This window comes from Thiomonas sp. UBA7699 (assembly GCF_002482605.1).
Taxonomy (GTDB): domain Bacteria; phylum Pseudomonadota; class Gammaproteobacteria; order Burkholderiales; family Burkholderiaceae_C; genus Thiomonas; species Thiomonas arsenitoxydans.
The window spans coordinates 360-102,488 of the sequence record NZ_DLGH01000028.1; the positions used below are offsets into that span (position 1 = coordinate 360).

The following is a 102,129-nucleotide window of genomic DNA, read 5'->3' on the forward strand; positions in this document are numbered from 1 at the left end:
GGCGGCGCCAACCTGCCCAACCAGGACGAGGTGTTTCCCGACCGCGACCACTTCGGCCGCATTTTCTACAACCAGGCGACGCTGAGCGCCGAGGGCATCGCGCAGATCGCGGTGGTCATGGGCTCGTGCACCGCGGGAGGCGCCTATGTGCCGGCCATGAGCGACGAGTCGGTCATCGTCGCCAATCAAGGCACCATCTTTCTCGGCGGCCCGCCGCTGGTGAAGGCCGCCACTGGCGAGGAGGTGAGCGCCGAAGACTTGGGCGGCGGCGACGTTCACACCCGGCTGTCGGGCGTGGCCGACCATCTGGCGCGCAACGATGCGCATGCGCTCGACATCGCTCGCCGCATCGTCTCGCGCCTGCGCCCGGCCGAGCGCGCGGCGGTGGATTTGCGCCCGCCGCGCGAGCCGCTGTATGCGGCCAGCGAGCTGTACGGCTGCATTCCCACCGATGCGCGCAAGCCCTTCGACATCCGCGAGATCATCGCCCGCATCGTCGATGGTTCCGAGCTCGACGAGTTCAAGGCCCGCTTCGGCGCCACGCTGGTGTGCGGCTTTGCGCATCTGCACGGCATGCCAGTAGGCATTTTGGCGAACAACGGCATCCTGTTTTCGGACAGTGCGGTCAAGGGCGCGCACTTCATCGAGCTGTGCTGCCAGCGTCGCATTCCGCTGCTGTTCCTGCAGAACATCACCGGCTTCATGGTCGGCCGCAAGGCCGAGAACGAAGGCATCGCCCGCCACGGCGCCAAGCTGGTCACGGCGGTGGCTTGCGCTCAGGTGCCCAAGTTCACCGTCATCGTCGGCGGCTCCTTCGGCGCGGGCAACTACGGCATGTGTGGCCGGGCGTACAGCCCGCGTTTGCTTTGGATGTGGCCCAACGCGCGCATCAGCGTGATGGGTGGCGAGCAGGCGGCGAGCGTGCTCGCCACCGTGCGGCGCGAGAGCATCGAAGCCCAGGGTGGGCAGTGGAGCGCACAAGACGAAGAGGCGTTCAAAGCGCCGATCCGCGCGCAGTACGAGCGGCAAGGCCATCCCTACTACGCCACCGCGCGGTTGTGGGACGACGGCATCATCGACCCCATCGACACCCGGCGCGTGCTCGCGCTGGGCCTGAGCGCTGCGCTGCATGCGCCGATTCCACAAACCCGCTTCGGCGTGTTCCGCATGTGATTGTCGTCCCCTACAATGTGCATTATTCATTGACTTGGTACACATCATGCGCACAAACATCGAGATCGACGACGAGCTCATGGACGCCGCCATGCGCGCCGGCCCGTTCAAGACCAAAAAGGAGGCAGTCGAGGAGGGGCTCAAGCTCTTGCGCCGCCGCGCCGCCTACCGCGATTTGCTCGCTCTGCGCGGCAAGCTGCATTGGGAAGACCCCTTGGCCGAGGGCGCCGCGCCGCCTATGGTGCAGGAGCGGCGCGCGCCTTACAGTGCGGCCAACGCCCCTGCCAAGGCGGCTGGGCGCAAGGCAGCCGCCCGCAAGGCGTCCGCCAACAAGGAGTAGCCGCATGATTCTGGTCGACAGCTCGGTGTGGATCGATTTTTTCAATGGCCGTGCCACCCCGCGCGTCGCGAATCTGGCGCTCCTGCTGGACGATATGGCGCCGGTGGCCGTGGCAGATCTGGTGCTGTTCGAGGTGTTGCGCGGCTTCCGCCATGAACGCGACTATCTGGCCGCGCGCAAGACCCTGACTGCGCTCACCGTGGTTGAAATTGGCGGAGAAGACAACGCTCTGCAGGCCGCGCAACACGACCGCCTGCTGCGCGCCATGGGCTACACCATCCGCAGCGCGGTGGACGTGCTCCAGGCCGCTTACTGCATCGAACACGACTACGCCCTGCTGCACAACGACGCCGACTTCGACGTCATGGAAGATCTGCGCGGCCTGAAGGTCTGGCGGCATTGACTGCAAGCTCTCCCCGGCGAATTTCCCGATGACACTCCAAGACCATTTCCGCACCCTGGCGCGCTATCACGTCTGGGCCACGCATCGCTTGCTCGACGAGCACGTCGCGCTGCTCCCCGAAACCGATTACCGCCGCGATTGCGGGCTGTTTTTCAACAGCGTTCACGGCACCCTCAATCATCTGCTGGTGGGCGAAGGCTTGCTATGGCAGCGACGCTTCCTTGAGGGCGTGTCGCCTGCGGGCTTGAAGCTCGACGACGAGGCCGAGCCCGACCGCGCCAGACTGGCGCAACGGCTGAAGCAGACCGCGCGGGCCTGGCAGCCCTATGTCGAGCGCTTGAGCGAGGCCGATTTCGATCGGCCCTTCCACTACGCCACCAGCAAGGGCGAGCCGATGAGCGCACCGTTCGCGGCCACGCTGGCGCATGTGTTCAACCACGCCACGCATCACCGCGGGCAGATCACCGCAGCGCTCACTGCCATGGGGCATCCCTCGCCCGTGCTCGATCTGATCTACATGCTGCGTGACGAAGCGACAGCCTCATCCAAGCCATGAGCGAATCCCCCGTCCTCATCGACCGCAAAGGGGCCGTTGCCACGGTCACCCTTCATCGCCCCGAAGTGCGCAATGCCTTCGACGCCGCCACCATCGCCGCGCTGCATACGGCCTTTGTGGAGCTCGGCCAGGAGGCTGAAGTGCGTTGCGTGGTGCTTGCGTCGCAAGGCCCTGCGTTCTGCGCCGGAGCCGACCTGCGCTACATGCAACAGTTGGCGGCTTACACCGATGCGCAAAACCGCGACGATGCTCTGCAACTCGCTCGCATGCTGCGCGCCGTAGCCGAATGCTCCAAGCCCGTGATCGCGCGAGTGCAGGGCGATGCGTTCGCCGGTGGCTTCGGTCTGGTGGCCGCCTGCGATCTGGCCGTGGCGGTTCAGACCGCGCGCTTCTGTCTGAGCGAGGTCAAGCTCGGTCTGGTGCCGGCCACCATCATGCCGCATGTGCTGCGCGCCATCGGAGCGCGCGCGGCGCAGCGCTACACCTTGACCGCCGAAGTGCTCGACGCGGCCACCGCGCAGGCCATCGGTCTGGTGCATGAAGTGGCCGAAGACGCTGCCGCGCTCGACGCGCAGGTGCAGCGCTGGTGCGCCGAGTTGCAAAATGCGTCACCGCAAGCGCTGGCTGCGGCCAAGCGGCTGCTGGCCGAAGTGGCGCATCGCCCGCTGGGCGATGCCTTGCTGGCCGACACCGCAGAGCGCATCGCCGTGGCCCGGGCGAGCACCGACGGGCGCGAGGGCATCGCCGCCTTTCTCGCCAAGCGCAAGCCGAACTGGATCGACCCCGAGGCGCGTTGACTGCGTCCTTCATCTCCCCTCTCCATCTCCACTTATGCCATGACCCTGAAACCTTCCGACGTCTGGACGCCAGAGCGCATCGAAGCCCTGCTCGATCAGCCCTTGCCCGATCTGCTCTGGCAAGCCCAGCAGATCCACCGCGCGCACTTCGACCCCACCGACATTCAGCTCTCGTCGCTGCTGTCGATCAAGACCGGCGGCTGTGCCGAAGACTGCGGTTACTGCCCGCAATCGGCGCATCATGATGTCGGGCTGAAGGCGGGCAAGCTGATGGACCTTGACCTCGTGCTGGCCAACGCCCGCGCGGCCAAAGAGGCCGGCGCGGCACGCTTTTGCATGGGCGCGGCCTGGCGCGAGCCGAAAGATCGCGACCTCGACGCCGTGGCCGCCATGGTCGAAGGCGTCAAGGCCCTCGGGCTGGAAACCTGCATGACTTTGGGCATGTTGCAGCCCGCGCAGGCGCAGCGCCTAGCCGATGTCGGGCTCGACTACTACAACCACAACCTCGACACCTCGCCCGAGTTCTACGGCCAGATCATCACCACCCGCACCTATCAGGAACGCCTGGACACGCTGCAGGCCGTGCGCGAAGCCGGCATGGCGGTGTGCTGCGGCGGCATCGTCGGCATGGGCGAGACCCGGCGCGACCGCGCGGGCCTGCTGGCGGAGCTGGCCGGGCTCGATCCCCACCCCGAATCGGTGCCCATCAACGCCTTGGTGCGGGTGGCCGGAACGCCGCTCGAACACGCACCAGATCTCGATCCCTTCGAGTTCGTGCGCACCGTGGCTGCGGCCCGCATCACCATGCCCACGGCGCGGGTGCGGCTGTCCGCCGGGCGGCGCGAACTGGGCGATGGCATCCAGGCGCTGTGCTTTTTGGCCGGCGCCAATTCCATTTTTTACGGCGATACCCTGCTGGTCACCGGCAACTCGGAGGTCGATGCCGACCGCGCCTTGTTCGCCCGCCTCGGCCTGCATGCCGGTGCGCAAGCTTCGCCCATGCCATCGGCCACGCCCAAGCAAAAAGTGATCGCCTTGCAAACCGAGTCACCCGTATCCCAGCCATGACCCCGCCAGCGCTCGACACCCTGCAACTCCTGGCGCTGGCCGCCGCGCTGGGCTGGGCCAGCGGCCTGCGGGCCTTTCTGGTCATGTTCGCCGTCGGCGCCGCGGGCCTGGCCGGATGGGTACAACTGCCTGCGGGCCTGCAGGGCCTGGCCAGCCCGGTGGCGGTAGGCATCACCGGCTTTCTGGCTTTTCTCGAATTCGTCGGCGACAAGATTCCCGGCGTGGACAGCCTGCTCGACTTCATCTCCACCCTACTGCGCATTCCGGCGGGAGCGGTGCTCGCCGCCAGTGTGTTCGGGCTGGATCACACCTTTGTCGCGGCGCTCGCCGCGGCGGCGGGCGGCAGTCTGGCCGCGGTGAGTCACGGCACCAAGCTCTCCACCCGCGCGGCCATCAACACTTCGCCAGAGCCGTTTTCCAATGTGGGCGCCTCGCTGGGCGAAGACGCGCTGGTGCTGGGCGGGCTGTGGCTGGCCTGGCTGCACCCGGTGCTGTTTTTCATCGCCCTGGTGCTGGTGCTGATCGTCATGGTTTGGCTGGCGCGCAAAAGCTTTCATTTCGTGCGCGGCCTGCTCGCACGCATGGTGCGTATGTTCAGCGGCCGACCCGAACCTGTCGCAACGCAGCCCCCGCACGGCGCGACCGACGTGTCGTATCGAGACAAACCAGATTGATGCAAGCTACGAACCGGAGTGCTGAAATGTTCTCGAAAATCCTGATCGCCAATCGCGGCGACCAGTCCCGGCGTAGCCGGGACGCAGCGGCGCAGCCAAATTGCCTGCAGGCGCGCAGCGCCGTCGCAGGCGATCTCGCTGCCGCTTCAGCTTTGGAGTGCTGAAATGTTCTCGAAAATCCTGATCGCCAATCGCGGCGAGATCGCCTGCCGTGTGGCTGCCACGTGCCGCAGGCTGGGCATCAGTACCGTGGCGGTGTATTCCGAGGCCGATGCGCAGGCGGCGCATGTGGCGGCGTGCGACGAGGCGGTGTGTATCGGCCCGGCCGAGGCGGCGCAGAGCTATCTGCGGGGTGAGCGCATCCTGCAGGCGGCGCGTGAGTGCGGCGCGCAGGCCATCCATCCCGGCTATGGTTTTCTCAGCGAGAACGCAGGCTTCGCGCGGCAGTGCGCCGAGGCCGGGGTGGTGTTCATCGGCCCGCCGCCCGAGGCCATGCAGGCGATGGGGCTCAAGGCTGAGTCCAAACGGCTGATGCAAACGGCGTCCGTTCCGTTGGTGCCCGGTTATCACGGTGCAGAGCAGGACGCGGCGTTGCTCAGGGCCGAAGCCGCGCGCATCGGTTTTCCGGTGTTGATCAAGGCGAGTGCGGGCGGTGGCGGCAAGGGCATGCGCGAGGTGCAGCGCGTCGAAGACTTCGACGCCGCGCTGGCCTCGTGCCGCCGTGAAGCGCAGAGCAGTTTCGGCAACGACGCGGTGCTCATCGAGCGATTGGTGCGCAACCCGCGCCACATCGAAATCCAGATCTTCGCGGACCAGCACGACCATGTGTTGTGGCTGTTCGAGCGTGACTGTTCGATGCAGCGGCGCCATCAGAAAGTCATCGAAGAAGCCCCTGCCCCCGGCCTGCCGGATGCCCTGCGGCGCGAGATGGGCGAGGCCGCCGTGGCCGCCGCCCGAGCCGTGGGTTATGTGGGCGCGGGCACGGTGGAGTTCATCGTCGAATGCAGCGAGGCCGGGGCGCCGCAGCGCTTCTACTTCATGGAGATGAACACGCGGCTGCAGGTCGAGCATCCCGTCACCGAGTTGATCACCGGCCTCGATCTGGTCGAGTGGCAATTGCGTGTGGCCGCAGGCGAACCGCTGCCCATCACGCAGGCCGAGGTGCGCTGCTCCGGGCATGCCATCGAGGCGCGGCTTTACGCCGAACATCCCGAGGCGGGTTTTCTGCCTTCCACCGGCCAGTTGCGGCGGCTGGCGTTGCCGCCGCATGTCGCCTTCGGTGCGGTGGGGGCTGAGGGCATTCGAGTCGATAGCGGGGTGTTCGAGGGCGACACCATCACCCCGTTCTACGACCCCATGATCGCCAAGCTGATCGCCTGGGGCGAGACCCGCGAGCAGGCGCGCAGACGGCTGCGCCAAGCGCTGGCCGCCACCCGCATCGCCGGTTTGCAGACCAATGCGCAGTTTCTCCACCGACTGCTGGGTGTTGCGGCGTTTGCGGGGGGCGTGCTCGATACCGGACTGATCGCCCGCGAGCACGAGGCGCTGCTCGCGCCGCCGTCCATTCCGCAGTCTTTGGCCTGTGCCGCTGCGATCGGCGCCATGCTCGAAGACGGGCGCGCGCAACAGAGCGCCGATTCCTGGTCGCCTTGGTCGATCTGTGACGGGTTTACCAACGGCGTGCTGCCGCCGCGCGTGTTTCGCTTCGACAGCCCGTGGGGTGTTTTGGCGTGCACGCTGCTTACGGCGACAGGCCAGCCCTTGCGCATCCAGACGCCGGGTTCGCCTCAGCCGCAGCCCTTCGCCTGCTCCGCGCAAAGCACGCGGGTGAACGATGTCACGACGGAATTCGCCCTGGTTCTCACGCTGGGTGAAGAGCGTGCGCAGATGAGCGTGGTTCGGCTGGGCGAGACGTCTTTTCAGGTGTTTTCAGGGGGCGAGCAGGTCACGCTGCAAGCGCTGGGCGCCGATCTGGGCAGCTCCGACGGGGGCTCGGCCGGCGGCCGACTGACCGCGCCCATGCCCGGCAGAATCATCGCCCTGCATGTGCAAGCGGGCGACACGGTGCAGACCGGCGCTCCGCTGCTGGTGCTCGAAGCGATGAAAATGGAGCACACGCTCAGCGCCCCGTCGGCCGGGCAGGTGAGCGAGGTGCTTTACGCGGTGGGCGATCAGGTCAGCGAAGGCGTGGAACTGCTGCGCATCGAGGCTTTGAAAACCGAGGGATCGCCAGCATGAGGCTCGCGGTCTGGGACCCGGATGAGCCGTTTCGCCGCTGGCGCGACGCGTTGATGCAGCACGCCAAGGAAATCGGCCTGGCCATCGACGTGATCGACGCCCCGAGCGACCCGGACGCGCAGGCCGAGTTCGCCCTGGTCTGGCGGCCCGATGCCGATTGGCTCGCCGGGCAGATGGGGCTGCGCGCCGTGTTCAATCTGGGCGCGGGCGTGGATGCTATCGCCCCGGCGCTGCACCGCTTGCATCCCGGCGTGCCGCTCATCCGCCTGGAAGACGCGGGCATGGGACGCCAAATGGCCGATTACGTGGCCGAAGGCGTATTGCATGCCTACCGCCGCATGACCGATTACGCGGCGCAGCAGGCCAAGGCCCGCTGGGAGCCGCTGCCCTTGCCGCCGCGCGCCAGTTTCACCGTGGGTTTTCTCGGTCTGGGGCAGATGGGCGCGGCCGCCGCCCGGCGCGTGGCGGCGATGGACTTTCCCATTCTGGCCTGCAGCCGCAGCGGGCAGTCGCGCTTTGCTGCCGAGCTGGGCTGCGCGATCTACGCCCTGGACCGCCTCGATGAATTTCTGGCGCAGACCCGGGTGCTGGTGGTGTTGTTGCCGCTGACCGCAGACACCCGCGGCCTGCTCAATTACGCTGTTCTCAGCCGCTTGCCGCAGGGTGCGCATCTCATCAACGCCAGCCGGGGCGCGGTGATCGATCAGGCCGATCTGCTCGATCTGTTGCACGGCGGGCATCTGGCCAGCGCCCTGCTCGATGTGTTCGCCACCGAGCCCTTGCCCGCGGCCGATGCGCTGTGGAGCCATCCGCGGGTGCGCGTCACCCCACATGTGGCCGCGCAGACCCTGGTCGGGCCGTCCGCTGCGCAGGTGATGCGCAAGATTGCCGCCATCGAACGCGGCGAAAAACCGGGCGGCGTGGTGGATATGCGGCTGGGTTATTGAACGGGAGATTGCCATGTCCACTTTGAACCATTTGCCCAAATTCGTCGAAGTCGTCGAAGTCGGCCCGCGCGACGGCTTGCAAAACGAAGCCAACCCCGTTCCCGTTGCGGTGAAGGTCGATCTCATCGACCGCCTGTCCGCAGCCGGGCTGCCCAATGTCGAGGCCGCCGCCTTCGTCTCGCCCAAGTGGGTGCCGCAGATGGCGGGCAGCAGCGAGGTGATGGCCGCCATCCGCCGTTGTCCCGGCACCGTGTATTCCGCGCTGGTGCCGAACATGAAGGGCATGGAGGCGGCGTTGGCCGCGGGGGTCGGCGAGGTGGTGGTGTTCAGCGCCGCGAGCGAGGCGTTCGCGCAGAAGAACATCAACTGCTCCATCGCCGAATCGATTGAGCGCTTCCGTCCCGTAGCCGAGGCCGCCAAGAGCGCGGGGGTGAAGCTGCGCGGCAGCATCTCGGTGGCACTGGGCTGCCCCTACCAAGGCGCGGTCGAGCCGTCAGCCGTGGCCGAAGTCGTGCGCCGCATGGCCGATCTCGGCTGCGACTGCATCGACATTGCCGACACCATCGGCGTGGGCACGCCCGGCGCGGTGCAGGCCGTGTTCGAGGCCAGCGCGGCGGCCTTCCCCATGGATAAGTTGGCTGGCCATTTCCACGACACCTATGGCCAGGCGCTGGCGAACATTCTTGCGGCGCTGCAGCTGGGCGTCGCCAGCTTTCATTCCTCCGTCGCGGGTCTGGGCGGCTGCCCCTATGCCAAGGGCGCCACCGGCAATGTCGCCACCGAAGACGTGCTCTACCTGCTGCACGGCCTGGGCATCGACACGGGGGTGAACCTGCGCGCGGTGGTCGAGGCCGGCGACTTCATCACCCGCGCCATCAACCGCCCGAACAACAGCCGCGCGGGCAAGGCGCTGCTCGCCAAATGGGCCGCCGAGCAAGGCGAACCCGCCTGCGCCGCCTGAGCCGCTTCATCATGCAAACAACGGCTATTTCTTCTCCTTCTCCTTCCGACTCCGTGCAGCGCGTGATCGACGCGCTCGCCGCCCTGGGTCATGCCGAACCGCCGGTGATGCTCGACGACGCCGCCCGCACCGCGCAGCAGGCGGCCGACGCCCTCGGTGTGGCGCTGGGGCAGATCGCCAAGTCCATCGTGTTCCGCCATGTCGACAGTGGCCGCGCGGTGCTGGTGGTCTGCGCCGGTGATCGCCGGGTCGATGAAAAGGCCGTGGCCGCGCAGGTGGGCCAGCTGGCGCGGGCCGATGCCGATTTCGTGCGCGCCGCCACCGGCTTCGCCATTGGCGGGGTCAGCCCGGTGGGCCACACCCAGCCGCCCATCGCCTTGGTGGACGACAGCCTCTGGCGCTTCGACCGCGTCTGGGCGGCGGCGGGTCATCCGCATGCGGTCTTTCCTCTGCGGCCCGATGACCTGCCGCGTTGGCTAGGCGTTGCGCCGAGCGCTGTCACGCGGGCGCCGCAATGACGGTTCCCTCCCCCTGCATCAACATCTGCACGCTGGACGCCGCCAGCGGGCTTTGCCTGGGCTGCGCCCGCACCCTGCAGGAAATCAGCGACTGGTCCAATCTGGATGACGCGGGCAAACGCGCCGTCTGGGCGCGCATCGCCGAACGGCGCGCGCAGGGGCTAGTCCCCGAGCAGCCCATCGCGCTCAAGCCGGGGCCTGTCAGCGCACGTTGAGAGCCCCCAGGGCCGGGCAATCCCCACCCCAACCCTCCCCACAAGTAGGGAGGGAGTGATCTCACCTCACCCATGGCGTGGGCGGGGGGCGGGAGGGGCATTCGAAGCGCCGCACAGCGCTGTTCTCACCTCCTCCACGCAGTGGGGGAGGCCGGGAGGGGGTTGCCCAGCCCGCCCCCGTGGGGATCAAGGAAACTTGGGGCGGCCCTACGTTTTCTTGAGAGCGCCCCCAGACCTGCCGCGTTCGCGTCAGGCCCCCCGAGGGGGATGAGAAAACTTGGGGCGGCCCTACGTTTTCTCATGAGCCGGTTCCGGGCTGGCGGCCAGCCGGATCGCCTAAAATCATCTGCTCAAAAAAACGGCAGCGCAGACGTTGCCCGCCTTCTGCTCGCACACTGCCCGCCGCGCCCATGTCCAACCCCGCCGATCTCACCCCCTCCGCGCCCCCGACCGGGCTCACGGGCGGCCTGCGTCTGGGGCGGCACCTGCTGCCCAACCGGGTGTTCGCCGCGCCCATGGCCGGGGTGACCGACCGGCCCTACCGCCGTCTGGCGCGGCAACTCGGCGCGGGCTACTGTGTGAGCGAAATGGTGACCTCGCGCGCCGATCTGCGCTACACCCTCAAGACCTCACGCCGCGCCAATCACGACGGCGAAGCCGCGCCCATCGCGGTGCAAATCGTCGGCACCGACCCCGAGCAGATCGCCGAGGCCACTCACTACAACCTGGAGCGCGGCGCCGACATCATCGATATCAATATGGGTTGCCCGGCGAAGAAGGTGTGCAACCGCTGGGCTGGCTCCGCGCTGATGCAGGACGAAGACCTCGCCGCGCGGTTGGTGGAGGCTGCGGTAGCGGCCGCCCGCCCGTTCGACGCCCCGGTCACGCTCAAAATGCGCGCCGGCTGGTGCGAAGCCGCGCGCAACGCGCCGCGCATCGCCCGCAGGGCCGAAGCCGCAGGCGCCGCGATGCTGGTGGTGCACGGCCGCACCCGCGAGCAGGGCTATGGCGGCGAAGCCGAGTACGCCACGCTCGCCGAAGTGAAGCGCAGCGTGGGCATTCCGGTGGTGGCCAATGGCGACATCGACTCGCCGCAAAAGGCCGCCGCCGTGCTGCGGCAAAGCGGCGCCGACGCGGTGATGATCGGCCGCGCCGCCATGGGTCGGCCCTGGCTGTTCGCCCACCTCGACGACCACTATGCGCTGTATGGCGAAGCCATCGGCGTGCGCACCGCGCGCAAGCATGTGGGCTGGTACGTTGCGGCCCTGCCCGAAGGCGAGACCTTCCGCCGTCACTTCAACACGCTGGGCAGCGCAGCGGAGCAACTCGCGGCGCTGCGCGGCTTCCTCGATTCGGGTTCCAAGGCCGCGCCGCTGGCGGCCTGAAACCGTCCCGTTCACTCGCATCCCGCCATGCCCGCCGTTCCCCGCAAAACCACGCTCGAACAATGTGTCGTCGATAGCCTCGAGGCCTATTTCAACGACCTCGGCGGCTCCGAGCCGCACGGCATTCATGCCATGGTGCTGGCCGCGGTGGAAAAACCGCTGCTGGCCACGGTGATGAAGCATGCCGAGGGCAATCAGTCGCTCGCCGCGCGCTGGCTCGACATCAACCGCAACACCCTGCGTAAGAAGCTTGCCGAACACAAGCTGCTCTGACCCAACCCGCCGCACCCGCCCATTTCCATTCACCGAGACTTCCATGCAAGCCCTGATTTCCGTTTCCGACAAAACCGGCGTGCTCGACTTCGCCCGCGATCTGCACGCCCTGGGCGTGCGCCTGCTGTCCACCGGCGGCACCGCCAAGATGCTGCAGGGCGCCGGTCTGCCGGTAACCGAGGTGGCCGACTACACCGGCTTTCCGGAAATGCTCGACGGCCGGGTGAAGACGCTGCATCCCAAGGTGCATGCCGGCCTGCTGGCGCGACGCGACTTGCCCGAGCATGTGGCGCAAACCGACGCGCACGACCTGCCGGCCATCGACATCCTTTGCGTGAATCTCTACCCTTTCGAGGCTACTGTGGCCAAGCCGCACACGCTCGATGAAGCCATCGAAAACATCGATATCGGCGGCCCGGCCATGGTGCGTTCGGGCGCCAAGAACTATCACCATGTTGCCGTGCTCACCGACCCGGCCGACTATGCCGTGGTGGTGGCTGAGCTGCGCGCGGCGGGCCGGGTGAGCGACGCCACGCGCTTTCGCCTCTCGGTGGCGGCGTTCAACCGCATTGCGCAATACGACGCGGCCATCTCCAACTACCTGTCGGCGCTGAAGGACGACGGCACGCGTGCTTCCTTCCCCGGTCAGTTCAACCTGTCTTTCGTCAAGCAGCAAGACCTGCGCTACGGCGAAAACCCGCATCAGAGCGCGGCGTTTTACGTCGAGCCGGGCGCGCGCGAGGCCAGCATCGCCACCGCCCGCCAGCTGCAGGGCAAGGAGCTCTCGTACAACAACATCGGCGACGCCGACGCCGCGCTGGAATGCGTGAAGCAGTTCGACACCGCGCCCGCCTGCGTCATCGTCAAGCACGCCAACCCCTGCGGCGTGGCCTACGGCACCTCCCTGCTGGACGCCTATGAGCGTGCCTACAAAACCGACCCCGAATCCTCCTTCGGCGGCATCATCGCTTTTAACGGCGAGCTCGACGGCGCCACCGCGCAGGCGATCGTCGAGCGGCAGTTCGTCGAAGTCATCATCGCCCCGAAGGTGACGCAGGCGGCCATCGACATCTGCGCGGCGAAGAAGAATGTCCGCCTGCTTGAATGCGGCCAGTGGCCTGCCCAGCCCGGTGCGCGGCTGGACTACAAGCGCGTCAACGGCGGGCTGCTGGTGCAGGATGCCGATCTGCTGCTCTCGGGTGACATTCAGGTGGTGAGCCAGCGCCAGCCTTCGGCCGACGAAATGCGCGACCTGCTGTTCGCCTGGCGCGTGACCAAGTTCGTCAAGTCCAACGCCATCGTTTACGCCAAGGACAACGCCACCATCGGCGTCGGTGCGGGACAGATGAGCCGGGTCAACTCCGCGCGCATCGCCGCCATCAAGGCCGAGCACGCGGGTCTGCCGGTTCCCGGCTCGGTCATGGCCTCCGACGCCTTTTTCCCCTTCCGCGACGGCATCGACAACGCGGCGCAGGTCGGCATCAAAGCCGTCATCCAGCCCGGCGGCTCGATGCGCGACGCCGAAGTCATCCAAGCGGCCGACGAACACGGCATGGCCATGGTGCTCACCGGCATGCGCCACTTCCGGCACTGAGCAAAACGGCTGTGGTTGGACGCCACACTTGTTTGAGGGATGGGTGTAGTCAGGCCACTGCTTAATATATGAATGAGTTGATCTGACGCGCCGCAATCGATGGCGTGCCCTTGCACACCCTCCTAGCACGTGCCGTTCCCGCCTTGGGCATGGCTTAGTGGGAGCTCGGGATGGATTCGAGAGCGCAACAGCAGGTGAGCGAGGTCGCGCAAGCTCTTGGCAGCAACACGGCCGAATGGAAGGATTTGCTCGCGGTCTGGTGCAAGGTAATCGGCGCCGACTTTGCCACTTTTCAAGTCTGGGATAAGGTCGAAGGCCAACTGCTCGGACACGTCACAGCGGGTCTGTGCCAACCTGCGCTGCAGCAAGCCTATATCGATCACTTCCAGGCGATCGACCCGCTGCTTCCCATCGGCTTGCAGCGTAAGGCAGGGGCTTGGGTGGATAGCGCGGTCGATCTGTCGGAACGTGCTTGGCGCAGCGGCGCTTACTACGCCGAATTGCTGCGTCCCCTGCGCGTCGAGCAGACCATTGCGCTGTGCCTATGTAACGACGCGCGCTACATTGCCTCGATGAGTCTGCATCGGAGCAAGGAGGCGGATGCCGCTGTTTGCAAGCAGACATTGGCGCCTCTCTGCCCTGTCGTGGTCGATGCGTTTGAGCAGCGCATGCAGCAGACCAACGCCGAGTACGGCAAGCTCGACGCCGTGTTGTCCTCAGAGCATGAGGGTTGGTTACTGATCGCCCCAGAGCTGCAAGTACGCCATGCCAGCGCCACGGCCGCGCAATTTCTCGTCGAGGCCCAGGTTTTGCAGTTGCATGGCGGCTGCTTGCAAGCTCGGCACGCCGCTGTGGCGCAGCGTCTGCAGAGGGCTGCGCAAGCGGTGCGGCGCGGTCAGCCGCCACAGACCTTGCATTTCTCCGCGGGCTGGGGTCGTGTCTTGCAACTGCGATTGCGTTTGGCGCCTCGGCATCTCGCCGCTTTTGGCGAAGCGCTGCTGCTGGTGCGGGTGAAGCTGCGCGATGCGAAAACTCTGCCTGATGTGACGACGCTGCGCGAGGTTTACGCACTCACTCAGGCACAAGCGCGACTGGTGCGAGAGCTCGCAGCAGGTCATACATTAAACGACTGTGCCCTGCTGTTCAGCGTGTCGCGCAACACCCTGCGCAATCAGATGGCCGATATCTTCGTCAAGATGGGTTGCAGCCGCCAGGCAGATGTCGTGCGGCTGGCCGGACTTTTGACCTGAGTGGTGCAGTCCGGGGTCAGTCTGCTTTTGTCCGCACTACGGCACTGGGCTGACCATCGAGAGAATAGACGTGGTAGGCCTCCGCGTCCTGCTTTACGATGAAGCAGGCCTCTTGACCACGGCGGATGTGTGTCCAGGCTGCGCAGTATCCGGTGTCCGAGAGACGCCACCTGCCGGTGTCCTGTTTGTCGCCCACCTCGAGCTGCGCTGTGCCGTCAGGGTGCAGTCGCAAGGCCACTGCAACGCCTGCCGCCGTCGTGCCGATCAGGGTTCTGCCCATCCACTGTGTGGCGATCTGTTGCGGGGCAAGAGGTTCTCCTGCAAACGTCGGGGCGCAGGTCGTCAGCAGTGCCAGCAGCGCGGCACCTCTTCCAACTTTGGATGATCTCAACCGGTACATAGTCTTGTTGATCAATTTGTGCTCCCTGGAACGATGACACCGAGTTGCGTGGCAATCGGGGCAAACGCGACATCGTTCAGTCGGGTGGTCACCGTGGTCGTCAGCTTGTTCTGGTACCCGAACCAAACCTGGCCCTCGGTTTCCACAAACACACGGACCCAGCCCCTGCTGTCGGCTTGCGCGGGCAAGCCGCTGAAAGTCAGCACCGGGGTCTGACCGTCGGCGCCAATGCTGCGGGCATAGCTGCCGCTGCCGATGATCTGGCAGTTGCCAGCATTGGTGTTCGCAGGCCAGTTCAGATCGCACAACACCCAGCGGGCGACGTTGCCCGTGTCGAGCATGGCGCGCAAGCGTTGCTGCGCGATCACACAACTACTTTGGCCTTGCGGACAGGTATAGGTGGATTGACGGGTGCCCATGGACAAGGTGTCTCCGCCTCCGTTGGGGGTCTGTACGGCGGGAAAGGCCGCCACTACTGCATCGAGGGTGGTGAGCGCAGGGTTGGCATAACCCGTGGCCAAGCTGCCGTCATTCGGGTTGTAGGCCACCGGCTCAATCAGCGAGCGGGATTGCACGGTGACTGCAGTGGCCCCCGCTGGCAACACGCCACTCAGCCCGGATGGAACGCCCGGCAAGGTCTGGGCGTTGTTCAGCGTGGTGTCGTTGGCCAGCGATACGGCTTCTGCCACGGTCTTGCCGTTGAGTGAGGTGACTTGCTTCATGTCGATATAGGTAGCGCCTGCGGACTGGCTGGTGGAGGGATTGCCGGGCGAGGTGGGGCGGGCAGTGGTGCCATCCAGACTCACCCAGCCGGTTTCAGTCAGGTAGCGTGTGGTGCCGTAAAGGCTGGCCTGGGTCAATGCGTTGCCATTGCTCAGACCGCTGCGCACGTCGTAATTCACGCTGCGACCATTGGCTGTGCCCGGGTAATACACCCGAATAAAGTAGTTGTTCGCGTCTGTATATGCGAAACGCCGCACGCTGTAGCCGGGCTGTGGCTGGCCAGGATTGAGGTTAATGGTGGGCTGGCTTGCGCCTTGCAGCATGCCGACCACTCCTGGGGCATGGGCCGCCAGGATGGCGTTTTCGGTACTCGGGGTGCCAGCACTGTAGTTGACATAAAGGCTGCTTTCGCTCACACCAAGTTGCGCGGCCACAGCGGTCTGTGCCGCATCCTGACTGATGGCGCCCTGATCCATCGCCACCTGCACCATATGGGTGATGGGGCTGATGACAGATGGCTTGCTGCCGGGGGCGCGCAGCACGAAGGGCTGGGTGAACGGCGTGCCGCCGTCGGTCGCGCCTGTGGGCACCACAGCGATCCATTCCTTGCCGGCATTGCGCTGCTCGTCGGTGATGCCGGTGATGGCGTAGTTGCCTTGCGCGTCGGTGGGGGTAGACGCCGGCTCGTCGCTGTCGCATTGCAGGTTGGCATTTAGGTCGAGGCAGACTGTGGCACCCTGGATGGGGCCGTCGAGGACCACGCCGCTGACAGTATTGGTATTGGCCGAGGCAGTCGGCGACGACGAGCCGCCACCGCCACAAGCGGTGAGCGATAGGGCCAGACCGCCGCACACGCTGCCCAGCAAGGCAAGGCTCAACGGCGACAGCTTGGTATGTTGAGTGTTGCAGGAATTCATGGCATTGCTCCGTGGGTTGTCGTGGGTGTGAGGGTAGGAAAGCGAGCCGCGGCTGCCCATGGTGCATTCGTACCAAGCCGCTCCCGCGATTGCAGGGGAGACTTGTTCCGGGCAGGGAATCTGGTTCTGGGGGCGGTGTGTTCTAAGCTTGAGCCCTCTGTCTTCCAACTGACCATGCGCATTCTCGGTATCGACCCCGGACTCAACACCACGGGCTACGGCGTGATCGATGCCCATGGCCAACGTCTGGGCTATCAGGCCAGCGGCGCCATTCGTATCCCGAAGGGCACGCTGCCCGAGCGTCTGAAGACGCTGTTCGACGGCGTGAGCGAGGTGGCGCGACAGGCCGGCGCCGAGGTCGCGGTGGTGGAGATCGTGTTCGTCAACGTCAATCCGCAGTCCACCTTGCTGCTAGGGCAGGCGCGCGGCGCGGCCATTGCCGCGCTGGTGGCGCAAGGGCTGCCGGTGGTCGAGTACACCGCGCTGCAGCTGAAAAAATCCATCGTCGGCTACGGCCGCGCCAGCAAGTCGCAGATTCAGGAGATGGTGACGCGGCTGCTGGCCTTGCCGGGCCAGCCCGGCCCGGACGCCGCCGACGCGCTCGGGCTGGCGATCTGCCACGCGCATGCGCAGCGCGGCCTGGCGGCGCTGCATCGGGCGTCTTCTCCAGCGAATGTGGGCACGGCGGACGTGGCCAGTGGCAAGCTCAGCGCGGCGCAACTGCGGGGCATGCGGGTGCGCGGGGGGCGGCTGATCGGCTGACGGCCGACTGCTGGTGCAGATGTAGATGCATCTGCTTACAGGCCGCCCGCGGTTTTTGCTTGATGATCCGGGTTTGTTTTCAAGCCGGATCTCTCAAGGAGAACCTCATGACTTCATCGTTGCGATTGACTGGTATGTCTTTGGCGCTGTTTGCCGGTCTGGGGCTGTCGGCCCAGGCGGCCGAGCCGCGCGTGGTGCTTGGCGTTGCCGTGCCGCTGTCTGGCCCCTTGGCCGCGAGTGGGCAGGATGCAGTCAACGGAGTGCAAATGGCGCTGAACCAGCTCAATGCCGAGCATGCCCGGATTGGCGGCAAGACGGTGCGCTGGGCGATGGATGCTGAAGATGACCAGGGCCTGCCCACTCAAGCCACACTGGTGGCGCAGAAGCTGGTGGATGAGGGCGTGAGCGGCGTCGTCGGCCATCAGACCTCGGGCTGCACCTTTCCGGCCGCGCGCATTTACGCCCGGGCGGGGATTCCGCAGATCACGCCATCTTCCACTTCGCCGAAGATCGCCGAGCAGGGCTACAAGACCTTCTTTCGCCTGATCGCTAACGACAACGCCCTGGGGGCCGGGCTGGCCGAGTATGCCCACGACGCCCTTCACGTGCAGCGCGTGGCGGTGGTGGACGACCGTACCGCCTACGGCCAGGGACTGGCCGATGTGTTCTCGGCCAAGGCGAAGAAGCTCGGCATGGACGTGGTGGACCGCGAATACACCGATGACAAAGCCACCGATTTCTCCGCCATCCTCACCCGCATCAAGGCCGACCATCCGCAGGTGATCTTCTACGGCGGCATGTATAGCCAGGCCGGACCGCTGGTGCGGCAGATGCGCCAGATCGGCATCACCGCGCGGCTGATGGGCGGCGACGGCATCTGCGCGCCCATCATGGCCAAGGTCGCGGGCGATGCGGTCAACGGCACGATCTGCGCCCAGGGCGGCGCGCCGCTCTCTGAGCTGCCCAAGAGCAAGGCATGGAAGGCACGCTACGACGCCGAGTTCGGCGCGGCCGCCTTCCAGCTCTATTCACCCAACGCCTTTGATGCAGCCATGGTGCTGGCCCATGCGATGATGAAAGCCGGGTCGAGCGACCCGAAGGTCTATCTGCCCTACATCCGCCACATCGACTACGACGGCGTGACCGACAGCGACATTCACTTCACCGCCACGGGCGAACTCGCCGATCCCAGCATCACGCTATCTGAGTTTGAGCACGGTGTGAAAGTGCCGCTGGCGGTGGAGCAGGTGAAGTAGAGAGGAGTAGGGGAGTGGGACGGCCCGCGAAGAAAAAGCGCTCAGACTTTTTGTTCCGCCTCCAGATAGGCGAGGCTGATGTACTTGCCGATGTTGTTGTCCCACCCGGCCGTCTCCTTGGCCTTTGAGGCCACGCGCGGATCGGCCTTGGCCGCGGCGATGGCGGCTTCGGGGCCGGCCATGTCGCGTGCAGCCTGTTGTGCGTGTTCCCAGATGGCGGCGAACAGTTCACGCTGCCAGACCATCACGGCCTGTCCCGCATGGCCGTGACCGGGCAGCCAGTTGCTGCCGGGGATGTTCTGCGCCAGCTTGTCCATGTAGTTGAGCGAGCCGGGGTAGGAGCCGTCGTCCATATTGGCGATGCGCCGGTTCATCATCACGTCGCCCACGTAGGTGAGCTTGTCCTGCACGACTTCGAGGCAGACGTCCGACGGCGTGTGCGCGGTGCCGTAATGGTGCGCGCGCAGGGTGACGTCGCCGAAGTCGAACACGTCGCCGTGCTTCACGTCGCGGTTGGGGGCGACGATGCGGGTGCCCGCGCTGGACTGGTTGGTCCACTTGAGCATGGCCTGCTGCCACTCGGTGCCGGTTGCGCCCAGAATCTGCTCGCGGGTCTGCGGCATGGCGTAGATCGGCAGGTCTTGCCCGTAGGCGCTCACAAAAGCATCGTTGCCCAGCCAGTGATCGCCGTGATAGTGCGAATTGAACACCGCGACCACCGGCTTGTCGCTCACCTTGGGCAACTGCCGGATGACCATCTCGCCGATCTGCACCGAGGCGCCAGAGTCGAGGATGACCACGCCCTTGGCCGTCTTGACCGCGGTGATATTGCTCATCATGCCCTGATTGCTCTCGGTGGGAAAGCCATCGGCGGCGTAGATCACATAGACATGGTCGGAAATTTGGGTGAACGGCACATCGGGCACCTTGGGGCCGCGGATGAAATCCACCGCGTCGGCGGCGAAGGCGGCAAGGTGCGGCGCGGCGGCGCCAGCGGCGGCCAGCCCGGCCGCACTCAAGCCCCAGCCCATCAGGCGGCGGCGCTGAAGATCGGGGAGGGTTGAAGGGCGCATGATGCAGTCTCTATAACAATTGGATACATCTGGACTGTATCGTTGTTTGCGCGGGCCTGCCTCTAGGGACACTACCCATCCGGGGTTGCACTCACCGGGTGCAGCCCCGGGTTCAGAACCCTTCGGTGGAGGTGAACAGCCCGACGCGCAGGTCCTTGGCGGTATAGATTTCGCGACCATCGACCAGCATGGCGCCGTCGCCGATGCCCATGACCAGGCGGCTGTTGATCACCCGCTTGAGGTCGATGCGGTACTGCACCAGTTTCGCGGTGGGCAGCACCTGACCGGTGAATTTCACTTCGCCCACACCCAGCGCGCGACCGCGGCCCAGACCGCCCATCCAGCCGAGGTAAAAACCGACGAGCTGCCACATCGCGTCCAGCCCCAGACAGCCGGGCATCACCGGATCGCCCTGAAAGTGCACGCCGAAAAACCACAGGTCGGGATGAATGTCGAGTTCGGCCTCGATCACGCCCTTGCCGTAGGTGCCGCCTTCGCTGGCGATGCGGGTGATGCGGTCCATCATCAGCATTTCGCGCAAAGGGAGCTGCGCATTGCCGGGGCCGAACAGGCGGCCCTCGCCGCAGGTGATGAGGTCTTCTTTGCTGTAGGAGGAAGGTCGGGTCATGGAGTGTCGTCGCAGAACAATCCGCGAATGTTAGCGGTTGCGGCTGCTACAGTTTCGCCCATGATCGGACGACTGCACGGCACCCTGCTCGACAAATCCCCCCCGCAGATTCTGCTCGACGTGGGCGGCGTAGGCTATGAGGTGGACGTGCCGATGAGCACGCTGTACGACCTTCCCACGGTGGGGCACGCCGTCACCCTGCTCATTCACACCGTGATCCGCGAAGACGCGCATCTGCTCTACGGCTTCGCTACTGCGGGGGAGCGCTCCACGTTTCGTGAGCTGCTCAAAATCAGCGGCATCGGCCCGCGCATTGCGCTGGCCGTGCTCTCCGGTCTCAGCGTGAGCGAGATCGCCCAAGCCGTCACGCAGCAGGACGCCGTTCGCTTTACCCGCGTGCCGGGCATCGGCAAAAAGACCGCTGAACGCCTGCTGCTCGAACTCAAGGGCAAGCTCGGTGCCGATCTGGGCGGGGCCGCAACGGCCGCCGCGGGCAGCGCCTCCGATGTGCTGCAGGCCCTCATCGCGCTGGGCTATTCCGAGCGCGAGGCAGCGGCCGCCGCCAAAGCGCTGCCGGAAGGCTGCAGTGTGGACGACGGCATCCGCCAGGCGCTGAAAAGCCTCGCGCGCTGAACTTACCTCACGCCCAGATTTAGGCGCGGCTAAGGCGGAAACCGAACGCCTGCAGTTTGTCTGGTTGCGACAAACCGTTATCCATCCGTATGGATTGAAACCAGTTGTTGCCCTGAGGAGCTTGGTCACGGAAGCGACATTTGCGCTCTCAAGAATCACGGTCGTTGCGTGAAGCACGGGCTGCGATCAGCCCCCACGCGATCCATCGTTCACACTCTTCAGGGAGTTTCACCATGTTGCGCAAAACCCTCTTGGCCTCGGCGGTTGCCGTGGCTGCCATCACGCTGGCCGCCTGCGGCGGCGGTTCCAATTCTGTCGCGGCCTCGCCCACCGTGCCCGGCACCAGCTACACCGCGGCCCGCGCGCTCGCGACGGCCACGCCGATCAAGCATGTGGTCGTGCTGTATCAAGAAAACGTGTCGTTCGACCACTACTACGCCACCTATCCCACGGCCACCAACCCGGCGGGCGAACCGGCGTTCACCGCCAAGGCGGGCACGCCTGCGGTCAACAATCTGGTCAGCGCCAATCTGCTGAGCAACAACCCCAACTTCACCAACACCGCCAACGGCACCGATGCCGCCGAGCCCTACCGTCTCGACCGTACCCAGGCCGCCACCGCCGACCAAAACCACGCCTACACCGCCGAGCAACAGGCTTATGACGGCGGCAAGGCCGACCTATTCCCGAAATACACCGGCGCGGCGACGACGGGCGGCGTGGGCGCCTTCGGTACCAAGGGCCAGGTCATGGGCTACTACGACGGCAACACCGTCACCGCGCTGTGGAACTACGCGCAGAACTTCGCCCTGAGCGATGACGCTTATACCGACACCTACGGACCGTCCACCCCGGGCGCGCTCGAAGCGGTGAGCGGCCAGACCAATGGCGTGCAGCTGGTGGCGACCACGGACCAGCCTTTCACCCTGAGCAAGTATTCGTACTACATCAGTGACGGGCAGGGCGGCTACGGCTTGATCAACGATGTCGATCCGGCCTATGACATCTGTTCCAGCCCAACGAATCAAGTCTCGATGTCGGGCAAGAACATCGGCGATCTGCTCAACGGTAAGAACATTTCCTGGGGCGGTTTCATGGGCGGGTTCAACCTTGGCGCGACCAACCCCAACGGCACGACGGGCTGCAAGCGCAGCACCTTCTCACCAGTCGTCAACTCCACCGTGGGCGACTACATCCAGCACCACAACTGGTTCCAGTACTACAAGAGCACGGCCAACCCCACGCACGCCCGCCCGAGCTCGACCCTGGCCATCGGTCACACCCTGGAGACCGACAACAAGACTGCCGATCCGGCCAACCACGAATACGGCCTGCAGGACTTCTTTGCCGCAGTGAAGGCCGGCAATATGCCCGCTGTGGCCTATCTCAAGGCCCCGGCCTTCGAGGATGGTCACGCCGGCTATTCCGACCCGCTGGACGAGCAGGCCTTCGTGACGCAGGTCGTCAACTTCCTGGAGCAGCAGCCGCAGTGGAGCAGCACCGCAGTGATCGTCACCTGGGACGATTCCGATGGGTGGTATGACCACGCTTTTGCCAACACCACCAATCCCTCGTTCGACAGCCAGGCCGACCAGCTCAATGGGGCGGGCGTGTGCGGCAAGGGTACGCCGCTCAGTGGCGTGAACGGCAAGCCGGTCAATGGGCGCTGCGGTCCGGGCACGCGCATTCCTTTCCTGGTGATCTCGCCCTGGGCCAAGACCAACTATGTGAGCAACACGCCCATCAGTCAGGCGTCCATCGTGCGGTTCATCGAGGACAACTGGCTCGGCGGCCAGCGCCTGGGCGGTGGGTCGTTCGACGCCACGGCGGGCTCGATCATGGATCTGTTTGACTTCAGCAAACCGACGGGCAGCGCGCCCAAGGTGTTCATCGATCCGGCGCAGGGCACGGTGCTGAGCGCCCCGCCTGCGGGCAGCTTGACGCCGCAGTTCAACGTCTCGCTGTTCACCAAGCAAAGCTGATCGGCCAAGTCCCGCTGGTACCCCGCAGGCCGCCCCGCTCGGGGCGGTCTTTTCCGCGGGTTTCGTCCGCCACGAGACTCGCGGAAAAGACTGAAATTCGCCGAGAAGCCGCACCATGTCCGTTACCTCATCCACCCCTGCCGTCGCTTCTTCGGCTGCTGCGCAGGCGCCTGCGAGCAAGCCACGCCGCTCGCACTGGGCACGCCGCCTGGCCATTGCGCTGGTCGTTGCCCTTGCGGGGGGCGGCGGCGCGCTGGCCTGGGGTATGCACGAGGAGCCGAGCATTCCCCCCGTCGTTTGGCTGCAGCACCCGGTGCGCAGTTTCACCTACGCGCTGGGCGGCAATCCGCATCCGGTGCAACTCGTGCTGCCGCCCCAGCAACCCCTCTCGGCCGTGGCGCAACTGGGGCGGCAGCTGTTTTTTGATACGGCGCTATCGGCCTCGGGCAAGCAGTCCTGCGCGTCCTGCCACGATCCGGCTAATGGCTACAACCCTCCAACGGGCAGCGGGCCGGTGATGCTGGGCGGGCCGAATATGACTTCACCCGGCTTCCGCCCGCCGCCGTCGCTGGCCTACCTCTACCGGCAGCAGCCGTTCTCCATCGGCCCGGACAACGAGGAGAACGAAACCATCACCCTGCAGCAACTCGCGGCGCTAGGGCAGACCAGCCAGCGGGCGAAGAAGACCGCGCAGAGCACGGCGCAGTCGGTACAAAATCTGGTGCCCACCGGCGGGCTGTTCTGGGACGGGCGGGTCAATACCCTGCAGCAGCAGGCGGGTGGTCCGCTGTTCAACCCGGTGGAAATGGACGCGGGCACGCCGCAGCGCGTGGCTGCCATCATCGAGCGCCAGCCGTATGCCAAGATGTTTTTGCAACTCTTCGGCCCCAATGTGTTTGCAGACCCGAAGCAGACGGTTTCCGAGGCGCTGTTTGCGATCGCCCGTTACCAGATCGAAGACCCGCAGTTCCACGCCTTCAACAGCAAGTACGACGCCTGGCTGCAGGGCAGGGCGACTCTGACGTCGCAGGAAATGCGCGGCTATCTGGCGTTCAACGATGTGAACAAGGGCGATTGCGCTGCCTGCCATTTGGATCAGCCGACCAAGGATCATCTGCCGCCGCTGTTCACCGACACGCAGTACGAGGCGCTGGGCGTGCCGCGTAATCCGCAGATTCCGGCGAACCAGAACCCGCACTACTTCGATATCGGGCTGTGCGGCCCCTTCCGCACCGACCTGAAAAACCAGACTGCCTACTGCGGCATGTTCCTCACCCCCACGCTGCGCAATGTGGCGCAGCGGCCGGTGTATTTCCACAACGGGGTCTATCACTCGCTCAAGCAGGTGCTCGATTTCTACAACTTCCGCGACGTGCAGCCGGGCAAAATCTTCCCCACCGTGGACGGCCAGGTGCGCAAGTACGACGACCTGCCGCCGCAGTACCGCGCCAATGTGGACGTGACCGATCCGCCGCTCAACCGCAAGCTGGGCGAACAACCCGCGATGACCGCGCAGGACATGCGCGACATCATCGCCTTCCTGCACACCCTGAACGACGGTTATACGCCGCTCAAGCCGACTTCATAAGCCGGTCTCATCAAGCGCGGCTTCATCACCGCAGGGTGCGCCGCTTCAAGCGGCAAGGGCCGGGGGGTTGAGCCGCTCGCACAGGCTGGCGAACAGATGCCGCAGGTCGAGCCGGGCGCCGCCGTGCAGATGCGAGCGCAGGGCGCCCTCGGGCGACACCCAGTGCAGGGTGCCCATGCGGCGGATGGCGTAGCCGCGCTGATGCACGCCTTGCACGATGGCCCATTCGCTGCCCGCCTGCTCATGCAGCAAGACACGGCCGAGCGCGGCCGAAACGGCGTGCAGCTGCTCGGGTGTGGGCGCGGCCAGGTGCTGCGCAATAAGGTTCTGGAGAATGGGCAGATCCTGCAAAGTGCCGCTGAGCACATCGCCGCCGCCCTGGGCGAGCACCAGCGCGTCGGCCTGCTGCAACCATTGCGCGAGCTGCTGGGTATCGGACGGTTCAAGATGGAACAGACGCATCACGGTCTCCTGTCAAGTCGATTCGGGGGTGCCACAGCTTGTACGCCCAATGCGGTGACAAATCATGTGCTTCCGAGTGTGGGGCAGGGTTTTTGTGCGGCGCAACTTTGTGTCGAAGCGCTCGGCGTCTGCAGCACAATCTGCGCATGTCCTCACCCGCCATCGCCCCGCAGACCGAATCGGCCCGCATGCACATCGCCCCGGATTTCGCAGGCATGGAACTGCTGACGGCGCGTTATGTGCATCACCGGTTTGCACCGCATGTGCACGACACCTTTGTCGTGGCCTTGATCGAACAAGGCAGCGAGCGCTTTCGTTGCAGACGGGCGGAAGGCGTGGCGAACGCGGGGAGCATCATCGTGATCCCGCCGGCAGAGGTGCACACGGGCCAGAGTGGCGGCGAGTCCGGCTGGTCTTACCGCGCACTTTACCCAGCGCCCCAGAAATTAGGCGAACTCATGGCCGAGCTGCGCGACGGCGATGCGCGGCTGCCGGTGTTCGATCGGGTGGTGTTCGACGACCCGGCGTTGTTCCGTGCTTTGCAGGGCTTGCACGCCGTGCTGATCGCCTGCCGCGATCCCTTGCATCGCAGCTGCGCCTGGCGCGAGGCCATGACGCCGCTGTTGCGCTACGCCGGGGTGGTCGAGCCCGCCACGGGACGCGAGGATGCCGCCGTGCGCCGAGCGCAGGAGCTGTTGCGGGCCGACTTTGAGGCGGCGTTGACTCTCGACAATCTGGCGCGCGCGGTGGGCCTGAGCCCCTGGCACCTCAACCGCGTGTTCTCGCGCAGCGTCGGACTGCCGCCGCATGCCTGGCGCAACCAGTGGCGGCTGGCGCAGGCCAAGCGCCTGCTGCGCGGCGGGCTGAGCCCCGCGGAGGCGGCGGCGAGTCTGGGCTTTGCCGACCAGTCGCATCTGCACCGGCTGTTCAAGCGCGCCTTCGGCGTCACGCCTGGCGGTTATCTCCAGAGCAAGAACGTTCAAGACCGAATCGAGCCGTGCCGCTAGTCTGTCGGCATGACTTCGATTTCTTCTGCCTCGCCTCACCCGGCGGGACGTTCCACCGAATTTCTCCTCGGCGCGCGCGATACCCTGCCGCTGCTCCTGGGCGCTGCGCCCTTCGGGCTGATTTTCGGCGCGCTGGCATCGGCCAGTCCGCTGGGCATCGTCGGGGCGCTGGGCATGTCGGCGCTGGTGTTCGCCGGATCGGCGCAGTTCATCGCGCTGAGTCTGCTGGGCACCGGCGCCAGCGCGCTGGTCTTGGTGTTCACCACTCTGGTCGTCAACCTGCGCCACTTGCTGTACGCCGCCAGCCTGCAGCCGCAGATGGCGCGGCTGCCGCAGCGCTGGCGGGTGCTGCTGGCGTTCTGGCTGACCGATGAGACCTACGCCGCGGTGCATCACCGCTACGCGCACGACGACGGCGCGCCGTTCAAACACTGGTACACGGCGGGGTCGGGCGCGGCGATGTACGCCAACTGGCTAGGCTGGACGGCGGTCGGCGCGTTTCTGGGGCAGGCCAGCCCGGCCTTGACGCATCTCGGACTCGAATTCGCGCTCGTGGCCACCTTCGTGGGCATCGTCGCGCCGCTGCTGCGCGAACGTCCCAGCATCGCCGTGGCCCTCACTGCGGCGGTGGTGGCGCTGGCGGCGCGCGACCTGCCGTACAAGCTCGGCCTGATGCTCGCCGCCTTCGCCGGGGTGGCGGTCGGGGTGTGGATGGATGGTCGCCGCCGTCTGCAAGCCGCAGGAGACCCGCGATGAACTGGAGTCTGTGGGCGGTGATCGTCGGCATGGCGGCGGTGACCTTCGCCATCCGCTACACCCTGTTCGGCTTGGGCGGGCGGCTGAGGTTTTCGCCGCGGGTGCAGCAGGCGCTGCGCCATGTGCCGGTGGCGGTGCTCACCGCCATCGTCGTGCCCATGGTGTTGCTGCCCGACGGTCAGCACTGGGATTTGAGTTGGCGCAACCCCTGGCTGGCCGGTGCGCTTGCCAGCGCCACGCTGGCGCTGGGTACGCGCAAACTACTGGCCGCCATCGCGGGCGGCATGGCGGTGTATCTGCTGTGGCGCTTCGGCTTGGCTTGATTTACTTGACTGCGGCCAGCTTCTTTTCGACTTCTTCTTGCGGCAGGGCGCCTTCCATGCGGTCGCCGTCGGTGAAGATCAGCGTGGGGGTGGACGAAATGCCCAGCTTCTCCGCGAGCTCCACATTGGCCTTGAGCGGATCGACGCAAGTCGCCGCGGCCGCGGGCGGCTGCACTTGCTTGTTCATCCAGTCCAGCCAGGCCTTGCTGCGGTTGGGGGCGCACCAGATATCGCGCGCCTGTTGCATCGATTCGCGGCGGATGATGGGCACGACGAACACATGCAGCGTGACGTTGCTCATCTTTTCCAGCGTGGCTTCCATCTTGTGGCAGTACGGGCAATACGGGTCTTCAAAAATCGCGATCTGGCGCTTGCCGTTGCCGAACACCAGCTTGAACGAATCTTTGAACGGCAGATCCTTCCAGTTCACCCGGCGCAGATCGTCGATGCGGGCCTTGGTGACGTTGGTCTGGGTCTTGGTGTCGAAAATCTCGCCAGCGAACAAAAAGGTGGCCTTGGCGTCGGTGTAGAAAATCTTGCTGCCCACGTCCACTTCATACAGCCCCGCATAGGGGGTTTTGATGATCTTGGCACTGGCGGGCAGACCCGGCATGGCCTTTTCGAGTGCGGCGCGGGTTTCGGCCAGGGTTTGCGCCATGACCGGCAGAGACAGGAAGGCCGCGGACAGCGCGACACCGCGCAGAACGCGCGCGACGGAGCGGGAGAGCAAAGAGTTCATTTAGACGGGAGGGCGCACAAACGCGCGTCAGGCAAGATAGGGAAGACCCGAAGCATAGCGGGTGAGCAACTGCCGGACGGGCGGCAGGGCATTGGCGGTCTGCAGGCCCAGCGCGCGCAGCGGCCCGGGCACCCGGCTGCCCGCGCCGTACAGCCGGGCGAGGGCGTCGGTGGTGGTGGCGAGCGCCAGCACCTGTTCGGCCCGCGCGCGGGAATAACGCCGCAGCAGTCGCGGGTCGTGCACGGCCTGGCCGACGCCGCGCTGCTGCAGGGTGCGGGCCAGCACCTGCACGTCTTGCAGACCCAGATTGAGGCCCTGACCGGCGAGCGGATGCACGCGATGCGCGGCGTCGCCAATCAGCACCAGACCGTCGGCCACGGTGCGGCGGGCCAGTTGGCGCTGCAGGCGCCAGGCCGCCGCGGGGCCGGTGGCCTGCAGCTGCCCGAGGTGTTGCGCGCGCAAGGCGGGCAGGTACGCTTCGACGCGCTGCGCCAGAGCTTCGGGCGACAAGTCGAGCAGTTCCAGCGCCAGCGCCTCGGGGGCCGACCAGACCAGCGACACCATTGGCCGACCCTGCATCGGCGCCAGCGGCAGCAGGGCGATCACGCCGTTATCTGCAAAGGTTTGGAAGGCGACGCCCTCGTGCGGTGCGGCGCAGAGGAAATTGGCCACCACGCCGCGCTGCAGGTAGTCGTGCGTATCCATCGCGATGCCCGAGACCTTGCGCACCAGACTGTGCTCGCCGTCGGCGCCGATGAGCAGCGCGGCTTGCAGGGTGCGGCCGTCATCGGTCTGCACCTGCCAGCCTGCCCCCGCGGGCTGGCGTTGCAGCCGCGCGGCCTGGGCCGGGTCGATCACAACCCGACGCTCGAAGCGCAGCGCCAGATCGAGCGCGGTTTCGATGGCGTCGGATTCGACGATCCAGGCCAGCGCCTCGCTGCGGGCGTCGCGGGCATCGAAGGCGAGCTGGGCGCAATCGGCGCGGATGTGCATGGCCTGTACGGGCTGAATGCGCTCAGGCGGCATCTGCGGCCACACCCGCAGTTCTTCGAGCAATTGCCTTGAGGCGGCGTTGAGCGCGTAAAGGCGCTGGGCATAGCCCTGGGTCGGCAGGGCGGCGGCCGGGCGCGCGCCCAGCAGGGTGACCTGCAGCCCGATCTGCGCCAGCGCCAGCGCGCAGGCCTTGCCTGCAATGCCGCCGCCGCAGATTAGAAGGTCGGAAGAAGGGGAGGACATGATGGAATGGCTGCGCTTGAAGCGCTGTGTTTCTGGGAACTTCGAGCTGTCAGACAAGCTGCCTAAAATCAGCCGCCATGTTGACCGACAAAAGCCGCATTGTGCCCCCGGTGCATCAGCGCCTGGGCGTAATTCCCGCCCATGACTGAGGTCACTGCGCCGCAGCCCGACGCGCCCGCGCCGCGCAGGCGCTGGCCGATGCGGCTGTTCAAGGGGCTGCTGGCGGCGCTGCTGGCTGCGGTCATTCTGGTGGTGGGCGGCATGAGCATTTTGCTGCTCACCTTCGATCCGAACCAGTACAAGGCCACGTTGATCCAGGTGGTGCAGGAGCGCGAGCACCGCACGTTGACGTTGCCGGGCACGATCGAGCTCACGCTGTTTCCGCCACTGACGCTGCGCACCGGGCCGTTTTCCTTGAGCGAGCGCGACTCTCCCGCCGTTTTCGCGCGGGCTGACGACCTGCGACTGCACCTCGATCTATTCGCGCTGCTGCGGCGCAAGCTGGTGGTCGATCGGGTGGTGATGATCAAGCCGCAGATTCATGTGGCCCGCGACGCACAGGGGCGTTTGAACTTCGCCGACCTGCTGCCCGACAGCAAGCCCGAATCCGCGCCCCCGCGCAGCCCGCTGGGCCTGTCGGTGCACCGTCTGCAGGTGGAGCAGGGCGTGCTCTTTTACGACGACGACAAGGCCAAGCTCCACGGCCAGCTCGACGGCCTGGACGTCGGCCTTTCCGGCCTGGACGGCGGCAACGCCGGGGCCTTCCATCTGGAGACCACGGCGCGCTTTGTCCAGCCCGCGCTGGCAACCCGCATCGCCCTGCGCGGCAAGCTGCAGGCCGACCCGGCGCAGCACAGCGTGGCGCTGACCGATCTGGCGCTGTCGGCGCAGGGCGACGTGCCGGGACTGAAGGCGATGCAGACCCAGCTCAACGCCGACCAACTCGGGCTGCGCACTGGTTCATTGTGGGCGCTGACGGCGCGGCAATGGCGCATCAAGACCACCGGCCGCACCGAGAGCGGGGAAAACTTGAGTGCGCAGATCAGCCTGCCAACGCTCGAAGCCAAGGGCGACACCGTGCAGATCGGGCCGCTCGATGCCAGCGCCGAGATCGGCGCGGCGCAGGCGCTGCAGCTGCAGTGCAAGACCCAGCAGGCCGCGGGCGCCTGGAGCGCGCTGCGCGTTCCCGTGGCGCAGTGCGATGTGCAGCGCGGCGCCGCCGGAAAGCCGGGGGCGATGCGCCTGACCCTGGCCTCGCCGCTGCAGCTCGACCTCACTCATGCGCACTATGTTCTGCCCGCGATCAAGCTCTCGGGCCAGCTCACCCCCGGCGCCAAACCGCAGACCCTGGCGCTGCAGGGCAATGCGCAATACGACGGCGGCGCGAACGGCCCCATGAACGGACCTACTGCGCAGTTTCAGCTCCAAGGTCTGGTGGCCGGCAGCGGGATGAAGCTGTCGGGCGGCTGGGCGCAGCCCGACACCCTGCGCCTCGACTTGAATGCCGACCGCCTCAACCTCGACGATTGGCTGCCGCCGCCCGCCGCCCAACCAAAAGCCGCCGCGCCCGCGCCTGCCCCCATCGACCTGTCGGCCTTTCAAAAACTCGGGCTGGGCGCGCAGTTCAAGATTGGCAGCCTGGTGTTCAAGGGCATGCAATGGAGCGCGGTGCAGGGCCAGTTGACCAGCGACCGCAAAACGCTGGCCTTGCAGCCTTTCAGTGCGCAGGGCTTTGGCGGCAGTGTGGACGCGAATCTGCGGGTGAATCTGGCGCAGCAGCAATACACCCTGCAGCAAAGCGGGCGTGATGTCAGCGTGCAGCCGATATTGCAGGCCTTGGTCGGCAAGGATTTTCTGCTCGGCAAGGCCAACTGGACGATGAACCTGACGGCACAGGGCAAGACCCTGCCCGCGCTCATCGCCAGCCTTTCGGGCAAGGCGCGGCTCGATGTGCGCAACGGCGCTGTGAAGGGTTTCAATCTGGCACAGATGCTGCGTAACGCCCGCGCCCTACTGGCGGCACGCAAGGATGGGCAGTTCGCCGCCACCGCGGGTGAGCAGACTGATTTCACCGCGCTCGGCGCCACCTTTGTGCTGCAGAACGGGGTGGCGAACAACAGCGACCTAATGGTGCAGAGCCCGCTGCTGCGCGTGGGCGGCGAGGGCTGGTTCGATCTGCCCCGGCAGCGTCTGGACTATCTGCTGCTGCCCGCCGTCGTCGGTTCGCTGCGCGGGCAGGGCGGGGCCGATCTCGCGGTCTTGCGCGGCGTCACCGTGCCGGTGCGTATCGCGGGCAGTTTTGCCCAGCCGACTTACACCGTGCTGTGGTCGCAGGCGGGCGGGAATCTGTTGAAGCAGACCTTGAAAAACACCTTGCAGAACGAACTGCAGAAACAGCTCGCACCCGCCCAGGCCCAGCCGCTGCAGAAGGCGGTTCCTGGCCTGTTCAAGGGTTTGTTTCCTTGAACCCAGAATTTCCATTAGGCGGGGCTACGCCCCTACATGGGCGCTGGCGGGCGGTTTGGGGCGTCTTCGCCCCCGCGCTTCGCGCCCATAGCTCGGGCTATGGGCTTGTCGCGCAAGGCCAAATCCATCCCCAATCCGCCGCGCCATCATCCCATGTCCCAATGGAAAATCTGGGTTGAAGTAGGGCCAGCAGGCCCTAAAGCCGCAGCACCACCGGCCAGTCGGGCAGTTCGTTGCGTTTTTCGCCGCTGCGCGGGGGCGCATACTGGGCGAGCAGGCCGCTGACTTCGGCCACGCCCTGCAGCGCGGCGGCCTCGAAGCGGCCCTGGCGCAGCAACGCTTCCATGCCGCGGCAAACCTGCTCCCAAGCGTCGCTCGGCGCCCGTTGGTGGATGCCGCGGTCGGCCACGATTTCCACGTCCCGCTCGGCCAGCAGCAGGTAGATCAGCACCCCGTCGTTGTGCTCCGTATCCCAGACGTGCAGGTGCGAGAACACCTCGATGGCGCGCTCGCGGGCGCTCAGGCCGCGCCAGAGTTCGGGCAGATCGAGCGCGCCTTCAACCGCAAAGCGGATTTCGCCGCCGTGTGCCTGCTCAGCCGCGTGAATGGCCTTGGCAATGGCGGCCAGCGTGGCTTGCGGAAACGCCCGGCGGGTTTGCCAGGGCGCAAAGCGCAGGTGTTGCAGCAGACGGGACCAACGCATCTCACCACCGGCCCGAAGCGCCGCCTCCGCCAAAACCACCGCCGCCGCCGCTGAATCCGCCCGAGCCGCGGTCATTGCCGCCGCCGAATCCGCCGCCGCCGAAGCCACCACCACCCAGTCCGCCCGGCCCACCTCCCATGCGTATGCCGCTGAACACGGCAAGGAAGGCGAGCGCGCCGAATGTCAGTCCCAACAGCACGGAGCCGACGAGCCACCACCCCGCGCCGCCTGCGATCAGTCCGCTCAGCCCGGCGCCGACGGTGCGGCCGAGCACGCTGCGCAGCACCGAGCCCAGCACGACCGCGCCGATCAACACCATGAAGCCGATTTCCTGCGCGCTGGATCGGTCTGCGCCCGGCGCGACAGCCTGCGGCGGTGACAGTTGCTCGCCGTCGATCAGCTTCATGAGCTGTTGTACGCCAGCCTGCAGTCCGCCGAAATAGTCGCCCTGCTTGAACTGCGGGGTGATGACCTCGGCGATGATGCGCTTGGCGATGGCGTCGGGAATGGCGCCTTCCAGCCCGTAGCCGACTTCGATGCGCATGGCGCGGTCGTCCTTGGCGACGAGCAGCAGCACGCCGTCGTCTTGCGCCTTGCGGCCCAGCTTCCACGCCTCGGCCACGCGAATGCTGTATTGCTCGATGGCTTCCGGCGCGGTGCTGGGCACCATGAGGATGGCGATCTGGCTGCCTTTGCGCGTGGCGAAGGCTCGCAGTTCCTGATCGAGCGTGGCGGTTTGCTCCGCGGTGAGGGTGCCGGTGAGGTCGGTGACCGGCGCGGTAAGCGCGGGCACCGGCGCCAGCGCGGCCCAGGCCAGCGTGCCAAGTCCGCACAGCAGCAGCGCGGCAAGCAGGCAGCGCTTCCAGAGTCCGCGCAACAGCGTCATGCGGCCTTACTTCGATGCGGCAGGCGCGGGGGCGCCGCCGAAGTCCACCTTGGGCGCCACCGAGATGGCTTTCTCGTTCTCCACGGTGAAGCTGGGCTTGACCTTCATGCCCACCACCATGGCAGTGAGGTTGCTGGGGAACTGGCGCACCAGGTTGTTGTAGTTCTGCACGGCTTCGATGTAGCGCATGCGGGCCACGGCGATGCGGTTCTCCGTGCCTTCGAGCTGGGCCTGCAGATCGCGGAACACGCCATCGGCCTTGAGCTGCGGATAGTTTTCGGACACCGCGATCAGGCGCGACAGCGCGCTGGTCATCTGCGCCTGCGCCTCCTGGAACTTGGCAAAGGCGGCCGGATCGTTGATGAGTTCGGGCGTGGCCTGGATCTGGCCGACCTTGGCGCGCGCCTCCGTCACTTGCACGAACACGTCTTTCTCATGCGCGGCGTAACCCTTGACCACGTTCACCAGATTGGGCACCAGATCGGCCCGGCGCTGGTACTGGTTGAGCACTTCGGCCCAACTCGCTTTGATCTGCTCGTCGGACGACTGCAGGGCGTTGTAGCCGCAGCCGCTCAGGCTCAGCAGGGCGGCGGAAAGCAAGATGAGGGATACCCAGCGGCGCATAAAAGAGTCTCCGGAAAAAAGGAACAAACACGGGAAGAAACACGTTGAAACAAGAGTGCAAAGCATATCGCCTGAATGTTCCGTTCCGGGGCGAGTCGGGGGTATGCTGCATCCCTGCAGAAAATCGCCGCACCCATGAGTACCCCACGTTCCGCCGAGCTCGATCTCGGCATTCACACCCAACCGCCCCAGCACCTCGACTTCAGCGAGACGCAGCATCCGCTCGAAGTCCTTGCGCATGAGGGAGATGCGGCCGCGCAAGAGTGGCTGGGCGCCCACTATCACGACCGCAAGGACTTTGTTCATGCGGCGCACTGGTATCGCAAGGCGGCCGATCAGGGTTCCGCCGGGGCCAGGTACAACCTGGGCTGGCTCTACGTTCACGGACGCGGCGTGGAACAAAGCGATGCGCAGGCGCTGGATCTGTGGCGTCAGGCCTGCGAAGTGGGCCTGGCCCGGGCGATGAATGGCCTGGGATTTTTGTACGAGCATGGGCGCGGCGTGCCCCGCAGCGACGCGCAGGCCCAGGTCTGGTATCAGCGTGCCGCAGAGGCGGGCGACGCGGCGGGCCAGTGCAATCTGGGCATTTTTTTGCTCAACGGACGTTGCGGCCCGGCCGATCCGTCGGGCGCTGCGGCGATGTTCTCTCTTGCTGCGCATCAGGGCCATCGTGAAGCCTGCTACCGTTACGGACATCTGTTCGTCACCGGCCAGGGCGTCGAGCAGGACGACGCGCAGGCCGTGGCCTGGCTGCGCAAGGCCGCCGAGATGGATATGCCCGAGGCGCAGCGCGAGCTTGCCGCCTTGTTGGCGATGGGTCGGGGCGGCAGTCTCGACTACACCCAGGCGGCCGGCTGGTACCAGCGGGCGGCGGAGCTGGGCGATGCGCAGGCGCAGTTCGGTCTTGGCGTGCTGTACTACCGCGGGCTGGGCAAGCTGCCTGACGTCGAGAAAGCGCGACATTGGTGGACGCTGGCCGCCGCGCAGGGTGAGGAACGCGCCCGCAAAAATCTGGCGCTGCTGGCCAAGGGTGTGAGGCGCTGAAGCTGACATGCCCTCTGACATGCCTCTACTGACCGATCTGCGCCGTCTGCGGGTAGACCCCGAAGACAACCTCGACCTCTCGGACCGCCCCACGCAGATCGACCTGCCGGGCGACCCTTCCAAAGACGAGATCGAGGCCGAGCTTGACGGCCTGCGTAGCCAGATCGGCGAGCTGCAAGACGCGATGTTCACCCGTCGCGAGCAGGCTCTGCTGGTGGTGTTGCAGGGCATGGATTCGGCGGGCAAGGACAGCACGACCAAGGCAGTGTTCACCGGGGTGAATCCGCTGGGCATCCACGCTGCGTCGTTCAGCGTGCCCAGCGTGCAGGAACGTCGGCACGACTTTCTCTGGCGGGTGCATACGCAGGTGCCGCCGCTGGGCTGCATCGGCGTGTTCAACCGCAGTCATTACGAGGAACCGGTCATCCGCCGGGTGCACGGTGAGTTGAAGAACGGCGAGATGAAGCGCTATCTGCGGCAGATCACCGATTTCGAGCAGATGCTGGCGGAATCGGGTACGGCCATCGTCAAGTGTTTTCTGCACCTGAGCTTTGACGAGCAGCGCGAGCGCTTGCAGGAGCGCATCGACAACCCGCTCAAACACTGGAAGTTCGACCCGTCCGATCTGCAAGAGCGGCAGTTTTGGAAGTCGTATCAGGCCGCCTACAGCCAGGCGCTGGCGGCGACTTCTACTGCGCAGGCGCCCTGGTATGTGGTGCCGGCCGACCGCAAGCCGGTGCGCAATCTGATTGTGGCGCGTCTGGTGGTGCAGGCGCTCGAGGCGCTCAAAACCCCGCCGCCCGAGCCCAAGCCCGAACTGATCGGGCTGAAGGTGGTTTGAGCTTGTTTACAGCATGCGGCGCAGGCTGCCGTCGCGCAGGATGAAGGCGTGGTACAGCGCTGCAGCAACGTGCAGACCGATCAAGCCGAGCAGCCCCAGAGCGACCACTTGATGCGCGTCGCCCAGCAGCTCAGCCCATGTGGCGTTGGCCGGAAACAGGGCGGGCAGCGGCCATAGTCCCAGCCAATGCACCGGCCACTCGCGGGCCGACGCGGCCAGCCAGCCCAGCAGCGGCAGCAGCACGAATCCGGCATAGAGCAGCGCATGCGTGGCCTGGGCCGCAAGCGCCTGCCAGGCGGGCATCGGCGGGTGCGGCGGCGGTGTCTTGATCAGCCGCCACAGCAGGCGCAGCACGAAAAGGGTGAGGATGGTCGTGCCCACGCCGATATGCCAGGTCGCCAGCGCATCTTCAGGCGCGCCGCGGTGATCGGTCATCAGCCAGGCCAGGGGATATTCCAGCAGGATCAGCGCCACGATGGCCCAATGCAGCAGGCGGGAGACGGGGTGATAGCGCGCTTCGGGCAGGGCGATTGTGGACATGGTGAGCAAGGCCGCACGGGGCTGCGGCTGAAAATCAGAATGCCCACAACTTAACCGGCCTCACTTAGCGCGGGCTGAGTCCGGAGTGTCTGCGATCAGTTGCAGGTCTTGCCATGCGCCGGATGATCGCCCGCCGCCTTGGCGGCCGACTCGCTCATGTATTCGCCGTGCTTGGTCTTGCCGTAGTACTTGTCGCCCGGGCAGTGATAAACCTTGGTCGAGGCGTTCACCCACACTTTGCCCGCGCCGCCGCCCGCCGCCGCGGCCATGCCTGCGCCCGAGGTTTGCAGGGAGTGATGCTCTTCTTCCTTCTTGGTTTCGTGGTGGGCTTGCTCCGTTGCGGGTGCGGCGGATTCCTGGGCCTTGCTCACGCAGGATTTGATGAACTCGGTGCGATCCTTGCCTTTGAGGCTTTGCTCCTTGGCCTGTTTTTCGCACTGTACTTTTTGTTCGTGATTTTTCAGCAAACCGGCCGAGGCGATCGTGGGGAAGGCCAGGGCAGCGCTGGTCAGCGCGACGGCGAGCAGGGTGGTGTGTTTCATCGAGCAAACCTTTCTTCAGCAGTTTGGGAGGGAAGGCCGGATCAGCGTCCGGCTTGGATGCACTGTAGCCAGTGTTCGGCCGTTCATCATCCACCGTAAAGCAGGTTTCACCGATGTCACCGCAAGTAAAAAATGAAACAGCCGGAACGCATCGCTGCGGTCCGGCTGCTGGGCCTGGATGAAGGTCGGGTTGAGCTCAGCCCGTGCCGCCCACGGTCACGCCGTCGATGCGCAGGGTCGGCTGGCCCACGCCGACGGGCACGCTCTGGCCTTCCTTGCCGCAGGTGCCCACGCCGCTATCCAGCCGCAGATCGTTGCCGATCATGCTCACGCGGGTGAGCGCGTCGGGGCCGTTGCCAATCAGTGTGGCGCCCTTTACCGGGTAGAGCGGCTTGCCCTTCTCCACCCACCAGGCTTCGCTCGCAGAGAACACGAACTTGCCGCTGGTGATATCCACCTGCCCGCCGCCGAAGTTCACCGCGTACAGGCCGCGGTCGATGCTGGCGAGGATTTCCGCCGGATCGCGGTCTCCCGCCAGCATGTAGGTGTTGGTCATGCGCGGCATGGGCACATGCGCGTAGCTCTCGCGGCGGCCATTGCCCGTGGGCGCGCGGCCCATCAGCCGGGCGTTGAGCATGTCCTGCATATAACCGACCAGAATGCCGTCTTCGATCAGCACATTGCGCTGCGTCGGGTTGCCCTCGTCGTCCACGTTGAGCGAACCGCGCCGGTCGGGCAGGGTGCCGTCGTCGAGCACGGTCACGCCACGGGCGGCGACGCGCTGGCCCATGCGGCCCGCGAACGCGCTCGATCCCTTGCGGTTGAAGTCGCCCTCCAGGCCGTGGCCCACCGCCTCGTGCAGCAGCACGCCGGGCCAGCCGGGGCCGAGCACCACGCTCATCTCGCCCGCAGGCGCGGGGCGCGATTCGAGGTTGACCAGCGCGGTGTTCACCGCCTCATCGACATATTTCGTGATGAGGGCGTCGTCGAAGTAGCCCAGGCTGTAGCGCCCGCCGCCGCCCGACGAGCCGGACTCGCGCCGTCCGTTTTGCTCGACGATCACGTTCACGCTCAGGCGCACCAGCGGGCGCACATCGGCGGCCAGCAGGCCGTCGGAGCGCAGCACCAGCATCACGTCGTGTTCGCCGCCCAGGCTGGCCATGACCTGCACCACGCGCGGGTCTTTGGCGCGCGCCAGCCGGTCCACCTTTTGCAGCATCGCCACCTTGGCGTTGGAGTCGAGCGCGCCCAGCGGGTCGGTCGCGCCGTAGAGCACGCGCGCCGCGCTGCGGCGGGTGTCGCTGGGCACTTTGGCGCTGCCCTTGCCCGCGCGGGCAATGCTGCGCACCGTGTCGGCGGCTTCGAGCAAGGCTAGCTCGGAAATATCGTCGGAATAGGCGAAGGCGGTCTTCTCGCCCTGTACCGCGCGAATGCCAAAGCCCTGTTCGATGTCGAAGCTGCCCGACTTCACCAGGCCTTCTTCCAGACTCCAGCCCTCGGAGCGGGTGTATTGCAAATAGACGTCTGCGTAGTCGAGCTTGTGCTCGAACACCTTGCCCAGCGCACGCTGCAAGGCGATTTCGTCGATCTGATAGGGGTCGAGCAAGACGCGGCGCGCCTCGTCGAGGCGCAACAGCGCGGGTTCGGTCATCATGTTCATGCGCCCGATTGTAGGAACAGCGGCATGTCCCTGCGCGCGGGGCGGTTCAGGCGCGTCTCGGCTTTGGCTGGGCGCTCAGGCCGAGGCGACCCAGTCGCCCGACTTGCCGCCGTGCTTTTCGAGCAGGCGCACGCCGTCGATGATCATCCCGCGGTCCACCGCCTTGCACATGTCGTAGATGGTGAGCAGGCCGATCTGCACGGCGGTGAGCGCTTCCATTTCAACGCCGGTGCGGCCGCGGGTTTCGGCGGTGACGGTGCAGTGGATGCTGCTGTCCTGCGGCTGCAGGTCGAAGTCCACCGCCACGCGGTTGAGGGCGATGGGGTGGCACAGGGGAATGAGGTCTGCGGTGCGCTTGCTCGCCATGATGGCGGCGGTGCGGGCGATGCCGATGACGTCGCCCTTTTTGGCGCTGCCGCTTTGCACCAGGGCGAAGGTGGCGGGCTGCATGCGGATGCAGCCGGTGGCCACGGCCACGCGATGCGTTTCATCCTTGGCGCCGACATCGACCATATGCGCCTGACCGGCGGCGTCGAAGTGGGTGAGGCCGGTGGTGGATGCGCTGCTGTTGCTCATGGGGCGTTCGGGGCGGTGGAGGCGGCGTGCACCTCCTGGTTGATGGCGTCGCGCAGACGGCGGGCTTCGCGTCTTGCGGCATCGACAAAATCGCGCCCGTTGCTGGCGTAAAGCACGCTGCGCGAGGCGTTGATGAGAAAGTTGCCGCGCGCCGCGCGCACGGTGGCTGCGAGATCGCCGCCCTGCGCGCCGATGCCGGGGATGAGCAGCGGTGCTTCGGGGGCGACGGCGCGGATGCGTTCGATGTCGCCCGGGTTGGTGGCGCCAGCCACCAGGCCGTTCTGTCCGTGGTGGTTCCAGTCCAGCGCAGCCAGCCGCGCCACGCGCTCGAACAGCAGTTCATCGCCGAGGTGGGCCGAGGCGCCTGTGGCCGAGCTGGCGTTCGATGCGACAAGCGGCAGGGTCTGCAGATCGGCGCCGCCGGGGTTGGAGGTGCGGCACAGCACGAACAGCCCGCGTTCGGGGAAACGCAGATAGGGCTCGACCGAATCGAAGCCCATATAGGGCGACAGCGTCAGGGCGTCGGCGTTGAAGCGCACGAAGGCCTCGCGGGCGTACTGCTCCGCGGTGGCGCCGATGTCGCCGCGTTTGGCATCGAGGATGACGGGCACGCCCGGGGCGACCTTGCGGATGTGGGCGATGAGCTGTTCAAGCTGGCTCTCCGCGCCCAACGCCGCGAAGTAGGCGATCTGCGGCTTGTAGGCGCAGACCAGATCGGCCGTGGCATCGACGATGGCGGCGCAGAAGTCGAACAGCCGCAGCGGGTCGTTGGTCCACGGCACCGGAAAGCGCGAGGGCTCCGGGTCGAGGCCGACGCACAGCGCCGAATTGTTGCGCTCGGCGGCCTCTTGCCACTGGTGGATGAAGGGGGGGCGGGTCGTCATGATGCGGCGCATTGTAGGCAGGGGTTTTGAAGCTAGCCTTTCCGCAAGCCTCTACCATTCCACTGATCTTCTTCGCCGCCCATGCCATGCTACCCAGCCGCCGCCGTTTTCTGATCTCCTCACTGGCCGTGACCGGCATGCCGCTTCTAGCTCGGGCGCAGCAGGTCGGGCTGGGCGGGTCGGGGGCGTTGCCTGCCGGTGTGGCGCAGGCGCTGGAGACGGCGCGCATTCCGCAGCAGTCTTGCGCCTTCGTGCTGCAAGCGCTCGATAGCCCGTCGCCCCAGATCGCGTTCAACGGCGCCGCGTTGATGAACCCGGCCTCCGTGCTCAAGCTCGTCACCACCTACGCGGCCCTGCGCATCCTCGGCCCGGCCTATGTGTGGAAGACGCCGGTGTACGCCACGGGGCCGATCCGCGCCGGGGTGCTGCAGGGCGATCTGGCCTTTGTCGGCAGCGGCGACCCACATCTGATGGCCGACAACCTGTGGAGCATCGCGGTACGGCTGCGCGATCTGGGCATCCGCCGCATTCGCGGCGACGTGCTCATCGACCGTCAGGCTTTCGATCTTCCGCCGCACAATCCCGGCGCCTTCGACGGCGACGCCACCGCCCCCTACAACGTCGGCCCCGATCCCTTTTTGGTGAACTTCGGCGTGCTGCGCCTGGGCTTCGTGCCCGACGCTCAGGGGCAACAGGTGCGTGTCACAGTGGAGCCGCCAGTGGCGGGCTTCGATCTGCGCGAAGCGCCCAAACTCACCGCCAGCGCCTGCGGCAACTGGAAGGACAAACTGCGCGCCGACTGGAAACAGCCCTTCGCGCCGCGCTTCGCCGGGGGCTTTGCGGCCGCCTGCGGGCCGCAGACCTGGAACATCGCCCCCGAGGTGAGCGACAACGCCTATGTGCAGCGTTTGCTCGCCGCGCTGTTTGCGCAGGTCGGCATCGATTGGAAAGGGCGGGTTCGCACCGCCAACCTGCCTGCGGGCGCCACCGAACTGACCGTGTGGGACTCGCCCGCGCTCGCCGTGCTGGTGCGCGACATCAACAAATACAGCAACAACGTCATGGCGCAGCAGGTGTTCCTGACCCTGGCGCTACAGGCGGGTGCGCAACGGGCCACTTGGGGCCTGGCGCAGCAGGCGGTGGAGCAATGGTTGTCCACCCACAATTTGTCCATGCCCGGCCTGGTGCTGGACAACGGCTGCGGCCTGTCGCGCATCGCGCGCATTTCGGCGGCCGATCTCAACGCGCTGCTGCGCTCGGCGTGGAACAGCCCGGTGATGCCCGAATTCATCTCGTCGCTGCCCTTGGCCGGAGAAGACGGCACGCTGCGCCGCCATTTCCGCGACCCCGACACCGCAGGGCGCATTCACGCCAAGACCGGCAGCCTCGACGGCGTGCTGTCGCTCGCCGGGTATGCGCAGACCCGTGCCGGGCAGCGCTACACCTTCGCCGCGCTGGTCAACGACCCGCGCGCCGGCGGCGCCTGGCCTGCGCTGGAAGCCTTCATCAACGGCTTCATGCAGACGGCTTGAGCGCGCACTTCGCCGACCTCCCCCCATCTTTCGAGAGTCCCTCATGGCCTTTCACCTCACCGATCTCATCGGCTACGGCGCGGCGTTTCTTACCACCGTGTCTTTCGTGCCGCAGGCCTGGCTGACGGTTCGCACGCGCGATGTTTCGGGGATTTCGCTCGGCATGTACACGCTGTTCACCGCGGGCGTGGCGCTCTGGCTGGCCTATGGCGTCATCCAGCGGAGCTGGCCTCTGGTGGGAGCCAACGCGGTGACTTTCCTGCTGGCGCTGGCCGTGCTGATCATGCGCTTGCGCTACGGCGCGCGACAGGCGGGGTGAGTCTGGCCTGCGCTTGGCGTCGTTTTGCTGCGCCGCAGCGAGTTTGGAACCTGGTTTAGACAGATCATCGGGCGTCACTTCGATGTTCCTTGGATCGTCCCAAAACTTGTAAGTAATTTGGTGACTTTGAAGTTTTAATTCCTTCAAAATTGCTTTACAATCTATCCATTGATATTTTGATTCAATGAGTCTCCAGAAATATCACCACAAGTAGCGAGTTCTACTTGTGTTTTCTGGTGCGCCTCCTGGCCTGCGCGGGCCAGAAATTTCTCGTTCGTCCCCTGGACGGCATAAGGGGTTCAAGCCAACCCCGCGCTTCATGGCATTCGCTCTGAATGCCCCCCGGCCGCGTCTGCACGCGCGGCCGCCCAGTCGCCACGCCCCGCTTTGCTGGGCGTCCTGCCATCGGACAACCTGGAGGGTTGTCCACGACCTTGGGAGAGTCCATGCAGAACTCTGCTTCATCATTCATCGTCGGCAATCCGACCCTTGCCCCCGTTGTTGCCGTGATCGGCGCTGGTGCGTGGGGCACGGCACTGGCCTGCGCCTTGCGGCGCGGCGGGCTGGAGGTGCGCCTGTGGGCGCGCCGCCCCGATCTCACCCACGCCATCGCCACCCAGGCGCGCAATCCGCGCCATTTGCCGGAGCTGGAATTGCCTGCGGGCCTGAAGGCGAGCAGCCAGATGGCCGAGGTGCTTGACGGCGCCAACGCGGTGTTCATGGTCGTGCCGTCGGCTGCATTGCGCGAGGTGGCGCGCGCTGCCGCGCCTTGGCTGCAGCGGCGCGCTGTGGTGCTGGCCGCCTGCAAAGGGATCGAGCGCGACAGCGGCGCGCTGATGACTCAGGTGTTGCAGCAGGAGTTGCGGCCGGGCGCGCTCATCGGCGCTATTGGCGGGCCGAGTTTTGCGCATGAGGTGGTGCGCGGGCAGTCTGCGGCGCTCACGGTCGGTCTGCCTGCGCTGCGTCAGCGCGGTGCGGTCGATGTGCAAAGCCACGCGCAGCGGCTGATGGGGGGCTTGCGCACGGCGTTCGCCGCAGGTCAGGTGCAGCTCGACGTGACGGACGATGCCATCGGCGTGCAGGTCGGCGGCGCGCTCAAAAACATGATCGCCATCGCCTGCGGCATGGCCATGAGCTGCGAGCAGGGCGAGAACGCGCGGGCGGCCATTCTGACGCGCGGCTTGCAGGACATGCGGCGCCTCACCCTGGCGCTGGGCGGCCGCCCTGAAACCCTGTTGTCGAGCGCGGGTGCGGGCGATCTGCTTCTCACCGCGTCATCGGCCCAATCGCGCAACACCCGGCTGGGCATGCAGCTGGGGCGCGGCGAATTCCCCGGCGGCGAGGGCGAGTTGGCCGAAGGCGCGATCAGTAGCCAGTCGGTGCAAATTCTGGAACGGCGGCTGGGCCTGCATTTGCAGGTGGCGGCTGCGGTGCGCGACGTGCTGGGGCGCCGTCAAACGGCAGAGGAGGCCTTGCGGCACCTGTTGACTCAGCCGGTGCAGCAGGACGACGCGCTCGGCTTACCCGTCGCTTCGGGCGTGCATGCGCACCGGCTGCTGCGCGACGTGCAGGGCTTGCGGCCCACCCTGTCCCGCGCGCAGTCGCGGCAGTCGCAATGAAGGAGGCGTCGATGCCACAAACCATTCTGGCCACCGATCTGGACGGCACTTTTCTGGGCGGCAACGAGGCGCAGCGCGCGGCGTTGTATGAATGGATCGCGCAGCGCCGCAGCGAGATCGTGCTGATTTTTGTCAGCGGTCGCGGGTTCGACTTCATGCGCCAACTCGCGCGAGATCTGCCGGTGCAACCCGATCATGTGATTGGCGATGTGGGCACCAGCGTGGCGACCGGCGCCGACTTCGCGCCCATTGCGGCGATCGATCAGTGGCTCGACGCGAGCTGGCCTGCGGACATGGCGCAGCAGATCGATGTCATCGTTCGTCGGCACCCAGAGCTGCAGCCCCAACCGCAGCACGGCGGCCGCAGACGATCGTATTTTTACCGTCGCCCGGAGCCGGTGCAGGTGGCTGCGACTGAGTTGCGGCGACTGGGCTTCGACACCCTGATGTCGGATAACCAGTATTTCGACGTGCTGCCGCGCGGGGTGCAGAAAGGCTCGACCCTGTTGCGCACCCTGGCCGCGCTCGGCCTGCCTGAACACCGCACCCTGGTGGCTGGCGACACCCTCAACGATCTGTCGATGTTCCAGACCGGCCTGACCGGCGTGGCCGTAAGCAACCGCGAGGCAGCGCTCGATCATGCCATCACGCCGCATACCAATGTGTACCGCAGCGCCCAGCCGGGCGCAGCCGGGGTGCTCGACGCCTTGCAGCGATTTCATCAACAGGGAGACTTCAATGGCTTCATCTCTGGTCATCGTCTATCACAGACAACCGTATGAGGAATACAGCGAGGGCGGCCAGACTGTTCTGAGGGAAAACAAAAGCCCCAACGGCATCGTGCCGGCCCTCAAGGGCTTCATCGGCCAGGTCGACCGCGCCAGCTGGGTGGCGTGGAAAAAAGCGCCGACGGGAAAAGCTGCGAAGTTCGAGCGCCGCATCACGGTGAACGACAGCTATGGCAGCTATGAAGTCGTGCGGCTGCCGCTGACCGCCGAGCAGATCAGCCAGTTTTATCACGTCGTCTCGAAAGAGGCGCTGTGGCCCATTCTCAACAGCTTTCCCTCGCTCTATTCCACCGAGAACTGCCAGTGGAGTGTGTTCCGCGAGGTCAACCGCCTGTTTGCGCAAGCCGCCTGCGCCGAAGCCGCGCCGGGGGCGGTGATCTGGGTGCACGACTACAACCTGTGGCTGGTGCCGGGCTTCGTGCGGCAGATGCGTCCGGATGTGAAGATCGCCTTTTTCCACCACACGCCGTTTCCTGCGCCCGATGTGTTCAACATCCTGCCCTGGCGCGATGAGATTCTGGCCTCGCTGCTCGATTGCGATCTGGTGGGCTTTCACGTGCCGCGCTATGCCCGTAACTTCGCCGCGCTGGTGCAGTCGCTGCGCAGAATCGAGGGCCTGGTCGAGGGCAAGGTGTACCCGGAACTGCAGGCCACGGGCACCGCGCTGTCCGAGCCGGTCACGCCAGTCTCCATCGCAGTGGGCGGGCGCACGATCCGCATCGATGCCTTTCCCATCGGCACCCATGCCGACCTCATCCGCAGCACGGTGCAGAGGCCCGACAACCTGGCGCGGGTGGCGCACATCCGCCGCGAAATGTCCGGGCAGACCACCATCGTGTCGATCGGTCGGGTGGACTATGCCAAGGGCATGCGCGAAATGCTGCTGGCCTTCGAGCGCCTGCTGGCGCGCCGCCCCGAGCTGCACGGCAGAATCAGGCTGCTGGTCACCGCGGTGGCCGCGGCCGACGGCATGCGGGTCTACAAGCGGGCGCAGCAGAACATCGAACAACTCGTCGGGCGCATCAACGGCCATCACGGCTCGCTCACCTGGACACCCATCCTGCTGTCCACCACGCCCATGCCTTTCGAGGAGACGCTGAGCTACTACCGCGCCGCCGACATCTGCTGGATCACACCGCTGCGCGACGGTCTGAACCTCGTGGCCAAGGAGTTCATCGCCGCGCATGTGAACGAGAGCGGCGTGCTGGTGCTGTCGGAGTTCGCCGGTGCCGCGGTGGAGTTGCAGGACGCCGTGCTGGTCAATCCCTACAGCATCAGCCAGATGGACGAAGCCATCGACCGGGCGCTGGACATGCCGCGCGACGAACAGCGCGAGCGTATGCAGCGCATGGATGCACTCATCCAACGTTACGACATCACCCACTGGACGCACCACGTGCTCGAACTGTTCGCGCAGTTGCGGTCGCGGTAAGCCGAGCAATCCGGCGATGCACAACAACCTGAATGCGACCTGGACGATGCTGTGGGCGTGGGCATCGTCCCACCCGCCTGACGCGCTGGCCATCGCCCTCACCCTGCTGGCGGCGCCAGTGTTCATGCTGGGGGCGAGACTGCTGCGCAAAGCCAGCGGGCCGGAAGGCAACGGGCAGTTTTTGTATCTGCGCCTGCGCAATCCGCTGCGGCTGGCCTGGCTGTTGCTGATATTGCGTCTCGATGCGGGATTTTTGCAGCAGCGGCTGGAGAACTGGTCGTGGGTAATTGCGCCGTTGCACCTGAGCCTGATCGCTGCGTTGACCTGGCTGGCCATGCGCCTGGTGCGGTCGGGAGGCGAGTTGGTGGTGCTGCGGCGCGGCGGCCTGCAACTGCCCGACGATCCCAATCTGCTCGACTCCAATCTGGAGGTGCGCGGTCTGCTCACCCGGGCCCGAGTGCTCACCCGGGTGCTGAGTTTTCTCATTCTGCTCGTCGGCCTGGCCGTGGCGCTGATGAGCATTCCCGATGTGCGGCAGATCGGCGCCAGCCTGCTGGCATCGGCGGGCATCGCCGGTCTGGTGGTGGGTTTTGCCGCGCGGCCGGTGCTCAGCAATCTGCTGGCAGGTCTGCAGATTGCGATGACCGAACCGATTCGCATCAACGACGTGCTCATCGTCGAGGGCGAATGGGGACGGGTGGAGGAGATCACCGGTACCTATGTGGTGTTTCGCGTCTGGGACGAACGGCGGCTGATCCTGCCGCTGCAGTGGTTCATCGAACACCCGTTCCAGAACTGGACGCGCTCAAGCGCCAGCCTGCTAGGCACGGTGTTTCTGTGGGTGGACTACGCCACGCCGATCGAACAACTGCGCGAGGAGATCAAGCGTCTATGCGCGGCCGACCCCGACTGGGACGGCCGCCTGGCCCTGGTGCATGTGACCGACGCCAACGAGACCGCGGTGCAGGTGCGCTTTTTGGTGAGCGCGGCCAATTCGGCGCGCGCCTGGGAACTGCGCTGCCGCATTCGCGAAGGCATGATCGCCTATATGCAGCGCGTCCAGCCCGGGCATTTGCCGCGTCGACGCGTGCAGTGGCATGAGCTTGCTCAAACCGGTTCGTCACCGCCCCCATTCTGATTTTTTTCCCGAGAAAGGCTACGAGATGAGCGCATGGCTATCCCTTCCCTTTTTGAATAACCCTTTGCAGAGCTGGCTGCTGGCGCTGGGCTGGCTGCTGTTGGCCGTGGTGCTGGTCTCCGTGCTCAAGCCGATTCTGCTGGCGTGGATCAGCGCCCTGGCCTCGCACACCCGCAATCATTGGGACGACGCGCTGGTCAACGCGGTGCAGGGCACGCGCCTGCCGCTGGCCGCGCTAATCGGCCTCTACCCGGCGGTGCAAAGCCTCAGCCTGCCGGAGGCGGTGAGCAAATGGGCGTTGGGGCTGGCGGCCGTGGCGCTGTTTCTGCAGATCGGGCTGTGGATATCGCGCTTTCTCGATTTCTGGATTCGCGTCTCGCGCGAGCGCGCCATTTCTCACGACCCCGAAACCGCCACCGGCCTGGCTGCGATGAGTTTCATCGCCCGGCTGCTGCTGTGGTCGCTGGTCTTTTTGCTACTGCTCAACAACCTCGGCTTCAACGTCACCACCTTGCTGGCCGGTCTGGGCGTGGGCGGCATTGCGGTGGGCCTGGCCTTGCAGAACATTCTGGGCGACCTGTTCTCCAGTCTGTCCATCGTGCTCGACAAGCCCTTCCAGATCGGGCACTTCGTCGTCGTGGACAACTTCTCCGGCACGGTCGAGAATATCGGCCTGAAGACTACCCGCATCCGTTCCATCAGCGGCGAGATCGTGGTGTTCTCCAACACCGATCTCACCAAGGCCCGGCTGCGCAACTACAAGTTCATGCAGGAGCGGCGCATCGTCTTCGCCTTCGGCGTGACCTACGACACATCGGCAGAAACCCTGGAGCAGATTCCAGCAGTGGTTAAAACCATCGTCGATCAGCAGCCCAACGCCCGCTTCGACCGCGCGCATTTCAAGGATTTCGGCGATTCCAGACTGAACTTTGAAGTGGTGTACTGGATGAAAACCTCCGACTACACCGCCTATATGGATACCCAGCAGGCGATCAACCTCGGTCTGGTGCGTGAATGCGAGCGCATCGGCGCGGAGTTTGCCTTTCCCACGCGCACGGTGCAGTTGCAATGGAGCGGGGCATTGCCTGTCGCATTGCAGGAACGGGTCGCCGCCGCGCCCTAAAATCCCCCCGAAACGTCCGGGCGCAACGGCAGCGCATTGGGCACATCGTGGAGACAAGCATGCGCATTCTGATTGCCGAAGATGACCGGGTCTTGGCCGACGGCCTGTTGCGCTCTCTGCGCGCTCTGGGTTATGCGGTTGATCAGGTGGCCGACGGCAACAGCGCCGACGCCGCGCTGCAGTCCAGCGAATTCGATCTGCTGATTCTCGACCTGGGGCTGCCGCGGCTGTCGGGCTTCGAGGTGTTGCGCAAGCTGCGCGCACGCGGCGCCACCGTGCCGGTGCTCATTCTCACCGCTGCAGACAGCGTGGAAGACAAGGTGCGCGGCCTCGATCTCGGCGCCGACGATTACATGGCCAAACCCTTCGCGCTGCAGGAGCTCGAAGCCCGGGTGCGAGCCCTGTCGCGCCGGGGCATGGGCGGCGCCAGCGCCGTGATCCAGCACGGCCCGCTGCACTACGACATCACCGGCCGTGTGGTCACGCTCGACGGCCATGTGGTGGAACTCTCGGCGCGTGAACTCACCCTGCTCGAAGTGCTGCTGCAGCGCGCCGGGCGGCTGGTGAGCAAGGACCAGCTCGTCGAGCATCTGTGCGTTTGGGGTGAGGAGGTGAGCACCAACGCCATCGAGGTGTATGTGCACCGACTGCGCAAGAAGATCGAAGTCGGCCCGGTGCGCATCGCCACGGTGCGCGGTCTGGGCTACTGTCTGGAGAAAATCGCCCGGTTGCCGCGCCTTCGGCCGAGTCGGCCGCGCCTCCTCGTGCCGATGCCTGAAATCTCGCCCTCCGGCGAGCCGACCGAAGGGGCGGCGGGGCGCAAACGTCGGCATCATCCACGCTCGCTGTTTGGCGAAATTCTCGACTGGATGCTCGCGCCCATGCTGTTGCTGTGGCCGCTGTCCATCGGCATCACTTATCTGGTGGCGCAGGCCATTTCCGCCAAACCTTACGACGCGGCGCTGGAGCACACCCTGCTGCAACTTGCCGCGCAGGTGCAGACCGAAGGCGCGCAGGGCGCGGCGCAGTCGGCCCTGTGGCAGCAGACGCTGCGACAGCCGCCAGTGGGCGGCATTCTCGGCTACCAGGTGCGCAGCAAGACCGGTGCGCTGCTGGCGGGTGAGGCGAGCCTGCCCGCCCCGGCGAGCTTGCCGCCCACGCAGGCGAGTGCTCCTCTGACAGTGATCTGGCGGGACAGCGAGATCGGCGCGCACAGCGCACGACTGGCCGGGGTGTGGGTCTGGCCGAGGGTGCAGCACGGGGCCAGCGCGACCGGCCCCGTGCTGGTGCAGGTGGCGCAGAGCACGGAGGCGCGCACCCGGCTGGCGCGCGACATCGTGCAGGGCGTCATACTCCCGCAATTCGTCGTGGTGCCGATTTTCATCTTGCTGGTGTGGTTCGGGCTGGGGCAGGGCATAGCGCCGCTCAACGAATTGCAGGCGCGCATCCGTCGCCGCCGTGCCGACGACATCAGCCCGATCGACGAACAGGAGGCGCCGGAAGAAATCGCGCCGCTGGTCGATTCGATCAACAGTCTGTTCGCCCGCTTGCAACAGTCGCTGCAGACGCAAAAGCGCTTCATCGCCGATGCCGCGCATCAGATCAAGACCCCGCTGGCCGGTCTGCGCATGCAGGCCGAGCTGGCGCAGCGCGAAACCGACCCGGCCGATCTGCGCGCCAGTCTGCGGCAGATCGGCCGCAGCGTGGAGCGCACCACCCGGCTGGTCAATCAGTTGCTGGCGCTCACCCGCGCGGAAAATCAAGGCGGTGCGGCGCGCGCCGTGTTCGAGACCATCGACCTGCGCCAGCCCGCCGCAGAAGCCATGCAGGAACTGGCCATGCTGGCGCTCGACAAGCAACTGGAACTGGAGTTCGACAGCCCCCCGCTGCCGCTGCCGGTGCGCGGCAACGCCTTGTTGTTGCAGGAGCTCATCAAGAATCTGCTGCACAACGCGATCACTTACACCCCGCCCGGAGGCAGCGTGACCCTGAGGCTGCGCAGCGCGACGGCTGATGAGGCGCGCAGCGCGCCCGTGGTGCAGCTTCAGGTGGATGACAGCGGGCCCGGCATTCCCGAAGCGGAACGTGCGCTGGTGTTCGAGCCGTTCTATCGCATTCTGGACAACGGCAGCGAGGGCAGCGGGCTGGGGCTGGCCATCGTGCGCGAAATCGCCCGCCAGCATGATGCCGAGATCACGCTGAGCGATTTGCTGCAGGGCGCGTCCGCTCAGGGCTTAAGGGTGCAGGTGCAGTTCGGGCGGGTGAAGTAAGGCGGTGTTTCACGCGCGTCGCACCCGACCCCATCATTCGCCATCTTCGCCGCACTGTTTTTTCAGATCGCCCAACTGGCCGTAGGTGATGGGTTTGCCGCTGGCGGCCAGCGCCTTGAGGCCATCGGCCATGCATGGGCTGTCATTGGCCATTTGAAGCTGGGGCGCATCCACCGGCTCGTTCACCAAGCGGCCACGCAGCAGGCTGAAAATGCCCACCAGCACCACGATGCCCAGCAGGATGCCCAGCAGCCCGCTGAGCTGCACATTCATGCCCTTTTTTTTCCGCGGGGGCGCAGGGGGCGGAGCGTCTGGGGTGTCGGACATGGATCAGCGCAGGGCGGGGTTGAGGGTGTAGGTGCCGGTGAGGCTGGCCTGGGCCAGCACATGCCCGGCGAGGGCCGCACGCAGTTGCGCGCCGTTGAACGCGCCGTCCACCGGGCAGCGCGCCAAATCGAGCGCGTAAAGCGTGAAGATGTAGTGGTGCAGCAGGCTGTCGTTCCAGGGCGGGCAGGGGCCGTCGTAACCGAAATACTGACCGGCCATGTCCTGATCTCCGGCGAACCAGGCGGTGTAGTCGTTCACGCCCTGACGCATGCCGCCCGAGCACTCGGGGCCTGGTTTGCCGCGCGGGGTGACTTCATGGCTGAATTCTTTTTCAGCGATATGGCTGCGCGAGATCGGAATGTCCACCAGCAGCCAGTGATAGAAGTCCACCCGGGGCAGGTCGGCGGGTACGGTGTGGCCGTCGAGGTTGACGTCGTCGGCGCGGCTGGGTACGTCGGGGTCGTGGCAGACCAGCACCAGACTTTGCGCGCCCTGCGGTACGTCCGACCAGGCCAGCGGCGGGTTGAAGTTCTGCGACAGCGCCACATGGCCGACCGCCGACGGCTTGCAATACGCATATTGCGGCGGAATCGGCTGACCATCGGCAAAGGCGGGGCTGGTGAGTTGCATGAGAGTCTCCGGGGCGGTGCGTGGTGACGAGGGCGGGCGGGTTTCAGTGCGGATGCGAGGGGGCGCCAGGCGTGCAGACCTGATGGCTGATGGTTCCCGTAGCCTGCAGCTGCGCATTTTCCTCCTGCAGGCTTTCCTGTGCGGAGGTCAGCATTTCAATGGTTACGGTCATGCCAGGATAAGCCTCGATCAGCGCTTTTTCCACGGCGTAACGGCAGTCTGCCGCGCGCTGAAGCGACCACCCGCCCGGCATGTGCAGGTGCATGGAGGCGAAGCGCCGGGTGCCGGCCACGCGGGTGCGCACATGGTCGAAGCGCAGGTCGTTGGAGCGAAAGCGGTCGAGCACGGCCTGCAAACCCGCGAGGTCGGCGTCGTCCATCGATTTGTCCATCAGCCCATCGACCGAGCGCTTCACCAGCGAAAACGCTTCGCGCAAAATGTGCAGCGCCACCACGATGCCGATCACCGGGTCGAGCCAGAGCCAGCCAGTGAGCGGCACCAGCATCACGGCGACGATCACGCCCACGGAAGTCCAGACATCGGTGAGCAGGTGCCTGGCATCGGCTTCGATGACGATCGAACGCAGGCGCCGCGCGCCGCGCAACATCCACAGCGCGACACCGAGGTTGATTACCGTGGCCGCGGCCGAGATCGCCGCGCCCAGCGGCACGTCGCTGATGGGCTGCGGATGGGTGAGGCGCTTGGCGGCCTCGATCAGAATGAGCGCCGCGGCCACGCCGATGAGCAGGCCCTCGACGCCGCTGGAGAAATACTCCGCCTTGGTATGACCGTAAGGATGGTCTGCGTCGGGCGGCGCCTCGGCGATGCGCACGATGAACAAGGCGAATGCGGCGGCGGCGACGTTGACGATGGACTCCATCGCGTCCGACAAAAAACCTACCGAGCCCGTGACCTTCCAGGCCAGCAGCTTGAGGCTGATGACGATGATGGCGGCGAGCAGCGAGGCGCGGAGATAGGTTCTGGCTTGCATGCCGTTATTGTGCATGGCTTGCGTGAATGAGGCTGATCCGGGCGGAATCGCAGAGCGATCAACCGGCGGCTGAAATGCCCGGATACTTCTGTATAAAGTCGATGACGCTCGCGTGATCGAAATTTCACGCGTCTCTCGTTAGACTAGTCGGCTGTTTTTGCTGCCAATTTCACAGCGCGTCACCCTCCGACTCAAGCCGCCTCAATCGTCCTGCCTGATCCATGGCCTTCAATTTCCGTCCACTGGCGCTGCCGCTGCCCAACCGCCGCGATCTGATCGCGCTGCCGCTGGTCATCGGCATGCTGCTCATCATCGGTCACGCCAGTCGGCAGATGGCAGTACCGTTCCATCTGGGCGAGACCGTGGCGTTATCGCTCAAACCCGCGGATCTGCCCGAGTACGCGCTCTACACCGTGCTGCGCATGTTGGCCGCGCTGGTCGCCAGTACCGTGTTCACCCTGATCTACGCTTGGATCGCGGCCAACAATCGCTACGCCGAAAAAATCATGGTGCCGCTGCTCGACGTGCTGCAGTCGGTGCCTATTCTGGGCTATCTGTCGATCACCGTGACCGGCTTCATCGCCCTGTTTCCGGGCAGCATGCTGGGGCTGCAATTCGCGGTGATTTTTGCGGTGTTCACCTCGCAGGCGTGGAACATGACTTTCAGCCTGTACCAGTCGCTCAAGACCGTGCCGCGCGACCTCACCGAGGCCGCCACGCTTTACCGCCTCAACGCCTGGCAGCGCTTCTGGAAGCTTGAGCTCCCCTACGCCGCCCCCGGCTTGCTGTGGAACGCGATGATGTCCATGTCTGGCGGCTGGTTCTTCGTCGTCGCTGCCGAGGCGCTCACCGTGGCCGGGCAGCAGGTGTCGGTGCCGGGTATCGGCTCGTATATCGCAGCGGCAATCGCGGCCAAGAATCTGGGCGCCATCGGTTGGGCGATTCTGGCAATGGCTTTAGTGATTCTGTCTTACGACTTTCTGCTGTTTCGCCCCATCGTCGCCTGGGCCGACAAGTTCCGTCTGGACAACACCGTTAGCGTGGACGCGCCGCGTTCGGTGATGCTCGACTTTCTGCGCCGCACCCGTCTCACTCAGCGCCTGGCCCGGCTGCCCGCCGTGCTGTGGGAGATGAGCGTGCGCCTGTTGCCCGCGGTGCCGCTGCACAAATCGCCGCAACGCGCGCCTTCCGTTTGGGGCGACCGGGTGTTTGTCGTCAGCATGGTGCTGTTCACTCTCGGCCTGATCGTGGCGTTGTTTCTGGTGCTGCCGCGAGATTTCGGCTGGCTGCAGGTCGGTCATGTGATGTTGCTGGGCGCGTTCACCGCGCTCAAGGTGTTCGTGCTGGTGGCGATTTCGGCGCTGATCTGGGTGCCGGTGGGCATCTGGGTCGGTCTGCGTCCGCGCTGGGCGGCCGTGGCGCAGCCGGTGGCGCAATTTCTCGCTGCCTTCCCCGCCAATCTGCTGTTCCCGCTGGTGGTGGTGGCCATCGTGCACTGGCATCTCAATGTCAACGTGTTCACCGCGCCGCTGATGATTCTGGGCAGCCAGTGGTACGTCCTGTTTTCGGTCATCGGCGCGGCCTCTGCCCTGCCCAGCGACTTGCGCGAGGCCGGCCGTAATCTGGGTTTGCGCGGCTGGCTGTTGTGGCGCAAGCTCTATCTGCCTGCCGTGTTTCCGGGATTCGTGACCGGGGCGCTCACCGCCTCGGGCGGCGCGTGGAACGCCAGCATCGTGGCCGAAGTGGTGAGCTGGGGCAGTCACACCCTGGTCGCCACCGGGCTGGGCGCCTACATCACCGAAGCCACCCAGCAGGGGCAGACGCTGAAGGTGGGTCTTGGCGTGGGCGTGATGGCGCTGTACGTCATCGCCATCAACCGTCTGGTCTGGCACCGCCTCTACAAAATTGCCGCCACGCGGGTGCGGCTCGATTGATTGCCGCCTGATATGAAATCCCCCTTGACTTGCTGCGCGCGTTTCCCCCGAGGGGGCCTCGGTTCCTTTGGAACGGCCGTGCGCAACTGAAGGACCCAGCATGAATGCCATGAACTCCACCGAACTGCCCAGCGTACCTGACGCCGCGTCTTCCACACCCATTTTCCATCTGGCGAATGTGCGCAAGTCGTATCGCACCCCCGAGGGCAGCGAACTCGTCATTCTCGACGGCGTCGATCTCGATTTGCGCGACGGCGAAATTCTGGTGTTGCTGGGGCGCTCCGGTTCGGGCAAGTCCACCTTGCTGCGCACCCTGGCCGGGCTGGTTTCCGCCACCAGCGGCACGACGCTGCATCGTGGCAAGCCGATCGACGGGCCGGTGCCGGGGCTGGCGATGGTGTTTCAGAGCTTTGCGCTGTTTCCCTGGCTGACGGTGCTACAGAACGTGGAACTGGGGCTGGAGGCGCTCAAGGTGCCGCCGGCAGAACGCCGCGCCCGCGCCCTGGCCGCCATCGACCTCATCGGTCTGGACGGTTTCGAATCCGCCTATCCGCGCGAGCTGTCGGGCGGTATGCGCCAGCGCGTGGGCTTCGCCCGCGCCCTGGTCATCAACCCTGACGTGCTGCTGATGGACGAGCCGTTCTCCGCGCTCGATGTGCTCACCGCCGAGACCCTGCGCACCGACCTGCTTGATCTGTGGGCGGAGCGCAAGATTCCCACCCGCGGCATTCTGCTGGTGTCGCACAACATCGAAGAAGCCGTGCTCATGGCCGACCGCATCGTCATCCTCGGATCGAATCCCGGGCGGGTGATCAGCGAAATGCACATCGACCTGCCGCACCCGCGCGAGCGCGAATCGCAGCAGTTCCGCGATCTGGTCGAGGGCATTTACGGCGCCATGACCGCCCGCCCGACCGGGCGTGACGCGGTGCGCAAACAGGCGCCGGGCATCGGCCTGCGGCTGCCATCGCTCTCGGTCAATGCCCTGGCCGGCCTGCTCGAAGAACTCGACGCGCTGGAAAAGAGCAATGCCAACACCCGCATCAGCCTGCCCGAGCTGGCCGAGGACATGCACTTTTCGGTGGATGACCTGTTTCCGCTGATCGAAGGCGTGGAATTGCTCGGCTTCGCCCAGGTGGAAGATGGCGACATCATGCTGCTGCCCGCCGGACGCACCTTTGTCGATGGCAGTTTGCAGGAGCGCAAGCAGGTTTTCGCCCGCCACTTGATCGAGCGCGTGCCGCTGGTGGCGCGCATCCGCACGGTGCTCGACGAGCGTTTCAACCACCGCGCGCCCGACTCTCGCTTTCTCACCGAACTGGAAGATCACCTCAGCGAAGACGAAGCCCGCCGCGTGCTCGACACCGCCATCGACTGGGGCCGCTACGCCGAGATTTACGCCTACGACGACAACGCCGAAGTCTTCAGCCTCGACAACCCCGAGGCCGATCTGGAATGAGGCGAGGCGAAAAAAACGGCGAACCGAAGTTCGCCGTCTGAGACGGAAATGCCGATACGCCGCTGCGTAAGCCGCGACGGCGTACGGCAATAGTCAGGGCTTGCTGACAGCGTCCTTGGCCTTGTCGGCAGCATCAGACACAGCGCCCGACACCGCAGCGGCGCCTTGCGCGGCGCTGGCCGCGTGATTGACCATGCCACCGGCGGCGCTGGCTGCGGCGATCAGGGCAAGTTTGAATTTCATAGAGACTGCCAGTCCAGTCTGTTTGCTTAATAGGCTGCTGAAATACTCTACGCACACTCGCAACGGTTCCCTCCAAATTTGAATTTTTCAGCATCCTTGCTTCAAATCCTGATTCGCGGGCATCAAACTGCCGGCTGGAGGCGCGCATCGAAGCATTGGAATTGTGACCTGTGACCAAAGCTCTTGAAACCCGCCTGCAACGGCTTGAGCCGCGCATCAAACCCGACGACTACCGCGACCTCATCGACCCGATTGTGGTCAGCGGCAAGTCACCAGGCGAAGACGACGACGCGTTCATCCTGGAGGTCAACGGCCCGCTTGGCCGCTTCGTAGGTTTTGCCCGAACTAAAGCTGTACTTCTCGGCGGCAAGGTCGCTGGAATCTCCGGCTACTAGGCCCGGAAATTTTCCGGGTCTGTCCTGACACGCCGGATGCCATGCCACACTGACAGCTTTTCTTCAATCGCGCAAGCAATGGCGCCTTCTGTCCGCCTTTGAAATAGGGGATTAGTTCTATGAGCTGGCGGAAGCGGTGAGCGCCGAACCGACGTTCACCGCAGTTCGCATCAATCCACTTTCACCTAGACAGATCAAGCACTTGCAGCTTTCCTAGTTCGCAACAGTTCGCAGCAGTATCCTACAATCCGCGTCAACGGGTAAGACTGCCGGTAAGACTGGAAAGACCAAGAGGGCGAACATGGCGACAACATTGCATCAACTCACGGCACGCAAGGCGGAGACTGCGCCACCGGGTTTTCATAGCGACGGAGGCAACCTCTACCTGCGTGTCAGAGATTCGAACTCACGCGCCTGGGTGTTCAGGTACAAGACCGCAGGCAAGGTGCGTGAGATCGGGCTGGGGCCGCTGCACACCCGCAGTCTTGCCGAAGCCCGGCAAGTGGCAGATGCCATGCGCAAGGCCGTTGCCGCTGGCGCTGATCCCGCCGATGTGATCCGGGTGCAAGAGCCGCAGGAACTCGGCAAGACATTCCAGCAATGCGCCGTGGAACTGATCGAGGCCAAGCGCCCCGGCTGGAAAAACGCCAAGCACGCGCAGCAATGGGAAAACACCCTCAAGGACTACGCCTTCCCCGTCATAGGCGACAAGCCGCCTGCTGACGTGTCCCTTGCCGATGTGAAAGCGATCCTGCTGCCCTTGTGGGCCACCAAGACCGAGACGGCAACCCGCCTGCGCCAGCGCATCGAAGCCGTGCTCGACTACGCCGCCGTACATGACTTGTGCGACGGCACGCGCAACCCGGCAAGGTGGAAAGGCGTGCTCGACAAGGTGCTACCTGCGCCGCGCAAGGTGACAGCGCGAGAACACCACGCCGCCGCCGAATATGCCGACGTGCCCCGCATCATGGCCGCGCTGGCCAGCAAGTCGCATATCTCGGCCATAAACCTGCGGTTCACCATCCTGACCGGCGCCCGATCTGGTGAGGCACGCGGTGCGCTGTGGGATGAGATCGACCTGGACACGGCAACATGGACGATTCCCGCCCGCCGCATGAAAGCTGCACGCCCGCACCGCGTGCCGTTGTCAGCGCCAGCAATCGAGATCATCAAGACGATGCAAGCCCTGCGCAGGCCGGGTGTTGATCTGGTGTTTCCCGGTGGACGCGACGGGCTTCTGTCTGACGTTGCCGTCAACAAGACCCTGCACAGCATCGCGCCGGATGTGACCGTTCACGGGTTCCGTAGTGCATTCCGCGTCTGGTGCGAGGAGCAGACCAGCTATCCCCGCAGCGTGACCGAGGCGGCATTGGCGCACGTCAACGCCGACAAGACGGAAGCCGCCTATCAACGCTCTGATCTATTCGAGCGCCGCCGAGAATTGATGCGCGCCTGGGCCGACTTCGCCACCGGGCAAGGACGGGTTATTCAACTGGTGAGCGCGGCATAATCGTTTTGCCTGGCCTAGGTGCTGCCTGATCCGCAGTGCTGAAAACCTGATCCCTTCTCAGGCTGGCCCGGGCATCCCCATGAAGGCGACATGCGAAAGGGCATGTATGAGCGTCAACAAGAGTGCCCCGTTTGACACGAAAGGCGAAGCCGCAAAGCGCGCGCAGGATTTTTCTTCCTTTCTGGAGGTAAGACATTTACTGAATCAGACCGATGCGCGCCTCTCTGGATGTGCGCATGCAGCCAACCTCATCGAAAAAATTGGCATCTACGGATGGGATCGTTTTGGGCGATTCTGCAAGGCAAGCGAGGCAGAGACCGGAATGATTCTTGATGTCCTAGCCAAATACCACGCCGCTTGGTTTGAGCTTCGGCAGGCAGCGTTAGCCGTCGAACGTTATGAGAGGATGCTTATGGAGCAGGCTAAGGCGTTAGTAGCGGCAGATGGAGACAGGCTGTCCATTTGGCAAATTCTCCGAACTGCAAAAAAACTCGATAAAGCGTTTGATGTTCTTAGGAGTGGTAATGGAAGCTACCTCAAGGCCGCGCCGCATGTTGATCTGACCAGACCTCTGATCGGATGGGGATGGTTAGAAGATCAATTGCCTGACATCGAACCTGGAGTGCAGCAGCTAGAAGCAAATCAACCACCTGAGCCATGCCTTGACCTGGAATCAAGGGATAGCCAGATCGTGGACTTCATCATTACATGTAAGGGAAAGCGCCAGAAGGACTACATCAAGCGCGCGGCCGCTCAATTCAGTCTCGCTAATTCGACAATTCGAAAAATCTGGAGCGAAGGGAAGCCGCCAGACTATTGGCCCACGCCAAAGCGCCCAAGACCGTAACTCGCCACCAAGTCGCTACAGACGCGCTATCCCGCGCAAGCCGCGCCATTGCTTGATTTTCGATAGCGAGTTGCGAGCTACCGACTAGCGCGCTCAGAGTTCGCCGCATGTTCACCCCTAACCAAGGACATGCGATGCAAAGCCCTGAGATTCAAACCCCTGCGAAAACCAAGCCGCGCCGTGTTGCGCCAGCGACGGCGGATATTCACCCCGCCGCCCTGCTGCGAATCAGTCAGATTATCGGCACGCCGAAAACACCGGCGCTGCTGAATATCGGGAGGACGCACTTCTACCGGCTTGTCAAAGAGGGCAAATTCCCGAAGCCGACGAAGTTAGGCCACATGAGCGTGTGGAAAGCTTCGGACGCGCTGCAAGCTATCGCCAAGCTGACGGAGGCCAAATAATGCGCCGCCGCCTGTATCGCCTGGTGCTGGACATCGCGCCGCTGGTACTCGCTGCGCTGATCGTGCTCGACGTGCTGCTGGTGCTGGGGGTGCGCCCATGAATGCCGTCACTGGCCTTCTGGACGCCCTGCGCGCTGCTGGCATCAACCCGATTGATCCTGGCGAGATCGTGGCAGACGGCACGCTTCGCCGCTTTCGAGCCGATGGCGACAAGCCCGGCACGCGTAACTGCTGGGCAGTGCTGCACCACGACCACGGAGCTGCTGGAAGCTGGAAGTCTGGCGTCACCTGCACCTGGAGCGAGAAGGCCACCGCACGCATGACGCGCGCCGAGAAAGACGCCTTTCACGCAGCCATGCGCCAAGCCAAAGCCGAAGCGCAGCGCCAGCGAGAAGCCGAGCAGCACGCAGCCGCAGAGCGTGCTGCAATGCTCTGGGCAAAGGCGACACCAGCCAAGGCGGAGCATCCTTACCTGGTGCGCAAGTGCATCCCACCCGGCAATGCTCGACAAGCCGGTGATCTGCTGGTGCTCAAGATCGAGGACGCTGACGGCAACACCCGCAGCCTGCAATACATCGGGCCGGACGGGAGCAAGAGGATGTTGAGCGACGGAGCGAAGAAGTCGCACTTCATCCTTGTGGCCGGTGCGCTGCCTGCTGATCTGATCGTGATAGCCGAGGGCTTCGCCACCGCTGCAACTGTGGCGACGCAGTTCCCCGGCGCTTGCACTGTGGCCGCAATCGACGCGGGCAACCTGGAGCCTGTTGCTCTGGCAATCCGCTCCCGATACCCCGCCGCTGAAATCGTCATTGCAGCCGACGACGACAGGCTCACGCCCGGCAACCCTGGCATGACGAAGGCCCGCGCTGCTGCTGGCGCTGTTCACGGCAAGCTGGTGAGGCCAGTCTGGCCTGCTGGTGTCCCGATTGAGGCCAGCGACTTCAACGACCTGCACTGCTACATGCTGGAGGTGTCTCATGTCTGACCTGGCGCTCGAAATCGAAGATTTTTCAGAGGTTGCTACTGAAACCGGGGTTGCAAAGGTTTCAGGGGTGCAGGCCAATAGCGGCGCGGTTTCCAGTGAAACCCCGGCTGAAACCCGTGGGGTTGCAGAGGTTGCAAACACCGGATACCCGGCAGACAGCGAACGCCCATGCTGGCGCGTGCTCGACGACTGGCAAGAAGTTGAAGGCCGCAAGCTGCGCCCCGGTGTCTGGCGCTTCGGCATGACCGCACCGAAGAAAGACTCCCTGCCGCAGCCCGTCGATACCTGGGTGAGCAGCCCGGTTCACATTACTGCCGTGACCGCAGACACCCACGGCGGCAACTTTGGCCGACTGCTGCGCTTCAAAACGACGCTGGGCAACTGGCGCACCTGGGCCATGCCGCAGGCCATGCTGCGAGGCAGTGGCGACGATCTACGCGGGGAATTGCTGAGCATGGGGGTGGAAATCTCTCCCAGAAATCGCGCAACCTTTGGCGACTACCTTCAACAACCCGCGCCAAAGAAGCGCGTCACCTGCGCGCTGGAAGTCGGCTGGGCTGGCAAGGTGTTCGTGCTGCCGGATGCAACCATTGGCCCCGGCGCGGCAAGCGTGATTTTTCAGTCTGGCGAAGGCGGCACAGCCGAATACGCCACTGGCGGCACGCTCAAGGCTTGGATCAGCGACGTTGCAAGTCCAGCGCGGAACAACCCCATGTTGATGCTCGCCTTGTCTGTGGCGTTCACCGGGCCGCTGCTGGCGAAGTGCAACGCTGAGGGTGGAGGCGTTCACCTGGTCGGAGATAGCTCGACGGGCAAGACCACGGCGGCAGAGGCGGCGCGCTCGGTCTGGGGGCCAGACCGATACAAACGCACCTGGAAGGCCACCGCAAACGGGCTAGAGGGGGCTGGGACGCTGTTCAATGACAACCTTCTGGTGCTCGACGAAATCAGCGAGGCTGACCCGCGCGACGTGGGCATGATTGCCTACATGCTGGGCAACGGCACCGGCAAACAAAGGGCCAGTCGCACGGGATCGGCGCGCCCCGTCACCCGCTGGCGCTGCATCGTGCTTTCAACGGGTGAACGCACCCTTGCCACATCCATGCTGGAGGCGGGCCAGCGCGCCAAATCCGGGCAAGCTGTGCGACTGCTCGACGTGCCTGTGCAGCGCCAGCATGGGGCCTGGGATGATCTGCATGGCCTGCCCGATGGCCGCGCCTTCTCTGATGCGATCAAGACGGCGGCATCGCAACACTACGGACATGCTGGGCGGCAATTCCTGGAGCGATTGACGCGCGACCCGCAAGACTTCGGCGCGGCACTCGACGGCTTCAAAAGCCTGCCGGAATTCTCGCCAGACGGCGGAGAGGGACAAGACAAGCGTGCTGCGGCGCGGTTCGCCATGATTGCGATGGCTGGCGAACTGGCGACGGAGTACGGGCTGACCGGCTGGGGTGAAGGCGAAGCGACGCAGGCCGCCGCCATTGCGTTCACGCTGTGGAGATCGGCACGCGGACACGGCAACGGGGAGCGCAGGCAGATTATCGAGCAGCTTGCAGCGTTCGTTTCCCGTCATGGCGATGCTCGGTTCAGCGATGTTGCAGCAAGTCACGACATCGCTGTGCGTGACCGGGCCGGATGGTGGAAAGACGAAGGCAACGGCAGGAGCTACCTGTTCACCGCCGACGGGATGCGCGAGGCGCTCAAGGGCTTCGACTTCAAAGCCGCGCTCGACAGCCTGGAAGCGCAAAGCGTCATCCCTGCCGCTGGCGCTGACGGCAAGCGCACGCGGTTTCACCGCATCAACGGGCGGCCCCTGCGCCTCTACCCCGTTGACGGTTCAAAACTGGAGGGCTGAGACATGTCGCTTCTCGCCATTGCCCAGCGGATCAAGGCGCGATCTGCAACCCCTGAAACCCCTGAAAAAATCGTGGGGTTGCAGCCGGAACCCGCGTCATTGCTTGCTTGCACCCTTGCAACCCCTGAAACCCCGGTTTCCGTTGATACCCGCAGCGAATCAGCAAACGACCCCCGCATTGATGATGCGCCGCTTACCGGCCTGCTGGCGCAGCACGGCGGTTTTCCCGGTATCGACTGGCACGGGCTGGCGCTGATCGACGCCGAGAAATCCTCCCTGTGGATCGTTCAACGCCCGGACGGACGGCTGACCACTCTTGCCACAGTGGAGCCGATCCCGAAGCCGCGCAGCTACCGGAATGCCTGGCCTGCCCGGTTCACCAGCCCTGAGCCGATGGAGGACGCAGCGCCAGCCGCAGCACAGGCTGCGCAAACCGCTATCGAGAAAGCCCGGCAAAGCTGCTGGGACTGCCGACACCTGGACACCCACCCGCGCCCGACCTGCGCGCTCAGGCATCCCGTCGCGTGGAGATTGCGCCATGCGTCAACCGGACGGCAGACACCCAGCCAGACAGATCAACTTGATTGCGGAGACCACACAGCATGAAAGTAGAACAAGCCGCTGCCCACCTGCAAGCCTTGCATGATCGTGGCGAACCCATGCGCTGCATGGGCTGTGACCGCCTGCGCCGTTGGTCGCAGGATGGCCTGCAAATTCTGATGTTCACGCCGAGTAACCCAGCCGCTGGGCGCATCGCCTACTGCGCCTGCCGGGAATGCCTGACCGACCCAGCCAAGCGTGCAAGGCTATTCCGCTGGGCTGAAACAATGAGCCGCGCCAAGATGGAGGATGCGCGATGACCGCGAAACGCAAAACGCCTGCAATCAGCGCCAGCACTTGCGAGGTGCTCGACCCTATCCCCCGGCAAAAAGTGCGACTTCATACCGTTGACGACTTGCGCCTGGAGATGGGCCGCGTCTACAACGACATGCGCAGCGGACGGCTGGAATCGGCAGAAGGGACGAAGCTGGCTTACGTTCTCGGCCAAATGGTGAAGGTGTTCGAGCTTGCTGTGATCGAAAAGCGCATCGAAGCACTGGAGATGATCCATGAGCAAAAATCTTGAGACCCGCCTGCAACGGCTGGAGCGCATCGCTCGACCGCGCTCTGCTGGCGCTGTGGACGTGCTGATCTTCGGTGTCGGACGCAATGACGCCGGGGACTGGGTGGAGGATGCGCAGCCGAGCATCGTGCTACGCATCCCCGCAGCTAAGGAGGCACGCCATGACGCGCAACCTTGAAAGCCGTCTGCTCAAGCTGGAGCAGCGACGCCAAGTGCCCCGCGACGCACGCGAGGCCAGCGACGCCGAGCTGCTGAGTATTCTGGGCATTGGCGAAGCCGCCTTCGTTCGCATGGCGAACTCGGTAGACGCCAAAGATCAACAGCCGCCGGATGATTGCACCCCGGCAGAGTGCGAGGTGTGGCACTACTTGCGCGACGTGCTGCACTTCGACAAGCTGCCGTTCTAGGTGAGAGCGACCCGCTCCCAATTCCGGAAATTTTTCCGGAATTGATGTCAGCGCCGGATTGCCGGGTTCAATCAAGGTGGAAATTTTTCCACCTCTACCCTGTCATGACGAACGCCATGACGCAGCGCCAGCCTCTCCTGGGCGCGCTCCACAGCTTCGCCGCCTCGTAGGTTTTGCCCGATCTAAAACCGGACTTCTCGGCGGCAAGGTCGCGGGAATCTCCAGCATCAACCATTCCGGAAATTTTTCCGGGATGGTCTGGCATCCTGTTCCCGCCGACACGCCCTTTCAGCCTCTCCTCAATCGCCTTGGCAATGGCCACGCGCACGATCTACGCGACGCTTATCTTGCATTCACTTTTCAGCCCGATCTGACGCGCCGTTTATCGAGCCACTGAGCGTTTTTCAAAATAACCCCATGAACGCCACGATCTGATGCGCCGCTGATCTGTGGATAACTGGCCTATCCCTGCACGCGGGTAAGACTTACGGTAAGACCGAGCAGAGCCAGAAAAGAAAAAATCCAGTGGAATCAAGAGCTTAATTCAGTGTCTTGGCGGAAGCGGTGTCATTCGCAGTATTGTCCGCATCAATCCCGAATCGTTCGGTTTACCTCTGAAAAGTCATAGATTTACAGTGGCGCTTTTCCGCATTCGTCCCTTGTCATCCCCAAAGATTCGGCATAAAGTTTGGGGACGTTTTAGGGGACGATATGGCGACGAAAGCAATCACTGACCTGCAAGTCAAGGCGCTGCTCAAGAAACCCGGAAAGCATCGCATTGCTCCCGGCCTGTATCTACGGGTGCGCGACACGGGCGCAGCATTCTGGGCCTTGATCTACACCATCGACGGCAAGAGCCGAGAGGCTGGCTTAGGCCGATATCCTGGGGTGAGTCTGGCCGAGGCAACCGCTGAGGCAGCACAGAGACGCCTGCTGCTGAAGCGCGACAAGGTTGACCCGCTCGAAGTAAAGAAAATCGAGATTGCCAAGGCTGCCGGGGCCATGACGTTCAAGGCCATCGCCGCCGAGGTGATCGAGGCAAAACGCCCTGGCTGGCGTAATCCCAAGCATGCGCAGCAGTGGGAGAACACCCTTGCAACCTATGCCTTCCCCGTCATGGGCGATCTGGACGTGAGCGCCATTGACACCGAGCATGTGCTGGCCGTGTTGCAGCCGATCTGGACAAACAAGCACGAATCAGCGACCCGGCTGCGCCAGCGCATCGAGGTCGTGCTGGATGCAGCCGCCGCACGCAAGCTGCGCAGTCGTGAAAACCCCGCCCGTTGGAAGGGCCACCTCGACACACTGCTGACGGCCATCAGCAAGCGCGCCCGCGTCAAGCATCACCCGGCCATGCCGTGGGGCGAACTGCCTGCATTCATGGCGGCTCTGCGGGAGAACGGCAGCATGAGCGCGCTAGCCCTGCAATTCACCATCCTCACCGCCTGCCGCACCGGCGAAGTGCTCGGCGCGCAGTGGGCCGAGATCGACCTTGAGCGTGCGATCTGGACAATCCCCGGCGCAAGAATGAAAGCCAAGCGCGAGCATCGCGTGGCGCTGTCTTTGCAAGCCGTCGCTCTGCTGCATGGTCTGCCGAGAATTGAAGGCTGCCCGTGGGTGTTTCCGGGGCGCAAGGTGAATGCCCCCCTGTCACAAATGGCGATGCTGGAACTCATGCGCGGCATGTGTCCGCCCTATGTGCCGCATGGCATGCGCTCGACCTTCCGCGACTGGGTGAGTGATGCAACGAATTTCAGCCCTGAGATTGCCGAGCAGGCGCTTGCGCACACCATCGGCAACCAGACCGAGGCAGCCTATCGCCGGGGCGACTTGCTCGAACGCCGCAGGACGCTGATGCAGGCATGGGCCGACTACGCCACCGGGCAAGGCCATGTCATCAAGCTCGCGAGTGCGGCATAAAGCATTCGGCCAACGTGTCCCTTATCTTGCATTCGCCGAATGACTGCGCGCCAGCCTGCAATTTTGCAAAAGTGCTTGGTATGGGCACTGCAAAAACTGCAAAAAGCCCTTTTTGCAGTTTTTGCAGTTCGCTGCGTGGGCCTTTTCAACAAATTCGCTGCGTGCCCTGCTCACCCTGAGATGCTGAGTTCCGCCGTGGCTAGGTTAGCTCCCGAAAAGCCGTTCCCTCGACGGCCTGCCCCGGCATCCCTTCGAGGCCACTGCAATGAGGATGCAGACATGAGCAAACCAGCGGGCAACTCGTTCGACCAGATGCGGGAGCAACTCGCCCCAGAAAGTAGTGGGGGGTGTGCACTCGCCGCCGCAGCGGTCCCTGCGGTGCCCACGAAGGCCAACCCTCGCAAAGTGAAGAAGCCTACGCGCATCGAGGAGATGATGAACGCGCCAATGAAAACACCGGCCTGGAAGTTCTACCCAGAAGCCAAGCATTCACCAACATACATCATGGGGCTTGTGAATGGCGTTGAGCAATGGATACGTGACGGAGCGCCCGCCGAAGCGCAGGGCCATTACTACGCTAAATGGCTAGTCGGTTTGACGGAGGAATGCAAAAAGGACGGTAGACCGTTCGACCCAACGCTTGCTTTGCTTTGGAGATATCACCCTGATCTGCAAAAGTATGCTGACAAAAAAGGCAAGCGTGGGAAGCGTCATAGTCCGCTAACGCCGCACAAAATCATCAAGAAATACGCCAAAGTCCATCAAAGGGTTCTTGAAGGGAAGATCAAAGCATCCAACCTTGTCGACGGCCTTGCAGGGCGGGAATATGCAGAATACAAATTTCTGCGCGACAATCCTGATGGAAACATGCTAGAACTAACGATCGGATTAAACCCGCAATGGGAGATCGAATAAACGGTAAATGTTTTTCATCGTCCAAACGGTTTCAATTCTCCTGAGAGCGCCGCAATGGTGCGGCGACATTCGTAGGAGTTTGAGCATGGACGATGTGATCCTTCGCCTTCCGCAGGTGAAGCAAATGGTCGGCTTAGGGCGAACACTGATTTACGAGCTGCGCGCCAAAGGGGAATTCCCCGCCCCAGTCAAGCTGGGCAAGCGCTCCGTCGGCTGGCGGAAAAGTGAACTCGCTGCCTGGATTGCAAAACGCAGCAAGGTACGGGGAGACTGACTATGACAACCAATAAAAAAGCCCCGGCGCTTACCGAGGCTCGACAATCTACAAGCTGCCTTCATTTTAGCCGCATTCTTGATGCAGTTACAGTCATTTACTGCATTGGCATGGTCATTGCGCTATTTGCGGGGGTGCTGAAATGAAAAATAGCAGCACGTTCCACATGCCTGAAGGATTCGACTATTACCATGGTTACGTCCGGCACGTCGAATCAGCGGCTTACATCTTCCCCCATCCAGCGCGCATCGCGCACGTCGCTGACTGCATGCGGGAAATCAAGGGCATACTGTTTGACGACTTGCTGGTGTTTCACCAACGCGCCGATGGCCCGTCCGATTTGGTCACGGCACCGGCGAGTTGGCTGACAAACCCTCGCTTCTGGCAAGTCGTCAATCAAAAACTTCCCGATTCGGTTTCACATCGATATGACCTTGTGGCTGCTTACTGGCACGGCTTGATCGTTGACTTTATGCGCAGTGAAGGGGTTACCGAATGAACGCCATCACGACCCCTCTGCCCCAAGAACAAGCCGCGCAATACCTCGCCATCGGCTGGAAACTCTGCACGATCGCCCCTGGTAGCAAATCCCCCAGCTATCGCGGCTGGAACCGCGGAGAAAATGCGATCTCATCCCTCGACCAACTCCCGCCCGGCGCGCAGGGTATCGGCTTGCTGCATGCCTACTCAAGAACCTGCTGCCTGGACATTGACGACCTGCGCAAAGCACAGGCTTATCTGCTCGCGCATGGGGTCAATATGAAGCAGTTACTGACCGCTTCCGGCGGCTGGCTCTACCAAGGCCGCGACACCCGCATCAAGGTGTTGTTCTCCCTTGAGCAGCCTCTTGTCTCGGTCAACCGCCAAGACCTGGGCTTTGAATTGCGCTGCGCCACTGCCGACGGCCTGAGCGTGCAGGACGTGCTGCCGCCCACGGTGCACCCGGAGAGCGGCAAGCCCTACCGCTGGCTCTCACAACCCGGCGAACTGCCTTCACCACTGCCCGAAGCATTGCGGGCTGTGTGGCTTGACCTGCTTCACCAAAGCAACGCGCAGCCCGCCGCCGCGCCTGCCGACACGCTGACCGCTGCCGCCACAGCCATTCACGATGTGCCGACCGTCGAGCAAGTGCGCGCAGACCTTGCTGTACTCGATGCCGACTGCCCCTATGAGCAGTGGCGCAACATCGTGTGGGGTGTGCTGGCGACCGGGCTGCCGCAGGCCGAGGAACTCGCCCGCGAGTGGTCGATGCGTGCGCCGCATCGGTTCAACGAAGCCGCCTTCATCAACCTGGTGAGCAGCTACCAGCCCAAGCCTGGCGGCATCACTTACGGCACGGTGCGCCATCTGGCAATCATCGCCCGCCTGCCCGAGCCGCAGCCCCTGCCTGACGCGCTACATCCCGTGCAGCCATTCGACCCGGCCTTACTGCCTGCCAAGCTGCGCCCCTGGGTGAGCGACATTGCCGAGCGCATGGGCTGCCCGCCCGACTTCGTTGCCATTCCGGCCATGATTGCCCTCGCTGCTGTGCTGGGTCGCAAGCTCGCCATTCGCCCCCAGCGCTACACCGACTGGGCCGAAGTGCCGAATCTGTGGGGCTTGATCGTGGGGCGTCCTGGCGTGCTCAAAAGCCCCGCGCTCAGGCAAGCGCTGGCCCCGCTGCATCGCCTGGCAGCAGAGGCCACTGAGCGGCACGCTGCCGCGCTGGCAGCATGGGAGCAGGCCGAGGCGCAGCGCGAACTGCGCGCCGATGTGGGGCGGAAAAAGGCCCGCCAGACCCTCGATAAAAACGCTGCTGCGGACGTGTCGGCCTTGCTTGCCGAAACCCCGGAAAGTGAACCGCTTTGCAAGCGCTACACGGTGACGAACGCCACGCCCGAAGCGCTGGGCGAACTGCTCAGGCAAAACCCGCAGGGGCTACTCTTGGAGCGTGACGAGATCATGGGCTTTCTGCGTGACCTCGACCGTGAAGATCATGCCGATCATCGCGCCTTCATGCTTGAAACCTGGGCTGGGAATGGTGCATTCACTTTCGACCGCATCGGGCGCGGATTCAATTTGCACATTCCGGCCATGTGCCTGTCAATCATCGGCACGACACAGCCGGGCCGCCTGCGGGCCTATGTTGCCGGTGCGGTGCAAGGTGGCGCAGCCGATGACGGCTTGATGCAGCGCTTTTCTCTGATGGTCTGGCCTGACATGCCGCGTGACTGGCGCGACGTGGACGAGTGGCCGGACAAGCAAGCCAAAGCGCAGGCATGGGAGGTATTCAGGCATCTGGACACCCTCACCCCCGAAGCCGTCGGCGTAACGCAGGACACTGCCCCCGATGGACAGCCTGACGGCTTGCCATACTTGCGCCTTGATGATGACGCGCTTGTCCGGTTCCAGGCATGGCGTACCGATCTGGAGCAGCGCCTACGCAGTGGCGATCTGCACCCAGCCATTGAGAGCCATCTTGGCAAGTATCGCAAGCTGGTGCCCGCGCTGGCGCTGATCCTGCACCTTGCCGAGGGTGATGCCGGGCCGGTCAAGGTGCAGGCCGTGGAACAGTCAATAGCCTGGGCGGGTTATCTCGAAAGCCATGCCCTGCGCTGCTACGGCGCTGGCCTTCGCGCCGAAGTGGAAACAGCCCGCGCCATCCTCAAGCGCATCCAGAAAGGCGACCTGTCCCGCGAGGGTTTCCGCAGCTATGAGGTGTGGCGTCCGAACTGGTCGGGGCTGACTGACCGGGCGCAGGTCACGCAGGCGCTCGACTATCTGGCGGCAATGGACTGGCTGGCCGTGGACACCTTGCCCACGGGTGGACGCGAGGCCACGATCTACAAGCTCAACCCGAAGGCGAATTTGTAGAAAAGGCCCACGCAGCGAACTGCAAAAACTGCAAAAAGCCCTTTTTGCAGTTTTTGCAGTTCCCATACCAAGCACTTTTGCAGAAATCACGCGATGAACGACGCCACCAAAGCCACGCAGGACACACCAAGCAAACTAGTCACGACCAACGCCGAGCAATCCACGCGCGCTGCGCTGGTGACGAGCCCGGCATTCCGGGCCGCTGGCACGATTGCCAAGATCGAGGATGCAGACCCGCCCGCCGTTTACAAGCGATTGCAAGCCCAGGCCGAGGAAGTCAGCCGAGGCGACCTGTCCACCGTGGAGGCCCAGCTACTGGCGCAGATGCAGACTCTCAATAGCGTGTTTCACAAATTCACTGCAAAAGCGCTCGACCTGCCGCTGCATCACGGTGGCGAAACATACATGCGGCTGGCATTGAAAGCACAGATTCAAGCCACGCGAACCGCTGAGGTGTTGGGCAATTTGAAGAATGCGCCCGTTATTCTTGCCAATCAACTGAATATGGCACAGAATCAGCAGGTCAATAATCACCCGGCTGCAAATTCAGAACCAGCACAGGAATCGAAGGAAACAAACCATGCGAGGCGGAAACCGTATCGACTGGACACCCGAGCGTCGCAAACGCCACTCAGAACTCTGGACACCCGAGCGCCGAGCCGCGCAAGCCGAACGCATCCGGCAGATTCAGCCGTGGAAAATCCACGTTCTGCCGAAAACGCCGGAGGCGATTGATCGGCGAAATAAAGGCCCCTATAAACATGGGGCCTATACCAAGGCGGCAAAGGAAGAGCGACGATTTTCCAAGTATATTCTTAGTTATGCTGATTAGTGCGCTATTTATTTTTACATGGATAGGCGTCGTTCAGAGCGAGACTTGCTGCAATAGATGGGGGCATAATCCATACCTTCGGATGACTTCCAAGCCAATTAACAACTATCTGAACATTCTGACCTACCGTGTTACCTGCGGGCGGGCAATAAATTGGGGAGGTTTCGGCAACACCCTCGACGTAACCTTGCCAGAACGAGTAACTCAGATCGTTTATATTTTTTAGTGTGTAATACATGTTTGTTGTCGTCAATTCGTGGGAATCCGCTTGGGCTGATTTATTGACGAAAAAAAAGAAGAAGAAAGTGATACAAAACAAAAAACTTAATTTTTTACTGCCCATTTTCTGTCCCCCTATCGCCCGCCAACGCTGCAGAATGTTCACAAACATATGCACCCTCGCGAGTCCGTCCATACCAGCGCTCGCCCTTATAATGCCAGATTCCGGATTTAAGATTGAGCCAGACCACAATATCCTTTGGGCAGTGCAGGTGCGCCGCCTGTTCGTTTGTGAATAAAGATAAGGCGTCTGCCTGACCTATCATCCAAAAAGCTATAGAAAAATAACTGATCGCGCGCAACGCCAAAAAAGCTAATGAGGTTCTCGGCTTTCTATTTTTTCGCTGGGCCATATGTATATCCCTTACCACGCAGGCAATCTGTTGCTGCCTGCAGCCGCGCGAATTGATTAGGGTCATAAGTGGACGGGGGGACATACCGACCAGGTGTTGTAAAACACTGTACTTGACCTCCGTACCCCGAGCAATTCGTCATTGATGGTGTTTGATAACCATAACCGGCGGGTTGGACAGATACGGGATACATCTGCAACGCTTGGCGCTCACAATCGAGTTTGTCTTGGTAAAACTCCGCTGCGGTGGTGTCGGGCCTAGACCAACCCATAGCGCACCCAGATAGCAGACTCGATGCACAAACAAGCATCAGCACTCGACGCATAGAACCCCCAAGTTTTTGAAAATTGCTCGCGGTTTGGGAGGCGGGTCTATAAATTTTTCCTTCCCCGACCGTCGCCGCTCATTTCCAGAGTTTCCGGTGCAGCGCGCTGACCGTCAAGCGCAGCCGTGGCAGTGTGGCAACTCTGCACGCAGCATCAACAGCGACACACCGGGCGTGCATTAGCGGCAGGCTAGGCAGTAAGTGCAAGATAAGGGGCGCGTAGGCCGTGAAGCGCAGCCAAGCTACCCACTTCGAGCGCAGATACTGGCGCGGCATACATTCCAGCAGGCTCAAATTTTGGGGATGATTCAGGGGATGACTTATGCAAACCCTTGATTTATATACAATTTTGGCGGAAGCGGTGAGATTCGAACTCACGAACGGTTGCCCGTTGCCGGTTTTCAAGACCGGTGCAATCGACCACTCTGCCACGCTTCCTGTTGATCAGCCCTACCGCTGGGCCAAGCCTTACATTCTATCTGGGCGCGACGCGACTTGATCGGGGCAGGAACAGTTCGAGTGCGTTGTTGAGCATGTCGAATCCGAGCGGGGTCGTGCGCAGAACATCGGCATCATCGACCAGCAAACCCTTGCTTTGCGCGGTTTGCAGGGGCTTTTCGATGGCAGAGGGTGGCAGGCCGGTGCGCTGGGCAAAAAGTTCGACGCGCACGCCTTCGCGCAGACGCAGGGCGTTGAGCATGAATTCAAACGGCAAGTCGCTGCGCGATACCTCGACCTCGGTTGCGACGGCAAGGCCTTGCGCGGCCTGCTCCATGTAACGCTGAGGATGGCGCCAGCGGGTCTGACGCACGATGCGATGCGCAAAAGTGAGCTTGGAATGGGCGCCAGCGCCGATGCCGATGTAATCGCCGAATTGCCAGTAATTGAGGTTGTGGCGACAGCGGTGCCCGGGCGCGGCGTAAGCGGACACTTCGTAGCGCTGCAGCCCGGCGGCCTCCGCCAGGTCGGCCACGGCATGCTGCATGTCGGCGGTCAGATCGTCGTCGGGCAGTGGGGGTGGGTGGCGGGCGAAAAGGGTGTTGGGTTCGAGCGTGAGCTGATAGAGCGAGAGGTGCGGCGGCTGGTGCGCCAGCGCCTCGTGAACATCGGCCTTGCAGCCCGGCATGTCTTGCTGAGGCAGGGCGAACATCAGATCGAGATTGAAGCTGGCGAAGTGGCGCGCGGCCTCGGCCACCGCGTCGTGCGCCTGGCGTGCATCATGCACGCGACCCAGCGCGCGCAGGCGGTCATCGTCGAAACTCTGCACGCCGATGGACAGGCGGTTGACGCCCGCCTGTGCGAACGCCGCAAACCGATCTCGTTCGAAGGTGCCCGGGTTGGCCTCCAGCGTGATTTCGGCATCGGCGACGAGGGGCAACCGGGCGCGCACATCGGTGATCAACTGGTCGATGGCCTCGGGCGAGAACAGACTGGGCGTGCCGCCTCCGATGAAGACGGAGATGACGCGCCGCCCCCACACCAGGGGCAGCGCCGCATCGAGATCGGCGCGAAGCGCAGCCAGGTAGGCCTGCTCGGGAATCGCCCCACCGGCGCGCCACTCATGCGAATTGAAATCGCAATAGGGGCACTTTTTGAGACACCACGGCAGATGCACATAAAGACTGAGGGGCGGCAGCGCGCTGAACTGCAAGGTGCCGGGCCGCATGTAGTGCGGCAGGGATTGCGCTGCACGCTGCGGCGCCGCATCGGTGGTCGGGCCGGATGTCGCGCTGTGGTCAATGATCGGTATGTGCTTTTGATTCACGGAAACCCAGACGTCATGCTCAAGGAAACGCAGAGCCGTCTCCATCCCGACCTCCCCCACGACGTTGGGGAGGTGAGATCACTCCCTCCCCACTTGTGGGGAGGGTTGGGGTGGGGATTGCCCAGCCCTGAGGGCGCTCTGACGGCGCCGCCATCCAGCCCCAATGCGTGCGCAGCAGAGGCAGCAGGGTTTGCAGAGATTGACCGCGGTGACTGATGCGATTTTTCTCCTGCGCGTCACATTGCGCCAGGGTGCGGCCATCCGCGAGCACGAACAAGGGGTCGTAGCCGAAACCGCCTTGCCCTTGCGCCGCGTGCCCGATCTGCCCGATCAGTTCGCCGCGAACGATGAGCGGCTCGGGATCGGCCGCATGGCGCAACGCCACCACGATGCTGACAAAGCGCGCCAGGCGCAGGGTCTGGCCCTCCATCTGCTGCAACAGCAAACGGTTGTTGGCGGCGTCCTGTTCGGCCCGAGGCCCATCGATCTGCGGCGCGAAGCGGGCCGAGCGCACGCCCGGCAGTCCACCGAGCGCTTCCACACAAAGACCCGAATCGTCGGCCAGTGCGGGAAGGCCGGTGTGAAAGCTGGCGTGACGCGCCTTGGCCAGCGCATTTTCGACAAAGGTGGGATGCGGCTCTTCGGCCTCGGCCAGATGAAATTCGCCTTGGGCCTGCACCTGGCACCCCAGCGGCGCGAGCAAGGCCGAGAGCTCGGCGAGCTTGCCCGGATTGCCGGACGCCAGCACGATCCGCCAAGTTGCAAACGTCGGCGCCGCCACCGTCAGATCTCCAGCGCCTGTCTTTGCAGCGCGACGAGTTCGGCGATGCCGCGTTGCGCCAGGTCGATCATGCCGTCGAGCTGCTGCCGCGAAAACGGCGCGCCCTCGGCCGTGCCCTGCACCTCGATCAGCGCCCCGTCTGCCGTGCCCACCACGTTCATATCGGTATCGCACTGACTGTCTTCGGCGTAGTCGAGATCGAGGCGGTAATCGTCGCCCAGCAGGCCGACCGAGACGGCGGCAACCAGCTGGCGCATCGGGTTCTGCGGGATGCGGCCCTGCGCCATGAGCCACTGACAGGCATCCCACGCGGCCACGGCGGCGCCCGTGATGGCCGCGGTGCGCGTGCCGCCGTCGGCTTGCAACACATCACAGTCGAGCGTGATCTGCCGCTCACCCAGGGCTGAAAAATCGAACACGGCGCGCAGCGATCGGCCGATGAGGCGCTGGATCTCCTCGGTACGACCCTGCTGCTTGCCGCGCTTGGCTTCGCGCTCACCGCGAGTGTGCGTCGCCCTAGGCAGCATGCCATATTCCGCCGTGACCCAGCCCTGCCCGCTGCCCCGCTTGTGCGGCGGCACGCGCTCTTCAACCGAGGCGGTGCACAGCACACGGGTATGCCCGAAAGCTACCAGCACGGAACCTTCGGCATGACGGGTGAAATGACGTTCGATGGCTATCGCGCGCAGCGCCGAAAGCCCGCGACCTTCTCTCGCAGGAGGGGTGTTTTGCATGGAAGTAATCGGTAGGGGAAACGTTATTTACGCGCCGCACCCTGGCGGATGGCGGCGTTGATTTCAGCGATTGAACGTTCGATATCGGCGTCGTTCATTTCTTCGACCTGCAGATCAGCCAGCTCGCTCTGGATGGTGGACTTGAACCCACCTCTTTGCATGCTCTCGGTTTCAATGCGCAGAGAGGTTTCCAGCTCTTCGGGATCGGCCTCCCATTCGACGCCCAGGGCGGTGACGTTGTCTGAGTCGGCGCCGCCTTGCCGCAGCGCCATTTCCACCACCTCGGGCACCGCATCGGAGAGCACCTGCTGGCCGAACTGCCGCACCAGAACCGATTCGGGGATCTGTCCCCAAAGCCCGTCGGAACACAGCAGCACGATGTCGCCCCGCCGCATCGCTTGCGGCAAACCCACCTCGATCATGGGCAGCTGCCCCGATCCCAGGCAGGTAAACAGCATGTTTCGCGTCGGGCCGTCTGGTTGCAGCAAAGAGAGGCCGCTAGGCTGATCTTTTTTGTGCTTCTGCTCCACATGCGAGTGATCACGGGTGCGTGTGAGCATGGCGCCGTTACGCATGAAATAAAGCCGCGAATCGCCCACATGCGCCCAGTGCGCAGCGCCGTTTTGCAGCACGCAGACCACCACCGTCGTGCGCGGCGAATCGGTCAACCCGTTTTCTTGCGCATAACGCTGGACTTGCTCATGCGCCCGAAAAATCGAGCGTCGCAGAAATTCCTGCGGATCGCGCAGGCGCGGCCGCGCTTCTTGCTGGAACAGATTGGCAATGGTCTGCAGCGCCAGTTGCGCCGCCACATCGCCACGCGGGTGCCCCCCCAAACCATCGGCCAGAGCGAACAAGGCGCTTTCGCGCGTGTAGCAATAGCCCATGCGATCCTGGTTGGTCGCACGACCGCCGCGGCGGCTCACCTGGTACACCGAAAACTTCAATTCTTCTCCCTCGCGGCTGCTTTGCCCTGCTCAGGCCCCGGAGTTTGCACCGCCTGGACGGGCGCGCCAAACCGGGTGACATCCCGCACTTTCTGTACTTGCGACTTGGTGTCGTTGACCAATTCGTCGATGTGTAGCCGGAGCTTCTCGCCCATGGTCAGATTGGTGTAGCGCCGCGCGTTTTCCGCACCCAGTTCGCGCTGCAGATTGAACACGCTTTGCGGACGCGCCATGGCATCCAGCGCCATGCACCACTCCACGATCTCGATCAGATTGTCTGAATACACGCCCCGCAGCTTGGAGAGCTGGGCCTGCAGCCGGTCTTTCTCCAACCGCTGCGGTGCTTCGTAAGGCGGGTAGCCCGTCATGCAGGCGTAGATGCAGGCGCCGACGGCATAAATATCGGTCCATGGGCCGAACGCCCCCTCACGCTTGTACATTTCGGGGGCCGCAAAACCCGGCGTATACATCGGGCGAAAGCGCTTGTCCTGCTGGTTGAGCACTTCGCGCGCCGCGCCGAAATCGATCAGGATGGGTTTGTTGTCATCGGTGATGAACACGTTCGCCGGCTTGATGTCGAGGTGCAGCATCTTGTGCTGATGCACCACGCGCAAGCCTTGCAGGATGTCATCGAACAGCGAGCGGATGGTCGACTCGCGAAAAATCTTCTTGCGCTTGAGTTCTCTTGCGGTGATGACGAACTCCTGGAGCGAGGCGCCCTCCAGATAATTCATCACCATATACACCGTGTCGTTTTCTCGAAAAAAGTTGAGCACGCTGACCACGCTGGGATGCGAGATCTGCGCCAGCGAACGGCCTTCCTCAAAAAAACTCTTCAGGCCCAGACGGTAGAGCGCGAGTTTGTCGGGTGGCACCACCGGGCTCGACTCGCCCGGCCCCCGCTCCACCAGCGAGGCCGGCAGGTACTCCTTGATGGCCACTTTCTGCCCATCGGAGCTCAGTGCCAGATACACCACACCGAAACCGCCGCTGGCGACCTTGCGCACAATGCGGTAGCCGCCCACTTGCGATTCAGGAGCGAGTGGGGCGGGTTTGGATTTGGACGAGGTGGCCATGAAAACGAAGGCTAGCAGCCTACCGGCGAAAGGAGTGTGGAAAAATACGCGCAAAGGGGATGCGATTGAAGCCAATTTATAGCATGACCGGCTACGGCCAAAATAGTGCACAACTCTCGAGCGGAGCCAAGATCCATATCGAGTTGCGCTCGGTCAACAGCCGCTTTCTCGACATCGCCTTCCGGCTGCCCGAAGAACTGCGGGGTGCGGAAGCCGCCATGCGGCAATCCATCACCCAGACGCTGCGCCGCGGCAAGATCGACTGCCGCGCGGTTTTCGAAGCGCCGCAAAGCGCGCCCGCCATGCCCGACGCCAGCGCCGCCGCGCCGCTGTTGGCCTTCGATACCGCCTTGCGCGCCCTGGCGCCACACCTCGCGCCGCTCTCGGTCGGTGAAGTGCTGCGCTTCATCGGCAGCGCGCAGGAAGATCATGCCGACGCCGCCGAAATCGCGCAGGTCGCCAGCCTGGCCATCCAGCAGGCCCTGACCGCGCTGGTCGCGGCGCGCGCGCTCGAAGGCGACCGTCTGCGCACTCTGTTGCTCGATCGCATCGAACAGATCGGTCGACATGCCGCCCGGGCGCGCGAAATCGTGCCCCTCGCGGTGGAGCGCCAGCAAGCGCGGTTCACCGCCCGCTGGGAAGAAGCGCTGGCGGCTTTGACGGGCGCCGAGACCAGCGTCGAAACGCTCAACGACCGTCGCCTGCAGGAAGCCGCCAGTTTTGCCATTCGCATCGACGTGGCCGAAGAGCTCGACCGCCTTCAGGCCCACCTGCAAACCCTGCGCGATCTGCTCGCCCAGGGCGGCGAGTTGGGCAAGCGGCTGGACTTTCTCATCCAGGAGCTGCACAGGGAGGCCAACACACTGGGCTCCAAATCCGCCGCGCTCGAACTCAGCGAAATTGCGCTCGAACTCAAGGTCCTGATCGAGCAGATGCGCGAGCAGGTGCAGAACATCGAATAAATCAGGCTGCCACGTGTCCTCCCAGTTTCCCGGAAACCTGTTTGTCGTCGCCGCCCCCAGTGGGGCGGGCAAGTCCAGCCTCGTCAACGCCTTGCTCGCGGAAGACTCGGGCATTCAGCTCTCGGTGTCTTGCACCACGCGCGCGCCGCGAGGCGCCGAGGTCGATGGCGTGCATTACGTCTTCATCGACAACCCCGAATTTCAGCGCCGCATCGACGCAGGCGAATTTCTCGAATGGGCCGAGGTGCACGGCAACCGCTACGGCACCTCCAAGCGCTGGCTGGAAAGCCGCATGGCCGACGGCATGGACGTGCTGCTCGAAATCGACTGGCAGGGCGCGGCGCAGGTGCGCAAGCAATTCGACAACGCGGTGAGCATCTTCATCCTGCCGCCCTCGTTCGAGGAACTGCGGCAACGGCTCACCCGCCGCGCGGAAGACGCGCCCGAGGTCATCGAGCAGCGTCTGCGTGAAGCCCGCATCGAGTTGGCGCAGGCGAAGAACTTCGACTTTATAATTGTGAATCAAGACTTTACGCACGCCTTGCGCGATCTCAAGCAAGTCGTCGCCGCGCAGCGGCTACGCTATGCCGCGCAACGCCTTTCCCATCCCGAGGTTTTTCGCGCCCTCGGCATCCTTTGAACTGGAACTCTGACATCATGGCTCGCATTACTGTTGAAGACTGCCTGGAAAAAATCCCCAACCGCTTCCAGCTCGTGTTGGCCGCCACTTACCGCGCCCGCATGCTGGAGCAAGGTCATTCTCCCAAGCTGGAATCGAAAGACAAACCCGCCGTCACCGCCCTGCGCGAAATCGCCGCGGGCCTGACCGGTATTGAGATGCTCAAAAAAGTACCCACCTGATTTCAACATGCCCAGCAGCCACACCGCCACGCCCGATCCGAAAGCCTCGGTCACGGATCTGGCTGTGCCTGCTGCGGATCAGGTTGCCACAATCAAGCGACCGCGCGCGCGGTCTAAAAATGCCACGGCCGAGCCCGAGCCTGCGGCGATCGCGACTGGCGATGAGTCGGCTGCAACCCGGCACGTCTGCGTGAGTCTGGCCAGTCTGCTCGACAAACTTCAGGCCTACCTCCCCGAAGCCGATCTGCAAAGAATCCGCGAGGCTTACCGCTTCGCCGATGCGGCGCATCTCGGGCAATACCGCGCCAGCGGCGAGCCCTACATTTCTCATCCCGTGGCGGTTGCCGAGCTCTGCGCCGACTGGAAGCTCGACACCCAGGCCATCATGGCCGCGCTGCTTCACGACACCGCCGAAGACAAGGGGATCACCCAGGCCGAACTCATCGAGCATTTCGGCAGCACCGTGGCCGATCTGGTGGATGGGCTGACCAAGCTCGACAAACTGCAGTTCTCCAACCGCGAGGAAAACCAGTCGGAGAGCTTTCGCAAAATGCTGCTGGCGATGGCGCGCGACATTCGCGTCATCCTCGTCAAGCTCGCCGATCGTCTCCACAATATGCGCACTCTGGGGGCGATGGCCGCGAGCAAGCGCGTGCGCATTTCGCGCGAGACGATGGACATCTATGCGCCCATCGCGCACCGTCTCGGGCTCAATCTCGTTTACCGCGAACTTCAGGATCTCGGCTTTGCCAACAGCCACCCCAACCGCTACGCCGTGCTGTCGCGCGCCGTGCTGGCTGCGCGTGGCAATCGGCACGGTTTGGTGGAAAAGATTCTGGCGGCTGCGCAGGCGGCACTGAACGAGGCGCAAGTGCCCTCGCAGTTGTTCGGCCGCGAAAAAACGCTGTATTCCATCTACCGCAAGATGCGCAGCAAGCATCTGAGCTTTGCGCATATTCAAGACATTTTCGGCTTTCGCGTGCTGGTGCCCGATGTGCTCGACTGTTACCGGGCGCTGGGCGTGCTTCACAGTCTGTACAAGCCCATGCCGGGCAAGTTCGAGGACTACATCGCCATCCCCAAGGCCAATGGTTACCAGTCGCTGCACACCACGCTGATCGGGCCGAACGGCAATCCCGTCGAATTTCAGATCCGCACCGAGGCGATGCACCGCATTGCCGAGAGCGGGGTGGCGGCCCATTGGCTCTACAAAACACCGGAAGACAAGCCGACCCCGCAGCAGGCGCAAACCAATGCCTGGCTGCAATCGCTGCTGGACATCCAGACCGAGAACCGCGACTGGGCCGACTTTCTCGAAACCGTCAAGGTCGATCTGGCGCCCGACGCGGTCTATGTGTTCACGCCCAAGTCGCGCATTCTGGCGCTGCCGCGCGGCGCCACACCGGTCGATTTTGCCTATGCCATTCACACCAATCTGGGCGACCAGACGGTGGCGGCCAAGGTGAACAACGCGCTCGTGCCTTTGCGCACCGAGTTGCGCAGCGGCGATGTGGTGGAAATCATCACCGCGCCGGCCTCGCGCCCCAATCCGAGCTGGCTGAGCTTTGTGCGCACCGGGCGGGCGCGTTCCAAAATTCGGCACGCGCTGCGCACCACGCAGCAGGCCGAGTCGGTCGAATTGGGCCGTCGTCTGTTGCAAAGCGCGCTGCGGCACGAGCATCTCGATCTGCTCACGCTCGACGACGCCGTGTGGGACAAACTGCTGCGCTGGACGGGCTTCAAGTCGCGCGACGATCTGTACGCCGACATCGGCCTGGGCAAGCGCGTGGCCGACATTCTGGCCAAGCGCGTGGTGGCGCTCGTCTCCCCGCAGGACGCGCTGTCCGCGCCCTTGCTCGACACCATCGAGCGTCTGGAAAGCCGTGCCACCCACGACGCCCAGACCTCGTTGCAGCTTGACGGCAGCGAAGGCATCTCGGTGCGCTACGCCACCTGCTGCCGTCCCATTCCGGGCGACGCCATCATCGGCTATCTGGGCAAGGGCGAAGGCCTGATCGTGCATCAGCAAGACTGCGACATCGCACGGCGCCTGTTCCAAAAAGACCCGGACCGCTGGATCGATCTGAGCTGGGCGGAAGAATGCACCCGGCCTTTCGAAACCGGCCTGAGCGTGATCGTGCAAAACACCAAAGGCGTGCTCGCCCGCGTGGCGGCCGCCATCAGCGAGCACGACAGCGACATCGCCCACGTCACCATGGACGAAGACACGCAGCAGGCCACCACCGAGCTGCGCTTCGTCGTGCAGGTGCGCGACCGCAAGCATCTGGCCGATGTGCTGCGCGCCTTGCGTCGCCTGCAATTCGTGGTGCGCGCCAGCCGGGCGAAAAACCGCACCGCGGGTTTGGGCTCAGGCAACTCCTGAGCGCCCCCAAGGCTGGGCGCAGACCTCAGCCGCGAGGCGGGTAGGTCACTTCGAGAATTTCCAGCGTTGCGATACCGCCCGGAGTCGGCAGGCTCACGCTGTCGCCTTCGCGGGCCTTGAGCAGCGCGCGCGCTACCGGCGAAATCCAGCTGATCTTGCCCTGCAGCGGCTCGGTCTCGTCGATGCCGACGATGGTGATGGTGTGCTCCGCCCCCTTGTCGTCGGCGTAGCGCACGGTGGCGCCGAAAAACACCTGATCGTTGCCGTGCTGCAGACTGGCATCGACCACTTCGGCGATGTCCAGCCGCTTGGTGAGAAAGCGGATGCGCCGGTCGATTTCGCGCAGACGCTTTTTACCGTAGATGTAATCGCCGTTTTCCGAGCGATCGCCGTTCTTCGCCGCCCACGACACGGTCTCGACGACCTTCGGGCGCTCATCCTCGACCAACGTCTTGAGTTCGGCGCGCAGCCGGGCATAGCCCTGCGGCGTGAGGTAATTCTTGCCGCCCGGCGGCAGCGGCGGGAGTTGGGCGCCGCCGTCCTCGTCGTCGTCGGCGTCTGAGGTTTGTTCGCGTACAAAGGCTTTGTTCATGTAGGCAGTTTATCGATGCGCGAGAGCAATCCGCTGGCCCGTTGCGTGACGCGCTGGATGCCCTCATGCAGCGTCTGCATGTCTGCGCAGGCCAGGGTGAAAAAGCGGCGCGCGCGCGTGATGCCGGTGTAGATCAGCTCGCGGCTGAGCCCGGCGTGGCGCTCGGGCAGCACCAGCACGGTGTGATCGAACTCCGACCCCTGCGACTGGTGCACCGTCATGGCGAACGCCGTCTGCACATCGGCCAGACGGCTGATGCTGACCGAGCGCAGGCTCTGCCCCTGCAGAAACACCACCCGCAAACCCTGCGTACCCGTCGGCAAGGTGATGCCGACATCGCCGTTGAGCACGCCCAGATCGTGATCGTTGCGCGTGACCATCACCGGGCGACCCGCGTACCACGCGCCGCGACCGTGCAGCAGGCCGAGCGCGTCCAGCCGCGCGGCGATGGCCTCGTTCAGCGCCTGCACGCCCCAAGGCCCTTCGCGCACCGCGCACAGCACGCGGCACTGATCGAAAGCCTGCAGCACGCGCTGCGCCCAGGCGTCCCATTCTGCCTCAGCCGTCGGCCCCTGCCGCAGCAAATCGGCGTAGTGGGCATAGCCCTTGGCGCCATCGCGGCCCTGCACCGCAAGATCGACCAGCGCCGGGGCTGCAACAGGGGCTGAAACCGGGGAGAAAACGGGCGCCAGCAACTGGGGCACGGGCAACAGCCGCACCGCCGCATCGTCGGTCTGCTGCAGCAGCGTCTGCGCCCGCTCGGCGTCGCCCGCGTTCACCGCCTGGGCCAGTTGACCGATGGCGCCGCCGAAGCGATGACTTTTGCGCAGCATCACCACCCGCTGCAACAGCGCGGGGCCGGCGGGGTCGATGAAGGGCTGAGGAATACGGTCGCCGCACAGAGCCTGCAGCGCCTGCGCCGTTTGCGGCGTGTAGCGGCCCTGTTCCGCCCCGGTGCACAGCTCGCCGAGCACCGCACCGGCCTCCACCGAAGCGAGCTGATCCTTGTCGCCCAGCAAAATGAGCCGTGCCGTGGGTGGCAAGGCGTCGAGCAGCGCGGCCATCATTTCCAGATGGATCATGGACGCCTCATCGACCAGCAGCACATCCACCTCCAAGGGCTGCGCGGCGTTGCGGGCGAAGCGGCGGGTATCGGGCCGCGCGCCGAGCAGGCTGTGCAGGGTGCGTGCAGGGCCGAGGCGCTGCGACAGTTCGGCCACGCCGGGGAGGGCGGCGAGCTTGACGAGCTCGCGGTCGATGGACTGCTTGAGCCGGGCTGCGGCCTTGCCCGTGGGGGCCGCCAGCGCCACGCGCAGCGCGCCGGGTTGGGATCTCAAAGCCCACAGCAAAGCCAGCAGCCGCGCCGCGGTATGTGTTTTTCCGGTGCCGGGGCCGCCGGTGAGCAGGGTGAAACGTCCGCGTAGCGCCAGCGCGCACGCCAGTTTCTGCCAGTCCACTTCCGTATCGTCGGCAAGCGGGAAAAGCTGTGCAAGCAGGGCTGCAGCGGCGGGTGCATCGACCTCGGCTTCAGGCTGCAGACGCTGGTGAATCCGCGCGGCCACGGTGTTCTCGTCTCGCCAGTAGCGGCGCAGATACAGCCGCTCTGCCTCCATCGCCCCCAGGGTCGTGCTAGGCCCGCCCCGCCCCCCGAGGGGGTCAAGGGAACTTGGGGCGGCCCTGCGTTCCCTTGAGAATATCAGCGGCGCGCCGTTGTCCGGCTCGCCCTCGCAGTAAACGGCCGGGCACTCGCGCAGCAGGCGCTCGCCGTCGTCGGGCCAGTGCACATCGGGCGACAGGGCAGGCGCGCCCGCCGTGGCGGCGCGCTCTTTCAAGGCGATGAGGTGTTGCGGCAATTCGCCCAGCAGCACGCAGGTATGACCGCGCCCCTCCAGATCGGCGAGCAGCGCCACGGCTACCGCCAGTTCTGGCGGCATTTGCGGGCAGAGTTCAGCCAGGAAGCGGGCCAGCGCAGCGTCCAGCCGCCGCAGCACGCCTTGCTCTGCCCAGTCGTGCAGTACGTCGAGAACGCGCTGGGTCGGCGCATTCGGGGTGTTGGTCGGGGCGGGCCTCATGCGAGCTCCTCGCGCTGGGCAAAGAGGGCGTCGAGCGCGTCGAGCAAGACCCCGTCGGGCGGAATGTGCACGCAGCCCGACTGCGGCCCGCGAACCCCGCGCAGAAACAGATCAATCGCGCCGCCAAGCTGCGTCTGCGGGTCGTAGGCCGTGCGCAGCCGGGCCCGCAGCAGGCGATGCAAGGCCAGCATGTAGAGCGCGCATTGCACGTCATAGCGGTGTTCGAGCACGGCGGCCTCCAGCGCCTGTTGCGTATAGTCGGCGTCGTCCGTGCCGAGGACATTGCTCTTGTAGTCGAGCACCCAGTAACGGCCCGCGTGGTGGAACACCAGATCGGCGAAACCCATCACCATGCCGTGCAGGGTGCGTTCGGTCAGCTCAGGGCGGGCGCGGCCCGGCAGGATGTGCCGCTGGCACAGGGCGTCGATCTCGGCCGCGCGAGCACGATCGACCGGCAGCCAGAATTCCATCTCCGCCAGTAGCGTGTCGATCTCGGGCAGCGCCGCGCCCAGCGGCGGCAAGGGCGTGACCAGCACTTCGCTCAACCACTCCAGCAAATCGGCCGAACGCGGCGCATCCCAACCCTGCCGGGCGCAGCGTTGCAACAGGCTGTCCTGCGTTTGTTGGGCTGACAGGGCAAAGCCGTTCTCGCCCAGCCAGGCCAGTTGTTCATGCACGAACTTGCCCACCAGCGCGCCGCGCGGAAAGCGATGGCGCGCGGCAGACGGCTGGAGAGTTGCAGGTGAGGGCTGTTCCATGCTCGGTTCGGTCGCCCACAGTTCGTCTTGCAGGGCCGCTTGCAAGGCGGGTTGCTGGGTCGAGCGAGGGGTGAGATCGCGCACCAGCGCGGAGAAGCTGCCGATGCTCCAGTTGCGCTCGAACTGGGCGTGATAGTTGGGCGGCTCGATCAAGGCCGGGGCGGGGTGGGCAGCCTGCAAGCGCTGAAGCTCGGCCTCCTGCGCCGCATCGACGATCTGCACCGCCGGGCTGTCGCCAAAAGTCTCGCGCAGCAGGCCGGGAATGTCAGCGCCCGCGCGCGGCGCATCGCCTCCCAGCAGATAGCCGATGGCGCTGCGATGCAGCATGCAGACCGACCCTTTGCCGACTTTCAGCGCGGCGATGCCGACCCACAGCGCATGCCGCGCGCGGGTCAGCGCCACATAGAGCAACCGCAGGTCTTCGCGCAGGCGCTCGCGGTCGTCGGCGCCGTCCTTCGCCTCTTTGAACGCGGTGGCAAACGGCAAAAACACCAGCGGATATTCCAGCCCCTTGGACTTGTGGATGGTGACCACGCGCACCAGATCGGCCTCGCTTTCCAGCCGCACCACCTGTTCTTCGGTGGACTGGCCCGCCATTTGCTCCTGCAGCCAGCGAATCAGCGCCTGCTCGCCGTCGAGCGCGCCGCTGGCGGTCTGCAGCAGTTCGGCCAGATGCAGCACATTGGTCAGGCGGCGCTCGCCGTCTTCCTCGCTCAACCAGCGGGCAGGCAGATCGAGCCGGTGCAGCGTCTGGCGCAGCATGGGCAACACCCCTTGACGCAGCCAGATGGCCTGCAGCTCGGCCAACAAAGCCAGCCGGTTTTCGAACACGTCGTCATCGGTAGCCAGCGCGGCCAGCTCGGCTATCGTTGCCCCCAGTGTCGGGGCGGCGAATGCGGCGCGGGCCAGACGCCCGTCGCGCGGCGCGGCCACGGCACGCAGCCAGCGCAGCAGGTCGGCGGCTTCCGGTGAGGCAAACACCGAATCGCGATCCGACAGATAAACCGAAGCCACGCCCCGGCGCTGAAGCGCGCGGCGCATGGCGCGAGCCTCTTCGCCATCGCGCACCAGCACGGCGATGTCAGACTGGCGCAGACGCGCAAAGCCCCCGTCGGCCTGACGGAAGCCGGCCTGCGGATCGTTGAGCAGACTGACGATGCGCGCAGCCGCATGCGCGGCAAACCGCTCGCGGGCATCGCGCTTGGATTCCAGCTCTTGATGCACGGCGCAGGTCAGCGCAAACACCTGCCCTTCGGAGCAAATCAATTGCTCGGCCCGCCCGCGCGCACCGACCGCGATGAAGGGCACGGGGTTGTCCGCATCAGGCGCGTCATCGTCCCGGTACAGAAAAGCGCCCGCGCCCGCGGACTGTTCGCGCCGCTCGAACAGTTGGTTGACGCTGTGCACCACCTCCGCGGTCGAGCGGTAGTTGGTCTGCAGCGCTGAGTGCCGCCCCTGCGTAGCCTGCCGCGCGCGCAGATAGCTGGCGATATCCGCGCCGCGAAAAGCGTAGATCGACTGCTTGGGATCGCCGATGAGCAGCACGGCGCTGTGCGTGGTCTGCGCCGTGGTGATGCCGTAGAGGCGATTGAACACGCTGAACTGCAGCGCCGAGGTGTCCTGAAATTCGTCGATGAGCGCAACGGGATATTGCTCCAGAATGCGCGCGCGCAGCCGCTCGCCCTGCGGCCCGGCCAGCGCCGTATGGAGACGTTCGAGCTGGTCGTGAAAGCTGAATTGGCCGCTGGCCGCCTTGAGTACCCGCAGCCGAGCATCGACCTGAGCGGCCGCATAGGTCTGCAGCTCGGGAACGAGGTCCGCCAGATCGGCCAGCGCCGCGCGCAGCGTCTCGACCTCGTTGAACACCGCTGGCGGCTCCACCTGCTTGCCCTGGTTGCAGCCAGCGCGCAAGCCGTCGGGCGTGAGCTTGGCCCAAGCTTTATCGTCGAGACCGGGCTGCTGCTGCGCGGGGTCATCCAGCCAGGCTTGCAGCGCGTCAAACCAGCCGCAAACGCTTTTCAAACCATATTTGTTCTTGCTCAGCGGGTTGACCTCGGACTGCACCAGCGCGCACAGCCATTGCCGCATGCTCGCGACACGCTCGGCCCATTGCGCCTTGAGCGTGCTCACCTGCGCCTGCTGCGGCTCGCCCAGCCGCTGCCAGAGGTCGAGCAGCGAGTCGTCCTTGTCAGCGACCGGCGGCGCCCCGGCCTGGGCTGCGCGTAGCCGCGATTTCACTTCACCCTCCAGCGCGCCGACGTCCGGCCACACCTGGAGCACACCGTCCAGCGCCGCGCCAGAAAGCGGATAGACCTGCTGCCGCCAGAAGTCGTGCACGGCCTGCGTGGTGAGTTCGCCTTCGTCGGCCAGCAGGTCTTCGTCGAAGGAATGACCGCTGTCGAAGGCGTGTTCGCGCAGCATGCGCTGGCACCAGGCATCGATGGTGAACACGGCCGCGTCATCCATCGCCTGCGCCGCCATCGCCAGGCGCCAGGCGGCGGTCTGCCGCACACTTCCCGGCGGATAGCTGTCCAGCAGGCGCAGCAGAAATTCATCGTCCGCCTTGGGTGCGAGGGCGCCCTGAAAGCACTGCGCCGCCTCCACCAGACGCGCCCGTATGCGCTCGGCCAGTTCGCGCGTGGCGGCGCGGGTGAAGGTCATCACCAGAATCTGCTCGGGGCTGAGCGGGCGGGCAAACGCGCTGGCTTCGTCGCCGTGGCCCAGCACCAGGCGCAGGTAGAGCGCAGCGATGGTCCAGGTCTTACCGGTGCCCGCGCTGGCTTCGATCAGGCGGCTGCCCTGCAGGGGCAAGGTCAGGGCATCGAGGGGTTCCGGGATGGCAGTCATGCGGCTTCTTTCGTGCCCGCAGCGGGCGTCTGGCCGTGGCGGATGACAACGGCCTGCGCCGCCCAGTCTGCCAAGGGCCGGAACAGCTTGGCTAGGTAAGTCTCGAAGCGCCCATCGGCGCTCAGGCTGGCAAAGTCGGGGAAGGTGCGGGCGAGGCAGGGCTCCTCGACTTCACCCGAAGTGGAATAGCCGCCCTCATAGACCTCTTGCCCCTTGCCATTTTTCAGCTCGGCCAAGGCGGTGCGGGCGGTGAACGGCAGCGGGCGGCGCATGCCCTCTTGCCAGGCGGCCAGCAGAGTGTGAAGGTGATCTCTGGCCTCAGCCGGGGGCAGCGGCTTCAGTTCCACCCGCGCATCGACGCCGATGAGCACGCCCTGCACCGCATGACCGCAGGCGCTGGCCGCCAACTGCCGCACCCAGGCGTCGATCAGCTTTTCAGCGCGCGCCTGCGCTTTGCCATCGCTCAGTCTCGAAGCGCTGAGCTGCATCCAGATCGGGCTTTGGCCGCCTGTGCGCAGGCCGTCGAGCCAGTCGTCCAACCGCAGGTCTTGGTGCTCGACGATCAACGCCCGCTTGTCCACCACCTGCGGATAGGCCCGCGCCAGGTCGGACCAACTGCGCAAAAGCGGCAACGCCTCTTGCTCCAGACCTTGCGCCACTCTGCTGCCCAGCGCCCGCATGGGCAACGCCCCGCTGCCCTGCAACTGGCGCACCCGGCGCGCGACGGCCGCCTCGATGCCTTCATTCACGGCGGCCTGCGGATCGTCGATCAATTGGCTGAGCAGGCTGTGACGGTCGAGCCCGTCGAGCGCGAAGACCTCGTCGTCGTCCTGCGTCTGCAGTTCATCGAACACCACGTCGAGCCGGGTGCGGAAAAACGCCTTGACCGGATTTTTCAGAAAGCGGGCCAGTTGCTGCAGACTCAGCGGTTCGGTGAGCGGCTCGAACGGCATCGGCCCATTTCCGTTCCCGGTCCCGTTCTCGGCCACGCCGCCATGCGCCTGCCGCCACTCGCGGGCATAGGTGAACAGCGCGGCGTCGCCCTCGAAGTAGCGGCGGCTGAAGGGTTGCAGGGGATGGACGGTGGTGCGCTGCGCGAGCAGATCGCCCTGTCCTTCGCCCTGCCAACCCGCGGCGAGGTAGTCGCGCAACTGAGCCACCAGCACCGACGGCGGCTGCTCGGTGTTGTCGCGCGGGCTACGCCCGGCCCAGCTCACATAGAGCATGCGCCGCGCCGACAGCAGCGCTTCGAGCATGAGGTAGCGATCGTCTTCGCGCCGGGCACGATCTCCGGGCCGGTATTGCCCGGGCTGATGCAGCAGATCGAAGTCGCTGCGCGGGCTGCGGCGCGGGTAGTCGCCCTCGTTCATGCCCAGCAGGCAGACGACTTCGAAGGGAATGGCGCGCAGCGGCATCAGGGTGCAGAAGGTCACCCCACCGGCGAGAAAGCGCCCGCCGCCCGCGGCCTCGTCCAGCCCGCTCAGCCAGCTCTCGCGCAGCACCTGCAGCGGCACGGCTTCGTCGAACCGCGCGGCGGCGCAATGGTCGAGCCAGGTGGAGAGCGCATCGTCGAGGCGGGCGCGGGTTTCGCGCTCGCGCAGGTCTTGTGGCAGGCTAATGGCGTCGAGCAGATCGCGTGCGTGCTGCGCCCACTGGCCCGGCGTGGCGTTTTGCAGGGCCGTACGCCACCAGGCTTGCAGCACGTCGAGCAAATCGGCCAGCGGGCCAACGAGGGCGGCATCCAGCCCGCCGATTTCGTCAAAGGGCACGATGTTCTCAAAGCCGTCTTCGCCCGCCCCGGCATAGCCCAGCAGCATGCGGCGCAGGCCGAAGCGCCAGCTGTTTTGCTCGCCGCAGGCGCCCAGGCCGAGATGGGCGCGATGGTCGCTGTCCAACCCCCAGCGCACGCCCGCGCCGGCGATCCATTGCGTCAGCCTTGGCCGGTCTTCGGGCCTCAGGCCGAAGCGCCGGGCAATGGCCGGCACATCGAGCAAGGCGCTGATGTCGGAGGCCAGAATGCGCTCTTGCGGCAGGCGCAGCAACCAGTCCAGCGCGAGCAGCAGCGGTTCGGTCGCCCGCGCCGACAGGTCGGCGATGTCGAAGGGAATGAAGCGCGCATCCCCCGGCGGATACTGGCCGAACACCGCCCGGATGGCCGGGGCGAACGGGGCGATGTCGGGCGTCATCACCACGATGTCGCGCGGCCGCAGCGGGCGCCCGCCGCCGGGCTGCGCCAGCAGATGCAGCAACTGGTCGTGGAGGATTTCGACTTCGCGCTGCGCGCTATGGCCGATGTGAAACACCACCGAACGATCCGCTGCGGAAATGGGCTTGCGCGGATGTTCGGGCAAGGGCAGCAGATCGCGGATGGCGGCCTGCATCTGTTCGAGCAGCGTGCCACCGGGCGCGTCGTCGAACAGGTCGTGCCGCGGCAGGCCGGGCCTGTCTGCCGCGTTCGCCTGCTCGTCGAAGGCGTCGAGCTGGCGCATGAAATCGCGGCCCTGCCGCCCCCAGGCCGCCAGTAGCGGGTGAGCGTGGGCGTGCATGGCCTCAAGACTGACCTGCGCCAGGTCGCCCGCCCGCAGCGGCCTGCGAGCCGGTGCCGCGCGCAGCAGCTCGCGGCCCTCGATGATGTCGGCCCAGTGATAACGGCAGGGATTGGGCAGCGCGATCAGCACCTGCACATACCGCGACAGCGCCACCAGGGCATCGAGCACCACGGCAGGCAGATGCGAAGCGCCAAACAGCACCACCCGGCGCGGCAGCGCGGGTCGGGTCGGGTCTGCTGCGCTTTCGGCGGTATGCAGCGCCTGCAGCATGGCGCGCTGCACCTGCGCACGGGTGGATTGACGCTCCGCTTCGCTCAGCTCGGCCAGAACCCGGCGCCACAGCCAGGCCTGCCAGCGTTGATCTTCGGGCAAGGGCGTCGCGCGCCCGAGCGCGTCGATGAGCACATCGCGGCCCTGTGCCCAGGCGTCGAGCCAGTCGTCGCGGTAGATCTGATACTGGTCGTAGAGGTCGGCCAGACGCTGCGCCAGCTGCAGGCGGCGCAGCAGGTCTTGACCCTGCAGATATTGCAACAGTGGCGCGCAAACGTCCGCATCGAGCGTGCCGCCCTCAAGGAAACGCTGGGCCGCCCCAAGTTTCCTTGACTCCCACGGGGGGCGGGCCGGGTGTAGCTCGGCCATGGGGGCACCCAAAAGCCGCATCAGGCGCCAGGTCAGCAGCGGCTTGTCCAGCGGCGATTGCGACGGCGTGGCCGCACGCCCCAGCACCTGCCGATAGGTGCGCCACAGAAACCGTCCGGGCAGTTCCACCCGCGTAGCGGCGCAAATGCCGCCCTGCGCGGCCAGCGCCATCTTCAGCCACTCCGCAGCGCCATTGCTCTGCACCAGAATGACCTCTTCCTCCAGCGGCGCCAGCGGCTGCTGCGCCAGCCATTCCAGCAGGGCATCGCGCAGCAATTCCAGGCGATTGCCCTGCAGAATGAACAAGCCGGGGTGGATATCGTCGGTCATGGGCAGAGAGAACAGGAGCAGGTCATACGGCCGTTATTGTGGACTCTTCACCCTGCTCACTTTTTACCAGTGATGCTCAGTCGCCATGCCGCATCTCCTTCGCTGACCGAGCGACGCAAAAAACAAAACGCCTGAACCAGGACTGGTTCAGGCGTTCGGCTTTTAACTGGTGCGCCCGGCAGGATTCGAACCCACGACCCCTTGGTTCGTAGCCAGAAATACAATAGGCTTGTAAACCGCATGAATGCTGCTTTTCTCGTGCATTCATTGTGTATTTAGGGGAATCCAGGGGGAATGCATGGCGCACATTGAACAACGCAAAAATGGGTGGAGAGCGCAAATTCGTAGGCGCGGGATGCCCTCGCTTAGCCGGACCTTTGAGCTCAAGGCCCACGCCGAGGCATGGGCGCGTGAGATTGAACGCGAAGCGCAACGTGGCAACATCGCGGCGCTGAACGATCAGGCGCAGCGCGTGACTGTAGCGGAGCTGTGCCAACGCTACCGGGTATCGGTCCTGCCGACGCTGCGCGATTCGTCCAGGCCAACCCTGCTGCGAAATATCGAGTCGCGCTTCGGAGCATTTTTCCTGGGCAACATCCGCAGCATCGATGTCGCCGCCTGGCGCGATGATCTGATCGGCGACGGCTACGCCCCAAAGTCGGCCAAACATCACTTGGTCGCCCTGTCCTCTCTGTTCGCATTCGCCGAGCGCGAACTATCGATTCCGCTGCCCGCCGGGAACCCTGTGCGCACGGTGCGCAAGCCTGCCGAGCCGAAGGCGCGGGATCGGCGTTTGCGGCCAGGAGAACTCGATTACTTGCTCAAGGGGGCTGATCAAGGTCGTGCAGTTGGCCTGCGCCAGATCATCATGCTGGCGGTGGAGACAAGCATGCGCATGGGCGAATTGCTCGGCCTGGAATGGGATCGGATCGATCTGCTGCGGCGCACAGCGCACCTGATCGACACCAAGAACGGAGAAAGTCGCACCGTAGCCCTCTCAAGTGCGGCCATTGAGGCACTGCAAAGCCTGCCGCGTCGGATTGACGGAAAAGTCTTCTCTTGGAAATCGAACAAGGAAAACGGCAGCTTTGAAAAGCTCTGGCAGCGTTGTAAGGCCCGGGGCCTAGCCGCGTATCAAGCCGACTGCGCAAGAGCCGCCAAGAAGCCTGATCCAACGTTCTTGGCCGATCTGCACTTTCATGACCTGCGCCATGAGGCCACGTCGCGCCTGTTCGAGAAGGGTCTGGGGGTCATGGAGGTGGCCAGCATGACGGGGCACAAGTCCCTGTCCATGCTCAAGCGGTACACCCATATCGAAGCGGAAAAGCTGGCGCGGAAATTGGGGTAATCTTCGCCATGGACTACGTGTTGACCCAGCATGCGCGCGATGCCCTGGCGAAACGTCAAATTCGTGAAGAGTGGGTGGACATTGCCATGCGAAACCCGACCTGGACCGAGATGGATGCCATTGATCCCCTGCTGGAACATCGCCTTGCCCCCATCAGCGAGTTTGGCAACCGCGTCTTGCGCGTCATCGTCAACGCGCAGACTAAACCCTGGCGCATCGTCACCGCCTATTTTGATCGCAGGAGAACGGCATGAAACTCAAAGTCGATGAACAAGCCGATGCGCTCTATCTGAGCCTTGGCGAAGCACCCGCTGCGCAGTCCGATGAGGTCGCGCCTGGGATCATCGTGGACTATGACGCAGAAGGCCGAGCGGTGGGGATCGAGTTCCTGCATCTGTCCAAACGTGCCGCGCCGATTGACCTGCGCCAACTCCTGTTCGAGTCCGTGCCAATGGCGGCATAGCCACTGGTCAGTGACTTCGCCCGGTCTGATCAAGCCATTCAAGCCGCACTTGGGCCCTCTTCGATTGCCCCAGCCCAGCGCAGGGCCTAGGATGCCCTGCGGACTCCGGCGCACAAACGCCGTCGTTCTGATCCAAAGCCGCCACCGGTGCCAACAGTCGGCCGCCCTATGCGAATCACCTGGATGTGGCGCAGTCGGCGCCCCGAGACCGGTTGTCGGCCTTATGTGGAGCTCCACATAAGGCCCGAGCTGCAGACTCAGAGCATCAATGTCGCGTAATCGGCCAGTGCCGACATTGGGGTGGCGCATGGCAACGGCCGCAATGCCCCACGGTGCTGACGTCGGTGGCGGCGGGCAGGTCAGCGTCTGGTTCCGGCGATGACGAAATTGCGCAATCGACCCCAACCCGCCGTTCGTATTGCCGGGGTTCCAATGGCCGGTTCCAGAGTTGAGCAGTCTTACAGAGCGCAACTACCCGCAGACAGCACGTCAGCCTTACCAGACGTCCGAACTGCGCGATTCACGGCCCCATTTGGACATCCGCTTGCCGGTCAACCACCAGCCTTCGATGCTGCATTTCGACATACAGATTATTAACCCGGCCCTTAAATACAATCCGCATAGCGCGCCAGCGGATGGCGGAAATAGCTGCGGACATGATCGGGCGCTTGTTGCAGTTTCTGCATGAAGCGCAGGGCTTTGGCCTTGAGGTCGTCAACCGTCTTTGCCACTGGGCCTGAGCGCAGGGCTGTCTTGAAGTCGCGATTGAGATATTCGTCTGGATTGGACTCTGGCGCGTAGGGTGGCAGGTAGACCAGTTCGATGCGATCCTCCTTGTCTGCAAGCCACTGGCGCACGGCTTTGGCATGGTGCACGCGCAGGTTGTCGACGATGAGGATGATTTTGGCCGTGGCCTGCGCCAGGAGCTTGTCGAGAAAAGCGATGAAGCGCGCCGTGTCGATGGAACCCTCGACAATCTCAAAGACCACCTCGCCGCGTGCCGAGATGGCCGAGATCATCGACAGCTTGTTCCAGCGCGCAGGCAGTGTCAGCACCGGGGTGCGGCCTGCCGGAGCGAAGCCACGCGCCCAGTTGGCGTCGTCCTTGACCGCGGTCTCATCGGCCCAAAGAATGTGTGCGCCTTCGGCCTTGGCGCGCGCGGCAATCTGGGGATAGTCCTGGCGCAGCCAGGCAGCCACGCGCACGGGGTCTTGTTCCAGCGCGCGCTTGACGGGGCGCTGCGGGGTGAAGCCCCAGCGCTTGAGGTATTTGCCCATGAGGCGCTCGGAAATCTCCAGACCGAACTGCTCGGCCAGAAGCGCACGAATGGCCGGGCGACTCCACAGAGCAAAGGGCAGCTTCATCTGCTCCGGGGTGTGCTCGACGATGTGCTGACGGATCCACATCTCTTGCGCCAGGCTGAGTTTGCGGCATGCGCCCACCGGACGACCGCGACGCTTCTCCTGCAAAGCGCCTTCACCCTGCCGACGGGCAAGGGCCAGCCACTTCTTGATGGTGCTGGGATGCACCCCGGCCACAACGGCGAGTTGATCTGCGGTCATGCGCGATTGCTTGCGCAGCCGCAACACCATCTGCCGCAACATCGCCCGACTCTCCACACTGAGCTTGCGCGCATCGATCTTGTCCATGCGGACAATTTAGCAAAATGTCGTGTGTTTAGGGGCCGGGTTAATAATGGTCAACTGGTGAGCTTTTGACGTGACAGTTCCTATGTGTTTCTATATGCATATGTCAAAAGCAGCCCAATTCTTCAAACTCTTCGCCGATCCAACGCGCTACCGGATTCTCCACTTGTTAACGCTGGATGAATGTTGCGTGTGTGAACTCGTGGATGCGGTGCAAACCCAGCAGTACACAGTCTCACGCCATCTTGCTGGATTGCGCAAGGGGGGATGGGTGGTGGAAAGGCGTGATGGAACCTGGATCTACTACCGCCTCGCCCCCGAGCATGCCGGCCTGATCAAGTCAGTGCTGCAAACCGTCCAAGCGCATGGCCTGGACTTGCCGTTGCTCACTGAGGATGCCGCGCGACTTCAAACGCGGTTAGAGCTGCGAACAGAAGGACGCTGTACGTTGGGCTACGGCATCGCGTAACCCTTTTTTACTCCTATATATGCGTACAAGTCCATATACGCGTTTAGCATGCATGACCGCTGATTCAATCAACCCCATGCTCTCCATGCGTACCACGGTAGGTGGCCATTTCCCCAGATTCACCAGAGTATCGTCCCGACGTCAGTTTCGGAGCGTGTGGGGTGGCACATTGCTGTTTGCTCTGCTGCTCGGCGGCTGTGCGAGTTACCAACCTCGTCCCCTCATCCCGTCGCGGGAGGCTGCCGCACTCCAAGCACGAGACGTGAATGCAGCGGGATTGCGGGCTTTCCTGGCGGCCCATGGACAAACCGTGACGCCATGGCCACTGCCTACTTGGGATCTGAGCAGCCTGACCCTGCTGGCTCTGTACGACAACCCCCAATTCAAGGTCGCTCGCGCGCAATGGCAACGGGCTCGCGCTGGAACGGAAACAGCAGCGCAGTTGCCCAACCCATCCCTTCACCTTTTCCAGCAACACCACAGCTTGGCTCCGGCAGGCCTCTCGCCTTGGTCCTATGGCCTCGCGCTCGGAATCCCCTTGCAAAGCACAGGGCTGCGTCAAGCGCGTGTCGCCCAGGCTCATGCGCTGGCAGACGCGGCCGATCTCGAACTGGCGGCGGCTGCCTGGCAAATTCGAAGCACAGTCAGGGTGCGATTCGTCGGTCTCGATGCAGCGCGACGGAATGTCGATCTGCTGAAGTCGGAAGTCGCCCTTCGCAAGACAGCGCTGCGATTGCTGCAACGTCAATACGCGCTGGGAGCCATCACCGCCAGCACGCTGACCATGGCCCATATCCAGGAGGAGCGGGCCCAATCGGCGGTGCTGAGCGCGCAAGGTCAAGTTGCCGATCAGCGCGCGGCGCTGGCTGGCATCCTTGGTCTGCCGCTGGACGCTCTGGCCCATCTGCGGCTTGATTTTTCGGGCATTCAAAATCCACCGACGGGCAAGCACTTGCCTTCTCCCGCCGTGCAGCGCGCGGCATTGCTTGACCGCTTGGACATCCGCACTGCACTGGATCAATATTCCGCAGCCGAGGCCGGCTTGCGCCTGGAGATTGCCAAGCAATACCCGCAATTCCAACTCGGTCCGGGCTACGAATGGGACCAAGGCGACCAGCGATGGACATTGGGACTGTCGCTAAGCCTGCCGGTGTTCAATCAAAACCAGGGACAAATTGCCGAGGCCGAAGCGCGTCGCGTCGAAGTGGCTGCCCGCTTCGAGGTTCTGCAGCTTCATGTCCTGACGCAAGTCGAGCGCGGCATGGCCGCCTATCAAAACTCCGTCCAGACCTGGAATGCAACAAACCACATCGTGGCCGTGCAGCAGCAGGAGGCGCAGCAAATCTCCGCCCAGTTCGCGGCCGGCGAGATCGACCGGCTGGCTGTGATTCGCGCACAACTCCAGACGGTTGTTGCAAAGCGGGATCGCCTGACGGCGCAGGTGGAGAGCGAACACGCGCTGGGCAGGCTTGAAGATGCTGTGCAACAGCCCTTGGAAGGCGGCACGCCATTGCCACCCGTCGCCACGCTCGGCCCCCGCCAAGCACCTCACGACAAGCAAGGATCCTGATGAAGAAACAATTGGCTGCGGTCTTTCTAGGCACGCTTTTGGCCCTTGGACTCGGCGTTCGGGCACGCGCTGATCATGATGGCGATCATGACCAGGATGCCAAATCCAAGCCCCAGTCGGCAGGCATACGTCCCAACGCATCCCCCTCCGCGCCACTGATCGGCGCGACTGAGACGCTCGAACTGAGCAAGGCTGCTCAGGCGCTTGCAGGCTTGAAGACGCAGCTTCTGCGGGCGTCCTCCAACATGCCCGAGACGCAGGCCTATGCCACCGTCGTCGACCTGCAGCCGCTGATCGATTGGCGCGGCCGCTATCAGGATGCGCAGGCGCAAATGGCCATCACGCAGTCGGCGGCGACGGCAGCGGCTCAAACGGAACAACGCCTGCGTAGCCTCTACCAGGCCGGACATAACGCGTCACTGCAAGCCGTTCAAGCAGCACAGGCGACCCTGTTAGCAGACCAGGCACGCGCCGAGGCGGCTCAGGCCCATGCGCGCATGCTGCTCGACAGCGCTCGGCAGCAATGGGGTGCGGTTCTGACCCGATGGGCCGCAGCGCCCCACGCCAGCCCATTCGAAGCCCTGGCCCTACGCCAGCAAGTGCTGTTGCGTGTCACTCTGCCTATGGGCTCTGCCATGGACCATCCTCCGGCTCGCATTCAGGTTGCAGGGGCGGATCGTGGTACGCAAGCGAGCGCACTCTTCATTTCGGCGTCGCCGCAGGCCGATGCCTATGTGCAGGGTCCGGTCTATCTTTACCGCACGTCAGCCGGCGCGCTGGCGAGTGGCATGCGCCTCGTGGCCGACTTTCCCAAGGCGGGCGCACCCGCGAGCGGCGTGCTGATTCCAGCTTCCTCGCTGGTCTGGCATGCCGATCAGTCCTGGGTGTTCGTGCAGACCGATGCCACCCATTTCGCCCGAGTCAGGGTTGCGGACCCGGTCGCGGTCCAAGGGGGGTGGTTTGTCCATCAAGGCCTACGCCCGGGTCAGACGATCGTCACCACGGGCGCACAAACGCTGCTTTCCACTCAACTGCTCCCCAAGAGTGGTAGCGGCGCCGGAGACGATGATGATGACTGACGGCACCCAGCGCATCTGCTCCGGGAGGGCGATGTGATCGCATCCATCCTCAGGTTTTCCATCCGGTTTCGCGCGGTCGTGATGGTGTTGGCGATCTTGGGGCTGGCCTACGGCATCGACCAATTGCCGCAAACCCGACTCAATGTCTTTCCGGAGTTTGCGCCTCCACTGGCTGTGGTGCAGACGGAAGCCCCGGGTCTTTCTGCGGAGCAAACTGAAAAGCTCGTCACTCAGCCGATCGAGAACGCGCTCAACGGACTGATCGGGCTTCGAAGTATGCGTTCCCGATCGATCCAGGGCCTTTCCGTCATTACGTTGATGTTTCGGAATGGCACTCCGATCGAACGCGCCCGGCAGTTGGTGGCGGAACAGCTCACGACGGCGGCTACGCATCTGCCGCTGGGCGTGCAGCCACCGCGGCTGACTCCACTGACCTCATCGACGAGCATCGTTTTGGTGACCGGACTGAGTTCGACCGTGCTTACACCGATGCAGTTGCGCACGCTCGCCGATTGGACCGTGCGCCCGGCGCTGATGAGCGTGCCAGGTGTGGCGGACGTCACCGTGTTTGGTGGCGGCATTCGGCAACTACAAATTCAGGTCGATCCGCAACGGCTCGTCCGCTACGGACTCTCTCTGCAGGATGTCTTGCAGGCGGCCCGGCGCGCCACCGGTGTGCGCGGTGCAGGTTTCATCGAGAACCGTAACCAGCGGATTGTTCTTCATACCCAGGGACAGACCACCACTGCGGCGCAGTTGCGTCAGGTGGTGCTGGCCTATCACCATGGTGTTGGCATTGCGCTGGGTGATGTGGCCCAAGTGGTCGATGCTCCCGCGCCGGCCATCGGCGGTGCAACCATCGACGGAAAGCCCGGTGTGGTGCTCGACATCGACGAACAGTATGGCGCCGATACGCTCAAGGTGACCCATGCCATCGATCGGGCCCTGCAACAGTTGCAGCCGTTGCTGAGATCGCAACATGTCATCTTGCATGCCAGCCTTTTTCGGCCAGCCAATTTCATCGACACCGCTATCCATCACCTGCGTACGGCGCTCCTGCTCGGCACGGCCCTGGTCATCGCTGTACTTTTCTTGTTCCTCTTCAACGTCCGTACCGCAGTGATTTCTGTGCTTGCCATCCCTTTCTCCTTGTTGGCGGCCGTCATCGTTTTGCAACATTTGGGGATCGGGCTGAACACCATGACCCTCGGAGGACTTGCCATTGCCCTTGGCGAGGTGGTGGACGATGCCATCGTGGATGTGGAAAACATCTTCAGACGACTTCGAGAAAATCACGATCGACCACAGCCCTTGCCCGCAGCCCGGGTCATCTACGCAGCCTCATTCGAAGTTCGCGGCGCCGTGGTTTACGCCACCTTCATCGTCGCGTTGGTGTTTCTGCCGGTGCTGATGTTGTCGGGTGTAGCCGGGCGACTCTTCGCACCCTTGGGCATCGCCTACATCAGCGCCATCCTGGCATCGCTTGCCGTGGCGCTGACCATCACGCCGGCGCTCGCCAGTGTGCTGTTGACGCACACGACCCTGTCTTCCGAAGACCCGCCCCTGATGCGTTGGCTCAAGAAAAGCTACGCCCCATTCCTGCGCCGCTCACTCAACTGGACCCGCACGACTCTTGTCATCGTTCTCGTGGGAATCACCGCCGCACTTCTGAGCGTGCCGTTCTTTGGGATGGAATTTCTCCCGCCCCTTCGAGAAGGGCACTACATCTTGCACGTGGCATCGGCGCCTGGAACGTCTTTGGCGGAATCCTTGCGTTTGGGCCACCAGTTGTCCTTGGCTCTGGAGAAAATTCCTGGTGTTCGCTCCATCGCGCAGCGCGTGGGCCGGGCCGAGCAGTCCTCCGATACCTTCGACGTCAATGCAGGAGAATTCGAAGTCGATCTCACACCAGGGCTCTCCGGTGCTGAGCAGGCGCGTGTCTTGAACGCCATCCGGCAAGTTCTCAGTCAGTTTCCCGGCATCAATTCGTCAGTCGAAACCTTCCTGGCGGAGCGGATCGAAGAGACCATCTCTGGTCATACGGCCCAGGTCGTTGTCAATATTTTTGGCCATCGCCTTGATGCACTCGATGCGACCGCTCGAGCCGTGGCCCAGGTATTGCGGCACGTGCCTGGGGCGGTCGACGTGCAGGTGCAATCACCGCCCACAGCACCGCAGTTGGCCATCCGGTTGCGCCAATCGAGTCTGACCCGCTGGGGTTTTGCGCCGGTCAATGTACTCGACACCATCCGCACCGCTTACGCCGGGTCAGTCGTTGCGCAGACTTATCAAGGCAACCGCGTGTTCGATGTCACGGTACTGCTCAGCCCGAAAGAGCGGCAGAACCCGCTGCAAATCGGCGGATTGCTGCTCCGCAACCCCGATGGGGTCATGGTTCCATTGCGGGAATTGGCCGCCATCCATGAACGCAGTGAACCCAGCTTGATCGCCCATGATGATGGCAAACGTGTGCAAACGGTGACGGCGAACGTCAAAGGTCGCTCGCTGAGTGCCTTCGTTCAAGACGCGCGAAGACAAGTCGCAGCAGACGTGACGCTTTCCCATGGGGTGTACACCGTGTTTACGGGAGCTGCCGAAGCGCAGGCCCGCGCCCAGCGCGAACTGCTTGTCCATGCCGTGTTGGCCGGCGTTGGGATCGCGTTGCTGTTGTATATGGCTTTGCGTAGCGCCAGATTGCTGTGGATCGTCATGTTCAATTTGCCGTTTGCCCTGGCGGGTGGCGTGCTGGCTGGCTGGATCACGGGCGGAGTGCTGTCACTCGGGGCGCTGGTCGGTTTCGTGACGCTGTTCGGCATCACACTCAGGAATTCACTGATGTTGATGTCTCGCTATCGGGATCTGGTCATGGGTGAAGGCATTGCCTGGGGGCCGGAGGCCGCATTGCGTGGAGCGACCGAACGCCTGGCTCCCATCTTGATGACCGCCCTGGTGACGGCTCTCGGGTTGCTTCCCCTGGCGCTCACGAGCGGTGCGCCAGGCAACGAGATTGAAGGCCCTATGGCCATCGTGATTCTGGGGGGGCTCATCACGTCGACAATCCTGAATCTTCTGGTGCTGCCAAGTCTGGCCTTGCGGTTCGCGCGCTTCGAGAGGAACGCAATCACGGATGACAGCGCATTCTGATGGAACTGCACACGCCGTTCTGCAAGATTCCCCAGATGCCAACCCATATCCCTGCTGATTAGGATCTGTTGTGAACCCACTGTGGACCTTATTTCTACGCACGGCGCTCGACTATGCAGTCGAGTTCGCAGAAGTCGCTGTTTTTGGTTTTCTGGTGGCGGGTTTGATCCAGCAGTTTGTGCGCGCTCAGGCCCTGCAGCGGTTGGTCAGCGGCGGCGTCGTACGCGCCAATCTGGTGGGATCCGTGATTGGGTTTGTCACGCCTTTATGCTGCTGCACGGCCATTCCGACGGCCATGAGTTTGTACCGGCAGACTCGTCGCGCCGGCCCTGCCTGCGCTTTCCTTATCGCGACCCCCTGGTTCAATTGGTATGGCTTGAGCGCGCTGATCATATTTCTGGGGCCTCGTATCGGGGTTGCAGTTGCCTGCGCCGCCGTAATCACCGGGTGGCTCACCGGGATGCTGATTGATGTGATGTCGAGACAATCCATCCCAGGCACAGAAGTATGGACTGCATCCAGCGTCTCAGCCCAGCCAGGGGCGATGGCCACTTGTGTGAAGGATGCGCAATCTGGTCCCATGATCTCCTGCGGTTGCGACGATGGCGAATCGATCGCCGTGCAAGACTCGGCCTGGTTTGACTTCAGTGAACCCAAACAGAAGGTGCGCGCGGCATTGCGCACCGCCATTGCGCTCTTCCGCGAGTTGGCACCCTGGATTGTTGCTGGCATCTTGGTCGGAGCTCTGGCCAAAGTGTTCTTGCCGGCTGCCTGGGTCAGCCACTACGCCGGAGCCAAAGGTATGGTTGGGGTCGGCATGGCTCTCTTGTTCGCAGGGATTGTGTACACGGACAGCCTCGGATCGCTACCGTTTGTCCATTCGCTGCTGCAAAAAGGCATGGGTCCCGGCAACGCCATGATCCTGCTCGTCGCTGGGGTGGGCAGCAATCTTTCGACCCTGGGACCCGTTACGCGCACCATGGGGCGTCGCAGCGCGCTGATCTACGCGCTAGGCGTACTCATCGTCACAGGGCTCTTGGGACTGGCTCTCAATCGGCTTTAGCCACGGCCAGCACTTCGATGGGCCTGGTTTCGAGTACCAGGGTCCGAGCTGTCCATGGATGCGCCTTTGATGTCTGCGCGAGCATGGGCAGTCGGATTCAGAAGCACTCATCGCATCAACGCTTCAATGACACGCCGAATCTCGGGATTGGTGTAATCGCGCCCGCCCACGGCCTGCCGCACGATGAATCCCTGCTTGTCGATCAGATAAGTCGTCGGGATGCCCATCACGCCGAAGGCATGGGCCGCCTCACTCTTCGCATCCAACAGCACCGGAAACGTCGGTGAGGGGTCGAGTTGGCCCATGTAGGCGAACACCTGGCTGACGGACTCGCCCTGGTCCAGCGCCAGCACCTCGAAGGGTCGTCCCTTCATCGACAGGTAGAGCTTTTCGATGGACGGCATTTCCTGTCTGCAGGGCGGGCACCAGGTCGCCCAGAAATTGACCAGCACCACCTTGCCGCGGTACTCCGCCAAGGTGTGCGTCTTGCCGTTGATGTCCTGCAGACTGAACGCCGGCGCCAAGCGTGCAGGATGCACCACGGCCATGGCGTGGTCCTGCACCGGATCGGCGGCCTGTGCACTGCGGCCTGCGCTCAGCGCCAATAGGCCTGCGCCACCCAACCAGGACAGAGCCCTGCGGCGTTCATGGTTGATCATGCCCGTTTGCTGCTGCGCATTGAGGGCCGGCCAATGTGGCTTGGTGTTGTGTTCCATGCTCTCTCCAGGAGTAAATGAGTTTGAACTGCGCGCCACGCGGCAAATCCACGGTGGTGAAACCCTGCGCCCAATCCCCCGGTTGCAGGGTTTGCTGCGGGGGCAGGATCGACCAATCCGAGCTCACGCCCGTCGGTTTCCAGCGGGCCAGCCATTGGGTCTTGGTGATCAAGGGGTGTTGTTGGCCATCGGGCGTGACGGCGCGCCAAGCGGTCACGTCATAGGTGATAGGAACCTTGGCTTGGTTATGGATCGAGGTGCCGAACACACACACCTGAGCGATGGCTGCAATCGCTTGGGGCGGGTAGCCCATGTTGTCGTAAAACGCCCGCACATTGTCCGGACTGAGTTGCATCAGCTCCAAGGTGAAACCGTGCTTGAGATTCGACCATGCTGACGTTGCCGCGTGGGGTGCAGGTGCAAGGGTTGCAGCAGGGCTGGCATGCGCGGCAGCGAGCAAGCTGCCAGACAGGAGCGCAGCAAGGAGAGGCAGGCGCACATCACACATGAATCAGCATCCTATGGATCGTTGAAGAGGGTTGAGGTCGAGGTCGCTGAGAATGCGCCTGCATCACATTGATTGGCCTAGGAGGCTGTCGGACTTTCC

98 protein-coding genes and 1 tRNA gene are annotated in these 102,129 nt (G+C 64.3%); 66 read left to right on the forward strand and 33 right to left on the reverse strand.

The window, feature by feature from the left end; genetic code table 11:
* The 16 genes from B3H47_RS12360 to B3H47_RS12435 form a co-directional block, all read left to right on the forward strand.
* Positions 1-1,173, forward strand: a 1,173-nt coding sequence (locus B3H47_RS12360; protein ID WP_286987246.1) for a carboxyl transferase domain-containing protein, incomplete at its 5' end; no start/stop codon positions are given.
* Between the two features lie 46 nt (positions 1,174-1,219).
* Positions 1,220-1,513, forward strand: a complete 294-nt coding sequence (locus B3H47_RS12365; RefSeq protein WP_286987247.1) for a type II toxin-antitoxin system VapB family antitoxin — start codon at positions 1,220-1,222, stop codon at positions 1,511-1,513.
* A 4-nt stretch (positions 1,514-1,517) separates the two neighbouring features.
* Entirely contained in the window at positions 1,518-1,916 is a 399-nt protein-coding gene (gene vapC, locus B3H47_RS12370; RefSeq protein WP_013124195.1) for a type II toxin-antitoxin system VapC family toxin, read from the forward strand.
* A 28-nt stretch (positions 1,917-1,944) separates the two neighbouring features.
* Positions 1,945-2,472 carry a DinB family protein gene (locus B3H47_RS12375; RefSeq protein WP_286987249.1) on the forward strand — a complete coding sequence of 176 codons (528 nt, stop codon included), beginning with the start codon at positions 1,945-1,947 and terminating at the stop codon, positions 2,470-2,472.
* A complete protein-coding gene (locus B3H47_RS12380) occupies positions 2,469-3,269 on the forward strand; it encodes an enoyl-CoA hydratase/isomerase family protein (protein WP_286987251.1) in 801 nt (266 codons plus the stop codon). The genes B3H47_RS12375 and B3H47_RS12380 overlap by 4 nt, the downstream gene beginning before the upstream one ends.
* Positions 3,270-3,308: 39 nt before the next feature.
* Positions 3,309-4,337, forward strand: a complete 1,029-nt coding sequence (gene bioB, locus B3H47_RS12385) for a biotin synthase BioB (RefSeq protein WP_286987252.1) — start codon at positions 3,309-3,311, stop codon at positions 4,335-4,337.
* Positions 4,334-5,011 (forward strand): DUF4126 domain-containing protein, encoded by a 678-nt coding sequence (locus tag B3H47_RS12390; protein WP_286987254.1) that lies wholly within the window; start codon positions 4,334-4,336, stop codon positions 5,009-5,011. The genes bioB and B3H47_RS12390 overlap by 4 nt, the downstream gene beginning before the upstream one ends.
* Before the next feature lie 165 nt (positions 5,012-5,176).
* Entirely contained in the window at positions 5,177-7,249 is a 2,073-nt protein-coding gene (locus tag B3H47_RS12395; protein WP_286987255.1) for an acetyl/propionyl/methylcrotonyl-CoA carboxylase subunit alpha, read from the forward strand.
* Positions 7,246-8,196: a 2-hydroxyacid dehydrogenase gene (locus B3H47_RS12400; protein WP_286987256.1), complete on the forward strand. Its 951-nt coding sequence runs from the start codon at positions 7,246-7,248 to the stop codon at positions 8,194-8,196. The genes B3H47_RS12395 and B3H47_RS12400 overlap by 4 nt, the downstream gene beginning before the upstream one ends.
* A gap of 13 nt (positions 8,197-8,209) precedes the next feature.
* Entirely contained in the window at positions 8,210-9,157 is a 948-nt protein-coding gene (locus B3H47_RS12405; RefSeq protein ID WP_286987257.1) for a hydroxymethylglutaryl-CoA lyase, read from the forward strand.
* An 11-nt stretch (positions 9,158-9,168) separates the two neighbouring features.
* A complete protein-coding gene (locus tag B3H47_RS12410; RefSeq protein ID WP_286987258.1) occupies positions 9,169-9,675 on the forward strand; it encodes a YbaK/EbsC family protein in 507 nt (168 codons plus the stop codon).
* A complete protein-coding gene (locus B3H47_RS12415) occupies positions 9,672-9,890 on the forward strand; it encodes a DUF1289 domain-containing protein (protein WP_286987260.1) in 219 nt (72 codons plus the stop codon). The genes B3H47_RS12410 and B3H47_RS12415 overlap by 4 nt, the downstream gene beginning before the upstream one ends.
* Before the next feature lie 410 nt (positions 9,891-10,300).
* Positions 10,301-11,275 carry a tRNA dihydrouridine synthase DusB gene (gene dusB, locus B3H47_RS12420; RefSeq protein WP_286987262.1) on the forward strand — a complete coding sequence of 325 codons (975 nt, stop codon included), beginning with the start codon at positions 10,301-10,303 and terminating at the stop codon, positions 11,273-11,275.
* Positions 11,276-11,302: 27 nt separating this feature from the next.
* Complete coding sequence (locus B3H47_RS12425) at positions 11,303-11,548, forward strand: helix-turn-helix domain-containing protein (protein WP_013107110.1); 246 nt, start codon at positions 11,303-11,305, stop codon at positions 11,546-11,548.
* A 43-nt stretch (positions 11,549-11,591) separates the two neighbouring features.
* The gene (gene purH / locus B3H47_RS12430; RefSeq protein WP_286987263.1) at positions 11,592-13,142 is read left to right on the forward strand and encodes a bifunctional phosphoribosylaminoimidazolecarboxamide formyltransferase/IMP cyclohydrolase; all 1,551 of its coding nucleotides are present in this window, start codon (positions 11,592-11,594) and stop codon (positions 13,140-13,142) included.
* A gap of 170 nt (positions 13,143-13,312) precedes the next feature.
* The gene (locus tag B3H47_RS12435; protein ID WP_286987264.1) at positions 13,313-14,392 is read left to right on the forward strand and encodes a helix-turn-helix transcriptional regulator; all 1,080 of its coding nucleotides are present in this window, start codon (positions 13,313-13,315) and stop codon (positions 14,390-14,392) included.
* 16 nt (positions 14,393-14,408) lie between these two features.
* On the opposite strand, the gene B3H47_RS12440 is transcribed toward B3H47_RS12435, so the two are convergent.
* Positions 14,409-14,807 (reverse strand): hypothetical protein, encoded by a 399-nt coding sequence (locus tag B3H47_RS12440; protein ID WP_286987266.1) that lies wholly within the window; start codon positions 14,805-14,807, stop codon positions 14,409-14,411.
* The gene (locus B3H47_RS12445) at positions 14,804-16,432 is read right to left on the reverse strand and encodes a hypothetical protein (RefSeq protein WP_286987267.1); all 1,629 of its coding nucleotides are present in this window, start codon (positions 16,430-16,432) and stop codon (positions 14,804-14,806) included. The genes B3H47_RS12440 and B3H47_RS12445 overlap by 4 nt, the downstream gene beginning before the upstream one ends.
* A gap of 174 nt (positions 16,433-16,606) precedes the next feature.
* Between B3H47_RS12445 and ruvC the strand changes: the two genes are divergently transcribed.
* The gene (gene ruvC, locus B3H47_RS12450; protein ID WP_276708836.1) at positions 16,607-17,194 is read left to right on the forward strand and encodes a crossover junction endodeoxyribonuclease RuvC; all 588 of its coding nucleotides are present in this window, start codon (positions 16,607-16,609) and stop codon (positions 17,192-17,194) included.
* A 107-nt stretch (positions 17,195-17,301) separates the two neighbouring features.
* The gene (locus B3H47_RS12455) at positions 17,302-18,450 is read left to right on the forward strand and encodes a branched-chain amino acid ABC transporter substrate-binding protein (protein WP_286987269.1); all 1,149 of its coding nucleotides are present in this window, start codon (positions 17,302-17,304) and stop codon (positions 18,448-18,450) included.
* 41 nt (positions 18,451-18,491) lie between these two features.
* Here the strand turns inward: B3H47_RS12455 and B3H47_RS12460 are convergent, their stop codons facing one another.
* Both B3H47_RS12460 and fabA read right to left on the reverse strand, forming a co-directional pair.
* Entirely contained in the window at positions 18,492-19,523 is a 1,032-nt protein-coding gene (locus B3H47_RS12460) for an MBL fold metallo-hydrolase (protein ID WP_286987270.1), read from the reverse strand.
* A 112-nt stretch (positions 19,524-19,635) separates the two neighbouring features.
* The gene (gene fabA, locus B3H47_RS12465; RefSeq protein ID WP_013107100.1) at positions 19,636-20,151 is read right to left on the reverse strand and encodes a bifunctional 3-hydroxydecanoyl-ACP dehydratase/trans-2-decenoyl-ACP isomerase; all 516 of its coding nucleotides are present in this window, start codon (positions 20,149-20,151) and stop codon (positions 19,636-19,638) included.
* A gap of 60 nt (positions 20,152-20,211) precedes the next feature.
* Here fabA and ruvA point away from each other — a divergent pair, with 60 nt between their 5' ends.
* The 3 genes from ruvA (at position 20,212) to B3H47_RS12480 (ending at position 24,354) form a co-directional block, all read left to right on the forward strand.
* Positions 20,212-20,784 carry a Holliday junction branch migration protein RuvA gene (gene ruvA, locus B3H47_RS12470; RefSeq protein ID WP_286987271.1) on the forward strand — a complete coding sequence of 191 codons (573 nt, stop codon included), beginning with the start codon at positions 20,212-20,214 and terminating at the stop codon, positions 20,782-20,784.
* Positions 20,785-21,017: 233 nt separating this feature from the next.
* On the forward strand, positions 21,018-22,766 hold the full coding sequence (locus B3H47_RS12475; protein ID WP_286987272.1) for a phospholipase C: 1,749 nt from the start codon (positions 21,018-21,020) through the stop codon (positions 22,764-22,766).
* Between the two features lie 115 nt (positions 22,767-22,881).
* Positions 22,882-24,354 (forward strand): cytochrome-c peroxidase, encoded by a 1,473-nt coding sequence (locus B3H47_RS12480; RefSeq protein ID WP_286987274.1) that lies wholly within the window; start codon positions 22,882-22,884, stop codon positions 24,352-24,354.
* A gap of 45 nt (positions 24,355-24,399) precedes the next feature.
* On the opposite strand, the gene B3H47_RS12485 is transcribed toward B3H47_RS12480, so the two are convergent.
* Complete coding sequence (locus tag B3H47_RS12485) at positions 24,400-24,816, reverse strand: DUF3806 domain-containing protein (protein WP_286987275.1); 417 nt, start codon at positions 24,814-24,816, stop codon at positions 24,400-24,402.
* A gap of 146 nt (positions 24,817-24,962) precedes the next feature.
* Here B3H47_RS12485 and B3H47_RS12490 point away from each other — a divergent pair, with 146 nt between their 5' ends.
* Genes B3H47_RS12490 through B3H47_RS12500 form a run of 3 tightly spaced genes read left to right on the forward strand, consistent with a single transcriptional unit; the run spans position 24,963 to position 26,902 of the window.
* The gene (locus B3H47_RS12490; protein ID WP_286987276.1) at positions 24,963-25,823 is read left to right on the forward strand and encodes a helix-turn-helix domain-containing protein; all 861 of its coding nucleotides are present in this window, start codon (positions 24,963-24,965) and stop codon (positions 25,821-25,823) included.
* A 9-nt stretch (positions 25,824-25,832) separates the two neighbouring features.
* Positions 25,833-26,579 (forward strand): AzlC family ABC transporter permease, encoded by a 747-nt coding sequence (locus B3H47_RS12495; protein ID WP_286987278.1) that lies wholly within the window; start codon positions 25,833-25,835, stop codon positions 26,577-26,579.
* Entirely contained in the window at positions 26,576-26,902 is a 327-nt protein-coding gene (locus B3H47_RS12500; protein WP_286987279.1) for an AzlD domain-containing protein, read from the forward strand. Before B3H47_RS12495 ends, B3H47_RS12500 begins: the two co-directional genes overlap by 4 nt.
* Before the next feature lies 1 nt (position 26,903).
* Here the strand turns inward: B3H47_RS12500 and B3H47_RS12505 are convergent, their stop codons facing one another.
* Both B3H47_RS12505 and B3H47_RS12510 read right to left on the reverse strand, forming a co-directional pair.
* The gene (locus B3H47_RS12505) at positions 26,904-27,641 is read right to left on the reverse strand and encodes a DsbC family protein (RefSeq protein WP_013107092.1); all 738 of its coding nucleotides are present in this window, start codon (positions 27,639-27,641) and stop codon (positions 26,904-26,906) included.
* Positions 27,642-27,668: 27 nt separating this feature from the next.
* A complete protein-coding gene (locus tag B3H47_RS12510; protein WP_286987281.1) occupies positions 27,669-28,877 on the reverse strand; it encodes an FAD-dependent monooxygenase in 1,209 nt (402 codons plus the stop codon).
* A 141-nt stretch (positions 28,878-29,018) separates the two neighbouring features.
* Here B3H47_RS12510 and B3H47_RS12515 point away from each other — a divergent pair, with 141 nt between their 5' ends.
* Complete coding sequence (locus tag B3H47_RS12515; protein ID WP_286987282.1) at positions 29,019-31,343, forward strand: AsmA family protein; 2,325 nt, start codon at positions 29,019-29,021, stop codon at positions 31,341-31,343.
* A gap of 196 nt (positions 31,344-31,539) precedes the next feature.
* On the opposite strand, the gene B3H47_RS12520 is transcribed toward B3H47_RS12515, so the two are convergent.
* Genes B3H47_RS12520 through B3H47_RS12530 form a run of 3 tightly spaced genes read right to left on the reverse strand, consistent with a single transcriptional unit; the run spans position 31,540 to position 33,556 of the window.
* On the reverse strand, positions 31,540-32,046 hold the full coding sequence (locus B3H47_RS12520) for a TPM domain-containing protein (protein ID WP_286987284.1): 507 nt from the start codon (positions 32,044-32,046) through the stop codon (positions 31,540-31,542).
* A 1-nt stretch (position 32,047) separates the two neighbouring features.
* A complete protein-coding gene (locus B3H47_RS12525) occupies positions 32,048-32,932 on the reverse strand; it encodes a TPM domain-containing protein (RefSeq protein ID WP_286730466.1) in 885 nt (294 codons plus the stop codon).
* A 6-nt stretch (positions 32,933-32,938) separates the two neighbouring features.
* Positions 32,939-33,556 carry a LemA family protein gene (locus B3H47_RS12530; RefSeq protein ID WP_286987285.1) on the reverse strand — a complete coding sequence of 206 codons (618 nt, stop codon included), beginning with the start codon at positions 33,554-33,556 and terminating at the stop codon, positions 32,939-32,941.
* Positions 33,557-33,691: 135 nt separating this feature from the next.
* Between B3H47_RS12530 and B3H47_RS12535 the strand changes: the two genes are divergently transcribed.
* Positions 33,692-34,600, forward strand: coding sequence for a tetratricopeptide repeat protein (locus tag B3H47_RS12535; protein WP_286987287.1), 909 nt, complete (start codon positions 33,692-33,694; stop codon positions 34,598-34,600).
* A gap of 19 nt (positions 34,601-34,619) precedes the next feature.
* Positions 34,620-35,441, forward strand: a complete 822-nt coding sequence (locus B3H47_RS12540; protein WP_286987289.1) for a PPK2 family polyphosphate kinase — start codon at positions 34,620-34,622, stop codon at positions 35,439-35,441.
* 6 nt (positions 35,442-35,447) lie between these two features.
* Here the strand turns inward: B3H47_RS12540 and B3H47_RS12545 are convergent, their stop codons facing one another.
* The 5 genes from B3H47_RS12545 to pyrF all read right to left on the reverse strand — a co-directional run bounded on the left by B3H47_RS12545 (position 35,448) and on the right by pyrF (position 39,643).
* Positions 35,448-35,981, reverse strand: a complete 534-nt coding sequence (locus B3H47_RS12545) for a cytochrome b (protein WP_013107084.1) — start codon at positions 35,979-35,981, stop codon at positions 35,448-35,450.
* Between the two features lie 95 nt (positions 35,982-36,076).
* The gene (locus tag B3H47_RS12550; RefSeq protein WP_286987291.1) at positions 36,077-36,523 is read right to left on the reverse strand and encodes a PsiF family protein; all 447 of its coding nucleotides are present in this window, start codon (positions 36,521-36,523) and stop codon (positions 36,077-36,079) included.
* Between the two features lie 196 nt (positions 36,524-36,719).
* On the reverse strand, positions 36,720-38,183 hold the full coding sequence (gene tldD / locus B3H47_RS12555) for a metalloprotease TldD (protein ID WP_286987293.1): 1,464 nt from the start codon (positions 38,181-38,183) through the stop codon (positions 36,720-36,722).
* Positions 38,184-38,258: 75 nt separating this feature from the next.
* Positions 38,259-38,759, reverse strand: a complete 501-nt coding sequence (gene moaC, locus B3H47_RS12560) for a cyclic pyranopterin monophosphate synthase MoaC (protein ID WP_286730081.1) — start codon at positions 38,757-38,759, stop codon at positions 38,259-38,261.
* Positions 38,756-39,643: an orotidine-5'-phosphate decarboxylase gene (gene pyrF, locus B3H47_RS12565; RefSeq protein ID WP_286987296.1), complete on the reverse strand. Its 888-nt coding sequence runs from the start codon at positions 39,641-39,643 to the stop codon at positions 38,756-38,758. Before pyrF ends, moaC begins: the two co-directional genes overlap by 4 nt.
* Before the next feature lie 86 nt (positions 39,644-39,729).
* Between pyrF and dacB the strand changes: the two genes are divergently transcribed.
* The 8 genes from dacB (at position 39,730) to B3H47_RS12605 (ending at position 49,864) form a co-directional block, all read left to right on the forward strand.
* Positions 39,730-41,175, forward strand: a complete 1,446-nt coding sequence (dacB, locus tag B3H47_RS12570; protein ID WP_156053497.1) for a D-alanyl-D-alanine carboxypeptidase/D-alanyl-D-alanine endopeptidase — start codon at positions 39,730-39,732, stop codon at positions 41,173-41,175.
* A gap of 43 nt (positions 41,176-41,218) precedes the next feature.
* Positions 41,219-41,494: a SemiSWEET family sugar transporter gene (locus B3H47_RS12575; protein ID WP_156053496.1), complete on the forward strand. Its 276-nt coding sequence runs from the start codon at positions 41,219-41,221 to the stop codon at positions 41,492-41,494.
* A 446-nt stretch (positions 41,495-41,940) separates the two neighbouring features.
* Complete coding sequence (locus B3H47_RS12580) at positions 41,941-43,113, forward strand: NAD(P)H-dependent glycerol-3-phosphate dehydrogenase (RefSeq protein ID WP_286987299.1); 1,173 nt, start codon at positions 41,941-41,943, stop codon at positions 43,111-43,113.
* Between the two features lie 11 nt (positions 43,114-43,124).
* Entirely contained in the window at positions 43,125-43,895 is a 771-nt protein-coding gene (locus tag B3H47_RS12585) for an HAD family hydrolase (RefSeq protein WP_286987301.1), read from the forward strand.
* A complete protein-coding gene (ggpS, locus tag B3H47_RS12590; protein ID WP_286987303.1) occupies positions 43,852-45,333 on the forward strand; it encodes a glucosylglycerol-phosphate synthase in 1,482 nt (493 codons plus the stop codon). Before B3H47_RS12585 ends, ggpS begins: the two co-directional genes overlap by 44 nt.
* A 16-nt stretch (positions 45,334-45,349) precedes the next feature.
* Entirely contained in the window at positions 45,350-46,471 is a 1,122-nt protein-coding gene (locus tag B3H47_RS12595) for a mechanosensitive ion channel family protein (protein WP_286987305.1), read from the forward strand.
* Between the two features lie 52 nt (positions 46,472-46,523).
* Positions 46,524-47,594 carry a mechanosensitive ion channel family protein gene (locus B3H47_RS12600; RefSeq protein WP_286987307.1) on the forward strand — a complete coding sequence of 357 codons (1,071 nt, stop codon included), beginning with the start codon at positions 46,524-46,526 and terminating at the stop codon, positions 47,592-47,594.
* 59 nt (positions 47,595-47,653) lie between these two features.
* On the forward strand, positions 47,654-49,864 hold the full coding sequence (locus tag B3H47_RS12605) for a response regulator (RefSeq protein WP_286987309.1): 2,211 nt from the start codon (positions 47,654-47,656) through the stop codon (positions 49,862-49,864).
* Positions 49,865-49,897: 33 nt separating this feature from the next.
* On the opposite strand, the gene B3H47_RS12610 is transcribed toward B3H47_RS12605, so the two are convergent.
* From B3H47_RS12610 to B3H47_RS12620, 3 genes are read right to left on the reverse strand one after another with little or no spacing between them, the layout of a single operon-like run.
* On the reverse strand, positions 49,898-50,137 hold the full coding sequence (locus B3H47_RS12610; RefSeq protein ID WP_286987312.1) for a hypothetical protein: 240 nt from the start codon (positions 50,135-50,137) through the stop codon (positions 49,898-49,900).
* A 57-nt stretch (positions 50,138-50,194) separates the two neighbouring features.
* Positions 50,195-50,821 (reverse strand): YbhB/YbcL family Raf kinase inhibitor-like protein, encoded by a 627-nt coding sequence (locus tag B3H47_RS12615; protein WP_286987315.1) that lies wholly within the window; start codon positions 50,819-50,821, stop codon positions 50,195-50,197.
* A gap of 43 nt (positions 50,822-50,864) precedes the next feature.
* Positions 50,865-51,812: a cation diffusion facilitator family transporter gene (locus B3H47_RS12620; RefSeq protein ID WP_286730070.1), complete on the reverse strand. Its 948-nt coding sequence runs from the start codon at positions 51,810-51,812 to the stop codon at positions 50,865-50,867.
* A 221-nt stretch (positions 51,813-52,033) separates the two neighbouring features.
* Here B3H47_RS12620 and B3H47_RS12625 point away from each other — a divergent pair, with 221 nt between their 5' ends.
* Both B3H47_RS12625 and B3H47_RS12630 read left to right on the forward strand, forming a co-directional pair.
* Entirely contained in the window at positions 52,034-53,746 is a 1,713-nt protein-coding gene (locus B3H47_RS12625) for an ABC transporter permease (protein ID WP_286987316.1), read from the forward strand.
* Positions 53,747-53,846: 100 nt separating this feature from the next.
* Entirely contained in the window at positions 53,847-55,205 is a 1,359-nt protein-coding gene (locus B3H47_RS12630; protein WP_286987318.1) for an AAA-associated domain-containing protein, read from the forward strand.
* 93 nt (positions 55,206-55,298) lie between these two features.
* On the opposite strand, the gene B3H47_RS12635 is transcribed toward B3H47_RS12630, so the two are convergent.
* The gene (locus B3H47_RS12635) at positions 55,299-55,448 is read right to left on the reverse strand and encodes a hypothetical protein (protein ID WP_276732479.1); all 150 of its coding nucleotides are present in this window, start codon (positions 55,446-55,448) and stop codon (positions 55,299-55,301) included.
* Positions 55,449-55,618: 170 nt separating this feature from the next.
* Between B3H47_RS12635 and B3H47_RS12640 the strand changes: the two genes are divergently transcribed.
* The 17 genes from B3H47_RS12640 to B3H47_RS12720 all read left to right on the forward strand — a co-directional run bounded on the left by B3H47_RS12640 (position 55,619) and on the right by B3H47_RS12720 (position 69,674).
* Positions 55,619-55,843, forward strand: a complete 225-nt coding sequence (locus B3H47_RS12640; RefSeq protein ID WP_276709332.1) for a hypothetical protein — start codon at positions 55,619-55,621, stop codon at positions 55,841-55,843.
* 301 nt (positions 55,844-56,144) lie between these two features.
* Positions 56,145-57,353, forward strand: coding sequence for a tyrosine-type recombinase/integrase (locus tag B3H47_RS12645; protein WP_286987322.1), 1,209 nt, complete (start codon positions 56,145-56,147; stop codon positions 57,351-57,353).
* 106 nt (positions 57,354-57,459) lie between these two features.
* Positions 57,460-58,200 carry a hypothetical protein gene (locus tag B3H47_RS12650; protein WP_286987324.1) on the forward strand — a complete coding sequence of 247 codons (741 nt, stop codon included), beginning with the start codon at positions 57,460-57,462 and terminating at the stop codon, positions 58,198-58,200.
* 107 nt (positions 58,201-58,307) lie between these two features.
* Entirely contained in the window at positions 58,308-58,604 is a 297-nt protein-coding gene (locus tag B3H47_RS12655) for a helix-turn-helix transcriptional regulator (protein ID WP_286987326.1), read from the forward strand.
* Between the two features lie 97 nt (positions 58,605-58,701).
* Complete coding sequence (locus tag B3H47_RS12660; protein ID WP_286987328.1) at positions 58,702-59,589, forward strand: toprim domain-containing protein; 888 nt, start codon at positions 58,702-58,704, stop codon at positions 59,587-59,589.
* Positions 59,582-61,447 carry a DUF927 domain-containing protein gene (locus tag B3H47_RS12665; protein ID WP_286987333.1) on the forward strand — a complete coding sequence of 622 codons (1,866 nt, stop codon included), beginning with the start codon at positions 59,582-59,584 and terminating at the stop codon, positions 61,445-61,447. The genes B3H47_RS12660 and B3H47_RS12665 overlap by 8 nt, the downstream gene beginning before the upstream one ends.
* A 3-nt stretch (positions 61,448-61,450) precedes the next feature.
* Positions 61,451-62,053, forward strand: coding sequence for a hypothetical protein (locus B3H47_RS12670; RefSeq protein WP_286987335.1), 603 nt, complete (start codon positions 61,451-61,453; stop codon positions 62,051-62,053).
* On the forward strand, positions 62,050-62,307 hold the full coding sequence (locus B3H47_RS12675; RefSeq protein WP_286987337.1) for a hypothetical protein: 258 nt from the start codon (positions 62,050-62,052) through the stop codon (positions 62,305-62,307). Before B3H47_RS12670 ends, B3H47_RS12675 begins: the two co-directional genes overlap by 4 nt.
* Positions 62,304-62,573, forward strand: coding sequence for a hypothetical protein (locus tag B3H47_RS12680; protein ID WP_286987340.1), 270 nt, complete (start codon positions 62,304-62,306; stop codon positions 62,571-62,573). The genes B3H47_RS12675 and B3H47_RS12680 overlap by 4 nt, the downstream gene beginning before the upstream one ends.
* On the forward strand, positions 62,557-62,748 hold the full coding sequence (locus tag B3H47_RS12685) for a hypothetical protein (RefSeq protein ID WP_286987342.1): 192 nt from the start codon (positions 62,557-62,559) through the stop codon (positions 62,746-62,748). Before B3H47_RS12680 ends, B3H47_RS12685 begins: the two co-directional genes overlap by 17 nt.
* On the forward strand, positions 62,732-62,977 hold the full coding sequence (locus B3H47_RS12690) for a hypothetical protein (RefSeq protein ID WP_286987343.1): 246 nt from the start codon (positions 62,732-62,734) through the stop codon (positions 62,975-62,977). The genes B3H47_RS12685 and B3H47_RS12690 overlap by 17 nt, the downstream gene beginning before the upstream one ends.
* Positions 62,978-63,688: 711 nt before the next feature.
* The gene (locus B3H47_RS12695; protein ID WP_286987345.1) at positions 63,689-64,897 is read left to right on the forward strand and encodes a tyrosine-type recombinase/integrase; all 1,209 of its coding nucleotides are present in this window, start codon (positions 63,689-63,691) and stop codon (positions 64,895-64,897) included.
* A 279-nt stretch (positions 64,898-65,176) separates the two neighbouring features.
* Positions 65,177-65,812: a hypothetical protein gene (locus B3H47_RS12700; protein WP_286987347.1), complete on the forward strand. Its 636-nt coding sequence runs from the start codon at positions 65,177-65,179 to the stop codon at positions 65,810-65,812.
* A gap of 85 nt (positions 65,813-65,897) precedes the next feature.
* Positions 65,898-66,086, forward strand: coding sequence for a helix-turn-helix transcriptional regulator (locus tag B3H47_RS12705; protein WP_286987349.1), 189 nt, complete (start codon positions 65,898-65,900; stop codon positions 66,084-66,086).
* Between the two features lie 142 nt (positions 66,087-66,228).
* Entirely contained in the window at positions 66,229-66,585 is a 357-nt protein-coding gene (locus B3H47_RS12710) for a hypothetical protein (RefSeq protein WP_286987350.1), read from the forward strand.
* The gene (locus B3H47_RS12715) at positions 66,582-68,939 is read left to right on the forward strand and encodes a DUF3987 domain-containing protein (RefSeq protein ID WP_286987352.1); all 2,358 of its coding nucleotides are present in this window, start codon (positions 66,582-66,584) and stop codon (positions 68,937-68,939) included. Before B3H47_RS12710 ends, B3H47_RS12715 begins: the two co-directional genes overlap by 4 nt.
* Positions 68,940-69,032: 93 nt before the next feature.
* Positions 69,033-69,674, forward strand: a complete 642-nt coding sequence (locus B3H47_RS12720) for a hypothetical protein (protein WP_286987354.1) — start codon at positions 69,033-69,035, stop codon at positions 69,672-69,674.
* 101 nt (positions 69,675-69,775) lie between these two features.
* Here the strand turns inward: B3H47_RS12720 and B3H47_RS12725 are convergent, their stop codons facing one another.
* From B3H47_RS12725 to B3H47_RS12755, 7 genes are all read right to left on the reverse strand, one after another.
* Entirely contained in the window at positions 69,776-70,186 is a 411-nt protein-coding gene (locus B3H47_RS12725; protein WP_286987355.1) for a Rap1a/Tai family immunity protein, read from the reverse strand.
* Between the two features lie 892 nt (positions 70,187-71,078).
* Positions 71,079-71,166: transfer RNA gene (locus B3H47_RS12730), tRNA-Ser, on the reverse strand.
* 37 nt (positions 71,167-71,203) lie between these two features.
* Positions 71,204-72,394, reverse strand: a complete 1,191-nt coding sequence (gene hemW, locus B3H47_RS12735; protein ID WP_286987396.1) for a radical SAM family heme chaperone HemW — start codon at positions 72,392-72,394, stop codon at positions 71,204-71,206.
* A gap of 118 nt (positions 72,395-72,512) precedes the next feature.
* Positions 72,513-73,274, reverse strand: coding sequence for an RdgB/HAM1 family non-canonical purine NTP pyrophosphatase (rdgB, locus tag B3H47_RS12740; protein ID WP_286987363.1), 762 nt, complete (start codon positions 73,272-73,274; stop codon positions 72,513-72,515).
* Positions 73,275-73,276: 2 nt separating this feature from the next.
* On the reverse strand, positions 73,277-74,008 hold the full coding sequence (gene rph, locus B3H47_RS12745) for a ribonuclease PH (protein ID WP_013107050.1): 732 nt from the start codon (positions 74,006-74,008) through the stop codon (positions 73,277-73,279).
* Positions 74,009-74,031: 23 nt separating this feature from the next.
* A complete protein-coding gene (locus B3H47_RS12750; RefSeq protein ID WP_013107049.1) occupies positions 74,032-74,955 on the reverse strand; it encodes a PP2C family protein-serine/threonine phosphatase in 924 nt (307 codons plus the stop codon).
* Positions 74,952-76,031 (reverse strand): serine/threonine protein kinase, encoded by a 1,080-nt coding sequence (locus B3H47_RS12755; protein WP_013107048.1) that lies wholly within the window; start codon positions 76,029-76,031, stop codon positions 74,952-74,954. Before B3H47_RS12755 ends, B3H47_RS12750 begins: the two co-directional genes overlap by 4 nt.
* A gap of 83 nt (positions 76,032-76,114) precedes the next feature.
* Between B3H47_RS12755 and B3H47_RS12760 the strand changes: the two genes are divergently transcribed.
* Genes B3H47_RS12760 through B3H47_RS12775 form a run of 4 tightly spaced genes read left to right on the forward strand, consistent with a single transcriptional unit; the run spans position 76,115 to position 80,237 of the window.
* Entirely contained in the window at positions 76,115-76,993 is an 879-nt protein-coding gene (locus B3H47_RS12760) for a YicC/YloC family endoribonuclease (RefSeq protein WP_232054205.1), read from the forward strand.
* A gap of 13 nt (positions 76,994-77,006) precedes the next feature.
* Positions 77,007-77,633 (forward strand): guanylate kinase, encoded by a 627-nt coding sequence (gmk, locus tag B3H47_RS12765; protein WP_013107046.1) that lies wholly within the window; start codon positions 77,007-77,009, stop codon positions 77,631-77,633.
* Positions 77,634-77,650: 17 nt separating this feature from the next.
* Complete coding sequence (gene rpoZ, locus B3H47_RS12770) at positions 77,651-77,854, forward strand: DNA-directed RNA polymerase subunit omega (RefSeq protein WP_013107045.1); 204 nt, start codon at positions 77,651-77,653, stop codon at positions 77,852-77,854.
* A gap of 7 nt (positions 77,855-77,861) precedes the next feature.
* Complete coding sequence (locus B3H47_RS12775) at positions 77,862-80,237, forward strand: RelA/SpoT family protein (RefSeq protein ID WP_013107044.1); 2,376 nt, start codon at positions 77,862-77,864, stop codon at positions 80,235-80,237.
* A gap of 25 nt (positions 80,238-80,262) precedes the next feature.
* Here B3H47_RS12775 and greB read toward each other — a convergent pair whose 3' ends face one another.
* The 4 genes from greB to recC are packed head-to-tail and all read right to left on the reverse strand — an operon-like array spanning position 80,263 to position 90,024.
* A complete protein-coding gene (greB, locus tag B3H47_RS12780; protein ID WP_013107043.1) occupies positions 80,263-80,829 on the reverse strand; it encodes a transcription elongation factor GreB in 567 nt (188 codons plus the stop codon).
* On the reverse strand, positions 80,826-82,901 hold the full coding sequence (gene recD, locus B3H47_RS12785; RefSeq protein WP_286987364.1) for an exodeoxyribonuclease V subunit alpha: 2,076 nt from the start codon (positions 82,899-82,901) through the stop codon (positions 80,826-80,828). Before recD ends, greB begins: the two co-directional genes overlap by 4 nt.
* Positions 82,898-86,506, reverse strand: coding sequence for an exodeoxyribonuclease V subunit beta (recB, locus tag B3H47_RS12790; protein WP_286987366.1), 3,609 nt, complete (start codon positions 86,504-86,506; stop codon positions 82,898-82,900). Before recB ends, recD begins: the two co-directional genes overlap by 4 nt.
* Positions 86,503-90,024, reverse strand: coding sequence for an exodeoxyribonuclease V subunit gamma (recC, locus tag B3H47_RS12795; protein WP_286987369.1), 3,522 nt, complete (start codon positions 90,022-90,024; stop codon positions 86,503-86,505). Before recC ends, recB begins: the two co-directional genes overlap by 4 nt.
* Before the next feature lie 298 nt (positions 90,025-90,322).
* Between recC and B3H47_RS12800 the strand changes: the two genes are divergently transcribed.
* The 3 genes from B3H47_RS12800 to B3H47_RS12810 are packed head-to-tail and all read left to right on the forward strand — an operon-like array spanning position 90,323 to position 91,835.
* Positions 90,323-91,372: a tyrosine-type recombinase/integrase gene (locus B3H47_RS12800; protein WP_286987376.1), complete on the forward strand. Its 1,050-nt coding sequence runs from the start codon at positions 90,323-90,325 to the stop codon at positions 91,370-91,372.
* Between the two features lie 8 nt (positions 91,373-91,380).
* Positions 91,381-91,626 (forward strand): DUF4258 domain-containing protein, encoded by a 246-nt coding sequence (locus tag B3H47_RS12805; RefSeq protein WP_286987378.1) that lies wholly within the window; start codon positions 91,381-91,383, stop codon positions 91,624-91,626.
* Positions 91,623-91,835, forward strand: coding sequence for a DUF2283 domain-containing protein (locus tag B3H47_RS12810; protein WP_286987380.1), 213 nt, complete (start codon positions 91,623-91,625; stop codon positions 91,833-91,835). Before B3H47_RS12805 ends, B3H47_RS12810 begins: the two co-directional genes overlap by 4 nt.
* A 605-nt stretch (positions 91,836-92,440) precedes the next feature.
* Here the strand turns inward: B3H47_RS12810 and B3H47_RS12815 are convergent.
* Positions 92,441-93,484: an IS630 family transposase gene (locus tag B3H47_RS12815; protein ID WP_286987381.1), complete on the reverse strand. Its 1,044-nt coding sequence runs from the start codon at positions 93,482-93,484 to the stop codon at positions 92,441-92,443.
* Positions 93,485-93,554: 70 nt separating this feature from the next.
* Between B3H47_RS12815 and B3H47_RS12820 the strand changes: the two genes are divergently transcribed.
* The 5 genes from B3H47_RS12820 to B3H47_RS12840 all read left to right on the forward strand — a co-directional run bounded on the left by B3H47_RS12820 (position 93,555) and on the right by B3H47_RS12840 (position 100,806).
* Complete coding sequence (locus B3H47_RS12820; RefSeq protein WP_286987382.1) at positions 93,555-93,950, forward strand: ArsR/SmtB family transcription factor; 396 nt, start codon at positions 93,555-93,557, stop codon at positions 93,948-93,950.
* A 76-nt stretch (positions 93,951-94,026) separates the two neighbouring features.
* Positions 94,027-95,520 (forward strand): TolC family protein, encoded by a 1,494-nt coding sequence (locus B3H47_RS12825; RefSeq protein WP_286987383.1) that lies wholly within the window; start codon positions 94,027-94,029, stop codon positions 95,518-95,520.
* Entirely contained in the window at positions 95,520-96,599 is a 1,080-nt protein-coding gene (locus tag B3H47_RS12830) for a hypothetical protein (RefSeq protein WP_286987385.1), read from the forward strand. The genes B3H47_RS12825 and B3H47_RS12830 overlap by 1 nt, the downstream gene beginning before the upstream one ends.
* Before the next feature lie 33 nt (positions 96,600-96,632).
* On the forward strand, positions 96,633-99,743 hold the full coding sequence (locus tag B3H47_RS12835; RefSeq protein WP_286987387.1) for an efflux RND transporter permease subunit: 3,111 nt from the start codon (positions 96,633-96,635) through the stop codon (positions 99,741-99,743).
* 70 nt (positions 99,744-99,813) lie between these two features.
* Positions 99,814-100,806, forward strand: a complete 993-nt coding sequence (locus tag B3H47_RS12840; protein WP_286987389.1) for a permease — start codon at positions 99,814-99,816, stop codon at positions 100,804-100,806.
* Between the two features lie 107 nt (positions 100,807-100,913).
* Here B3H47_RS12840 and B3H47_RS12845 read toward each other — a convergent pair whose 3' ends face one another.
* On the reverse strand, positions 100,914-101,522 hold the full coding sequence (locus B3H47_RS12845; protein WP_286987391.1) for a TlpA family protein disulfide reductase: 609 nt from the start codon (positions 101,520-101,522) through the stop codon (positions 100,914-100,916).
* Positions 101,452-101,886, reverse strand: a complete 435-nt coding sequence (locus B3H47_RS12850; RefSeq protein ID WP_286987393.1) for a hypothetical protein — start codon at positions 101,884-101,886, stop codon at positions 101,452-101,454. Before B3H47_RS12850 ends, B3H47_RS12845 begins: the two co-directional genes overlap by 71 nt.
* Between the last annotated feature and the right edge of the window lie 243 nt (positions 101,887-102,129).

What these genes read in the sequence shown, in the direction of transcription:
- B3H47_RS12825 (WP_286987383.1), top strand. Translation starts at nt 94,027, where the DNA reads ATGCTCTCCATGCGTACCACGGTAGGTGGCCATTTCCCCAGATTCACC.
- ggpS (WP_286987303.1), top strand. Translation starts at nt 43,852, where the DNA reads ATGGCTTCATCTCTGGTCATCGTCTATCACAGACAACCGTATGAGGAA.
- B3H47_RS12650 (WP_286987324.1), top strand. Translation starts at nt 57,460, where the DNA reads ATGAGCGTCAACAAGAGTGCCCCGTTTGACACGAAAGGCGAAGCCGCA.
- B3H47_RS12705 (WP_286987349.1), top strand. Translation starts at nt 65,898, where the DNA reads ATGGACGATGTGATCCTTCGCCTTCCGCAGGTGAAGCAAATGGTCGGC.
- B3H47_RS12720 (WP_286987354.1), top strand. Translation starts at nt 69,033, where the DNA reads ATGAACGACGCCACCAAAGCCACGCAGGACACACCAAGCAAACTAGTC.
- B3H47_RS12445 (WP_286987267.1), bottom strand. Translation starts at nt 16,432, where the DNA reads ATGAATTCCTGCAACACTCAACATACCAAGCTGTCGCCGTTGAGCCTT.
- B3H47_RS12845 (WP_286987391.1), bottom strand. Translation starts at nt 101,522, where the DNA reads ATGGAACACAACACCAAGCCACATTGGCCGGCCCTCAATGCGCAGCAG.
- B3H47_RS12610 (WP_286987312.1), bottom strand. Translation starts at nt 50,137, where the DNA reads ATGAATGTGCAGCTCAGCGGGCTGCTGGGCATCCTGCTGGGCATCGTG.
- B3H47_RS12695 (WP_286987345.1), top strand. Translation starts at nt 63,689, where the DNA reads ATGGCGACGAAAGCAATCACTGACCTGCAAGTCAAGGCGCTGCTCAAG.
- B3H47_RS12605 (WP_286987309.1), top strand. Translation starts at nt 47,654, where the DNA reads ATGCGCATTCTGATTGCCGAAGATGACCGGGTCTTGGCCGACGGCCTG.
- B3H47_RS12760 (WP_232054205.1), top strand. Translation starts at nt 76,115, where the DNA reads ATGACCGGCTACGGCCAAAATAGTGCACAACTCTCGAGCGGAGCCAAG.
- B3H47_RS12710 (WP_286987350.1), top strand. Translation starts at nt 66,229, where the DNA reads ATGAAAAATAGCAGCACGTTCCACATGCCTGAAGGATTCGACTATTAC.
- B3H47_RS12375 (WP_286987249.1), top strand. Translation starts at nt 1,945, where the DNA reads ATGACACTCCAAGACCATTTCCGCACCCTGGCGCGCTATCACGTCTGG.
- B3H47_RS12545 (WP_013107084.1), bottom strand. Translation starts at nt 35,981, where the DNA reads ATGTCCACAATCGCCCTGCCCGAAGCGCGCTATCACCCCGTCTCCCGC.
- fabA (WP_013107100.1), bottom strand. Translation starts at nt 20,151, where the DNA reads ATGACCCGACCTTCCTCCTACAGCAAAGAAGACCTCATCACCTGCGGC.
- B3H47_RS12415 (WP_286987260.1), top strand. Translation starts at nt 9,672, where the DNA reads ATGACGGTTCCCTCCCCCTGCATCAACATCTGCACGCTGGACGCCGCC.
- B3H47_RS12520 (WP_286987284.1), bottom strand. Translation starts at nt 32,046, where the DNA reads ATGCGTTGGTCCCGTCTGCTGCAACACCTGCGCTTTGCGCCCTGGCAA.
- B3H47_RS12620 (WP_286730070.1), bottom strand. Translation starts at nt 51,812, where the DNA reads ATGCAAGCCAGAACCTATCTCCGCGCCTCGCTGCTCGCCGCCATCATC.
- B3H47_RS12490 (WP_286987276.1), top strand. Translation starts at nt 24,963, where the DNA reads ATGTCCTCACCCGCCATCGCCCCGCAGACCGAATCGGCCCGCATGCAC.
- ruvA (WP_286987271.1), top strand. Translation starts at nt 20,212, where the DNA reads ATGATCGGACGACTGCACGGCACCCTGCTCGACAAATCCCCCCCGCAG.
- B3H47_RS12655 (WP_286987326.1), top strand. Translation starts at nt 58,308, where the DNA reads ATGTTCACCCCTAACCAAGGACATGCGATGCAAAGCCCTGAGATTCAA.
- B3H47_RS12500 (WP_286987279.1), top strand. Translation starts at nt 26,576, where the DNA reads ATGAACTGGAGTCTGTGGGCGGTGATCGTCGGCATGGCGGCGGTGACC.
- pyrF (WP_286987296.1), bottom strand. Translation starts at nt 39,643, where the DNA reads ATGACGACCCGCCCCCCCTTCATCCACCAGTGGCAAGAGGCCGCCGAG.
- B3H47_RS12505 (WP_013107092.1), bottom strand. Translation starts at nt 27,641, where the DNA reads ATGAACTCTTTGCTCTCCCGCTCCGTCGCGCGCGTTCTGCGCGGTGTC.
- B3H47_RS12515 (WP_286987282.1), top strand. Translation starts at nt 29,019, where the DNA reads ATGACTGAGGTCACTGCGCCGCAGCCCGACGCGCCCGCGCCGCGCAGG.
- B3H47_RS12455 (WP_286987269.1), top strand. Translation starts at nt 17,302, where the DNA reads ATGACTTCATCGTTGCGATTGACTGGTATGTCTTTGGCGCTGTTTGCC.
- B3H47_RS12800 (WP_286987376.1), top strand. Translation starts at nt 90,323, where the DNA reads ATGGCGCACATTGAACAACGCAAAAATGGGTGGAGAGCGCAAATTCGT.
- recD (WP_286987364.1), bottom strand. Translation starts at nt 82,901, where the DNA reads ATGAGGCCCGCCCCGACCAACACCCCGAATGCGCCGACCCAGCGCGTT.
- B3H47_RS12435 (WP_286987264.1), top strand. Translation starts at nt 13,313, where the DNA reads ATGGATTCGAGAGCGCAACAGCAGGTGAGCGAGGTCGCGCAAGCTCTT.
- B3H47_RS12575 (WP_156053496.1), top strand. Translation starts at nt 41,219, where the DNA reads ATGGCCTTTCACCTCACCGATCTCATCGGCTACGGCGCGGCGTTTCTT.
- B3H47_RS12475 (WP_286987272.1), top strand. Translation starts at nt 21,018, where the DNA reads ATGTTGCGCAAAACCCTCTTGGCCTCGGCGGTTGCCGTGGCTGCCATC.
- bioB (WP_286987252.1), top strand. Translation starts at nt 3,309, where the DNA reads ATGACCCTGAAACCTTCCGACGTCTGGACGCCAGAGCGCATCGAAGCC.
- moaC (WP_286730081.1), bottom strand. Translation starts at nt 38,759, where the DNA reads ATGAGCAACAGCAGCGCATCCACCACCGGCCTCACCCACTTCGACGCC.
- B3H47_RS12690 (WP_286987343.1), top strand. Translation starts at nt 62,732, where the DNA reads ATGACGCGCAACCTTGAAAGCCGTCTGCTCAAGCTGGAGCAGCGACGC.
- B3H47_RS12390 (WP_286987254.1), top strand. Translation starts at nt 4,334, where the DNA reads ATGACCCCGCCAGCGCTCGACACCCTGCAACTCCTGGCGCTGGCCGCC.
- B3H47_RS12405 (WP_286987257.1), top strand. Translation starts at nt 8,210, where the DNA reads ATGTCCACTTTGAACCATTTGCCCAAATTCGTCGAAGTCGTCGAAGTC.
- B3H47_RS12395 (WP_286987255.1), top strand. Translation starts at nt 5,177, where the DNA reads ATGTTCTCGAAAATCCTGATCGCCAATCGCGGCGAGATCGCCTGCCGT.
- B3H47_RS12670 (WP_286987335.1), top strand. Translation starts at nt 61,451, where the DNA reads ATGTCGCTTCTCGCCATTGCCCAGCGGATCAAGGCGCGATCTGCAACC.
- B3H47_RS12630 (WP_286987318.1), top strand. Translation starts at nt 53,847, where the DNA reads ATGAATGCCATGAACTCCACCGAACTGCCCAGCGTACCTGACGCCGCG.
- B3H47_RS12425 (WP_013107110.1), top strand. Translation starts at nt 11,303, where the DNA reads ATGCCCGCCGTTCCCCGCAAAACCACGCTCGAACAATGTGTCGTCGAT.
- B3H47_RS12460 (WP_286987270.1), bottom strand. Translation starts at nt 19,523, where the DNA reads ATGCGCCCTTCAACCCTCCCCGATCTTCAGCGCCGCCGCCTGATGGGC.
- B3H47_RS12580 (WP_286987299.1), top strand. Translation starts at nt 41,941, where the DNA reads ATGCAGAACTCTGCTTCATCATTCATCGTCGGCAATCCGACCCTTGCC.
- B3H47_RS12725 (WP_286987355.1), bottom strand. Translation starts at nt 70,186, where the DNA reads ATGGACGGACTCGCGAGGGTGCATATGTTTGTGAACATTCTGCAGCGT.
- B3H47_RS12625 (WP_286987316.1), top strand. Translation starts at nt 52,034, where the DNA reads ATGGCCTTCAATTTCCGTCCACTGGCGCTGCCGCTGCCCAACCGCCGC.
- B3H47_RS12830 (WP_286987385.1), top strand. Translation starts at nt 95,520, where the DNA reads ATGAAGAAACAATTGGCTGCGGTCTTTCTAGGCACGCTTTTGGCCCTT.
- tldD (WP_286987293.1), bottom strand. Translation starts at nt 38,183, where the DNA reads ATGAACATGATGACCGAACCCGCGCTGTTGCGCCTCGACGAGGCGCGC.
- B3H47_RS12645 (WP_286987322.1), top strand. Translation starts at nt 56,145, where the DNA reads ATGGCGACAACATTGCATCAACTCACGGCACGCAAGGCGGAGACTGCG.
- recB (WP_286987366.1), bottom strand. Translation starts at nt 86,506, where the DNA reads ATGACTGCCATCCCGGAACCCCTCGATGCCCTGACCTTGCCCCTGCAG.
- B3H47_RS12685 (WP_286987342.1), top strand. Translation starts at nt 62,557, where the DNA reads ATGAGCAAAAATCTTGAGACCCGCCTGCAACGGCTGGAGCGCATCGCT.
- B3H47_RS12775 (WP_013107044.1), top strand. Translation starts at nt 77,862, where the DNA reads ATGCCCAGCAGCCACACCGCCACGCCCGATCCGAAAGCCTCGGTCACG.
- B3H47_RS12485 (WP_286987275.1), bottom strand. Translation starts at nt 24,816, where the DNA reads ATGCGTCTGTTCCATCTTGAACCGTCCGATACCCAGCAGCTCGCGCAA.
- B3H47_RS12715 (WP_286987352.1), top strand. Translation starts at nt 66,582, where the DNA reads ATGAACGCCATCACGACCCCTCTGCCCCAAGAACAAGCCGCGCAATAC.
- B3H47_RS12510 (WP_286987281.1), bottom strand. Translation starts at nt 28,877, where the DNA reads ATGTCCTCCCCTTCTTCCGACCTTCTAATCTGCGGCGGCGGCATTGCA.
- greB (WP_013107043.1), bottom strand. Translation starts at nt 80,829, where the DNA reads ATGAACAAAGCCTTTGTACGCGAACAAACCTCAGACGCCGACGACGAC.
- B3H47_RS12535 (WP_286987287.1), top strand. Translation starts at nt 33,692, where the DNA reads ATGAGTACCCCACGTTCCGCCGAGCTCGATCTCGGCATTCACACCCAA.
- B3H47_RS12410 (WP_286987258.1), top strand. Translation starts at nt 9,169, where the DNA reads ATGCAAACAACGGCTATTTCTTCTCCTTCTCCTTCCGACTCCGTGCAG.
- dacB (WP_156053497.1), top strand. Translation starts at nt 39,730, where the DNA reads ATGCTACCCAGCCGCCGCCGTTTTCTGATCTCCTCACTGGCCGTGACC.
- B3H47_RS12680 (WP_286987340.1), top strand. Translation starts at nt 62,304, where the DNA reads ATGACCGCGAAACGCAAAACGCCTGCAATCAGCGCCAGCACTTGCGAG.
- B3H47_RS12805 (WP_286987378.1), top strand. Translation starts at nt 91,381, where the DNA reads ATGGACTACGTGTTGACCCAGCATGCGCGCGATGCCCTGGCGAAACGT.
- B3H47_RS12665 (WP_286987333.1), top strand. Translation starts at nt 59,582, where the DNA reads ATGTCTGACCTGGCGCTCGAAATCGAAGATTTTTCAGAGGTTGCTACT.
- B3H47_RS12615 (WP_286987315.1), bottom strand. Translation starts at nt 50,821, where the DNA reads ATGCAACTCACCAGCCCCGCCTTTGCCGATGGTCAGCCGATTCCGCCG.
- B3H47_RS12595 (WP_286987305.1), top strand. Translation starts at nt 45,350, where the DNA reads ATGCACAACAACCTGAATGCGACCTGGACGATGCTGTGGGCGTGGGCA.
- recC (WP_286987369.1), bottom strand. Translation starts at nt 90,024, where the DNA reads ATGACCGACGATATCCACCCCGGCTTGTTCATTCTGCAGGGCAATCGC.
- B3H47_RS12810 (WP_286987380.1), top strand. Translation starts at nt 91,623, where the DNA reads ATGAAACTCAAAGTCGATGAACAAGCCGATGCGCTCTATCTGAGCCTT.
- hemW (WP_286987396.1), bottom strand. Translation starts at nt 72,394, where the DNA reads ATGCGGCCCGGCACCTTGCAGTTCAGCGCGCTGCCGCCCCTCAGTCTT.
- dusB (WP_286987262.1), top strand. Translation starts at nt 10,301, where the DNA reads ATGTCCAACCCCGCCGATCTCACCCCCTCCGCGCCCCCGACCGGGCTC.
- B3H47_RS12675 (WP_286987337.1), top strand. Translation starts at nt 62,050, where the DNA reads ATGAAAGTAGAACAAGCCGCTGCCCACCTGCAAGCCTTGCATGATCGT.
- B3H47_RS12635 (WP_276732479.1), bottom strand. Translation starts at nt 55,448, where the DNA reads ATGAAATTCAAACTTGCCCTGATCGCCGCAGCCAGCGCCGCCGGTGGC.
- B3H47_RS12525 (WP_286730466.1), bottom strand. Translation starts at nt 32,932, where the DNA reads ATGACGCTGTTGCGCGGACTCTGGAAGCGCTGCCTGCTTGCCGCGCTG.
- B3H47_RS12700 (WP_286987347.1), top strand. Translation starts at nt 65,177, where the DNA reads ATGAGCAAACCAGCGGGCAACTCGTTCGACCAGATGCGGGAGCAACTC.
- B3H47_RS12495 (WP_286987278.1), top strand. Translation starts at nt 25,833, where the DNA reads ATGACTTCGATTTCTTCTGCCTCGCCTCACCCGGCGGGACGTTCCACC.
- rpoZ (WP_013107045.1), top strand. Translation starts at nt 77,651, where the DNA reads ATGGCTCGCATTACTGTTGAAGACTGCCTGGAAAAAATCCCCAACCGC.
- B3H47_RS12400 (WP_286987256.1), top strand. Translation starts at nt 7,246, where the DNA reads ATGAGGCTCGCGGTCTGGGACCCGGATGAGCCGTTTCGCCGCTGGCGC.
- B3H47_RS12585 (WP_286987301.1), top strand. Translation starts at nt 43,125, where the DNA reads ATGCCACAAACCATTCTGGCCACCGATCTGGACGGCACTTTTCTGGGC.
- rph (WP_013107050.1), bottom strand. Translation starts at nt 74,008, where the DNA reads ATGCAAAACACCCCTCCTGCGAGAGAAGGTCGCGGGCTTTCGGCGCTG.
- B3H47_RS12540 (WP_286987289.1), top strand. Translation starts at nt 34,620, where the DNA reads ATGCCTCTACTGACCGATCTGCGCCGTCTGCGGGTAGACCCCGAAGAC.
- B3H47_RS12365 (WP_286987247.1), top strand. Translation starts at nt 1,220, where the DNA reads ATGCGCACAAACATCGAGATCGACGACGAGCTCATGGACGCCGCCATG.
- B3H47_RS12755 (WP_013107048.1), bottom strand. Translation starts at nt 76,031, where the DNA reads ATGGCCACCTCGTCCAAATCCAAACCCGCCCCACTCGCTCCTGAATCG.
- ruvC (WP_276708836.1), top strand. Translation starts at nt 16,607, where the DNA reads ATGCGCATTCTCGGTATCGACCCCGGACTCAACACCACGGGCTACGGC.
- B3H47_RS12530 (WP_286987285.1), bottom strand. Translation starts at nt 33,556, where the DNA reads ATGCGCCGCTGGGTATCCCTCATCTTGCTTTCCGCCGCCCTGCTGAGC.
- B3H47_RS12550 (WP_286987291.1), bottom strand. Translation starts at nt 36,523, where the DNA reads ATGAAACACACCACCCTGCTCGCCGTCGCGCTGACCAGCGCTGCCCTG.
- vapC (WP_013124195.1), top strand. Translation starts at nt 1,518, where the DNA reads ATGATTCTGGTCGACAGCTCGGTGTGGATCGATTTTTTCAATGGCCGT.
- B3H47_RS12660 (WP_286987328.1), top strand. Translation starts at nt 58,702, where the DNA reads ATGAATGCCGTCACTGGCCTTCTGGACGCCCTGCGCGCTGCTGGCATC.
- purH (WP_286987263.1), top strand. Translation starts at nt 11,592, where the DNA reads ATGCAAGCCCTGATTTCCGTTTCCGACAAAACCGGCGTGCTCGACTTC.
- B3H47_RS12380 (WP_286987251.1), top strand. Translation starts at nt 2,469, where the DNA reads ATGAGCGAATCCCCCGTCCTCATCGACCGCAAAGGGGCCGTTGCCACG.
- B3H47_RS12815 (WP_286987381.1), bottom strand. Translation starts at nt 93,484, where the DNA reads ATGGACAAGATCGATGCGCGCAAGCTCAGTGTGGAGAGTCGGGCGATG.
- B3H47_RS12480 (WP_286987274.1), top strand. Translation starts at nt 22,882, where the DNA reads ATGTCCGTTACCTCATCCACCCCTGCCGTCGCTTCTTCGGCTGCTGCG.